Below are 113,178 nucleotides of genomic sequence, written 5' to 3'. Positions count from 1 at the left end.
GCCGCGGCGCGGTCGTCGGGCGGACAGTCGAACAGTTCGGTCTCGGCGAGGCTGACGACGCCCCATGGCACGCTCGTCCATGCAAGGATCGCGGACGTGGTCGGATCGACGAGGATCAGCTCGGTCGAGCCGCCGCCGATGTCGAAGACCAGCGCCGGCGGGCCCGCGGGATCGATCAACGACGCGCAGCCGAGGACCGCGAGCCGCGCCTCCTCCGCCGGCGAGATGACGTCGAGCGCGATGCCGGTGACCTCGAAGACCCGAGCGACGAATTCGGTCCCGTTCGACGCCCGGCGACACGCCTCGGTCGCGACGTTGCGGGTCAGTGTCACCCCGCGCCGGGCAAGCTTGTCGGCGCAGATGCCGAGCGCCGCAACGCCCCGGTCCATCGCCGCGTCCGACAGACGGCCGGTATGCATCAAGCCTTCGCCGAGGCGGACGACGCGCGAAAAGGCGTCGACGATCGTGATCCCGTCGGGGCTGCCACCGGGCCGGGCGATCAGCAGGCGGCAATTATTGGTGCCGAGGTCGAGCGCGCCATACGTGCGCCGCGCTCCCCGACTGCTCGGCGCGATACGGCGGGAGGAGACGCCGGGGTCGGCGATAACGGACATGTCCACGGCTAAAAACAACCTTCGCGGCGGCGAAACCAGACGTCCCGCACCGAACTTGCAGGCAACTTAGCACAGCGACTCCGCCTTGACACCCCGCCCGCCAAGACTTCGCGTTGACACCCCGGCGGCGCGTGCCTTAAACGGCGCGCCACGGCATTGCCCTGTCGTCTAAAGGTAAGACCACAGACTCTGACTCTGTTAATCGAGGTTCGAATCCTCGCGGGGCATCCGTTTCCTGTTTCAGGACAAGCTGCTATCATTGCCCGGTGATTACCGCCGCACCGCCCGAGCATGCCGCCGCCGACTGGACGATCGACCAGCGATGGGCCGATTATACCCCGGCCGATCACGCGCTCTGGGACCGGTTGTACGCCCGCCAGACCAAGCAGCTCGCCGACCGGGCGCACCCCGCATTCCTCAACGGACTCGCGACGCTTGATCTGTCGAAGCCCGGCATCCCCGACTTCGAGGAAATGAGCGACCGGCTCGAGGCCGTCACCGGCTGGCGCGTCGTCGCCGTCCCCGGTCTCGTCCCCGACGCGGTCTTCTACCAGCATCTCGCCGAGCGTCGCTTCGTTGCGGGCAACTTCATCCGCTCAGCGAGCCAGATCGACTATCTCGAAGCCCCCGACGTCTTCCACGACGTTTTCGGCCACGTCCCCCTGCTCAGCGACCCGGTCTTTGCCGACTATATGCAGGCCTACGGCCAGGGCGGCCTGCGCAGCCTAAAGTTCGATGCACTGACCCGGCTGTCGCGGCTCTACTGGTACACCGTCGAGTTCGGCCTCGTCCGCCACGACGGCGACCTCAAACTGTACGGCGCGGGCATCGTCTCGAGCCACGGCGAGAGCGTCTTCGCGCTCGATGACGCGTCGCCGCACCGGATCGGCTTCGACCTCGGGCGGGTGATGCGGACGCCGTACAAGATCGACGATTATCAGGCGCTCTACGTCGTCATCGACAGCTTCGAGCAGCTGCTGCGGACGACGCTCGATACCGACTTCGCCCCGCTTTACGCCGCGCTGGCGACGCAGCCGGACATCGCGATCACCGACCTGCAGCCCGGCGATACGGTGATAAACCGGGGCACGCAGCGCCACGACAAAACGGTCGTTGCAAGCGTCGGCTAGCGCCCCTATACGGACCACCTTCCGTCGTGTGGGGCAGTAGCTCAGATGGGAGAGCGCAGCAATCGCACTGCTGAGGTCAGGGGTTCGATCCCCCTCTGCTCCACCACGGTAGTCTAAGGCATTGAAAGCCTTAGACTATCGACTGAAAACAGGCACTTAGGTCAGGTGGGTCCCACACATGGAGGACTTCAAAGCCGATGTGCAACTACCTCTCCAAGCCCGGCTCGACCTACTATTTTAGGCGGCTGGTTCCGACGGATTTGCGCGCCAAGCTGGACCGCGTGGAATGGAGCTATTCGCTTCGGACCAAGGATCGAACGGAAGCCAAGCGCCTAGCCCAAGCCGAAGCCGTGCGGACCAACGGGCTGATAGACGCCGCTCGAGCCGAGCTAGCCGGTGACTTAGTGCCCTCGCCAACGCATCCCCCGTCCCTCGCCCGGACCCCGGACCACGGCCCCTCTAGGCGGGCGGTAAAGGCGCTGGCCTACTTTGACCGGGAGGCGGACGAACAGGATATGAGGCGGGAGGACCGCGAGCCTGCCAAGCTAGAGCTTGAGCGCCGGTTTGCGAACAGTAACTCCGCCAGCCTGTCCGCCCTTGAAAAAGTAGCAAGGGACTTGATCCGGGACCATAGGTACCGGGCTGACATTGCCGACGATCAACGCCGGGTCGCCAGCTATGAACTACAAGAGCTTAAGGCCAGTCTCCCGCCCTTTGTTGAAGCTGAGGACCGGACGAACGGAACCCTGCTACCCCTGATCATCGAACGCTGGTTTGCTGAGCGTAAGGTGACGGCAAAGACGCGGGACGCTGGCGTCGCTGCGGTCCGCTGGTTCTATGAGGCTGTCGGTCCGGTGGCCGTTGAACAAATCACTAGAAAGGATATGCTCGCCTTTAAGGATTGGCTACTAGCCAAGGGCACGACCATAGCTAATACTAAGATGAAGCTGTCCCGTATCTCAGGGCTTCTAGGTTACGCTTTAGACAACGACATAATACAAGCGAACTATGCGAAGGATATTAAGCTAATCAATCTGCAAGCCGGAAAGTCAAAGCGCCTAGTTTATAACTCTGAGTTGCTAGCCAAGCTGTTCGGTGGCCCTGTCCATGCTGAGGGGCAACGTCCGACGCAAGGGAGAGGGGATGCCTCTTACTGGCTTCCTCTGCTAGCCCTATACACAGGGGCAAGGCTAGAGGAACTAGGTCAGCTTCGCCCCGGCGACGTACGGGAACAGCCGTATCTCGATGGCGAGGACAATCCGCATACGACGTGGGTGATTAGTATCACTGAGGACGAGGAAGACGGCCTTCATCTAAAGAACGCCGGTAGCATCCGGATCGTGCCCGTCCACCCCGCCCTTATCGAGCTTGGATTTATCGAGTTCGCTCAGGCCGCGTCCGCCAAAAAGCGAGCGCGTATCTTCGATGATCTGACGCCCGACAAATACGGGAGCTATACGGCTAAGTGGGGAATGTGGTTCACAACCTATAGGAAAGGGCTTGGACTGACCGACCGCCGCTTAGTGTTCCACAGTTTCCGTCATACCTTTAAGGATAACGCTCGCCATAGCCGTATCGACGAAGGAGTACAGCGTCAGCTTATGGGCCATACTGGCGAGGACGTAGCCGATGATTATGGAAGCGGTCATAGCTTGCATCGGCTGGTCGAAGGGATAGCCCTTTATCGCGTACCCGGCTTCAAGCTACCGCCACCGGCTATCAGCGGCAAACAATGGCCGCTATCGCCCCAGTTGCTGCCGTTGACTTGAACCCGGTTGAACCTTCTCGTTCGTCGCCGCTATACCGCCGATATGGCCTACCGGGTAAAACGCATCGCGCTGAAAGATGGTGAGGTCGTCACCGAGGGAGAGCTTCGCGAAGACGAAAACCGCTTTGAGGGGCCAGCCCCGGTGGTCGGCGACTTAATCGAGGTGCAGTGTCGTGGCCGTAAGTTCATGGCGGAAGTCATATGGGGAAACTGGGCGGATCGCGTCCATTCGGATGATACAGTCGTTCCGCTTCGGGTTGCCGAGGTAGGACTTTACCCGACAACCCCGCTTCGCATTCCAATGCGAGGACCTAACGCGTCGCGGGAATGACCGCTCAACACCCCTTAGCCGACATCTCGTCAGGATTACCCCTCAGCGCGTCGCAGATGGTTCATGCGCGATTGTGACCCTCGATCCTCGACGCGCCCTGAGGGGTCTTTACGGGGCCGTAATGACGGACACCCTACGCCTCGATTGCGGGGCCGGTGTAGGAAAGCGGCACCCCCACGGCGCGAGCGAGGGCCGCCCCGGTCAACGGCGCGGACCAACTCACGGCACCCGGTACCGACACGGGCTTGCCCGCAACCGAGCGATACGTCCCCGGCGCGACCGCCTCTTTGCCAGCGGCGAACCGATAGGAACCCTGAGCGGACACCGGGGCGGGCTGAGGGGCATTTTGAGCGGCGGCGGCGGGGAACTGCTGGCGGATAGGCGCGGGGCCGTCCGGGGCGCTTGGCGGGGCTTCCCCGGCGTCCGTCATCGTATCGAGGCTAGCCATATCCGCCTCTAGCGTCGGGGCCAGCGCGTTTAGCCCAGCTTCGTCCCCGCTGGCGTTGTAGGCGTCCAAGGCCGCACCGTACTGTTGCACCGTGCCGTCGTCGCTGGCAGCGATTAGCTGAGTGACGCGGGCGATAGCGTTGCCGGTGTCGGGGTTGGCGCTGGCGAAGTCGTTCAAGGCAAGTTCGTAGGAACGACGCGCATCCCCGCTCTTGGCGAGGTAACTTGCCGCTCGCGTAGTAACGCTGGCGACATCCCCGCCCGTCTTATGGATGATGGCTAAGGCCGCGTTGATCTTGACGGTCTGGCGAGTAGTAAGAGGCTTAGACATTGAGTTCCTGAGATTGTCCTGAGGCGGATGCCATGATGGTTTGGACGTGCTGTTGTTCTTGTTTGCAGCGCATGGGGGTTAGCTTAGGCCGTCCCGCTTTCTCCCAGTCTAGCAGCGTGTCCGCCGCCACTTGCATAGCGTCTTGAGTATCCTCGGAAACCAGGCCGTGGACTACGGGATTCACTTTCCCGCCGTACACGGGATAGCGAAGCTCAGCCCGGTCTATAGCACGGCATAGAGTGACGGACCTCAGGGCGAAGATAACCGGGTGGCGGACGTTGGTATCGTTAGGGGCCATGCCCATAAGCCAAGCGGTGATACAGCCTGAGCGAAGATCGGCCACGGCTGCGGCTCCATGCTCGCCGAGCTTTGCCTCTAGCTCGTCGAGCGTGGTGGCGTATGTGTTGTAGGATCGGTCATTGTCGGACGGTAGATCGTCACGGGTCAAAGCGGGGTTAGTCCTATCTTGTACGGGGGCGGATAGTCGGACTTGCTTGAGGGTACGAAAGGGCTTGCTAGCCCTCAAGATAGCCCTTCGCCAAAGCCTTGAAGTAAACATTCATCGCAGCCGCAGGATCGCTAGCGAGGCTCAGCAACACCGTCGGGATGCAATGGGACTTCTCGTCGATGATGTATTCGTAAAGCCCCGTAGGCAGCGAGTTAAACCCGATGGTATGCTTAGGGACTAGGTTCGAGGTACGGCCATCGTATTCCATGATTTCGTATTCGATGCGGTAGTTACAGCTCAACGCCGAGCCACTGCGTTCAGCAATCGGGACAGCGGTAATGGTGACAGCGCCAAATCGGGCATGGCTGGCCTTACGTGAAGCCAAGGCGTCCGCAGTCTGGGCAGCGCCAAGCTTGGCGGTAGCAGTAACTAGCTCAGCCTTAAGCCGCTTGCTGCTAGCCTCAGCCTTATTGAGGCGCAACAGTAGGGCCATGTCCCCGCTGATAGCAAAGAGTTCGTCATTGATCTTAGCGACGGCAAACGTAGCCGCTTCAAGCGGGGTGAGTTCGTGAACTGGGGTCATGTCGATCCTAGCGAGCGGGGAACGTGGAAGCGAACAAGCCGGGGCCGTCAGCATCGGTATCGGGAATGCCAATCGGCGGGGTTGCCACGGGCCGCGCTGCACTGGGTTTACGCGGGGCTACCGTGTAGGTCCGGGCTTTCGGATGGTCGGCGGCGAAGGCGGTAGCTACGTCCAAAGCCGGGGTGCGACCGGGCTTACGCCGCGTTAGATAATCGGGGACGGGCATGGCGAGGATTTCCATCATCGCCCTAGCGCCGATGCGGATACGATAGTCGCAAGCGAGGAAGTAGTTTTCGGCAGCGATGGAGTTAAGCACAGTGGTATCGACGGTGGTGACAGCCATTAGGCTCCCTTTGTAACGATGATTGAAATAGGCGGATAGACACTGCTCAGCCTAATGTTTGGCCCTCAGCATAATCAAGGATCGTTAGAGGTTGTTGTGTCCTCAAGACAACATAGATGGGCCGGGAGGATGCGTAGGTTTAGGCCACGAGTTAACCGCGGTTAGCCCTGAGGCGCACTATATCATCCTAAGAGTTCCCCTCAGTCCTCCCCTCATGGACAAGGAACAACTCAAACCATAAGGATTAGTAGTTAGGAACAATCTACCGTCATTATTATGACTGAGGGTAACACTATGGATGATATGTGGTAGGGATAATGATTTATCCAATGGTTTAACCCTCAGGTTATTCCTTATTAGATAACCCTACTTACTAGGTATGATCCTAGATTGGATTATGTTGGTTAGCCGTGGGGTGCCCTCTGGCTGAAATAGATGAAAAATCAGCGTCGATAGACACAAGCCCTAGCATGATCCTGAGTTGGATTTACGCGGTTGAGCCGTGGGGTGCGTAGCCAACTAGCCCAATAACCTTGCGGTCATAAGACTAGCCCTCTCGATCCGTGAGGACCTATCGCTACATGCCTGTTTAACGTCGGGCCGGGACGGCATAGGGTTCTATGACTTGTGGTATCATATCGGGATGACCAAGGACGAAAACGCTTCTATCCGAAACGGTATCGTATCAGGACATAAACGGAAATCTCGTCCAGCCAATGACTTAGCCGCGCGTCCCTCGCCCGACCTCGGGCCGTCGAGTACCGCCCTCACGCCCCATCCCCACGATGCCCGTACAGCGCCTCCCCGGCGTTCGGCCACGATGGCACCCGCGAGGCAAGGAACCCTCTAAGCGGGGCTGTCTGTGCACCGGCAGTTGGCTCAGGCTGGCGAGGCCCCGGCGTTCCCTGCCCCAAGGTGCCGATAGACGCTCGCGCGCCCAATCCCGAGCGCCTTGGCAATCTCAGTCGGTGTCGTCCCCGCGTCCCGCATGGCGCGCACCTTGTCCGCCTCGATCGATACAGGACGGCCCTTGTAGACCCCCGCGAGCTTAGCCTTGTCGATCCCGTCGCGCTGGCGTTCCCGCCTAAGGTCCGTTTCAAACTCCGCGAATGAGCCAAGGATGTTCAGCAACAGCTTCCCGTCCGAACGCGTCGTGTCGATAGCCCCTTGCTGTAGGCAACGGAACTTCACGCCCTTGGCGTCAAGCGTGGTGACGATCTGGGATAGGTCGAGCATCGAACGGGCAAGCCGGTCTAACCGGGTGACGACAAGCGTGTCCCCTTCACGGGCAAAGTCCATAGCCTCTGCCAGCTTGTCCCGACCGTCCGTCGTCGTACCACTACGCTTCTCGGCAAACACCTTGCATCCCTCAGCCTCTAGCGCGGCTAGCTGTAGGTCCAATGACTGCGAGGCGGAGCTAACGCGAGCGTATCCGATAAGCATGGCCTGTTCCCTGTGTCTCATTTAGGTCTAGAGCCACGTCCATAATCTGTCTCGAAAGCCGATGTCAACCCGCTTGAGACACCGCTCTAGCAGCGTGGCCTATCTGACCTGAGACGATCGATATGGGTATACCCGAACGAGACGCGGACACCGGCCCTCACAGCGCCCCATCGTTCGACCCACAATCCCGCCCGGTCCCGCCTCGGCCTCCCCACGCGGCAACGTCGGGCAGCGGCGATGGCATCCCGGTCTACCCCGGCCGAGCCGATTGATAAGACGCGCGCCTCTTGGCTCTAGTCGCCCGCGCCTACTGTTAACGGGGGTGCGCGCAGGGCGAAGCTGACGCGAGCGCGAGGGGTGTACGGGGGTATGTGGGTGGGATACGAGTTGGAGAGACCCCCTCACATAAGCTCAGCAAATACAGGTCGAGGTCAAATCATGGCATTGCCTTGTCTGCCTGGACTAAGAATAAGATTGCTGTGGCAGTTTGGTGCAGTTGAAATGCAGCCAAATGTTCGGGTATCGACCGGGGCGTGACCCCCGTACCGTGACCACTATCCTTATTCCTAACGGATGAAATCCCGCTCTCCAAAACCGTTCTAAGACCACTAAACTCAGACTGGAGATAAGATGGTACTAGGTTATTCGCAAACGCGGCAGCAAGTAACTTACCGGCAGTGTCATTTGAGCTAATCGGCCAATCGCGCTTGTTAGCTATCACTTTAAGCACGCTCTCAAAGGACTTACAACACTCAGTTAAGCAGAGTTCATAACTTTGTTCGCGGAATAGCTTGTGCGCTCCCCGAAACTCCTTTTCTGCTCCAGCGAACTCCACATCGCTCAGCAACGTCAAAACCGGCAAAACGACCTCTTTATGGATCAATAACGAATCTATCTTAAGTATCTCTCCGCCCACGTATTGATAACCAACCTGCGCCTCAAGTAACCTTGCGTTTAACTCTGCGATAGCATTATCCGGCAAAGATGATGTCACAGATTTAAAATAGTATTCATTTTCACGAACGAAGTTGTCAATCATCCAAAAGCTGATCTCAATAGCATCAACCATAGAATCCATATCGGACTCGCAGCGAAACCAAGCAAATAGTTCAAGTTGCTTATTTCCGGCATAGACAGGATGTAGACTCTCTAAGCCCTTCTCTTTGCGCAACATATCGACAATAGTATCATAGACGGTAGCCGGGCTTCTTGTTTCATGCGTCGACCTACCGTAAGTGCCGATGGCTTCTGACCAGATTTGTATAATCTGATTTCGCATTTTCGGCGGGAGAATATCGTACTGGTAAACATCACCTGATATTGCAGCTTCACTCCTCTTCCGCCTAGAGAATATATTCGGTAACCCCATGCCTCCAACACCCCATCCAAACGCTCCAAGCGAAGACGCTAGCACAAATCGGTTCATACCGATGAAGCGTGTATTTTTTCAAAAAGAGGTTGGCTCTCGCTTGCTACGTCGCTGAAGCTCACACATAGAGGCCATACACAGCGGGAAATCACGAAAGTCTAAGTGTTTGTTTTCAATAGCTTAGGGTCCGAAACCTCGATCCCCCTCTGCTCCACCAACGCCGCACCGAGAAACCATCGTTTCCCCGGTGCGTAAGGGCCCCGTGTCAAACATCCGCTCCATCGCCGGCATCGCCGGGCTATCCTTCGGTACGGCGCTGGTCGTCATCGATGGCGGGATCGCCAACGTCGCGCTGCCGACGATCGCACATGACCTAGGCACCGATGCGTCGGCGGCGGTGCTGATCGTCACGGTGTATCAGCTGGTTCTCGTCATGGCCCTCCTCCCCTTGTCGGCTGTCGGCGAGCGGATCGGCCTGCGGCGGTTGTACCAGGGCGGACAGGTCCTGTTCGCCTGCGCCAGCCTGCTCGCCTTCTTCGCCCACAGCCTGCCGTTCCTCCTCGTCGTCCGCATGTTGCAGGCGCTGGGTGCCGGCGCGGCGCTCAGCGTCACCTCGGCGATGCTGCGGACCCTGTATGCCCCCGAGCATCTCGGCCGCGGGCTCGGCCTCAACAGCGTCGTCGTCTCGGCGGCGGCGGCGCTGGCCCCGACCGCCGGAGGCCTGATCCTCGGTGTCGCGAACTGGCCGTGGCTGTTTACCGCCGCCGCGCCGCTGGCCGTATTCTCGCTCGCCCTCGGACGCTTCCTGCCGAACCCCAAGCCGCGCGCCGAACCGTTTGACTTCACCGGCGCGCTGCTGTCGGCGGCGACCTTCGGCCTTATCATCGGCGGGCTCGAGAGCGCGGTTCACGGCGGATCGCCCGTTGTATCGGCGGCAATCACCGGTATCGGGGTCATCTTCGCCGTCGTCCTCGTCCGCAATCAGCGGCGACAGCTGCGCCCGGTGTTCCCCGTCGATTTACTCGCGCGGCCAGTGGTGGCGCTGTCGGCGCTCGGCGGGTTCGTCGTCTTCGTCGCGTCGATGACCATCCTCATCTCGCTGCCCTTCCGGCTCGAGCATAGCTACGGCTTCACCCCGCAGCAGGTCGGGGCGATGATTGCGCCGTGGCCGCTGACGACGCTGTTCGTCGCGCCGCTCGCCGGCACGCTGTCGGACAAATATCCCGCCGGGCTGCTCGGCGGGATTGGCATGGCCATCGCGATCGCCGGGCTGCTGACCGTCGCGATGCTGCCCGCCCACCCGGTCTATTTCGACATCGCGTGGCGGCTCTCGCTGTGTGGGGCGGGGTTCGGCCTGTTCATGTCGCCGAACGCCCGGCTGATCGTGGGCTCGTCGCCGCGGGAGCGCGCGGCGTCGGCCGGCGGCCTCGTCTCGACGCTGCGCCTGTGCGGGCAGACGACCGGAGCCACCCTCGTCGCGGCGCTGCTCGCGGTGGGCATCGGCGGCGGTTCGGTCCCGGCGCTCGTCGCAGCGGGTTTGGCAATGATCGCCGGGCTGTGCAGCGTCGCCCGGCTCAACCCGGCGATCCGCCTGCCGAGCGCCGTCGAGACCCAGACGGTCCAGCCCGCCCCACGCCTGACCTAGCAAACTCGCTGGATCACCTCCCGCCGACGCCGTATTAAGGCGGCACCGAGCAGGAGATCCCACGATGCGCTATGACATCAGCGGCACGACGATGCAGACCGTGTCGATCGACCTCAACCCCGGCGAGCATCTCTACAGCCAGACCGCGACGATGGCGTGGATGTCGGATGGCATCCGCATGGACACCCACACCGGCGGCGGCCTGTTCGCCGGGCTCAGGCGGGCGGTCAGCGGCGGCGGGTTGTTCATCACCGAATTCATTGCCGACACCAGCGGCCATCTCGCCTTCGCCCCGCGCTTTCCCGGGCAGATCGTGCCCGTCAAGCTCGGCCTCGGCCAGTCGCTGATCTGCCGCAAGGAGACGTTCCTGTGCGCCGAGATGTCGGTGACGCTCGACATCGCCTTTCAGCAGCGCCTTGGCGCGGGCTTCTTCGCCGGCGAGGGCTTCGTCATGCAGCGCGTCACCGGCCCCGGCACGGTGTTCCTCGACCTGTCGGGCGAGGTCGTCGAGAAGACCCTCCTCCCCGGCGAGCGCCTCCACGTCCACGCCGGGCACATCGGGATGCAGGAGCCGACGATCGACATCGACATCAAGATGATGCGCGGCTTCCGCAACATCCTGTTCGGCGGCGAAGGCCTGTTCCTCGCGACCCTCACCGGCCCCGGCAAGATCTGGCTTCAGTCGATGCCGATCATCAACCTCGCCGAGGAGATCGCCCGCTATTTGCCGTCGGGCGAAGGCGGCGGGCGGAGCAGCGGCAGCGGCGCGGGCGGCATGCTCGGCGCGGGCGCGGTCGGCGGATTGTTGGGAAGTATCCTCGGCGGCGACTGAGCGTTAAGTTGACAGAGTTGACAGTTTGAGCGTGCTAGACGCTGCCCGCTGGCCGTATCTGACGCTTGCCGACCACCGGCTCTTTTGGCAGCGGCCGAGCGTCGAAACGGCGGCGGTCCGGGGCACTCGACGGCCTAAGTTCAAAATAAGTTCACACAAACGTCGGTGTTTTGACGCGCTACTTTTCCGTCTAAAGCGAACTCGAGCCAGCAATGAGAAAGAGCACTCCGCGCCGCCCGGTGGCGACCGCTAAGACTAGGCGCGTTCGCAGGGTGTAGGACAGGGATATCCAAAGATGGACACAGGCCATTGATGGGCGTCAACATGCTGCTGGCGAACGAAGCCGACCTCGCCGGGATCGAGCTTCGCTTCCACGACGGGCGCGCGTGGGACGGGGCCGGCGAGTTCACTTATGTCCGGGAGGCGCGGACTCTGGGCTAGGCATCATGCGGCACGCAGGAGAACCGGCAGGGCGGCTGCACGCCCGAACATCTCGTCGATCCCTTGTTTCCAGCTTATGCTGGGCACGTAGCCGAGGTCACGCCGGGCCTTGTCGATGCGCACGGTAAACGGCTGGCCGATGAGCCGCAGCATCTGGCGCGTAATGGGCGGCTCGCCCTTGAGGCGAAAGATCCGCCAGACCGCACCCATGATCCCCGCCATCGTCCAGGCGGTTCCAAACCCGATCGACTTGGTGCCGCCATCGACCCCGCGCGTGGCGAGCAAGCCGCCGATCACGCTTTTCAGCGTCCCGTCCTCGGCATCGGCGACGAAATAGGTTTCGCCGCCCTTGCCGCGATTGGCGGCGAGGATGAGCGCATCGACGAGATTGTCGACGTGGAGCGCAGACATCGCCTGATCGCCGCCACCCGGCCATTGCCAACGACCGGCGCGGACGGTCTCGACCATGTGATCGAGCGTCGGCATCCCTTTGCCCCAGATCATCGGCGGCCGGATCGCGATGGTCTCGAACCCGGGACGCTTGCCGTTCGCCGCAAGCAGGACGGCTTCACCCGCCGCCTTGGACGACCCGTACGGCGTGAACGATCGGTTCTGGCGCGGTGCACTTTCGACGACCCCTAGCATCGGCTCGGGATCACCCATAACGACGGCGGCGGCGCTGACCGCCACGACCCGGCGGACCGACGATGCACCCGCAGCCGCATCGACCAGCGCGCGCATGCCCGCGACATTCACCTTGTCGAAAAGCGCGCGCGGGCCCCACAGCTTGAAGTGCGCAGCGACGTGAAAAACGACTTCGGTACCCTGCATTGCCCGCTCAAGGGCTACACGATCGTCGAGGTTGCCCATCACTGCCGTCGCGCCGAGCTGCTCGACCGCTGCCGCTGCATCGCGGCTGCGGGCGAGAGCGTGCACATCCCAACCCTTGTCTAGCAGCGCGGCGATGAGCCGCCCCCCGACAAATCCGGAGCCTCCCGTAACGAAGGCGATGCGGCGGGCCGCGGCGTGCTTGAGAATGTCGGTCATGTTGGCCTCGCTTGGTTGCTAAACCCCACATAGGGCCGTTCTCTCAAATTACAACGAACATATTCCGTATTATGTTTTCCCTCGCTTTTTGTAAGGTAACTGCTAGGCCGTCCTGATGGAAAATCCAGACCGTGACGAAGCCGTGTCAGCCACCGCGATCATCGATGCAGCCCGCTTGCAGGTGCGCCGCTACGGCGAAGCCAAGACAAATGTGGTCGATATCGCGCGCGCCCTCGGCACGTCCCACACCACGATTTACCGGCATTTCCGCTCGAAGGCCGACGTGTTCGATGCGCTTGTCATAACCGTGATGCGCGACGAGGAGGAACTGGCGGCCGCCCATCTCGATGCCGAGGGGAGTGCCACGGAACGCCTCATGGCGATGATATTGGACTTGTACCGGCGCAAGCTCGAGCGCTTCGCCGGCGACCGCGAGATACACGATCTCTACCGGCGCATCGTCGTCGAACGCCCCGATATCATCGCCGGCTATGCCGAGCGGATGACGGCGCTGATCGGCAAGCTCATCGCGCAGGGCGTCGAGCGCGGCGAATGGCGGGTCGACGACGTGGCCACCGCCGCAGGTGTGGTGCGAGACGCCGTGACGACATACGTCAACCCCGCGTTCGTTGCCCTGCTCGTTAACGCGGGTGCTCCCGTCGAAGACATGGTGCGCGCGACGATCAATACCCTCGCCCGCGCGTTCGAAGCTGGCATGGCATATGCGCCCGCGTCTGACGCGACCGCGGTCGATGATCGTGTCTGAACCCGTAGTCGTCGACTGCACCAACGCTTCCGAACAGATGCTTCCGAACCGTACATTATGATTGATGAAGTCATAAAACTGGCATCGAGCTGAGGCAGAGGAAGCTGGTTGCGGGCATCCACGCCCCTCCGGCGAACAAGGGATTTTATAAATGGCTGCTTTGAAAAACGCGCGCGGCGCGGTGATTTCGCTCGCGCTTTTGACATCCCCGTTCGCGGCGAATGCCGCGCTCTATCCGGTAACAGTTACCCCGATCGCACTCGGTGCAGCCGTCTATAACCAGGATTTCGATACGCTGGCGAAGACCGGCACAAGCGCTCTCCTCCCGGCCGGTTTCCAGGCGTTCGAGGGCAGCGGCACGCAGGCCAACGCCACCTATGTCGCCGGCAACGGGTCGGACAATGGCGGCGGCATCTATAGCTTCGGCGCGGCCGGCAGCAGCGATCGCGCGCTGGGTTCGATCCGCAGCGGCAATCTCGGCCAGGCGTTCTACGGTGCATTCTTCACCAACACGCAGGCGACCGCGGTCGAAAGCCTCGCGATCGGCTACACTGGCGAGCAATGGCGTAACGGCGCATCAAGCAGCGACTCACTCACGTTCGAATATTCGCTCAACGCGACCGCGATCAACAACGGCAGCTGGACCAATGTCGCGGGCCTGACCTTCACCTCGCTCGTCAGCTCGCCGGTCGGCGCACTCAACGGTAATTCTGCTGCGGACCGCAAGAACCTGACCGCGGTGCTGTCGGGCCTGTCGATCGCCAGCGGCTCGACCTTCGCGTTCCGCTGGGTCGACCAGCCGGTGTCGAGCGGCGCGCAGGACGGCCTCGCGGTCGACGACTTCTCGGTGAAGTCGACTGTGGCGACGATCGCTGCGGTGCCCGAGCCGGCGAGCTGGGCGATGATGGTCGGCGGTTTCGGCCTGCTCGGCTCGGCCATGCGCCGCCGCCAGCGTTCGGTCGTCGCCGCGTAAACAAGGTGCGGGAGGCGCAGTTGCTCGGGCTGCGCCTCCCGCTCCCCTAGACCTCGACCTTCAGCCGCGCCGGGCTCCGCGTCAGCTCGAACATCTCGCCGTGCGGGATGATCGTGATCTGGCCGAACTCCTTGAGCAGGTCGCGGTACGACGTGCCGACGGCGCGCTCCTTGCGGTCCATGTCGAACAGCCCGCATTCGTTGACCGTGCCGCGCTTCTCCGCGAGGCCGATGTCCCAGTCGACCTGGTCGACCAGGCTGTACCAGGTGAAGCCGAGGACGGGGACGCCGTCGGCGCGCATGCGGAGGACGTTGATCCACTGCTTCCACAGCCATGTCGGGGCTTCGTCGGCCTCGAAGACGTTGGTTTCGGTGTACATCACCGGCTTCTTGTAGCGCGCATAATAGTCGCTGGTAATCTGATACCAGCCGAGGACGTCCTGCGCCGGGCAGAGTTCGCCGCCGGGCAGGATGATCCGCTCGTTGCGCCCGTAATAGTCGTTGCCCATGATCTGGTATCCGGGGGGCTCGCCCGCCATGAACCAGTTATATTCGTCGCGGGTCATGCCGCCGTCGTAGAGATACTGGCAGATTTCGCCGTCGGGATGGTGCGCGTACAACAGGTCGAGCGAGATCAGGCGCTGCTTGTTGACCAGCGCAATCTCGCGCGACGGTGTCGCCCGCGCCTCGTGGATGTATTCGGCGCTTTCGGACTGGACGATGATGCAGTCGGGACGCCGCGCGGCAATCATCTGGTTGCCGAGGATCGATGCGGCGGCGAGATGCTTGATCGCGGTGACGAACGCGCGGTCGGACTTGAGCTGTTCGTTCCATACCCCGTCCTTTGCCGACGAGCGCGCGGTAACGTAGATCTCGTTGACCGGGGTGTAATAGCGCACCCACGGGTAGCGCTCGGCGACCGCGTCGCAATAGGCCGCGAAGTGGAGCGGGAATTCGGGGTTCTGGAAATCGCCGAGCCAGTCGGGCAGGCCGAAGTGGAGCAGGTCGAGGATCGGCACGATCTCGAGCCGTTTGATCTCCGCCATCGCGAGATCGGCGAAGCTCCAGTCGTATTTGCCGGGGCCGAGGAAGATGCGGTGGATCGGCAGGCCGTAGCGCAATGCCCGCAGCCCCATGTCGCGGACGAGGTGGAGATCCTCCTGCCAGCGGTCGTAGTGGCCGCATTCCTCAAGCAGGTCGCGGCGGATGCGGCCATTGTCGATCGTCGGGTTCGAGCATTCGATGCCGGTGGCGAACATGAAATTGCCGTCGCTCCCGGTCGGCAGCCCGCTGCCGTCGTGGCCACGCGCGCCGCCGAACTCGTCGCCCGCGTAGAGGCCGTCGCCGTGCGCCTTCTGGACGATGTCGAGGAAGCTTTGGGTCATGCCTGGCTCCTGCGGGCGAGGAAGCGATCAGCGATCCGGAGCGATACCGCCATGATCGTTAGCGCCGGATTGACCCCGAGCGCGCTCGGAAAGACCGAATTATCGGCGATGTGGAGTCCGGGCACGTCGTGGCTCGCCCCATCGGGATCGACCACCGACGTCGCGAGGTCGGTCCCCATCCGGCAGGTGCCGATGATGTGGGCGTTGCGCTGGAACGCCCAGATATCGCGCGCGCCGGCGGCTTCCCAAATGCGCCGCATCAGCGCTTCGGCGTGCGCGGTCATCGCGATCTCGTTCGGCCCCTGGGTGAAGTGGATGCGCGGCTTGGGCAGCCCGCGTCCATCGAGTTCGTCCGACAGCTCGACGAAGTTACGCGGGCTCGGCAGGCAATCGCCGAGAATGTTGATCCCCGCGACATGGTTGTACCGCGCCATATGCTCGGCGAGCGCACTTCCCCACAGCCCGCGACCACGCGCAACCTGGCTCGCGTACGTCACCGGCATCACCCCGATCGACTGAAGCAGATAGCCGCCGACGAAATCCGCGTCGGCGGGGCGGTGGGTATCCTCAGAGATCAGCGATCCAGGGATGCCTTTGTACGGGCGCACCGTCTCGTCGAACGTCCCCCAGACCTGGACGCCGGTATGCGCCATGAAGTTGCGCCCGACCTGCCCGCTGGCATTGCCGAGGTTGTTCATCAGCAACAGCCGCGGCGACTCGATCGCCCCGGCGCAAAGGAACAGGTTCGTGGTCGGCTGGCGTTGCTCGACACCGTCCTTGATATAGACGACCCCCGAGATGCGCCCGGTGCGATCGGTCTCGATCTTTGTGGCGAACGCGCCGCTGCGAATCTCGGCTCCGGCGGCGACCGCGAGCGGGAGATACGTCACGTCCATGCTTGCCTTGGCCCCGGTCGAGCACCCCGCCTGGCAGAAGCCGCGATTGATGCACGCGGGGCGCATGCCGTAGCCCGGCTGGTGCCACGCCTGCGACACCGCCGCATTAGGGGCGGGTGACGTGCGGATGCCGAGCGCTTCGCAGCCGCGTTGCATCAATTGCGCTGCACCGTTTAGCGCGAGCGGGCCGAGCGGATAGTGGCGCGGCGGTCCCCACGGATAGATCGACGGCCCCGACACACCGATGAACGCCTCGACCTCGTCGTAATACGGCGCGAGATCGTCATAGCCGATCGGCCAGTCGACCCCTGCCCCCTGCGTCGAATTCAGCCGGAAATCGTCAGGATGCGCGCGCGGAACGTAGGCGGTGTAATGGAGGGTCGATCCGCCGACCCCAATTCCCGAGTTATTGCGCCCGAAGGCGATCGGGTCGTTGCCTGCCGACAGCCGCTCGTCATTCCAGAACAACGGGGCCTGTGCCGCTTCGTCGGTGGCGAAGTCGGACTGCGGCGACCATGCACGCCCGGCTTCGAGGACGACGACCTTGAGCCCTGCCCCGGCCAGTCGCGCAGCGAGCGGAGCCCCGCCCGCGCCCGAGCCGATGATGACCGCGTCGACGTCGTCATTGGCGCCGGCGCGCTGGTCAGGATTATTCATCGACCGGCTCCTGCGCATCGCGCTCGTCGAGGCCGATCGCGGCCCACCCCGGCACGTCGGCGAAACCGGCATAGCCGATCGCACCCTGCACCGCCGGGTGGGCGTACGCAGTCTCGGTCGCCTCGGCGAGCAGTTCCTCGAACCACCGTCGCGACGACTTCTGGACGCTCACGAGGACCGCATCCTGCACGTCAGGCGCGAGTGCGACGTACGGCGCGCCGCCAAGCAGCTTCGCCGTCGCTTCGATCGTGCGCAGCCCTTGCCGATATGCCGCGTCGTCGGACGGGAGCACATCGTAGCGCCACCCGTCGCCAATCCCGTCCGCGAGCCGCGCATCGATCGCACCCGCGATATCGACCTGCGGCACGTCGACGATCAGCCGCGCACATACTGCGCGCAGGAGGTCGAACTCGGCCGCGTCGAAGAAGCGCGGTGCCGTCGGTTCGGCGGCCATGCGCTTTTGCAAGGCCGCGCGCGTCGGTTCAGCGACATGGTCGCTGGCGATGAGATTGCCGACCGACCCGGCCGGATAAAGCCAGGTCACGCCGCGGCAAGCCTTCCGCCGGTGACCTCGACGAGCGCGCCGGTCATGAAGCTGCCGTCCGACGACGCGAGCAGGACGTACGCGGGAGCGAGTTCCTCGGGCTGGCCGGGGCGTTTAAGGATGACCTCGTGGCCGAAATTCTCGACCTCGTTCGCCGGCATCGTCCCCGGGATATTCGGCGTCCACACCGGCCCAGGCACGACGCAGTTCACCCGGATGCCACGGTCGCCGAGGCTGAGCGCGAGACTCTTGGTGAACGAGTGGATCGCGCCCTTGGTGCAGGTGTAATCGACCAGCAGCGCAAGGCCGGTCATGCCGACGATGCTGCCGGTGTTTACGATCGCGTCGCCCTTTTTCAGGTGCGGCACCGCGGCCTGCGCCATGAAGAAATAGCCGTAAATGTTCGTCTCGAACGTCCGCTTCCAATTTTCCTCGGTGATGTCCTCGAACTTCTCGGCGGCATGCTGGAAGGCGGCGTCGTTCACCAGGATATTGAGCTTGCCGAAGCGCTCGACCGTCGCCGCGACCGCCGCCTTGCACTCGGCCGACGAGCGGACGTCGTGCTTGAGGACGAGGCATTCGCCCCCCTTCCCCTCGACGAGCCGCTTGGTTTCCGCCGCGTCGTCGTCGTTGACGTTATAGACGATCGCGACCTGCGCGCCCTCCATTGCGAACGCCATCGCGACCGCGCGCCCTATCCCCGAATCGCCGCCGGTGATGATCGCAACCTTGCCGGTGAGCTTGCCTGCCGCGCGGTAGTTCGACAGGTCGCTATCGGGCGCGGGATCGACGTCGGACTGCTTCGCCGGATACGGCAATTGCTGGCCGTGGAAGTCGCTCGCCATCGGGCGCGCTTCTTCGGTGATTTCTTCGGGGGTCATGGGAGGCTTTCGTTTCGAACGATCGCCGCGACAACGCAGTCCTGCGGTTTCCGTTCATTCCCACGCGCGCGACCATCTCGCCGCAGCCCTAAAGGTTAGGCTATGCCCGCGCTGCCAAGCTATGCTGCATGCCGCGCGTTCGTCCCCGACGCGGCGTCGAAGGCAATGAACAACGCCTCGGCGAGGGTGCGCACGCCAAGCCGCTCCATCATGCTCGACCGATGCATCTCGACCGTGCGGACGCTGATCCCGAAGTCGAACGCCAGCAGCTTGTTCGATCGCCCGGCAGAGAGGCCGCGCAACACTTCGTTCTCGCGCGCAGTCAAAGCCGCGAGCCGCTCGCTGGCGATGGCGCGGCGATCGACATCCCGAACCCGGTCATCGAGTTCGCGGAGGGCACAGCGCACACTCGTCAGCAACGCATTCTCATCGACCGGCTTCTCGATGACGTCGACCGCCCCTGCCCGCATTGCGCGCACGGCGGCGGTGACATCGCCGGCACTCGTCATGGCAATCACCGGGAGCGTCGGGCGCGAAGCCGACAATGACGAGATCAGGTCGAAGCCATCCGCTGTATCGACCATGTCGAGGATGATACACCCCGTCGCAAATTCGATAAGCCCGGCGGTTAGTTGCTCGCCAGTGCTGCATAGCCGGACTGCGAAGCCCTGCGCCACAAGAACATGAAACAAACGCGTGCGTGACGCGCCGTTGTTGTCTACAACGTAGACATGCCGGACATTGTTCCATAATCTATTCATGACAAACACCGATTTCATCAGCCATTGTTCGTTATCGTACGTTAGCGAATTCGATAACTAATTGGTGAATAATCATGGTTTATATTTTGTTACTGGTATTTACGACTTGATTTATCAGGAAAGTGTATCTTTCGGCTATAGCGCGCTGAGAGTGAGCTGATCATGCGCTTAGCAATTCATGACGCTGATCAGGGAAAGCACGCGCCCAAAACCGCGGCGTCTAGGCTTCTTTGCTGGAGCGGCCGCCCGAGGGCGGCCGCTCGTCGCAATTCAGTCGGCGCGCCGACCAGATTTAAATCGTCTTCGAGGTCGGCCCCGCCCGTTGCCGGGTCGAGACCAACGCCTTTTAGCAAGCAAGGACTTTGTTATGGCGCCGCCGAAGACGCACTCCCACGAGACCGAAGCCCGCAACCAGCAAGCCCCAAACCTGCGGCTCGGGAACCGCCGCGACCTCGGTCGAGAATGCTCCGGTCGAAACCGCGCGGAAGCTGTTGATCGAGTTGTCGGAGTTGACGCGCGAAAGGAACGGCGTGATCGCGGTGAGCGCGAGCGCGAAATCCTTGTCGAGCAGCGGGTCGAAGGTGCGGAAGTCGGAGCTATACTGCACCGCGCTGACCGGGGGCGTCGAAGCCGTAACCGAACCCGAGCTGCCACGCGCCGTGCCGAAGATCTGGCCGCCGGTGAAGCTGCCCGACAACAGGTTGGCACCCGTCGTATACGTCTTCGACCCGACATGGAGCGTCGCTGCACCGGTGTAGGTGAAGCCGAAGAAGCCGCTGTCGAGAGTCTGGATGACGAGGCCGCCGAGGCTCAGCGCGGGATTGTCGGTCGCGATGCCGCTGAACACGAACGAGCCGTCGAGGATCCCGAGCGAGGCCAGGGGCCCGCCGATGAAGCTGAATTTGACCGCCGTCGAGCCGAGCGACGACGACGTCGGGGTCGAGACGGTGTAGATCAGGCCGTTGCCGACACCGGTCTTCTGGTAGCGCATGTTCGAGCCAGCGGCGGTCGGGAGATACGATGCGAAGATTTCGGTAACCGCAGCGGCTGGCGTGGCGAGCGCGAGGCTCCCTGCTGCGGCTAAGGAGATCATGGTGATTTTTGACAAGACGTTCATCTGGGGCTCCTTGGGTTAACCGACAACTCGACGAAGCCATTCTGGCCAGTTCGCCACCCAAACACTGGTGTGTACGGTGTCGCACAAACCGTGCCAAATGCTCGTCGCCGGGTAAGTGTCTGATAACGTACAGTCTGCAAAACACGGCAGATTAGCGATTGTAAAAAAGCCCGACACTTTGTCGTTTATCATTCGATAGACGCACGATCGAACAACTCATGCGATTTGAAACGATTTGCCGGAATGAATTCTGGGCGTCAGGGGACATAAAATTGCGGGTTAATCTATTGTTTACCAGATTTCCGCTGCTGCGGATCGCGCCATTGAAAACGTGATTAAGTATTGTTGACGTTAATAGTCATGGGCGGTTTAGTTTCAGCAATCTGTTAGGGCAATTCGTTACGCTGACAGACGCGAATACTACAGTGCTGGCCTTGGCGGTTCTCCGACAGTCCGGGCTAGGGGCCGATGAGAAGCGCGTGTGACAAGAGGGCGATCATTTGCGCGGTTGTCGGGTGACGTGTAGACGACCCCGACGGGGCGTAGCTCAGCCTGGTAGAGCACTCGGTTTGGGACCGAGAGGCCGGAGGTTCGAACCCTCTCGCCCCGACCATCGACACTTTCGACCACAGCGCGGACAGTCCTTATGCGATGGATGTCTTTCGGCCGCCCGGACAACTGTGTATCGTTCGTATGTAGCCAAGATAGATGCCGACGTCGTTATCCTTGGCGAATGATAAACTGAACGGCACCTGCCGTCGGATCGAACGGCTTATCGCTCCGCTATTTTATTCATCACGTTTTCAGCTAGCTCGCGTTACGAATTAAAGTGGACACAGGATAGAAGTCTGAATATGCGACAAAAACGCTGATGCTGAACTCATCCGCTTTGTCTTCGTGCCGCACGAACTTTAATATGAGGAATTGAGATGGACAGCACCGTGGGTAATACCGAACTGCTTTCGCTAACGGCGGATATCGTCAGTTCGCATGTGTCCAACAACTCGGTCGCGGTCTCCGACCTCCCGGGTTTGATCAGCAATGTTTACGCTTCGCTTGCCGGGCTTGGCACCGCCGCGGTCCCCGAGAAGGCCAAGCAGGAGCCTGCGGTCTCGGTGCGGTCGTCGATCAAGCCCGATTATATCGTCTGCCTCGAAGACGGTAAGAAATTGAAAATGCTCAAGCGTCACCTGATGACCAGCTACGGCATGACCCCCGACGCGTATCGCGCCAAGTGGTCGCTGCCAGCCGATTACCCGATGGTCGCGCCGAATTACGCCGAGCGCCGCCGCAACCTCGCCATCCGCATCGGACTCGGCAACAAGCGCACCGCCGTCGAAGCCCCCGCCCCCGCGCCCGAGCCGAAGACCCGCGGTCGTCGCAAGCTCGCGGTTGCTGCGCCCAAAGACTAACGCGTGACCGACACGCGACGGGAGACTGTCCGGCGGATTCTGCGCTTCCTGCTGGCGGCGATTTATTTCGTCGCCGGCGTCGTGCATCTGCGGTCGCCGGCCCCGTTTCTTGCGATCACCCCTGAATGGGTGCCGTACCCCCAAACCGTCATCGCCTTCACCGGGTTATGCGAGATCGCCGGGGCGATCGGGTTGTTGACGGCGCGATTCCGCTGGTGGGCGGGCGTTATGCTTGCTGCTTATGCTGTCTGCGTATTCCCGGCGAATATCCGGCACGCGATCGACAATATCGCGGTTGGCGGCAAGACACTCGGATTGTGGTATCACGTGCCGCGGCTGTTGTTCCAGCCGGTCATCGTTTGGTGGGCTTTGTTCGCCGGTAACGTGATCGACTGGCCGTGGCGCCGGCGGCGGGCTTGAGACGACCCGCGATATTGCGCGAAGACGTTGCAAAAAGGGCCGCCCGGATTGCTCCGGACGGCCCACATTGTCGGTCGAAGACCGGAGGGTTCAGCGCGGCGTCACTCCAGTGACACAGGCCGTCAAAAATCCGTTCCTCAGCGCGAGACAATGAGACACTGGATCACCTCCTTTCGTTATCGTGGTCGGGACCTTGATGATCGGATGCGCCGCGAATGATTGCAAGCCCCGGCCGTGTAGTTTCGCTGCAAATTGGGCGAATTGCGCCACTTGGCCCAAATCGCGTGCCGAGCGGCTTCATCAAACGACCGGTGCCGGGGCCGGTCGCGGTCACCCGCAACGGCATCGAGGGTGATGAGCAGGGCGACCTCCGTGTCCACGGCGGGCACGACAAGGCGGTCTACGGCTATGCGGCCGAAGCGTATGACTATTGGCGCACGGCGCAGCCCCAGCATGCCGAACGCCTCGGCCCGGGTGCGATGGGCGAAAATCTGACGATCGCCGGATTCGACGAGAAGACAGTCCACATTGGCGACAAGGTCCGCATCGGCACCGCACTGCTCGAGGTCACCGAACCGCGCCAGCCATGCTTCAAGCTCGCGCTTGCGTTCGACGATCCCCGCCTCGTCCGCGCCTTCACCCGCGCGGGTCGCTGCGGATGGTATTACCGGACGCTCGAGCCCGGACTGATCGCCACCGGCGACGCCTGCGAGTGCATCGATCGCCCCAACCCGGCGTGGACGGTGGCGCGGCTGTTCGAAGTCATCATGGCGCGCGCCTTTTCCCCCGATACCCTCGCCGAGATGGTCGCGATCGAGGGGCTTGCCGAAGGCTGGAAGCTGAAGGCGCTCAGCGGCCTGGCGCTTCTCCGCCGCGACTGAGCGCGGCGTCGGCGTGACCAGCCGCTGCGGCGCGACGGCGGCTGAGCGCGACGAGTTCGGTGCGCGCCAGTAAGGCGAGCCCGACGAAGAACGGGATCAGCGTGTACATCACGCGGAACATGAACAGCGCCGCGAGCACATCCTCCTTGGGCATGTGCGGCAGCATGACGACAACGACGGTCTCGAACACCCCGAGCCCGCCCGGCGCATGGCTCAGCGCCCCGGCGATCATCGCCAACGCATAGATCACGACGACCCCGCTGAACGGCGGCAGGCCGACGTTGGGCAGCAAGACGTACAACGCTCCGGCGGCGGCAACGAGATCGAGCCCGCCGACGACGAGCTGCGCCGCGGTCGACCGCCATCCGGGCAACCGCATCCGCAGGCCGAACAGCTTGAGTTCGCGGCGGTAGCACGCCGCGAACACGACATAGCCGGTCGCACTCGCCAGCAGCAGGATGCCCGCCCAGCGGTTGAGCCCCTTGGGAAGGACGTCGACCGTCGCGGCGATCGCGGGATCCAGGGTCAGGCCGATCCCGGCGGCGAGGACCAGCCCGAGCCAGAAGGTCCAGCCGCACAAGGCGACGATCAGGATGACATCAAGTGGCGCGACACCGACCCGCGAATATAGCCGATAGCGAACCGATCCGCCGGTCAGCGCGGTCATGCCGAGCGTGTGGCTGATCGTGAAGCTGGTGAACGCAGCGGTCGCTACCGTCGACAGCGGCAGGCGGTAGCCGAGATGATCGAGCGCGAGCCAGTCGTAGCCTGTCAGGATCAGATAGCTGATGATCGTCAGCACCGCCGCCAGTCCGAGCGTCGCGGGGCCGGTCGCCGCCATCGCCGCAAGGACCGCATCGAGGGTGATTTCGCGCGATAGTCGGCCGAGCGCGAATACCGCCAGCGCTGCGATCAGTAGCCCCGCTGCCGGTGCGATCGCGTGGCGCCAGAGAAACCCGCGCCCGCCCGCCCGCTGCGTGTCGCACGCGTCGAAGTCGGCGATCAGCGCCGCGGCGGCACCGGTGGGCCCGGAGGGATTCGAACCCCCAACCAAGCCGTTATGAGCGGCCGGCTCTACCATTGAGCTACAGGCCCCGGCGCTCGGCGATTGCCGTAGCGTATCCACGGCCGTCCAAGCAAGATCGCCCATCTCACTTGTGTCATCGGCTGCTGCGTGTCCCAGCCATGGGTCAGGCGTTGACGACCACGCGCACCGGCTCGGCGGCGTGGTGGTGTGCGAGGTAGCGCTCGGCCTCGAGCGCCGCCATGCAGCCCATCCCCGCTGCCGTCACCGCCTGGCGATAGACCTTGTCCTTGACGTCACCTGCCGCGAACACACCCGGGACCGAGGTCGCGGTCGAGTCCGGGGCCGTGATCAGATACCCCTCGTCGTCCATGTCGAGCTTGCCGGCGAACAGCGCCGTCGCGGGAACGTGGCCGATCGCGATGAACAGACCGTCGACCGCGAGCGACCGAACCATGCCGGTCGTCGCATCGAGCAGGTCGATGCCGGTGACGCCGAGCGGCACGTCGGTCCCCTCGACCGCGCCGACCTCGGCATTCCAGATCATCTCGATCTTGGGATTGGCGAACAGCCGCGACTGGTTGGTCTTGTCGGCGCGGAGGGTGTCGCGGCGGTGGATGAGGTAGACCTTGCTCGCGAAGTTGGTCAGGAACATCGCTTCCTCGACCGCGGTGTTGCCGCCGCCGACGACCGCAACGATTTTGCCGCGAAAGAAAAAGCCATCGCACGTCGCGCATGCCGATACGCCGAAGCCGCGAAACCGGGTCTCTGACTCGAGTCCGAGCCAGCGCGCCTGCGCTCCGGTGGCGATGACGATCGTGTCGGCGACATAGCGCGTGCCCGAATCGCCCGTCGCGACATAGGGGTGCCGCGACAGGTCGACCGCGGTGATGATGTCGCTCTTGATCGTCGCGCCGACGTGCTTTGCCTGCTCCGCCATCCGCACCATCAGGTCGGGGCCAAGGACGCTCGTATCGCCCGGCCAGTTCTCCACATCGGTGGTGATCGTCAGCTGCCCGCCGGGCTGCAACCCCTCGACGAGGACCGGGTCGAGCGCGGCCCGCGCCGCATAAACCGCGGCGGTGTAACCTGCCGGGCCTGAGCCAATCACGAGCAGGCGGGTAACGATGTCAGGCAAGCGAAATCTCCTTACCGTGTATGTAGCCCGCCCACATCAATTCGCAACTAATTGCCCATTGCCGCAACATTCTAATAGTATTTGGCGGCGTATCGTTGCAGTGATTGCGGGATGCACCGCTCACGCCTTCAGCTCGATATGATCGACCGGATCATTCTTAGTCACCTGCAGAGCGAAGGGCGGATCACCAATGTCGACCTTGCCGAACGCGCCGGGCTGACCGCGCCGCCATGTCTCAGGCGCGTCCGCGCGCTGGAGGAAGCCGGAGTGATCCGTGGCTACCATGCAGACCTCGATCCCGAATCGATGGGTTACGGCATTACCGTTTTTGCCATGGTCAGCCTCAAGAGCCAGGCCGAGGACGAGTTGCGCGCGTTCGAGGAACATGTCGCGACGCTGCCGCAGGTCCGCGAATGCCACATGCTCAATGGCGAAATCGATTTTATCCTGAAGGTGGTGGCGCACGACCTGCAGGAGTTTCAGCGGTTTCTGACGCGTGAGCTGACCGCTGCACCGAATGTCGACCATGTGCGGACGTCGCTGACGATCCGGACGTCGAAGGTGCTGCCGGGAGTTCCGGTGGACGCCTGAAGCGACCGACGCCGAAGACGAAAATCGCCCTCCGCGATTTTCTACTTCGGCGCGAGTCGCGCAAGGCCGGCCGGCGGGTCGGCGAACCTTCCTCGCCGAACCCGTCCGACGACGGCGCGGGTTTGCCGCGACGCGCCTTCCGAAGGGCAGGACTAACAATAAGCAGCAAAAACAAGAACGACGGGCAAAGCCCGCCGTTTTCGTCGGACGGGTTCGGCGGCTTTATGCCGCCGCCTCGCCGGCCGGGCCTGCCGCGAGTCCGCGCACAGGACGAATTCGCAAGCGCAAATTCTTCCTGTGCGCGACCGCGTTCGGCCTAAAACTTAAACCGTGCGCCAACCCGGATCAGGTAAAGCGACACCGCCGTCGTCGTTACCTCCGCCGGGTTCTGAACCGCCGAGTAGCGATATTGTGTGCAGACCTGGTTCGACGCGGTGTTCGCCACAGCCGCGGTCCCGGTTGCCGTCGCCACCGCAAGGCACTGGACGTTAACCGCGGTTGCCGTCTGCGGGAAGGCGACCTGCGTTACGCCGCCCCAATTATGGTTGAGCAGGTTGGGCATGTTTTCGATGTCGCCGAACAAGGTGATCCGCGACTTGCCGACAAAGGTCGGGATCTCCTGCTCGACATGGAGGTCGATGCGTGTGTTAGCGCGCGACCGGGCAATGTTCTTCGGCGCAACCTGACCGCGGAAGTTCTTGAGTGCGGTCGAGTTGATCAGGTTATCGAGCGCGGTTTGCGTCGCCGCCGTGTCGTAGCTGACGCGCGCGTCGGTCGTGCTCGTCGGGACGTAGAGCAGATAGTGGTTCGAGTTGCCGGTCGTCCCGAACACCGCCGAGCGGCCCGCTTGCAGATCGTTCATTGTATAGCTGTACGGACGGCCCGCACGGGTTTCGCCGAACAGCTGAACGACGGTGCGATAGTCGCGGAAGAAGGCGTGGTCGTAGCCGACGTTATACTTGAACTGCCACTTGGTCTGGTCGCTACTGATTCCGTAAGCGGCCTGGTTTGGATCATTGACTGCCTGGTTGTTGTAGAGCGACCCGGCAACCGACGACGTCGCGTTCGAAACGTCCTTCACGTCCTGGTAGGTGTAGCTGCCCGACAGTGACAGACCCCAGTCGAATTCCTTGTCGAAGCGGACGACCGCGACGTGGCTGCGGCCGAGCGAGGTGTTGCCGATCTGGATATCGGTATTGGTGTCGGCGGTCTGGACGCCGGCTCCGGGTGTCGTGTGGAAGGTGTAGCGCGGGCGGCCATCGGGCAGGACGCCGTTCTGAACCGAGCGGAGGTCGGTGAAAGTCACCGACTCGATCGTCTTCGAGTAGAGATAATCGGCACCGAAGTTGATCCCGAAGAACTTATAGTCTGCCGACAGCGTGAAGCGCTTGTACGACGGGAGCTTGAAGCGTGGGCTCACCGAAGCGGTCGGCGCGGTCAGCAGCGATGCGGTGTTCGTCGTCAGAAAGCTGTTGATCGACGTCGGGATCGTCGTGCCGCTGACCCCGTTGAGCGCGGCGGTGCAGATCGCTGCCGTTGCGGGCGTGTTGTACGGCGCGGCGCAGCCGGTGGTGACGCCGCCTACCGAGGTCGTCCGGATGACCGAGGAGATGCGGTTCTGGAGAGCGCCGGTGTTTGCATAGGAGTTCGAGAAGTAGATGTCGGGGGTGCCGCCGGCAAAGATGCCGCCGCCGCCACGGATGTCGAGGTTGCTGATGCCCTTATAGTCGAAGCTCAGGCGCGGCTGAATCGAATAGAGGCCGCCGAAGCTTTTGCCGTTCGAGAAGCCATAGCGGTTGACGAAATTCTGGTTGACCTTAACCGCGCTATACGACTCGTCGAGGTCGACGCGCGCGCCGTAGGTCACCCGCAATGTGTTGTTGATCGCCCAGTCGTCCTGCAGCCCGAAGGTGTAGGTGCCATACTTGAACTTTGCGCTCGTGCTGCTCGGATCAAGGTTGAGCCCGTTCTGATAATCGAACTGGCTGGCGTTCTTGTTCTGGAAGTCGGCGATCGAGTCGAAGTAGTACGCACCCGCGCTGTACTGGAGGAAGTCGTCGATATCGCGATTCTCGACGTATTCGATCAGTGCCTTGAACGCGTGATTACCCGCCTGATAGCGCATCAGGAACGAGCCGTCATACGTATCGCTGAACAGCGCGTTGGTCTGACGGCTGATATCGGGACCGAAGTAGATCGCGGGCACGCCGGCGCCGCACGTTGTCGGCGTGTCGGCGGTGCCGCCGACCGCAAGGCCGCTCGTCGGCGCAGTGCAGACCTTAAACTGCGCGAAACCGCGGCCCTGCTCGGGGTCCTGTCCCTTTGTCGCCGACTTGTAGACGAACCGCGCTTCGGTCGAGAAGTTGTCGGTCCAGTCCGAGTTCAGCTGTACGATACCGGTACGGAGAAGTTCGGTCAGCTTATAGTCGTTCGACGCGAGGCTGATCGACGGGCCGCTTGTATTCGTCGCCGCGCTGGTATTGTTGCCCGTCACCGACGTGCCCGAGTTCACGAGGATGTCGGTCGCGTCGTACGCATTGATGTACGAGAACGACAGCTTCTGGCGGTCGGACAGGTTGGCATCGAGCTTGATGACGAACTTCTCGTCGATGTTCTTGGTGATCGGCAGGATTCCGCCGGTGTCGTAATTATACACGCTCTTGGCGATCGACTGGATGTTGGCGACCGTCGCGTCGGTAAGGTTGGGCACCTGCGAGGTGGAACCGGGCGACAGCGGCCGCGGATCAGTGTTGCGCTCGTACGACCCCATGAAGAACAACTTGTCCTTGATGATCGGGCCCGACACGGTCGCGCCATAGGTCTCGCTCTTGTAATGGATATTCGGCACGATGATCGCGCCGATCTGGTGGCCCTGAAGGCCGCTCGTGCTCTGCGAATAGAAGCCGTTGACGTGATATTCGTTGGTTCCCGACAGCAGCTGTGTGTCGATGACGCCGCCCTGGAAGTTGCTCTGGCGGATGTCGAACGGAGCGATCGAGACCGAGACCTGCGCGATCGCGTCGAACGGCACGGGGCCGCGCCGCGTCGGGCTGGCGTCAGAGTTGAGGCCGAAGTTGTCGCCGACCTGCGCGCCGTTGATCGTGAAGCGGTTGAAGCGCGGGTTGACGCCAGCGAACGATACCGCGCGGCTGTTGGTGAGGTCGATCGTCGCGAACGGCGAGCGGCGCTCGATGTCGCGGATGTCGCGGTTGACCGAGGCGACCTTGCTGATGTCGACCTGGCTGAGCGTCGTCTGCGGACCGTCCGAGGTAATGCCGGCGCGCTTGATTGCCGAGGCGCTGACGACGATGTCGCCGCCCGCTGCGCCACTGGCGACGTCGATCGGCAGGTCGAAAGGCTGGCCAACCTGGGTGAAGATGTCGGTGACGGTCGAGTTGCCCGAGGTGCTGGCGACCTCGACCTTGTACGGGCCGCCCGAACGCAGGCCGCTCGCGGTGAATGTTCCCGACGAGTCGGTCACGGCGCGCGACACTGTGCCCGACGGGACGTTGGTGATAGTAAGCTGGGCGTTGGCGACAGGCGTACCGGCGGCGGTGACTGTGCCGCGAATAACTGCAGTCGTCTCCTGCGCGCTTGCCGAGGAGGCAATAACCATCGCAGCGAGCGAAGCGCCCGCAAAAAATCTACGCATTGTCCGCTCCCAGTAAAACCCCTGATTGACGGTCGATGAACCGCCGAATCGTCGAGCGTCTTCTGGCGCGGGTTTATGACGCTTCAGCGACATTTCCAGCGATACTTGGACACAAGTGCCACGGAAGAATTTACATGTTGCCGCATCGCAACACTGCGGCGTCGGGGTGCGCAGGGCGCGGAGATGAGGGTCTGCGCGTGGGCGATGACGGGCTCGAACCGCCGACATCCTCCGTGTAAAGGAGGCGCTCTACCAACTGAGCTAATCGCCCGCGCGACGCCTTCGTAGCGGGTCGATCGCCGGTTGTCATCGGGGGCTATAATCGACGATAACAGAGTTCGCCGACGAGGAGTTCTGCGCGATGATACACCGCTTGCTGATCGATCACCCGCGCAGCGTCGGCGAGGGGTATTTCGAACATATGCGCGCGAGCTTGACGGTTGCCGGACGGCTGATCGCGGCGGCGGGCGGCTGCATCGTCCACGCTGTCGTTCCCGGCTGGTGCACGACGACGGGAAGCACCGCGATCCTCAAGCTTCACGCCGAAATCTATCCGCGCCGCTTCGACCAGCCGACCCTGTGAGCGGTGGGTCAGTGACGAACGGGCGCGCGGTGACGATCGACCCGGGCGAACTCGGTTTCAGCCCCGAACGGCTGGCGCGGATCGAAGCGTTCCTCGACGAAAGGTACATCGCGCCCGGCAAGCTCGCGGGGGCACTCGTCAGCGTGTCGCGCTTTGGCGAGCCCGCCTATCATTGCGTCCTCGGCCACGCCGATGTCGAGCGCGCGGTCCCGCTCGCCGACGATACGATCTTCCGCATTTATTCGATGACCAAGCCGCTGACGTCGGTTGCGTTCATGATGCTTGTCGAGGAGGGCAAGGTCGCGCTCGATGATCCGGTTCACCGCTATATCCCGGCGTGGCGCGGCCTTGGCGTGTTTGCCGGCGGGACGCGATCGACCGGCTTCGCGACGACCCCGACGGCATCGCCGATGCGGATCGTCGACCTGCTGCGCCACACCAGCGGACTGACCTACGGCTTCCAGATGCGGACCAACGTCGACGCCGCTTATCGCATGGGCAAGATCGGCGAGATCGAGAAGGCCGGGACGCTCGACAGCTTCATCGCCGACCTCGCGCACCTACCGCTCGAATTCTCCCCTGGAACCGCCTGGAATTACTCGGTTTCGACCGACGTCATCGGCTATCTGATCGGCGTGATTGCGGGTGAACCGTTCGAGGACTTCCTCCAGCGGCGGATCCTCGATCCGCTCGGCATGACCGACACCGGCTTTCACGTCCCCGCCGATAAAGCGCACCGCTTCGCCGCGTGTTACCAGCCGAAGGCCGGCGGCGGCATCGCGCTGCAGGACGACCCGGCGACGAGCGCGTTCCTCAAGCCGCCAGCGTTCGTGTCGGGCGGCGGCGGCCTCGTCTCGACTGCCGCCGATTACATGAAGTTCGGGCTGGCGATGTTGAATGGCGGGACGCTCGACGATCATCGACTGATCGGGCGCAAGACGCTCGACTTGATGACCGCGAACCACCTCCCCGGCGGCGTCGACCTGCCCGCAGTGTCGAAGTCGTTGTTCAGCGAGGCGGCGTACGACGGAGTCGGCTTCGGGCTCGGCCTCGCCACCTCGACCAGCGCGGCGCGGACGCTGATCCCCGGCAGTGACGGCGATTATTTCTGGGGCGGCGCGGCAAGCACCTTCTTCTGGGTCGATCCGGCCGAGGAACTCGTCGCGGTCTTCATGACGCAATTGATGCCGAGCTCGACGTATCCGGTACGACGCGAGCTGCGGACTCTGGTCTATAGCGCGCTCGACGACTGATCCGCCGCTTCGACACCGAGCCGCCCCTTTGCCGATGACCGTCGCCCGCGTGCGGTGACGAGTCCGCCGGCAATGCCGAGCCCAAACGGCGGCATATTATTGTACAGGCTCTCATACTGTCCGGCGGTGACGAGAAATGTCTCGTGCCAGATGCCGACATCGCCGTTAGACCCGACCACGCGATTGAACGCAGTCCATGCCGGGCGATGTTCGAGCGACGACGCGTGCGCATAGGCGTGCAGATCGGCGAAGCTGCGCCAGTATTGCACGACCATGACGTCGGGAAGTCCGAGGTAGGACCGGGCGTGGAGCAGGCCCATCGCCGGCGTCCGGCCGAGTTCGGCGAGCATCCGCCCCATCGCCATCCCCACCGGGAGCCAGCGCCACGGCTTCCACCAGCGGTTGATCCGCATGCCGATGAGGAAGACGACGAAATCACCCTCGATCTCGGCGGTCATCCGGTCGGCGATGATCGTCATTTGCCGAGCCCGGCGCGCTTCATCAGCCCCTCGGTTGATGGGTCGAAGCTGCCGCCTGCGTCGAGCGCGCTCGCCATTTCCTTGCCAAGCTCGACCCCCCATTGGTCGAACGGATTGATTCCAAGCAGCGCCGCCGCGGTGAACGTCCGGTGCTCGTAGAAGGCGAGCAGGCTGCCGAGCGTCCGCGGGTCGAGCCGGTCGAGCAGGATCGTCATCGACGGCCGATTGCCGGGGAAGGTCCGTGCCCGGGCACACGCCTCGTCGCCGTCGCTCAACGCCAACGCCTCGTCGAACGTCCGTCCGCGCAGCAGCGCCGCGCCTTGCGCAAAGGCATTGCCGAGCAACTGCCGGTGGTGGGTCTCGCCAAGCGTGTGGCCCGGCTCTCGAACGGCGACGAATTCAACCGGGTCGCTATGCGTGCCCTGGTGGAGCAGCTGGAACACCGCGTGCTGGGCATCGGTCCCGATCCCGCCCCATGTGATCGCGGCGGTCGGATAGGCGACCGGGCGACCATCGCGGTCGACTCGCTTGCCGTTCGATTCCATCTCGAGTTGCTGCAGGAACGACGGCAGCAACCGCAGCCGCTCGTCGTACGCGAACACGCTGCGCGTCGCCTTGTGCTGGAATGTCGCCGCCCAGACATCGAGCGCCCCCGCGAGCGCGGGGACGTTGCGCGCGAACGGCGTATCGCGGAAATGCGCATCGACCGCCGCGGCTCCGGCGAGCAAGTCATCGAAGGCCGCGACGCCGCAGCGGATTGCAAGCGGCAGCCCGACCGCCGACCACAATGAGTAGCGCCCACCAACAGTATCGGCGAACGGCAGGATGTTCGGCTCGGCGATGCCGAAGTCGCGGGCGCGGCCCGGCGCGGCGGTGACCGCGATGCACCGCCCGCGCGGATCGGCGACGCCGTTCGCGCCGAGCCAGTCGAGCGCGCTGTTGGCATTGGTCATCGTTTCAAGCGTGCTGAAGGTCTTCGAGACGATGACGATCTTAGTCGCCGCCGGGTCGCACGCGGCGAGCGCGCGGCTCAGCGCGATCCCATCGATGTTGGCGACGACGTGCACCGCCGGGCCGTCCCCCTCATGCCCAAGCGCATCGAGCAAAAGCGCCGGGCCGAGCGCCGAACCGCCGATGCCGATATGGACGATGTGCTTCGTACCGTCGTTACGCACTGCATTCGCTACCGCACGGAGCTTCGCCTGCCCCGGAGCCGCTGCAGCGACATCGACCGCAGCACCGCTGCCGCGCTCGGCGATGTGCGTCGCGGCGCGGCCCTCGGACGGGTTGACCACGGCACCGGCGAACAGCCGCGTCCGCCAGTCGTCGAACGCTGCCGTCGTCGCCAGCGCTGCGAGCCCCGCCATTGTCTCCGTCGACGCGGCCTGCTTGCTCAGATCGACGCACATCCCGCCGATATCGAGCACCATCGCCTCGATCCGCGTGGGTTCGGACCCGAATAACGCCGCCAGATCGGCCTCTCCAATCGCCGCCGCATGGTCGTTCAGCGACGCCCAGGCGGAAGTCGTATCGAGCGCGGCTGATGTCGTCATGGCGGTGCGGCTCCTGATTCATAGCCCCTCTAGCCGACGCTGCGCCGGTTGACACCCGCTCGCGTCGCCGCCAAGCCCCGATGCATGGAAAACGCCTTCCCCTCGGCGCGCGAGGCGCATCAAGCGCGGGCGGCGCGACAGTTCGAGAAGATCACCGCCGTCGTTCGCGTCACCGGGATCGCGATCGCCGTCGCGCTCGGCCTGCGGACTTTTGTCGTCGAGCCGTTCAACATCCCATCCGAATCGATGCTGCCGACCCTGCTCGGCGGCGACTATCTGTTCGTCGCCAAATGGCCCTATGGCTACAGCCGATATTCGCTGCCGCTCGCCCCGCCACTGTTCGGCGGCCGGATCGCGGGCGCGGCCCCCCGGCGCGGCGATGTCGTCGTATTCAAGACCCCGCGCGACAACCGCACCGACTTCATCAAGCGCGTCATCGGGCTTCCGGGCGACCGCGTCCGGATGATCGGGGGGTCGATCGAGCTCAACGGGACGATCGTGCCCCGGGTCCGCACAACCGACTTCGTGTTGCCGATGATTCCGGGCGGCTCGTGTCACGGCCCCTCCCCGGCGATGCCCGGCGCCGGCGGCGGGATGCTCTGCCGTTATCCGCGTTATCTCGAGACGCTCGGCGGCCGGACCTATGCCGTGCTCGACGAATACGCCGGCGATCCGCCCGATGACACGGCGCTGGTCACCGTTCCCACCGGACATTATTTCGTCGAAGGCGACAACCGCGATGACAGCGCCGACAGCCGGATGAGCCTTGCCGATGGCGGCGTCGGGATGGTCCCGGCGCAGAACCTCGTCGGCCGCGCCGAGGTGATCTTTTTCTCGACGAGCGGCACCGCGGTCGGGAACCGGCCATCGACGTGGCTCGACACGCTGCGGCTGAGCCGCGTCGGCACCCGGCTTTGACCGGCGCATCGGCACCGGGGGACGCCGCACTTGCCGGCTGGGCGCGCGACACGCTCGGCCACGATTTCACCGACCTCGGCCTGCTCAGGCGCGCGCTGACGCATAGCAGCGTGCCGGGGACCGGCAGCTACCAGCGACTCGAATTTCTCGGCGACCGGGTGCTTGGCTGTGTCGTCGCAGCGTGGCTGTACCGCGATTACGACGAGCCCGAGGGCAAGCTGACCGCACGATACCACGGCCTCGTCGAGGGTCCCGCGTGTGCCGAAGTCGCGCGCGGGCTCGGCGTCCCCGAGCACTTGTTCATGGAAAAAACCGTCCGCGCCAAGGGCTTGGGGCGCAGCGATAATGTGCTGGGCGACATCGCCGAGGCGATCGTCGCGGCGATCTTTATCGACGGCGGCTTCGCGGCGGCGGAAACCTTCGTCCGCGCGAATTGGGGCAAATTGCTCGACGCCGGGCCGCGGCTGCTCGTCGACCCGAAGTCGCGGCTCCAGGAATGGGCGCTCGGGCAGAGCCGCCAAGCCCCGACCTACGAATTGATCGGGCGCGAAGGCCCAGACCATGCGCCGCGCTTTAAGGTGCGCGTCGTCGTCCGCGGCCACGACCCCGTCGCCGGCGAAGGCGCGAATAAGCGCGAGGCCGAGAAGGCCGCCGCGGTCGCGATGTTAGAGAAAGTTACGTCATGACGAGATGCGGAACCGTTGCCGTTGTCGGCGCCCCGAACGCGGGCAAGTCGACCCTCGTCAACACGCTGGTCGGGCAGAAAGTCGCGATCGTGTCGGCGAAAGTCCAGACGACGCGGACCCGACTGATGGGCATCGCGGTCGAGGGCGACGCGCAGTTGCTCCTCGTCGACACGCCCGGCATCTTCGCGCCGCGCCGCCGCCTCGACCGGGCGATGGTCCGCGCGGCATGGGACGGCGCGCACGGGGCCGACGTCGTGCTGCTCGTAGTCGACGCCAAGTCGGGGCTTAAGGACGACGCGCGCGCGATCATGGCGAGCCTCGCCGACCGCCCCGAACCGAAGATGCTCGCGCTCAATAAGGTCGACATCGCGTCGAAGCCGCGCCTGCTCGACCTCGCCAACGAGGCCAATGCTGCGGTCAAGTTCGCCGAGACCTTCTTCATCGCCGCCGAAACCGGCGACGGCGTCCCCGAACTCAAGGCGGCGCTCGGCGCGACGCTGCCCGAGGGCGAATGGCACTATCCCGCCGACCAGCTCGTCGACGCGACGACGCGCCTGATGGCCGCCGAGATTACCCGCGAGCAGCTGTACAACCGCCTCCACGCCGAGCTGCCGTATGCGAGCACGGTCGAGACCGAGAAATGGGAGGACCGCAAGGACGGGTCGACAGTGATCCACCAGCAAATCCTCGTCGAGCGCGACAGCCAGAAGGCGATCATCCTCGGCGCCAAGGGCTCGATGATCAAGGCGATCGGCGAAGCCTCGCGCGGGCATATCGCGACGCTGACGGGGCGGAAGGTGCATTTGTTCTTGCATGTGAAGGTCAAGGCCGACTGGGCGGACGACCGCGCGGTGTTCAGGGATATCGGGCTGGATTGGGTCGAGTAGCCTGAAGATTGCGGATTAGCCCCGCTAGCGCTTTTTGGCCGTTTCCTCGGAGCCGCTCGCCATTCGTGCGAGTTCCTCCCCCATCAGCCGGTGAAGCAGTTGGACGCCCTTCAACGGGCGGACCATGATCTTGAAGTGGGTGATAAGACTGCCGCTCGGATCGCACGTGATCATGTCGACGCCGTTGATGCGGATGCCCTCGATCGTGTTCTCGAACTCGAGGACCGCGCCGGTGTCGTTGCGCCAGTCGCCGAGATAGCGAAACCCGGGGCCACCAAGCGTCGTCTCGGCGCTTGCGAGATATTTGAAGGTGATGTCACGGCCGCGTTGCGGCGTGTGGACGACCGGGCTTTCGAAGACGACGTCGGGGTGGAGCAGATCCCACAGCTGCTGCCGATCGTGCGACCGCATATAGTCGTACCAGCGATCGATCACGATCAGCGACATTGCACCTCCCACCGGCCAGTTCATTGCGCCAGCCGTCCCTCGTGAAGCGTGACCACTCGGTCCATCCCACGTGCCAGCGCGATATTGTGCGTCGCGACCAGCGCTGCCGAACCTCGCGCGCGGACCAGCCGAATGAACTCCGCCAGCACCTTCGCGGCGGTCGCTTCGTCGAGGTTGCCGGTCGGTTCGTCGGCGAGGATCAGGACCGGCTCGTTCGCCAGCGCGCGGGCGACGGCGACGCGCTGCTGCTCGCCGCCCGATAGCTGCGCCGGGCGATGGTCGAGGCGGGCACCGAGGCCGAGGTCGGTCAGGAGCTGCTTCGCCCGCGTCCGCGCCGCCGCATTGCCGGTGCCGCAGATCAGCTGCGGCAGGACGACATTCTCCGACGCGCTGAAGTCGGGCAGCAAATGGTGGAACTGGTAGACGAAGCCGAGCTTGTCTCGGCGCACCGTCGTCCGCTCGCTCGCCGACAATTTCTCGACACGGACGCCGTCGATCGTGATCGATCCCTCAAATCCGCCCTCGAGCAGCCCGACCGCCTGGAGCATCGTCGATTTGCCCGATCCAGACGGGCCGAGCAAAGCAACGATCTCGCCGCGCGCGACGCTGAGATCGACCCCGCGCAGCACCTCGATCGTCACCCCGCCCTGCTGGAAACTGCGCCGCAAATCGCGGACCTCGAGCACGTTACCCGCCGAATGAACCGGCGTGCTTACATGCTCGGGCGGCGTCACCACATTATTCATAGCGCAACACCGTGACCGGGTCGGTACTTGCCGCCTTCCACGCCGGGAACAGCGTCGCGAGGAAGCTCATCAGCAGCGTCAGCACTACGATGCCGACGACTTGCGCCGGGTCGGTCTTCGATGGCAATTCGGTGAGGAAGCGGACGCTCGGGTCCCACAGTTGCGCACCGGTCACCGCCGACACGCCCGCAACGATGTCCGCCCGCCACGCGAGCAGCGAAAAGCCGAGCGCGAGGCCGAGGAGGATGCCGAGCCCGCCGATCAGCGTGCCGACCGTCATGAAGATCCGCATCAGCGCGATCCGCGTCGCCCCCATCGTCCGCAGGATCGCGATGTCACGCGTCTTGGCGCGGACCAGCATGATCAGCGAAGACAGGATGTTGAACACCGCGACGAGGATGATGATCGACAGCACCCAGAACATCACCGTCTTCTCGACGACAAGCGCCTCGAACAGCGAGGCATTGGTGTCGCGCCACGACGCGATCACCCCCGACCGCGCGACGCGCCCCTTTATCGGCGCGAGGATCGCATCGACCTTGTCGGGGTCGTTGGTGACGACCTCGATCATGCCGACCGAGTCGCCCATGCGGAGCAGGGTCTGCGCGTTCGCCATCGGCATGACGACGAACGCCTTGTCGTAATCGTAGATGCCGACCTCGAAGATCGCGACGATGCGGTAGGCGATGATCCGCGGCACCGCGCCGAATGGCGTCACCTGCCCATCGGGGGAAATCACGCTGATCGAGTCGCCGACCTGCGCGCCCAGTGCTTCGGCGAGCCGCGCGCCGATCGCGACGGTATTGCTGCCCGGGACGAGCCCGGCGAGCGTGCCGTGCTTGACGTTCGAGGTGATGACCTTGGTCGCCATCAGGTCGGGGATGGTCATGCCGCGCAGCAGGATGCCTTGGACCCGGCCGTCGAAGCTCGCCATCAGCGGCTGCTCGATCAGCGGGGTCGCCTTGGTCACCCCGGGCAGCTTGCGGACCTCGGTCGACAGCGGCGCCCAGTCGGCGAGCTGCCCGCCATAGCCCTGGATCACGGCATGGCCGTTCAGCCCGAGGATGCGGTCGAACAGCTCGGCGCGAAAGCCGTTCATCACCGACATTACCGCGATCAGCGCCGCGACGCCGAGCGCGACCGCGATCAGTGAGATCGAGGCGACGAGGAAGATGAACCCCTCCCCGCGCCCGGGCAGAAGATAGCGCGAGGCGATCATGCGCTCGTAGCGGGTGATCATGCGAGTTTGGCGACCGCCGCCTCGACGGTCATCTCGTCGCGCGTCCCTGCCCCGCGCCGCTTGACCTCGACCGTCCGCGCGCCGACGCCCTTCGGCCCAATCACGACCTGCCACGGCACGCCGATCAGGTCGGCGGTGGCGAACTTTGCCCCGCCGCGTTCGTCGCGGTCGTCGTACAGCACCTCGACACCCGCCGCTGTCAGCCGGTCGTACATTGCGTCCGCGGCCGCAAGGCACGACGCATCGTCGGCGCGGAGATTGATCAGCGCGACCTTGTACGGCGCGACCGCATCGGGCCAGACGATGCCGTCCTTGTCGTGGCTCGCCTCGACGATCGCGCCCATCAGCCGCGACACGCCGATGCCGTAGCTGCCCATGTGCGGGACGATCGCGGTGCCGTCGGCGCCCTGGACGCTCAGCCCCATCGCCGCCGAATATTTTGTGCCGAAGTAGAAGATCTGCCCGACTTCGATCCCGCGCGATTGCTTGAGCGCGTCCCCGGCCTCGGCCTCGAGGCCTTGGTCGCGCTTCTCGTCGGTCGCGGCATAGTCGGTGTTGAGCCGGTCGACGTACGTCTGCAACGCGGTTGCATCGTCGGCGTCGACCGTGGTGTCGCGCGCGGCTTTCCAGTTCGAATGGTAGAACACGTCGCTCTCGCCGGTCGGCGCGAGGACGATGAATTCGTGGCTGAGGTCACCGCCGATCGGGCCGGTGTCGGCGCGCATCGGGATCGCGTGCAGCCCCATCCGCGCGAAGGTGCGGAGGTAGGCGATGAACATCCGGTTGTAGCTGTGGCGCGCGGCGGCGAGATCGGGGTCGAAGCTGTACGCGTCCTTCATCAGGAACTCGCGCCCGCGCATCACGCCGAAGCGCGGGCGGATCTCGTCGCGGAACTTCCACTGGATTTGGTAAAGGATGCGCGGCAGGTCGCGGTAGCTTTTGACTCCGTTGGCGAAGATCGTCGTGAACAACTCCTCGGCGGTCGGCGAGAACAGCATCTCGCGGTCGTGGCGGTCGGTGATCCGCAGCATCTCGGGACCATAAGCATCGTAGCGGCCCGACTGCTTCCACAATTCCGCCGACTGGATCGTCGGCATCAGCAGTTCGACCGCCCCGGCATTGTCCTGTTCCTCACGGACGATCTGCTCGATCTTGCGGAGGACGCGCAGGCCAAGCGGCAACCACGCATAGATGCCAGCCGCAGTCTGGCGAATCATGCCCGCACGCAGCATCAACTGGTGGCTTACGACCTGCGCCTCCCCCGGGGTTTCCTTGAGGACGGGGAGAAAATATCGGCTGAGGCGCACGGGCGGGGCATTCCTGATCGGGGTCGAGCGCGGGGTCTAGCGAAGCTGTTGCAAACAGACAACACTGTCCGCGATTCCGACATGACGCGCGACAAATGCCGATGACACGGAACCCGCAGGTGTTTACCAAGAGTAACGAGTTCTGCCGCCCAAGTGGCTGGAGTTCAGGGATAAATAAGCGGCCAGCGTATAGGCTGCACTGCGCGGATGGTCGAGCCAGGGGGCTGTGATCTACCACCGCGGCCTCGAGGTTGGTCTCGTCACCACAAACGCCCGGGGTCATCCCCGGGCGTTTTCGTTTATGGCGTGCTCTGGCGATTACGCTCAGCGTGCCTGCGCTCCGGGCCCTTCCCTTGCTGCACTAAGCGTCCGTGACTGGCCAAACGGTCGGCCGTGCAATTTTACGACGGGCCGAGCGAAACGAACGGCCAGCATTCTCGGAATCTTCACCAGCCGGTGTTAACCCTGTTGCGGGGGTCGGGGTCTTCGTGGAGATGACTATGAATTCATTATTTCGAGCGCTCGTCGTCGGCTCTGCGCTTACATCGGCCGTCCCGGCACTGGCGGTCATGGGGGTCCATGTCGAATCGGGAGAACCCGGCTTTATTAGCTTCGACATCGCCGAATTGCCGAATCCGGCGTCATTCATCTCCGGCAGCTATTTCACGCTCAACAACGTCAAGGGCGTATTCAACGGCATCGCGGGCAAACGCACGATCGATTTCTTCAACAATAGCCTCGGCGGCGGTTTCCAGGTCGTCGGCGGCCCGGGCATTACGAGCCAGCAGATTTTCATCCGTGACGAGAGCGCGCCCTTAGTTCTGACTGGTGACTATTCCGCGCAAGACCGGGCGACTGGGGCTGGTGCCGGCCTGATCATTTATGAAAACGGCGAGATCGCAGCCGTGCCGGAGCCCGCGACATGGGCCCTGATGATCGGCGGATTCGGGCTGGTCGGAATGACAGTGCGGCGCCGCGCTGCGATCGCCTGCTAGGGGCACGGCATACTGACACGAAGGATAAGTTCATCCCGGCGAAAGCCGGGATGAACTTTCGTCGACCACACGCGGACTCGCTAAACCAGTCGGCTCTGCTTGACCGCTGCGGCGATGAAGCTGGCGAACAGCGGATGCGGTTCGAATGGCTTAGACTTGAGTTCGGGGTGAAACTGGACGCCGACGAACCACGGGTGGTCGGGGCGTTCGACGATCTCGGGGAGGAGGCCGTCGGGCGACATGCCGCTGAACATCAGGCCGCCTTCCTCCAGCGCTCCGCGGTAATGGATATTGACCTCGTAGCGGTGGCGGTGGCGTTCAGCGATCGTCGTCGAGCCGTATGCGCTCGCCGAGACGCTGTTCCCCGCGAGCACCGCCGGATAGCTGCCGAGGCGCATCGTCCCGCCGAGGTCGCCACCCAGAGCGCGGGTTTCGAGGCCGCCGGGCGACATCCATTCGGTAATCAGGCCGACAACGGGTTCGGGCGTCGGCCCGAACTCGGACGAGCCGGCGCCGGCGAACCCGGCGTTCCGCGCGCCCTCGACGCACGCCATTTGCATGCCGAGACAAATGCCGAAGAACGGCACCTCCCGGCTTCGGGCGAAGCGGACGCTAGCGATCATGCCCTCGGTTCCGCGCTCGCCGAAGCCGCCGGGTACAAGGATGCCGTGCATCGGTTCGAGCTGCGCCGCGACGTCGGCGGCGGGGTCCTCGAACAATTCGCCTTCGATCCAGCGGATGTTGACCTTGACCCGGTTGGCGATGCCGCCGTGGACCAGCGCCTCGGTCAGCGACTTGTACGCGTCCTTGAGCCCCATGTATTTGCCGATCACGCCGATCGTGACCTCGCCCTCGGGGTGGCGCAGCCGCTCCATGATTGCGGTCCAGCGATCGAGATCGGGGACGGCGGCGTCGGCCATGCCGAACGCGGCGAGGACCTGCTCGTCCAATCCGGCGCGGTGATACTGGAGCGGGACCGAATAGATCGAATCGGCGTCCAATGCGGGGATCACCGCTTCCTTCGGCACGTTGCAGAACAGCGCGATCTTGGCGCGGTCGCTGTCGGGCAGCGGGTGTTCGGAGCGGCAGACGAGGACGTGCGGCTGGATGCCGATGCCGCGCAATTCGGCGACGCTATGCTGGGTCGGCTTGGTCTTCAATTCGCCCGCCGCCGACAGATACGGGATCAGCGTGCAGTGGATGTAGATCGATTGCCCTCGCCCGAGGTCGTTGCCGACCTGGCGGATCGCCTCGAGGAATGGCAGCGATTCGATGTCGCCGACGGTGCCACCGATCTCGCACAGCACGAAGTCGAGGTCGTCGGTCTCGGCGAGCGCGAACGCCTTGATCGCGTCGGTGACGTGCGGGATGACTTGGACCGTCGCACCGAGGAAGTCGCCGCGGCGCTCCTTGGTGATGATGTCGTAATAGACCCGCCCGCTGGTGACGTTGTCGGTCTGCTTCGACGCAACTCCGGTGAAACGCTCGTAATGGCCAAGGTCGAGGTCGGTCTCGGCGCCATCGTCGGTGACGAAGACCTCGCCGTGCTGATACGGCGACATCGTTCCCGGATCGACGTTGAGATACGGGTCGAACTTGCGGATCCGGACGCGGTAACCGCGCGCCTGCAACAACGCCCCGAGCGCCGCTGCCATAAGACCCTTACCGAGCGACGAGACCACGCCCCCGGTGATGAAGATATACCGTGCCATGGGAGGATGGGCTTAGCGAGGGGACGCGGGGAAAGCCAGTGCGAGGCGGTCGAAAGGTGGGGATAAGCTTGGCCGTCTCCCTCTCCCCTTGAGGGAGAGGGACGGTCGCGCGCCTTAGCGCGACCAGGGTGGGGGTGAGGATTTGCGACCACTCACCCTCACCCTGGCGCGCAAGGGCGCGCCGTCCCTCTCCCTCGAGGGGAGAGGGAAGATCAGGTCTCAATCAGCGACGTTCGCTTCGTATCGGGCAACACCAGTACCACGACCAACGACACGGCGAGCGTCGCCGCGACATAATAATAAAACCCCGCCTCGTTCCCCACGCTCTTGAACCACAAAGCGACATATTCCGCCGTGCCCCCGAACAGCGACACCGACACCGCATACGGCAGCCCCACCCCCAGCGCGCGGACGTTCGCCGGAAACAGCTCCGCCTTCACCAGCCCCGAGATCGCGGTGTAACAACTCAGCACCGTCAGCGCGGCGAGGATCAGGAAGAACGCCTCGACCCGGCTGTGCGTCGCGGCGAGCGTCAGCATCAGCGGCACCGTCCCCGCCACGCCGAGGACCCCGAAAGCGATTAGCTGCGGCTTGCGTCCGAAGCGGTCCGACAGCGCGCCGAACAGCGGCTGGATCAGCATGTAGACAGTCAGCGTTCCAGCCGCGATCAAGCTGGCATCGGGCTTCGACCAGCCGACGGTATTGACGAGGAATTTCTGCATGTACGTCGTGAAGGTATAAAAGGCGAGGCTGCCCCCTGCCCCGAGCCCGATGACAAGCAGCACGCTGCGCTTGTGTTCGGCGAGGCGGCGGACGACGCCATGGCGCTGCGCCTCGGGGACATGCTCGAACGCGGCGGTCTCGGCGAGCGAGACGCGCAACCGCAGCGCGACGACCGCGAGCGCAGCACCGATGCCGAACGGTATCCGCCAGCCCCAGGCATGCAGATCGGCCTCGCTTATCGTCGCCTGCAGCACCAGCAGCACGGCGAGCGCGAGCAACTGCCCGCCGATCAGCGTGACGTACTGGAAGCTGGCGAGGAAACCGCGATTATGCGCGGTCGCCATCTCCGCTAGATACGTCGCCGACGTCCCGTATTCGCCGCCGACCGACAGGCCCTGGAGCAACCGCGCGACGACGAGCAAGACCGGCGCGGCGACGCCGATCCGGTCGAACCCGGGGGTCAGCGCGATCACGCCCGACCCGCCGCACATCAGCAACACCGACAGCGTCAACGCCGCCTTGCGCCCGCGGCTGTCGGCATAGACCCCGAGCAGCCAGCCGCCGACCGGGCGCATCAGGAAGCCGATCGCGAACACCGCGGCGACGTTCAGTAGCTGCGCGGTCGCGTCGCCCTTGGGGAAGAAGATGTGGGCGAAATAGAGCGAAAAGGCCGAGTAGACGTAGAAGTCGTACCACTCGACGAGGTTGCCGACCGTCCCCCCGACGATCGACCTTAGTCGGCTGGCCCCCCGGCTTGCCAAACTAGCGCGCGAGCGGAACCGAGTCCGCCGGAGCGGGAACCGGGGCTGCCGGAGCGGGCGCTACCGGTGCGGCGGGCTCGGTCTTCTGGAACAGCGGGACGCCGCCAGGTGCGGCAGGGGCGCTCGTCGTCGCGGGCTTGGCGAGCGAGGTGTCGATGACGTGCTCGCGCTTGTTCGTCGTCGCGAGGATGGCGAGGACGATGCTCGTCAGGACGAACAGCGAGGCGAGGACCATAGTCGACCGCGTCAGCAAGTCTGCCGCGCCGCGCGCCGTCATCATGCCGCCCGCATTGCCGCCGCCGATGCCGAGCCCGCCGCCCTCGGACTTCTGCAACAGGATCACGGCGACCAGCGCGAGCGAGATCAGGCCGTGGAGAACGAGGATGAAGGTGATGAGCATGGCGGCCTTGGGCGAAATGAGTTGCGGCGGATGTAGCGGTCGCGACGCTCGATCGCAACCGCGTGGACGATCAGCCCTGCGCCGGCGTCAGCGTGACGGCTCGGGAAAACTCAGCAGGCTGCGATAACCCCCGGAAACCGGACCACCGGTCAGCGTTCCGTTGACCTTCCGGATGGCGGCCTGCATCACCCGAAGGCCGAGGCCGATCCGCGTCGGCGTTGTCGTCGATATGATTTCGACCGCGCGGCAGCCATCGTCGCTGCACGCGATGTCGTAGTTGCCATTGCCGTCCGCCGATCCGGTCAACACGATCGCGCCCGCAACGCCCTCGTCAAACGAATGCTTGAGTGCGTTCGCGACGAGCTCGTTGACGATCGTCCCCAGCGCGGTCGCCGCTGTCGCCGGTCCGAAGAGCGCGTCGAAGCGGCCGCTCACGGCAACCCCCGCAGGCGCGATGATCGCAAGCTGCCGCGTCAGCCGGTCGAGATAATCGCCAAGGTCGAGCCAATCCTCGTCGACTTCCGAGATGAGGTCGTGGAGCGTCGCCACCGATGCGATCTGGCGCTCGACCGCGAGCATCATGTCGCTCGCATTGCCCGTCGGTTGGGATCGCTGCAGCCGGACAAACGCGCCGACCGTCTGGAGCGAATTCTTGACCCGATGATCGATCTCGCGGCGTAGCAGCGCCTCGCGCGCGAGTGCAGCGCGCAGGTCGAGCTGGCGCATTACCTGCGCCGCGAGCAGGAGCAGCGTGTCGCGCTGCAATGCGTCGAGCGTGCGCGGCGCGTAATCGAGAACGCAAAGCGACCCGATCGGTAAACCCTCGGCGGTCTGCAGCGTTGCTCCGGCGTAGAAGCGCAGTCCCGGTTCGGCGCAGCACAGCGGATTGCCGCGCAGCCGCGGATCGGCGAGCGTATCGGGAATCTCGACGTAATTGCCGGTACGGAACACGATCGCGCAAATCGAGCTTTCGAGCGCTGTCTCGCTTGAGCCGAGACCGACTTCGGCCTTGAACCATTGGCGATCGGTATCGACGAAGCTGATCAGCGCGATGCTCGTCCCGCAGACACGACGTGCAATATCGACGACATCATCGAACTCCCGCTCGCGCGGCGTATCGAGAATATCGTATCGCCGTAACGCGCCGATGCGGGCGATCTCGTCGGAGGGTATTGGCGCCGCCATGGGCGAGCCTATCCACGGCCTCGGCCAAATTGGCAAGATGACCAGCCAGATCGTCAAATGATGCGCGCGGCTCCGGATTGTGCCGCGCCATTAATCCGCGCGCCAACCTAGCCTAAAATTTTGGATCGGCGTGACTTCTGAAGCACATGTGCGCTCGGGTCGCACCTCTCACATATGGCATTTCGATGAACTGGAGATAACAGTTTGGTGTCAGGGATCGAAGGGGCCACTCGATGACGACCAAATTACTTGCCGCCACAAGCATGTTCGCAATGCTGGCGACCACCACCGCAATTGCACAGACCCAGCCGCCGGCAACAGTATCTGCCGACACTGCCGTCGCGCCGAATTCGGGTGTGCCCGTTGGCCCCGCGGCCGACGAGCAGATCGTCGTAACTGGCTCGCGGATCAGGCGCGCGCTGTCCGACACAATCGAGCCGACCCAGATCATCAATTCCCAGCAGATCGAAACACGCGGCTATACCAACATCGGTCAGGCGCTCGCCGAACTTCCGGCAATCGCACCGGGGATCAACGGTTCTGGTGCACAGTCGGCACTGGGGGCCGGGCAGACCTTCGTCGACTTCTTCGGTCTCGGAACCCAGCGGACACTGACGCTGGTCAACGGTCGGCGATTCGTTTCATCGAATACGGCGTCGATCTTCGGTCCAACCGATTCGGGCAGCCAGGTCGATCTCAATACCATTCCGACCAACCTCGTCGAACGGATTGACATCGTCGCGGTCGGCGGCGCCCCGATCTATGGTTCCGATGCGATCTCCGGCACGGTCAACATCGTCCTCAAGCACGACTATCACGGCCTCGAACTCGATGCACAGCAGGGGATCAACAACGCCGGCGACGGCGAGAACCACCGCATCCGCGGACTTGCCGGACTGAACTTCGGCGGGGGTCGCGGCAACATCACGGTGAGCGGCGAGTATAATCAATCGAGCGGCCTGCTCGATACCGACCGTGCCGTCACTGCCGCCCAGACCTTCTTCACGACTCCGCCCGCCGGATCGGCGTTCCAGCAGGTGCTGATCACCAACCGCCGCATCCCGGCGCTGTCGGAACAGGGCATTCCGTACATCTCCGATCTGTTCGCGCTCAGCCCGGCGCAAGTCGCGAGCGGCAACTTTGGGGGGCAACCGACCGTGACCAATGCCGCCGGTCAGGCAGTGCGTTTTTCCCCCGGCGGCGGACTTATTCCGATCGATTTCGGCACCGCGTCCGGCAATTTGATCAACTTCTCCGGTGGCAACGGTTTCAGCCTCGCACCGACGGGCAATCTGTCGACTCCAACGAAGCGGTATCTGGGTAACATCCTCGGCAGCTACCAATTTACCGATGGCGTCCGCGGCTTCTTCGAAGGCTGGTATTCGCGGACGCGGGGCACCAATCTCGTCGCACAGCCGCTCTACAACACCGCCTTGTTCGACGTCGCCGGCGCGCCGAACGGCAATCTGATCATCGACATCAACAATCCGTTTCTTACCGCGGCATCGCGCGCGACGATCGCAGCCGCGCTCCCGGCCGGGCAGACGAGCTTCTACCTGGGCCGGGCGAATACCGATCTCCAGTCGGGCATTGCGACGAGCACGATCGACCTGTTCCGCACCGTCGCCGGGTTGGACGGCAGCTTCCACATTGGCGACCGCGCGTTCACCTGGGAGGTCGTCGGAAACTACGGCCGCAGCGTCTCGAACAGCACGTCGCCGCAGGTCGTCACGCAGAACTTCAACAATGCGGTCGATGCGGTGCTGTCGCCGACCGGGACGATCACCTGCCGCCCCGGCGCGGTCAGCGCGAACATCGCGACGATCAGCCCGACCTGCGCGCCGCTCAACGTCTTCGGGCAGGGCGCAACGAGCCAGGCGGCGCTCAACTATATTCTTGCCAACGCGAGCGCGCGCGAAGTCAACGAGCAGGTCGTCGCGACCGCGTCGGTCACCGGCCAGCCGTTCCAGCTACCCGCAGGCGGTGTTGGACTCGTGCTTGGCTACGAGCACCGCGACGAACGTGCGCGTTTCGAGCCGGGCCAGTATTATTTCGGCGACCCGCAGCCCGACGGCACGCGCAGTGCGTATGGCGCCGGGTCGAACTTCGATCCCATCGCCGGTGGCTTCTATACCAACGAAGGCTTCGGCGAGCTCGAGGTGCCGCTGGTCAGCCACGACATGGGTTGGCGCTTCATCGATACCTTCGAATTGAAGGCGGCAGCGCGCTACGTCCAGAATAGCCAGGCAGGCGGCGACTTCACGTGGACCGGCGGCGGGCGTCTGTCGCCGATCGCGGGACTGACCTTCGTCGGCAACTACACCCGTGCAATCCGCGCGCCCGCGATCACCGAGGCGTTCAATCCGACGAGCCCCAATTTCGTCCTCGCCAACGACCCATGCGACTCGCGTTACATCACGAGCGGCCCCAATCCTGCCCACCGCGCGGCGAATTGCGTCGCCGCCGGGATAAACCAGCCGTTCCAGTCGAACATCGTCGACTTCACCTCGAAGGGGTCGGTGTCAGGAAATCCGAACTTGATGAATGAAAAGGCGAACAGCTGGACGGTGGGCATCCAAGCGCGTCCGAAGTTCATCCCGCGCCTCGCGATCAACGCCGACTGGGTTCATATCGACCTGCAGGATGCGATCGTCAGCCTCGGCGCGCAGGACATTTTCAACGCCTGCTACGACGCCACGAGCTATCCCAATGACTTCTGCGGACGAATCGACCGCGATCCGGCGACGCATCAAGTCACCTTCGTCCGTTCGGGTTATCTCAACGCGGCAAGCCTGAAATACGCGGGGCTGCTCGCGGGGATCGCCTATTCCATCCCGACCCCGTTCCTCGGCGCGACCGGCAAGATCTCGTTGAACGGGCAGTACCAGTATATCGACAAGCTCGAGCGGCGCGCCGGAACCGGGGACATCACGACCGGTGCCGGGACGATCGGCTTCAGCCGCCACAAGGCGACCGCTGATATCGACTACAGCAGCGACGCGCTCGGCCTGCAGCTCCAGGCACAGTATATCGGGCCAGCGGTGTTCAATGCCGACGAGAAGCCCGGCGTCCGCGACGTTCCCGGGGTCGGCGGCATCGTCTTCGTCAATGCATCGGCGGCGTTCAACGTCAGCAAGACGTACATCTTCCGCATCTCGGTCGACAATCTGTTCCAGCAGCGCCCGCCGTACCCGGCGCTCGCCGACCCCGGCGTCGCGGGCTTCGGCGGCGGTGCCGAGCGGACGTATTACGAGGGCATCATCGGGCGCTCGTACCGCGTCTCAGCAACGGTCCGCCTCTGATCAGCGCACCGCCGCGCGGACAATGGCGAGGAAGTCGGCGGCGGTCAGGCTCGCGCCGCCGACAAGTGCACCGTCAACATTGTCGACATGAAGAAGCTCGGTGGCGTTCGATGGCTTGACCGAGCCGCCGTACAGGACAGGCGTCGCCGCGCCGGCATCGCCGTAGCGTGCGATCAGATCGGATCGGATCGCAGCGTGAACTTCGGCGATCTGAAGTGCGGTCGGGGTGCGCCCGGTGCCGATCGCCCAGACCGGCTCGTATGCGACCGCAAGCCGCGTCGCGTTCGCCGGCAGCGAGCCGTCGAGCTGGCCGGCGATCACGCTCAGCGCATCGCCCGCATCGCGCTCGGCCTCGGTCTCGCCGACGCAGACAACCGCGGTCAGCCCGGCGGCGACGACCGCTTCGGCCTTGGCGCGGACGTCGGGGTTGGTCTCGCCGCAATCGGCGCGGCGCTCGCTGTGCCCGACGATGACGAGCTTCGCCCCCGCGTCGGCGAGCATCTCGACCGACACGCTCCCGGTGAATGCGCCCGCGGGTTCGGCATGGACGTCCTGCGCGCCGACGATCAACGGCCCCTCTCCCGCCGCAACCCGCGCGCGGTCGATCAAGGTCGCGGGCGGGCAGACCGCAACGGTGAGGTTCGGCGGCAAATCGCGCGCGGCGTCGGCCATCGCAGCGATCTCGGCAAGCGCCGCGGCGGTGCCGTTCATCTTCCAGTTGCCGGCGATCAGCTTGCGGGGCGTATCCATGCCGCTGCCTAGCAACGCGGCGCGGCGCTGTCACTTGCCGCCGCGCTCTATCCTGCTTATGCGCCGACGCCATGATCAGCCTGTTTCGCAAATATCTGACGTCGTGGTTCGCGCTGGGGATTCTCGGCCTCGTGCTGGTGGCCTTCGCCTTCACCGGGGTCGGCAACACCTCTTTCGGCGGCGCGACATCGAGCGGCGTCGCCACCGTCGGCGGGCAGAATATCAGCGAGGCGAAGCTGCTGACCGAATTCGACCGCGCGATGCGCCGTGCCCGCCAGCAAGACCCCAAGCTCGACGTTCGCGCCGCTGCCCGCCAAGGCGCAGTCGGCGACGTCTACGAACAGCTCATCGCCACCACCGCGCTTGAGAAGTTCGGCGCGAACAGCGGCATCGCGATCAGCGATCGCGCGATCGACGGCGAGATCGCCAGCGTCGATGCCTTCCGCGTCAACGGTAAGTTCGATCAGGCGACGTACAAGAATTTGCTCGCCGCGCAGCGGCTGAGCGAGCGCGACCTCCGCGACGGCCTCCACGGCGACCTGATCCGCAAGCAGCTCGTTACCCCGGTGATCGCCGCGACGCAGGTGCCGCGGTCGATGGCCGCGCCGTATGCAGCGCTGCTGCTCGAACGCCGAACTGGGAGCGTCGCGATTATCCCGACGACCGCGATGCCGGTTCCTCTCGCGCCGACCGACGCGCAGTTGACGAGTTATTACGCGAGCCACGCCGCGCAATACACCGTCCCCGAGCGCCGCGGCTTCCGCTTCGCCAGCCTCGACCGCGACAAGATTGCCGCGGGCGTCGAGGTCACCGATGCGCAAATCAAGAAATATTACGACGACAATCAAGAGACATATGGCGGCGCCGAGCAGCGCAAGCTGGCGCAGGTCGTCGTGCCTGAGGAAGCCAAGGCAAACGCGCTCGCCGCTGCGGTCAAGGGCGGGCAGACCTTCGCCACTGCCGCTGCCGCCGCCGGGTTCGCCGCCGCCGACACCGACATCGGCCAGCAAACCAAGGCCAAGTTCGCCGCTGCAACTAGCTCTGCAGTCGCCGACGCCGCCTTCGCCGTGCCCGCCAAGGGCATCACCGCTCCGGTCAAGTCGCCGTTCGGCTGGCACGTCGTCGAGACCGTCGCGATCATCCCCGCGCAAAGCCGCAGCCTTGCCGACGCGCGCGCCGAGATCGTCGCCAAGCTCAAGTCCGACCGCACCGACCAGCTGCTCGCCGATACCGTCGGCAAGATCGAGGATGCCTTATCGTCGAGGACGAGCTTTGCCGACGTCGCCAAACAATATGGCCTGGCGATCGTCGCGGTGCCGCCGGTAGTGCGGACCGGGACCAACCCTGCCGATCCCGCTTACACCGTCCCGCCCGCCGCCGCGCCGCTGGTAGCCAAGGCGTTCGACGCCGACCCGGCCGATGGGGCGTCGCTCGCCCAGCTCGGCAAGGCGCAGTTCGCCATCCTCGAGCTTGGCGACATCGTGCCGCCGTCGCCGGTGCCGCTCGCAAAGGTCCGTGCCGCTGTCACCGCCGCGTGGATCGACGACGCTCGGATGCGTTCGGCCAAGGCGGTCGCGGACGCGGTCATCGCGGAGGTCGCTGGCGGCAAGGCATTCGACGCCGCGCTCGCCGCGCACAAGCTCCCCGCCGCGCGCCCGCTCAATGGCCGCCGAATCGACCTGTCGAACCAGCAGCAGGTGCCACCGCCGGTCCAGGCGTTCCTCCTCCTTGGAGCGGGCAAGAGCCGCGCGATTCCGGCGGGCGCGCAGGGATACTGGGTCGTCCACGTCGACACCGTCACACCGGGCGACGTCGCCGCCGCCCCGCAGCTCGTCGACAGCGCGCGCGCGCAGTTTGCCCAATCGACCGGCGACGAAATCGGTGCCGCTTTCGCGCAATCGGTCGAGGCCGAGCTTGGTGTCCGCCGCAACGCCGCCGGGCTCGCTGCCGCGACGACGCGGATCGTCGGTACGGCTCCCGCGCAATAATGGCCGAGGTCGCGCAGGACGCGGCAACGGCGCTAACCGCCGTCCAGCCGAGCGCAGCGGCGTTCGCCGAAATCTATGCCGCCGGCCGTCCGCAGATGGTCTGGCGCAAGATCATCGCCGACACCGAGACACCGGTGTCGGCGATGCTCAAGCTCGGCACGCCCGGGAGCGGCGCGTTCCTCCTCGAATCGGTCGAGGGCGGCGCGGTGCGCGGGCGCCACTCGCTGCTCGGCTTCGACCCCGATCTCGTGTGGCGCGCGACTGGCGATGCGTGCGAGGTCAACCGCCACTGGCGCACCGACCGCGCCGCCTTCGAGTCGTGCCCGGGTGGCACGCTGAGCGAACTCCGCGCGCTCGTCGCTGTGAGCCGGATGGAAGTGCCCGCGGGGATGCCGCGCGCGCTGTCGACGTTGGTCGGCTACATGGGCTATGAAACCGTGCGCCTCTCCGAGCGCCTGCCGGAACCGAAGGCCGACCCGATCGGCGTCCCCGACCTGCTATTCGTCCGCCCGACATTGCTGCTCGTGTTCGACCGGTTGAAGGACGAGCTGTTCCTCGTCGCCCCGGTCTTCCCGACCGACGCCACCGCCGCCCACGCTTATGCCGCCGCTGTCGAGACGATCGACACCGCGCAGGCCAAGCTCGCCCAGCCGGTTCCCGCCGCCGCGCGCGCCCCCGCAGACCTTCCCGCAGCGACCCCGACCGCGATCCTCCCGCCCGGGCACTACGCCGAGATGGTCGGCGCGGCGCAGGAGCTGATTGCGGCGGGCGACATCTTCCAGGTCGTGCTGGCGCAGCGCTTCACCCTCGATTTCCCGCTGCCGCCGTTCGACCTGTATCGCGCACTGCGTCGGATCAACCCGTCGCCGTTCCTCTATTTCCTCGATCTGCCCGGCTTCGCGCTGATCGGCTCGAGCCCCGAAATCCTCGTCCGCGTCCGCGACGGCGAGGTCACCATCCGCCCGATCGCGGGCACCCGCCCGCGCGGCCGCGACGCGGTCGACGACGCCCGGCTGCGCGACGAACTCCTCGCCGACCCGAAGGAACTTGCCGAACATTTGATGCTCCTCGACCTCGGCCGCAACGACGTCGGCCGGGTCGCCGCGCCGGGCAGCGTCGTCGTCACCGGCCGCTACGGCGTCGAGATGTACAGCCACGTCATGCACATCGTCTCGAACGTCCGCGGCACCCTCGACTCGAAGCACGACGCGATCGACGCTTTGCTCGCAGGCTTTCCCGCCGGCACCGTCAGCGGCGCGCCGAAGGTCCGCGCGATGGAGGTGATCCACGACCTCGAAGCCGAAAAGCGCGGACCGTACGCTGGCGGCGTCGGCTATTTCAGCCCCGACGGCGCAATGGACAGCTGCATCGTGCTGCGCACCGCGGTGGTCAAGGACGGCGTGATCCACGTCCAGGCGGGCGCCGGCATCGTCGCCGACAGCGTCCCAGCCAGCGAGGATGCCGAGTGCCGGGCGAAAGCGGGCGCATTGTTCGCGGCGGCGCGCGAGGCGCTGGCGCGGGCGAGCGAGGCGGGGTTCGGCCAGTGACGCGGCGGGCGTGACGTGGCGCCGGGCGGGGTCGACGACGATCGCCGTGCCGCGATCCGCGGATTGCTCGACACCATAGTCACGCGGCTCGTCACTCGCGCCGCGACCAAGCATTGGCCGATCCGCGCCGACCATTGTTTCCTGCGGATCGCCTACGACGCCGCCGCCGATGGCAAGTGGGACACTCTATATGCGCGCCCGGCGTGGCGGTCGTTACCCCTCGACCGGCTCGGTGCGGCGGTCGATGTGCTCGGCGCGATCGAGCGCGACGGACTGCCTGCGCTCGTCCGGCTCAATGCCGCGAGCCTCACGGTCCGCCGCGCCGCACGCGCCGGTCACGCCTTGGGCAAGTAATTTACCCCGTCGATGACCGCGAAATCGGCATCCTGCGTCTATAAGGTCGCGTCGAACCGGCGCGCAGTAGCAAGGAGGATACTGTCGGCCGTCGGCAGACGGTAGGAGGCGGATAATTGCGCCGCCATCGTCGGCAGATCGGGGGTCACGTCGACAACCCTCGCCAACATCATCGCCGCGACTGCTCGGGTGGCGCTGGTCGCGTCGCGAACGCGCGCGAAGTCACGGTACACCTCATAGATGCAGATCGATGGCACGATCCGGTCTTCGCTCGCGACGATCGCCGGGAGGGAACGTTGCACTGCCGCCTAAGACGAAATATTCGATCCAATCACTGAATCGACGACCGCCGCCAAGTCAAAATTCGCGTTCAGCTTTCTCGCGGACGAAAGGCTTGTCGCACGGCCCGAGGAACTCTCGAGCGTCTTCCAGCGACATGATCGGCACGAGTTGAATGACGCCGCCGACGTTGAGCGCCTGAAGCTTCTGACCCGGGCGAAATTTTATGTCCTCGCGTATCTTACGCGGGATCACGACCGGGAACTTCGGGGAGATCGATACCGTGTTGATCCAACTCATCCTCGATCGATCAGAAATTTGTAGCACACCATGTTTGCCGAAGCGGCAATCTCCTTGGATGACGCCGCCACACACCCGGTGTAAGTCCGCCCCATGATCCTCGTCATCGATAACTACGACAGCTTCACCTACAACCTCGTCCACTACCTCCTCGAGCTTGGGGCGGCAGTCGAGGTGGTGCGCAACGACGCGGTCAGCGCCGCGCAGGCACTCGCGCTCCGTCCGCAGGCGATCGTGCTGTCGCCGGGGCCGTGTGCTCCCGCGCAGGCCGGGGTTTGCCTCGACCTGATCGCGGCAGCGGCGGATGCCGGGACGCCGTTGCTTGGGGTTTGCCTCGGGCATCAGGCGATCGGCGAGGCGTTCGGCGGGCGGGTTATCCGCGCGGCGCAGTTGATGCACGGCAAGACGTCGGAGGTGGTCCACGACGGCAGCGGCGTCTTCGCCTCCCTGCCCTCGCCGTTCGTTGCGACGCGCTACCACTCGCTGATCGTCGAGGCGGCGACGCTGCCTGAGGTGCTGATCGCCAACGCGCACGTCGTTGTTGATGGAGCGGCCGCCGCGACGATCATGGGCCTGCGCCATCGGACGCTGCCGATCCACGGCGTCCAATTCCACCCCGAGAGCATCGCCAGCGAGCATGGCCACGCGCTCCTCGCCAATTTCCTCGCGCTCGCGGGCGTCCCGACCATCACCCGCGCCGCGGCGTGATCCGGCTTCCCGACGCGCGGGCACCGCTGGCGGCGGACGAGGCGGCGAGCGCATTCGCGCTGCTGTTCGACGGCGGCCCCGACTTCGACGAGGCGCGGCGCTTCCTCACCGACATGGCGGCGCGCGACGAGACGAGCATCGAGATCGCCGCCGCGGCGCAGGCGATGCGCGACCGGATGATCACGGTCAAAGCCCCCCCTGGCGCGATCGACGTCTGCGGCACCGGTGGTGACGGCAGCCACTCGCTCAACGTCTCGACCGCGGTCGCGATCGTCGTCGCGGCGGCGGGGGTGCCGGTCGCCAAGCACGGCAACCGCGCCGCCTCGTCGCAGGCCGGTGCCGCCGACACGCTCGAGGCGCTGGGCCTCGACCTCGACCGCGCATCCGCCGCCGCCGAGCAGACACTCGACCGGCTTGGCATCGCCTTCCTGTTCGCGCAGGCGCACCACCCCGCACTTGTCAAGCTCGCGCCGGTCCGCCGCGCGATCGGACGACGCACGGTGCTCAACCTGACCGGCCCCGCCGCCAACCCGGCGCGCGTCGGTCGCCAACTGATCGGCGTCGCCCGCCCGGGCTTCCTCGGCATTTTCGCGGGCGCGATCGAGATCCTCGGCACCGATGCAACCTTGCTCGTCGCGGGTGACGAACCGCTCGACGAACTGTCCGTCGACGGCCCGAGCACAGTGTTATGGGTCGGCGGAGCGAGCGAGCGCGTCACCCCCGAGACAGCCGGCCTGCCCCACCACCCGCTATCGGCACTGCGCGGAGGCAGCGCCGCCTACAATGCCGCCGCGCTGACCCGGCTGCTTGGCGGTGAGGCGGGGGCGTACCGCGACGCAGTGTTGTTCAACGCCAGCGCTGCACTCCGAGTCGCGGGCGTGGCTGATGACTGGCGCACCGGGGTCGAGCAGGCAACAGCCGCGATCGACAGCGGAGCAGCAGCGCGGCTGCTTGCGGCGTGGATCGCGGCCTGAGCAGCGCTTCTACCCGCGGATGAACGCAAGCAGGTCGGCGTTGATGATGTCGGCGTGCGTCGTGTGCATCCCGTGCGGCATGCCGTCGTAGCTCTTGAACGTCCCGTGCTTGAGCAACGCCGCCGCCTTCGGCCCGGCGTCGGCGTAGGGGACGATCTGGTCGTCGGTGCTGTGCATGACGAGAACCGGCACGTCGATCGACTTCAAATCCTCGGTGAAGTCGGTCTCGGAGAACGCCTTGACGCCGTCGTAATGCGCCTTGATGCTCCCCATCATCCCCTGCCGCCACCAATTGTCGATGACGCCCTGGCTGGGGGTCGCGCCGGGGCGGTTGTAGCCGAAGAACGGGCCGGCCGGAATATCGACGTACAGCTGCGCGCGGATGGCGGCGGTGCCGTTGCGGAAGCCGTCGAACACCTCCATCGGCGTGCCTTCGGGGTTGGCCTCGGTCTTGAGCATCAGCGGCGGCACCGCGCTGATGATCGCCGCCTTCGACACGCGGCCCGGCGCGGCGCGCGCGACGTAGCGGACGACCTCGCCGCCGCCGGTCGAGTGGCCGATGTGGACCGCGTCGTGCAAGTCGAGCGCGTCGGCAACCGCGGCGGAGTCGGCGGCATAATGGTCCATGTCGTGGCCATCGCTAACCTGCGCCGAGCGGCCGTGGCCGCGGCGATCGTGCGCGACGACGCGGAAGCCGTGGCCGAGGAAGAACATCATCTGGTTGTCCCAGTCGTCTGAACTCAGCGGCCAGCCGTGGTGGAAGGCGATGACCGGCGCGTCTTTCGGACCCCAATCCTTGTAGAAGATTGCAGTGCCGTCGGTGGTGGTGATCGTCGTCATCATCGTCTCCCTCGGTCGTGTGCGGGCCCCCCCGCAGGCGAATCACTCGGACTAACGTACCACATGGTACCATCGTTCGGTGAAGGTTCTGCGGCAGTCTCGGGCAAGGCACCAATCGACGTCGCCGCTCGGATGAGGCGAAGCGTCCACCATGCTTCCGTGGCGCGCCGGTCCGTTCTACACACGCGTCATGTCCGATATCCTTGCCCGCATCTGCGCCACGACGCGCACCGAAGTCGCCCGCCGCAAGGCGCTGGCGTCGTTCGCCGATCTCGACCGCGCCGCCGCCGCGCAGACCGCGCCACGCGGCTTCCGCGCCGCGCTCGACCGAACCGCCGCGACCGGCTTTGCGCTGATCGCCGAGGTCAAGAAGGCATCGCCGTCGAAGGGCGTCATCCGCGGCGACTTCGACCCTGCCGCGCACGCCCGCGCCTATCAAGCCGGGGGTGCCGCTTGCCTGTCGGTGCTGACCGACGCGCCTTATTTCCAGGGACACGACGACTATCTCGTCGCCGCCCGCGCCGCGTGCACCCTTCCCGTCCTGCGCAAGGACTTCATGCTCGACCCGTGGCAGGTCGCCGAAGCGCGGAGCATCGGCGCCGACGCGATCCTCATCATCGTCGCCGCGCTCGACGACAATGCGATGGCCGAGATCGAGGCGGCGGCGCTCGAGCGCGGAATGGACGTGCTCGTCGAGGTCCACGACGACGCCGAACTCGACCGTGCGCTTGGACTGCGGAGTCGCCTGATCGGGGTCAATAACCGCGACCTGCGCGACTTCTCGGTCGACTTCGCGCGAACCTACGAGCTTGTGGGGCGCATCCCGCCGGGGGCCACCGTCGTCGCCGAGAGCGGGCTGACCGGCCCCGCTGACCTCGCCGCAATGGCCGCACACGGCGTCCGCGCCTTCCTCGTCGGCGAGAGCCTGATGCGCTGCCCCGACATCGAGGCGGCGACCCGCACCCTGCTCGCCGCATGACGCTGACGCATCTCAACCCCGCCGGCGAGGCGCGGATGGTCGACGTCTCGGGCAAGGCCGTTACCGGGCGCATCGCCGTCGCCGAGGGAACGATCAGGATTGCCCACACCGCCCTCGCCGCGATCCGCTCCGCAAGCCTCGCCAAGGGCGACGTTATCGCCGTCTCGCGCGTCGCCGGGATCATGGCGGCGAAGCGCACCGCCGAGCTGATTCCGCTATGCCATCCCTTGCCGATCAGCGGGATGGAGGTCGACCTTGTCATCGAGGATAAGGGCATCCGCGCCACCGCGACGGTCCGCACGACACACAATACCGGGGTCGAGATGGAGGCGCTGACCGCGGTCTCGGTCGCGCTGCTGACTGTCTACGACATGGCGAAGAGCATGGACCGCGGCATGACGATCGGCGGCATCCGCCTGCTCGCCAAGCGCGGCGGCAAGTCGGGTGACTGGAGCGCCCGCGTCGACGGCGACACGGATACCGCCGAGTGAAGCCGTTGCTTGGCGTCGACGAGGCGCAGGCGCGGCTGCTCAATGGGGTCGTTCCCCTCCCCGCCGAAACCGTTCCCTTCGCCGCCGCGCTGGGCCGCATTCTCGCCGCCGACGTCGTCGCCAAGCTCACCCAGCCGCCGTTCGCCGCGTCGGCGATGGACGGCTACGCGATTCGCTGGGCCGACCGCGCCGGGCCGTGGCGGCTGACCGGCGAGAGCGCGGCGGGGCGCAGCTTTGCGGGCCATGTCGGTCCCGGTGAGACCGTCCGCATCCTCACCGGCGCGCCGCTGCCCGCCGGGGCCGACACCGTCGTTGTCCAGGAGGACGTGGCGCGCGATGGTGACATCGTCACTCTAACCGGCGACGGGCCGCCGCGCGAGGGCGCGCACATCCGTCGCGCAGGATTAGATTTCGCCGCCGGACAGTCGGTTGCGGCAGCGGGATCACGTGTCACCCCGGCGCGGATCGGCGTCGCTGCCGCCGCCGGATACGCCGCCCTCCCCGTCCACCGCCGCCCGCGCGTCGCGATCCTCGCCACCGGCGATGAGCTCGTAACGCCCGGGGTCGCGCCGGGGCCGAGCCAGATCGTCAGCTCGAACGGCGTCATGCTCACCGCGCTACTCGGCAAATACGCCGATGTCATCGACGGCGGCATCGTCGCCGACACACGCGAGGCGCTGACCGCCGCGATCGCGGCGCAGGCCGACGCCGACGTCCTCGTTACGATCGGCGGCGCGTCGGTCGGCGACCACGACCTAGTCCAGCCGGTCCTCCGCGAGATGGGCGCGACGATCGACTTCTGGCGGATAGCGCTCCGGCCCGGCAAGCCGATGCTCGCCGGGATGCTTGGCGCGACCCGCGTCGTCGGGCTGCCGGGTAACCCAGTGTCGGCGTTCGTCTGCGCAACGCTATTTGTCGTGCCGTTGCTCCGCGCGCTCGGTGGCGACCTCTATCCCCTGCCGGGCAGCGTCCCCGCCCGGCTCGGCGTCGACCTCGAAGCCAACGGGCCCCGCCGCGACTATCTCCGCGCCCGGCTGATCGATGGCGTCGTTGCACCCGCGTCGGCACAGGACAGCGCGATGCTCCGCGTCCTCGCCGACAGCAATGTCCTGATCGTCCGCGAACCGTATGCCGAAGCAACCAAATCGGGTGCGATGGTGGACTGCATCATGCTTGACACCATATCTAGTGTTGCCTAAACGTTCTGCATCGGTTCCTGGGATGGAGAACGACAGTGCTCACGCGCAAGCAACATGACCTGCTGACATTTATCAACGGGCGCTTGAACGAGAGTGGTGTGTCGCCGTCGTTCGAGGAGATGAAGGAGGCGCTGGCGCTCAAGTCGAAGTCGGGGGTTCACCGCCTGATCAACGCGCTCGAGGAACGCGCCTTCATCCGCCGCCTGCCGAACCGCGCGCGTGCCCTAGAAGTGCTGCGCATGCCCGATGCGGTCCAGCGCGCTGTAAGTGCGCCCAAGGGCGAGGTCGTCCACGCCGACTTCCGCAAGCGGGTGGCACCGGTGGCCCCGGCGAACGATATCGTCACGCTCGCACTTCATGGCCGGATTGCCGCCGGGCAACCGATCGAAGCGTTCGAGGACGACCGGTTGCTGTCGGTTCCGGCAGCGCTGCTCGGGCCGGGGGATCACTATGCGCTCGAAGTATCGGGGGACTCGATGGTCGATGCGGGTATCCTAGACGGCGATTACGCACTGGTCCGTCGCTGCGACACCGCCCGCGATGGCGACATTGTCGTTGCGCTGGTCGACGGCAACGACGCGACGCTCAAGATCCTGAAGCATGCCAAGGGTATGGTCGAGCTCGAACCGGCGAACACGATGTATTCGACCCAGCGCTATCTGCCGTCGCGGGTGCGCGTACAGGGCAAGCTTGCGGGACTGTTGCGCCGATACGCCTGACGAAGATCGACCTCGCGATCCGGCGTTTAGCGGGCTGACATTTGTTGTCGGCGTTCCCGGCGGTTTGTCTCTAGCAGTTCGAGCAATCGCGGCAGAATTATCGACTTTAGGAAGAATTAATCCGCCTCTGTAAGCTAGAACTTACGATGGGTCACATCGCGGCGTCCAGGCTGATGGCATAGTCCGCCGTGATGGTGGCTAGTCGCGGCGACGCAGGACCGAAGCGAATGACGCCGCTGAAACTTCATGCCGCAATGTACGAAATCTGAATGCTGGCGATCGATTAGGCGAAGGCATACTGGCCAGCGCTGACCTCACCATCGCTAAATGCGACGGTCGAAATGCACGCCTAAATCTCATTCCTCAAATATCGCATATCAGCAATGCGGCGATATCCACTTTGGATAGTTAGAATCGTCGACAGATGCGAGTTGCAACGAGGGGTGCGCAATGGCCGAGTTTGTTCTGGTGACGATCAAGGTCCACGACATGTCATGGGTAGAGAATTACGCAGCGAACGTACCGGCGATTATCCGTAAGCACGGTGGCGCGTACTTCGCGGTGTCGGAAAGCATTCGGCGGTTCGAAGGTGACGGGCCGGATCTCGACTCGATCGTTTTGCTGACATTTCCCTCACGAGCCGCGACCGAGGACTTTATTTCGGACCCGGATTATGCGCCTTACAAGGCCGCACGGCTTGCGGCGACCTCGGGCGATATGTTCGCGTTCACATCACATGGTTGACCACGAACACGAGCTATAGCTGGACGCTACGCGTGCATCGTTCGCGAAGCCGGCAGTCGAGCAATGCGGTCGCTTGCCTTACTCAATAGGTAGGCTCGTCCGGGTTCGGCGCGGCCTCTGCGGGTCGGCCTGCGCGCAAAGCCCGCCCGGCACCGCTCGCGCCCCCGGCGCGAGGTCGCCAGACACGCGGCTGAGGCATCCACGGATGGTCGCCGGTCAGTTCGCCGACGGTCTCGACCCGCCGCCCCGCGAGCCAGATCGCAACCGCGCCGCTCGTTTCGAGCGCGGTCCGGTCGAGCTTGAGCCAGCGCGGTTTGCACCAGCCGGGGAGACGCCGTTCGCTGACGACGATGTCGGCGGCGGCGCACGCCGGGCCGAACTTCGGCTGGCCGATCCGGTCCTTCGACAGCGTCGCCAGCAGCCGGATCGCGCTCCGCCCGGTGCCGACCCGCGCGACGCAGGCGTCGACGGTGCAGTCGGCATTCGGCAGGTCGGCGATCGCGGCGTCGGCGGTCGACGCGGTGACCCCGCCCCAGACGTCGCGGAGATAGTCGCCGGTACGGTCGCGGAGCAGCGCCAGCCGCGGCCCCTCGTCGTCGTACGCGTCGAGCAGAACCGCGACATGGTGGCCGTCGGCGCTGACGAGCAGATCGGGCGGGTGCGAGGTCAGCGCCATCACGGCACCGATCACCACCGGCACCGCGCCGAGCCAGCGCGCGCGACCCTGCCAGATGAACAGCCACAGCCCGCCGCCGACGAGCAGCGCGTACGCGGTAATCGGCATCAACCCAACCCGGACGACCGACCCCGGCCACCCGGCGACCCACACCGCGAGCGCGATCAGCGCGTCCATCGACTTGCCGAGCGCCCACCACGCCGGGGCGGCGATCCCGAGCGGGTCGAGCAGCAGCGCGACCACGAGCAGCGGCATGACGACGAAGCTCGTCCACGGGATCGCGAGCAGGTTGGCGAACACCCCGTACGCCCCGGTCTGGTTGAAGTGGAACAGCGCCGTTGCTGATAGCAGCGCCTCGGCGATGACCCCGGTGACGAGCAGCCCGGCGAGGTGCTGGAGCGTCCGCGACACCCAACCCGCATTCTGCCGCGGCGCCGACAGCCAGCGACCGAGCCGCGAATTGAACAAGGCGACGAGCCCGGTGACCGCGGCAAAGGTCAGCTGAAAGCTCGGCCCTAGCAGCGCCTCGGGGCGGACCGCCATGATGACGAAGCCGCCGCCCGCGAGCAGCCGCAGCGACAGCGCCTCGCGCCCCATGATGACTCCGAGCAGAACGATCACCGTGCCGATGCATGACCGCACCGTCGGCACCTGCGCGCCCGCGAGGATCGTGTAGCCGATCCCCGCGACCGCCGCCGTCCCCGCCGAGATCGCCTTGAGTGGCCAGCGCAGCGCGATCCACGGGCTCAGCGCGAGCAAAGCGCGGGTGATCCACATCGTCCCACCGACGACGATCGCGATATGCACCCCCGAGATCGACAGCAAATGCGCCATTCCCGAATAGCGCATCGCGAGGTTGGTCGCGGTCGAGATGCCGCCCTGGTCGCCGGTGACGAACGCCGCCGAGATCGCCCCGGCGTCGCCGCCGACCACCGTCTCGATCCGCACCGTCAGCCGCGCGCGGAGATCATCGAGCCACGCTTCGACCCCGGCGGGCGGCGGTGCTTTGCGGGTGATGACGGTCGGACCGAGCGGGTAACCGGTCGCACCGAGCTGGTCGAACCACTCGCGACGGGCGAAGTCGTAACCGCCGGGGAAGCTCGGCCCGGCGGGCGGCAGCAGCATCGCGCGCACCGTCACCTTCGCCCCCGGCACCAGCCCGGCGGGGACATTGGCCTTGAGGCTGATGCGGACGTGCGGCGGGAGGCCGGGGTCGTCGGGAGCGAGCTGGAAGCGGACCTGCCCGCGCCCGCTGCGGATCTCGACCGCCTCGACGGTGCCACTGACCTCGCCTTCGAAGCGGTCGCGGAGGACGGGGAGCGCGACGTCGGCGCTGCGCCACGCCGCGATACTGATGCCGAGCGCGACGAGCACCCCGCCCCACACGAGCATCCGCCCGGCGCTGCCGCGGACGATCGTCCCAGCCCCGGCGACGCCGAGCGCGGCGACCACCGCCGCCAACCGCTGGCTCTCCCACGGCAGCATGAAATACAGCGTGATGCCGAGCCCGAACGCGACCGGCGACCACAGCGGAACCTGCGCGCGCTCGCTGTCGAGCCAGTAGTCGAGCGCGGTCCTCCAGCCCGCGAACAGCGGCCAGCGTGCTGTAATGGTGCCTGCCGCTGGGTTAGCCGTCGGCGTGATCCGGCTCGCTAAGCGCCGCCCGGTGAAGACGCTGCGTCAACTGCCACGCGATGATCGCGTCGACGGCGACAGCTCCAAGCGAAAGGGCCATCCCCGCCTCGAGCGCCAATCGCTGTAGTCCCCGCGGCATCCAATGCATCAACGCCATCGCGGTGAAGGCCGAAACCCAGATCGTGAACCCAACCGCGAAGATGACCAGCCCTGCCAAACTAACGCCGCGCGTCGCTGCAGACGGGGGCCGGCGTTTCGGAAGGGTCGGACGCCAGCGACTGTTCGCCGGCTGATAGCTTGTGCTAGACACGCGCCCTCCCCCTCAATCCCTCTTCGTTGGATAGTATCACATGGGCGCAGCGCCTGTCGTCACCCGCTTCGCCCCCTCCCCGACCGGCTTCCTCCACATCGGCGGGGCGCGGACGGCGTTGTTCAACCTGTTGTTCGCGCGGCACCACGGCGGCAAGTTCCTGCTGCGGATCGAGGACACCGACCGGGCGCGGTCGACGCAGGCGGCGGTCGACGCGATCCTCGACGGGATGCGCTGGCTCGGCCTCGACTGGGACGGCGAGCCGGTTATGCAATTCGAGCGCGCCGCCCGCCATGCCGAGGTGGCGAAAGCGCTGCTCGCGGCGGGCCACGCCTATAAGTGCTTCGCCACCGCCGCCGAACTCGAGACGATGCGTGCCGAACAAAGGGCGGCGAAGCTGCCGCTGCGCTACGACGGACGCTGGCGCGACCGCACCGATCACCCTGAGGGCACGCCGTTCGTCATCCGCTTCCGCGCGCCGAAGGACGGCAGCGTCACGATCGCCGACGAGGTCCAGGATAACGTAACCGTCGCCAACGCCGAACTCGACGACATGGTCCTGCTCCGCTCCGACGATACCCCGACGTACATGCTCGCGGTCGTCGTCGACGATCACGACATGGGGGTGACCCACGTCATCCGCGGCGACGACCATCTCAACAACGCCTTCCGCCAGCTTGCGCTGATCCGCGCGCTTGATGCGGTCGAGGGCGGCTGGCCCGACCCGGTCTACGCACACATCCCGCTGATCCACGGCAGCGACGGCGCCAAGTTGTCGAAGCGCCACGGCGCGCTGGGCGTCGACGCGTATCGCGACGAACTCGGCATGCTCCCCGAGGCGGTCGACAATTATCTGCTCAAGCTCGGCTGGGGCCATGGCGACGACGAATTCATCGGGCGCGAGCAGGCGATCGAGTGGTTCGACCTCGGCGGCATCGGGCGCGGCCCGGCGCGGTTCGACCTCAAGAAGCTCGAGAGCGTCAACGGCCATTACATCCGGTTGGCCGACGATGCACGGCTCGTCGACCTGATCGCGCCCCGGATCGCAAAGCTGCTCGACCGACCACCGACCGACGCCGATCTCGCGCTGCTGCACCGCGGCATGGCAGAACTCAAGCTGCGCGCGAAGGACCTCGACGAGCTGGCAGCGTCCTCGCTGTTTTACCTCCGGACGCGTCCCCTCCCCATGGACGCAGGTGCACAAAAACTGTTAGACGATCCCGCCGCATCCGCGGTGCTGACGGCGGTCCGATCCGCGCTCGATGGCGTTGAGTGGACCACTGCCGCGATCGAGGCGGCGGTGCGGCAGGTCGCCGAGGCGCACGGCCTCAAGCTCGGCAAGGTCGCGCAACCGCTGCGCGCGGCGGTGACAGGATCGGCGACTTCGCCGGGGCTGTTCGAGGTATTGGAGCTGCTCGGGCGCGACGAAAGCCTCGGGCGGATCGACGACGTGGTGACGAAAGGGCCGCGGCAGTGATGCCGCCACTTCTTTAACAAGGACGAGCGATATGACCGGCAACGCCCATCTCAGCATCGACGACGCATCGTTCGACTATCCGGTCATGGCCGGGTCGGTCGGCCCCGAGGTCGTCGACATCCGCAAGCTTTACGCCAACACCGGGCGCTTCACCTACGACCCCGGCTTCACCAGCACAGCGGCGTGTGAGTCGAAGATCACCTACATCGACGGCGATGCCGGCATCCTGCTCCACCGCGGCTACCCGATCGACCAGCTCGCCGAGCAGTCGAGCTTCATGGAGCTGTCATACCTGCTGCTCAACGGCGAGCTGCCGTCGAAGGCACAGCACGACGAGTTCACCCACACGATCACCCGCCACACGATGGTCCACGAGCAGCTGTCGACCTTCTTCCGTGGCTTCCGGCGCGACGCGCATCCGATGGCGATCATGTGCGGCGTCGTCGGCGCGCTGTCGGCGTTCTACCACGACTCGACCGACATCCATGACCCCAAGCAGCGCGTCATCGCCAGCCACCGGCTGATCGCCAAGCTGCCGACGCTCGGCGCGATGGCGTATAAATACGCGGTCGGGCAGCCGTTCCTCTATCCCGACAACTCGTTGAGCTACACCGGCAACTTCCTGCGGATGACCTTTGGCGTGCCCGCCGAGCCGTACGTCGTCGATCCGGTGATCGAGAGCGCGATGGACAAGTTGTTCATGCTGATGGCCGACCACGAGCAGAACGCGTCGACCTCGACCGTCCGCCTCGCCGGCTCGTCGGGAGCCAACCCGTTCGCGTGCATCGCCGCCGGCATCGCCTGCCTGTGGGGCCCGGCGCACGGCGGCGCGAACGAGGCGGCGCTCAACATGCTCCGCGAGATCGGCACCGTCGACCGCATCCCCGAATTCATCGCCCGCGCCAAGGACAAGGACGACCCGTTCCGCCTGATGGGCTTCGGTCACCGCGTCTACAAAAGCTACGACCCGCGTGCGAAGGTCATGGCGGTGACGGCGAAGGAGGTCCTCGACAAGCTCCAACTCAAGGACCCGATCTTCGACGTCGCGCTCGAACTCGAGCGGATTGCGCTGAGCGATCCGTATTTCATCGAAAAGAAGCTGTACCCGAACGTCGATTTCTATTCGGGCATTGTCATGGCGGCGATCGGCTTCCCGACGTCGATGTTCACCGTGCTGTTCGCGATCGCACGGACCGTCGGGTGGGTCGCGCAGTGGAACGAGATGATCGAGGACCACGACCAGAAGATCGGCCGCCCGCGCCAGCTCTACACCGGCGCGACGCACCGCGAGTATGTTCCCCTCAGCGCGCGGTAACGACAGCCGTCGGCGGACTTATCGGGCGGTGCCGAGCCGCTTGAAGGTCCGCCACTGGGCGGCAAAAAAGCTCGCCGTGGCGTAGGCGGCGAGGACGACGAAGCCCGCGAACCACGCGCCGAACAGCGCGAACGGCAGCCACGTCCAGAGCAGCGTACCGCGCCGCGCCGCAATGAGCCCGAAGCGCGCCTCGAACGTTCCGGCCAAATCGAGCGTGGAGCCGGTTAAGCGGCGGAAGAAGCCGCGCTGGATGCGTTCGGCGAGCATGAAGCCGATTAACAGCGCCGCGACGGGCCACGCCGTCGTCGTTCCGATTGCAGCGAAGTGCGCCGCCGCTGCGACGAACCAGCCGTACGGCGCAAACTCGATTGCGTCGCCGCCGACCCGAACGCGCTCGACGCGGACCCCGGCGAGTTTTTCTTCGGTGCCGGCAATCGGGCCACAGAGCAGAGCGAGGAGCAGGCCGACCCACATCCAGCCGAGCGCGAAAGCGATCGCGGAACCCGTTGCGAGCCAGATCGCTGCGAGCGCCACGGCATCGGCAGGCACGCGAAGCGGCAACAAGAGCCGGACTGCGGCATCCTCGGCGGGCGTCTCGAGCCACCGCCCCGGCGCGTCGCGGCATCCCGGCTGAGTAGCGGCGATCAGCGCCGCAGTCGTCTTCTCGGCACCATCGGCATCGTCGGGCTGCGCCCAGACGAGCGGCGCATCACGGTCCAACGTCGCCTCGAACAGGGGCAGCCTCGTCATGTCGACGCGCATCGCCCCCGCCATCAACCCTGCACGGAGCAGCGTCGGCGCAAGATCCCAGTCGCCGAGCGACGCAGCCGTATCGCGGACCAGCGACGCTGGATAAAGCGCGATACCCGCCGTCATATCCTGCGCGTCGATGCGCTCGCTGCCGCGACCGCTCGCCGCCGGCCACGTCGCGATCGCGGGGGCGGTGGCCAAGGCGAGCGCGGCGACGATCCGGTCGTCGAGGACGACACCGGGGTCGATCACCACGACGTCGCCGTTGAGCGTCGCCCAGTCGAGTGGGCCGTCGTCGACGATCAACACCCGCGCGATGCCCGCCCGACGCACCTGCCGCATCTGGCGTTCGAGGACGGTCAACCCGCCAACGAGCGGTGCCGACGTTCCCGGCGGGGGCGGCGGGGCTGAGAAAAGGACGGCGGTCGACATTGGCCGGGGTCATACGGGCCGCAACCCCGGTCTGCCAAGCGGGCGGACTGTCCTCGCCCGGCGACGGGTGATAGACCCTGTGATCCCAACAGCCGTGTGCGAAGGTGACCGTCCCGCCGTGACCAATTCGTCCGAGACTTCGCGCCGCCGCCCGGTCATCATTTTCCTCATCGGCCTTGCGTGGCTGATCGTCATTGCCGGGGCGATCATCGCCGGGTCGATGACCGGCAGCTTCGCGCAACGCGACCCGGTGCTGATCGCCGGGCTCGTCGCGCAGCTCGTGGTCCAGATCGCCGCGCCGCTCGCGGTCGTCGTGATCGGCATCGACCTGCTCCAGCGGTCCGCGCGCCGCGACCTCGACGAGCTCGAGGCACGCAGCGCTGCGGCGGGCGCAGCGACGGCGGCGATCCGGGAGGGGCTGTTCGACATCGACGCGACGCTCGCTGCGGTCCTGACCCGCGTCGAGGGCCTGCGCGCTGCCGCGACAGGCGATGGCGGCGGCCTCGTCCTCGCCGCGACCCGGCTCGAAGCCGGGGCAGCGGCGCTCCAGCTCGCGAGCAACACCGCCAGCGGCGCGTCGCAGCAGATCGGCACGCTCCTCCCCGAAGCCAGCCGCCAGGCAACGTCGCTCGCGACGATCCTTGAACGGACCGCGTCGGAGACGGGGCGCCAGCTCGAGTCGGTCGAGACGATGCTCGCCGGGGTCTGGTCGCGCAACGATGCCGCCGCGGCACAGGTCACCGAGGCGAGCGCGACGATGGCTGGACTGCTCGCCGGGATCGAAAACGCGTCGGTTGCGGCAGCGGGGGCGATCGCCGACCGGACGGCGACGCTCGGGCGCACCGTCGACACCGCGCTCGATCGTGCCACCGCCGCCCTCGACGCCACTCGCGACGGCATCCATGTCCAGACCGATGCCCTGCTCGCGAGCGTCGACCAGGCGCGCGTGGCGCTCGATGCGATCGGCGGCGAGGCGGCGCAGCGGGTGACCGCCCGCCTGACCGCGATCATCGATGTCAGCGACACGCTGGCGGCACGGCTCGCGGATCACGACGCAGGGTCGCAGGCGATGGTCGAGGGCATCGAGCGCAGCTTCGCCATCCTCGACAAGCGGCTCGGTCATGCTGCTGCGATGGGCACCGCAACGCTCGACGGTTTCCAGACACGAATGGCGGCGATCCGCGACACGGCGGACAGCGTCAACCCGCCGCTGGCGCAGGCAAACGCTGCGCTCGACGATGCGCACGCCGGGATCGCACGGTTGACCGGCGGGGCGGACGGAGTCATCGCGACACTCGCCGAGCATTTGCCGGTTCACGCCGAGGCCGTGGCGGCGCTGACCAGCGATCTCGACCGGCTCAACACCGCGACGACCGCGCTTGTCCCGCCGGTCGATGCGGCGGCGGCGGCGATCGCTGCGGCTGGAGCCGAAGTCGCCCGCCAGCAGGCCGTCGTCGAGAAGGCCGCACATGGCCTGACCGCCGAACTCGGGACCGCGCAGGCAACGCTCGCGGCGATCGAGGGCGTCGCGCAGGGGTCGGCGCTGACATCGGCGCAGGCGCTGATCGAGGTGCTGTCGCGCGTCCGCGAAGTCGCCAATGCCACCGCCGGCACGATGCGGACAACGCTCGACGCCATCGTTGCCGAGGCCGAGGCGGCGCTCGACAACGCCGGCACCGCGCGCGCCAAGGCTGCATTCGGCGACCCGATCCGCGCCGAGATTGCCGGACTCGACGGTGCCGCGACGCAGGCTGGATTGGCCGCGCAGGCGACCGCCGACCGGATCGCCGCGCGGCTTTTGGGGCTGACCGCGACCGTTGCCACGGTCGAGGCACGGATCGACGAGGTCGACACCCGCTATGACCTGCGGCTGCGCGATGACATCGCCAAGCGGTCGGCATCGCTGCTCGATTCGCTTCGGGCGCAGGCGATCGACATCGCCCGGCCGATGGCGATCGAGGTCCGCGACGGCGACTGGGCGGCGTACCTCAAGGGCGACCGCGGGCTGTTCGCGAGGCGGGCCGTCCGCCTGATCGACGGCGGCACCGCCCGCGCCATCGCCCGCCACTTCCAGCACGACCCGGTCTTCGCCGAGCAGGCGACGCGCTACATCGGCGAGTTCGAGACGCTGCTCGACCGGGTCCGGGCGGACCGCGAGGGACAGGCGCTGGCGGTGACGCTGGTGTCGTCGGATGTGGGCAAGCTGTACGTCGTGCTGGCGCAGGCGCTGGAGCGATTGAAGTAGGATCTTCCAAGCCTTCTCCGAAGACGCGGAGGATCAGAGGGCCTTCCGCCCCAACGCCGCGTCGAGCTTCGCGTGATCCAGTCCGCCCTCCCACTTCGATACGACGATCGTCGCCACGGCATTTCCGACGAAGTTAGTCAAGCTCCTGCATTCGCTCATGAATCGGTCGACCCCGAGGATCAGCGCCATCCCCGCGACCGGCACCGACGGCACCACCGCGAGGGTCGCCGCGAGCGTGATGAACCCTGCCCCGGTCACCCCCGCCGCGCCCTTCGAACTCAGCATCGCGACGCCGAGCAGCAGCGCCTGCTGGCCGATGGTCAAATGAACGTCGGTCGCCTGCGCGATGAACAGCGCGGCGAGGGTCATGTAGATGTTGGTCCCGTCGAGGTTGAAGCTGTAGCCGGTCGGCACGACGAGCCCGACGACCTCCTGCCGGCACCCCGCCGCCTCCATCTTGGCGATCAGATTCGGCAACGCCGCTTCGGACGACGACGTGCCGAGGACGAGGAGGAGTTCCTCCTTCAAATACGCGACGAGGCGGAAGATCGAGAAGCCGCAATACAACCCGACGCCGCCGAGGATGACGAAGACGAACAGCAGCGAGGTGATGTAGAAGCTCGCCACCAGCGTCGCGAGATGCGCGAGCGTCCCCAGCCCGAACTTGCCGATGGTGAACGCCATTGCGCCGAACGCGCCGACGGGCGCGGAGCGCATCAGGATCGAGACGATGCGGAAGATGAGCGCGGTCGCCGACGTCAGCACGGTCAGGACCGGCTGACCTTTGTCGCCGATCAGGACGAGCGCGACCCCGGTCAGGATCGCGACGAACAGCACCTGAAGGATGTCGCCTTCGGTCAGCGCGCTGACCATCGTCGTCGGGATGATGTTGGTCAGGAAGCCGACGACGGTCGTGTCGTGCGCCTTTGCGGTGTAGCTCGCGATGGCGCCTGAATCGAGGCTCGCGGGGGCGATGTGGAGCCCCGTCCCCGGCTGGACGATGTTGGCGACGACGAGCCCGAGTGCCAGCGCGAGCGTCGAGAAGAACAGGAAATAGGCAAACGACTTGCCGACCACCCGCCCGACCGAGCGCAACTCGCCCATCCCGGCGATGCCGGTCGCGACAGTCAGGAAGATCACCGGCGCGATGACCATCTTGACGAGCTTGATGAAGGCGTCACCGAGCGGCTTCAGCGCCGCCCCGGTCGCTGGAAAGAAATAGCCGACGAGGACGCCGGCGACGATTGCAACGATGACCTGGAGGTAGAGCGCGCCGGTGAAGTGCCGCGGCCTCGCTGGGACCGCAACGGCGGGCGGCCCGGCTCGAGAAGCCGCCGAGATCGTCACGAGCCCGTCCGGTTCGGCCGAGTGTCAAGCAAACTGGACGAAGTTGATGAACCTGACGCCACGTACCCCCCGCATATCCTCCCCGTCGTACCGGTCCGGTTGTTTTGCGCGGTGGCGCTCCGGATTTCGGTCAAGGGGCCGACTCAGTCATGCCAGCAATCTAGGCGGACCGGCGCAGTGTAGGACAGCGTTTTTGTCAGCCCCACCCCGGGATATCGGCGATCGTGATCCAGCCGTAGACATAGTTGCAGTAGTAGATGCCGAACAGCACGGCGGAGACCGCGGTCGTCCACAGCGCCTTGGTCCGGAGCATCGGACGCACTGGGGCGCTGTCGGCCTGACCGGGGATCAGCGCCTCGCCGGTTTCGGCGGAGGTGCGGACGCCGAACGGGAGGACGGCGAACAAGGTCAGCATCCAGAACAGGATGTAGATGACGACGGCGGAGTACCAGCGCATGACGAACCGCCCTTTACCCTGCCGTCATCCCGGCGAAGGCCGGGACCCAATTATCCGCACAACGCGAAGGCCGTCGCGTGTTCAAACATGGGCCCCGGCCTGCGCCGATGTGACGAAACTTTACCGCAGCCCCTGTGCCGAGGTGACGAACAGGCACTTCGGCACCCGCCACATCCCGGCGTGCAGGACCTGCCGCCACCGTCACACCCGGACGATCTGCACGTCGGTAACGGGCTTTTTCCCCGTCCAGTCGCGCGCCACGCGCCGCACCGCGACGCGGATGCTCTCCGAGAACTTCTCGGGGTTGCGCGAATCGCCGTTGCGCACCGCCTGCGCGGCGGCTTCCGAACACTCCGCGATGAACTCGGTCGCGTCTTCCTCGACCGGCACGCCCTGCGCCATGATCGCCGGCTTCGCTGCCAACTTGCCGCTGCCGTTGAGCACAACCGTCGCCGACATGTAGCCGTTGTGCATGATGCGGCGACGGCTGAGCATCGTCGAGCCGTCGGCGGGCAGGATGACGTCGCCGTCGAGCACGAGCCGCCCGACCTTTTCGTTGCCGATCAGCTTGGGGCCGTTCGGGGCGAGGCGGATGACGTTGCCGTTGGTCGGCACCATTGCGCGCGGTACGCCGATGTCGAGCGCCAGCTTGGCGTGCGCCTCGAGGTGGCGGCGTTCGCCGTGGACCGGAATTGCGATCTCCGGCCGGACCCAGCCGTACATCGCCTCGAGTTCGGGCTTGCCGGGGTGGCCCGAGACGTGGACGTGCGCCTGGCGTTCGGTGATGACCTCGACCCCGCGCGTCGCGAGCGCGTTCTGGACGATGCCGATCGACAGCTCGTTGCCGGGAATTTCCTTTGACGAGTAGATCACGCAGTCGCCGCGCTCGAGCTTAAGATGCTGGTGGCTGCCGCTGGCGATGCGGCTCAGGGCCGCTGCCGGCTCGCCCTGCGCGCCGGTGCAGATGATCAGCAGCTTCGACGGATCGAGCCGCGCCGCCTGGTCGAACGACAGGATCGGCGGGAAGTCCTTGAGGTAGCCGGTGGCGCGGGCGACGCCGAGGATGCGGTCCATCGACCGACCGACGACGCAGACCTGCCGCCCGACCTGGAGCGCGACCTGGCCGAGGGTGTGCAGCCGCGCCGCGTTCGACGCGAAGGTCGTAACGAGCACGCGCCCGGTCTTGCGGTTGCGGATGACCTCGAGCAGCCCGTCGCGGACCCCGGCTTCGGAGCCGCTGGCCTTGGCGTTGAAGACGTTGGTCGAATCGCCAATCATCGCCAGCACGCCGCTGTCGCCGAGCGCGCGCATCTGCTCGGGGGTCGACGGCGTCCCCATCTGCGGCTGGTCGTCGAGCTTCCAGTCGCCGGTGTGGAAGATGCGGCCGTGCGGCGTCTCGATGATCAGCCCGTTGCCCTCGGGGATCGAGTGCGCCATCGCGGCATAGCTGAACTTGAAGTCGCCCAGCGTCATCGACCCGCCCATCGGGATGACGTGGAGCTTGACCTCCTTGGTCAGCCCCTCCTCCTCGAGCTTGCCGCGGATCAGCCCGGCGGTGAACGGCGTCGCATAGATCGGAACGCCGAGGTCGGCGGCGAGATACGGGATCGCGCCGATATGGTCCTCGTGCCCGTGCGTGATGACGATGCCGAGCAGATCCTCGCGGCGCTCCTCGATGAAGCTGAGGTCGGGCAGGATCAGGTCGACGCCCGGATAGCTCGGGTCGGCGAAGGTCATGCCGAGATCGACCATCACCCACTTGCCGCGGCAGCCGTAGAGATTGACGTTCATGCCAATCTCCCCCGACCCTCCGAGAGGCAGGAAGAGCAGTTCGTCGCCGGGGGTGAGGAAGTTCTTGTTTTTATTGACGGCCATTATGTTCCAGTCGTGTTGAGGGCGTAGATGCGGAGCAATCCGCGAATGGTAAGGTCGCCATCGACCATATCGATGGCCTCAGTATGGCGATTGAAAAGGGTGGCGAGGCCCCCGGTGCCGATCACCGTTATGGGTCGCCCGATCTCCGATGTAATGCGCGCGACCAATCCTTCAATAAGGCCGACGTAACCGTAGAACACGCCGGACTGCATCGCGTGGACGGTGTTGGTGCCGATGACGCTGTGATTGCCGCCGGGAGGCTCGACCGCGATGCGCGGCAGCTTGGCGGCGGCGGCGTAGAGCGCGTCCATCGACAGGTTGATCCCGGGCGCGATCGCCCCGCCGCGATACGACCCCTGACCCGTCATCGGATCCTCGGTAATGACGTCGAAGGTCGTCGCCGTGCCAAAGTCGACGACGATCAGGTTGCCGCGCGTCGCGGCGTGCGCGGCGACGGCGTTGACGATACGGTCGGCGCCGACCTCGCCCGGGTTCGGCACGGCGATGCTGATGCCGTATTCGATCCCCTCGGTCCCAACGACGATCGGCTCGACCTTGAAGTATTTGCGGCACAGATGCTGGAGGTTGAACAGCGTCGGGGGCACGACGGTGGCAATGATCGCCGCGCTGATATGCGTGCGCTCGACGCCTTCGAGCTGCATCAACTGGTTGAGCCAGACGGCATATTCATCGGCGGTGCGGTTGCGATCGGTCGAGATCCGCCAACGCTGGCGGATGTCCTTACCCTCGACGAGCGCGAAGACGATGTTGGTATTGCCGACGTCGATCGCTAGCAGCATGGCGGTGTCCCTGACGCGCTCATAGCGCGAAGACCTCGCCAGCGTGAATCCGGCGGACGCTGGCGTCGGCGAGGGTCAGGTCGAGAGCGCCGTCGGAGGCGATGCCGGTGAAGGTGCCGCTGATCGTCTCGCTGCCGAGCCGCGCCTCGATCGGTTTGCCGAGCCCAGCGGCGCGCACGAGCCATGCGGTGCGAACCGCCTCGAAACCATAGGTCCGCCATATCGCCCGCGCGTCGGCGAAGGTCGCGGCGAGCCGGTCGGCGGCTTCGGCGGCGGTCGGCGCGGCGATACCCGCGGCGGGGAGCGAGGTTGCCGGGCGCTCGGTTGCGTCGGGGTGGCCGGCGAGGTTGACGCCGAAGCCGATGATCGTCGCCCCGCTTCCGCCCTCGAGCAGGATGCCCGCGACCTTGACCACGTCGAGCAGGACGTCGTTTGGCCATTTCAGGCTCAGTCGGTCGGGGGCGACCCAGCGGTCGAGCATCGCCGCGAGCGCGACTGCGGCGACGAACGACAATTGCTGCGGCGGCCCCTCCCCCAGTTGCGGGCGGACGACGACGCTGGTGAAAAGATTGCCCGGGATCGACAGCCACGCCCGCCCGCGCCGTCCACGCCCGCCGGTCTGGGTATCGGCGCGGACCCAGCTTTCGTCGGGCAGGTCGGGGCGTTCGGCAAGCCAGTCGTTGGTCGATCCGACGGTGGCGAGGTGGGTGATCATTTTACGAGGTCATCCCCGCGAATGCGGGGACCCAAAGTCACCGACGATTGTGACCTTGGGTTCCCGCGTTCGCGGGAATGACAAATTTGCAGTCAGAGCAACGCCGCCGCGGCACGGCTCGCCGCCGCGACGAGGGGGGTGATCGCGAGCATCCCGATCGGCGAGCAGAACACCGCCGCGACGACGATCAGCGCGCTGTTGGTGCGGCTGTCGGCGGGGGCGTACGCCGGGGCGGGATCGTCGAAGTAGACCGACTTGATGACGCGCAGATAATAATAGGCTCCCACCACCGACGCGACGACGCCGACGATGGCGAGGACGTAGAGATGCGCGTCCATCGCCGCCTGGAACACCGCGAACTTGGGCCAGAAGCCGAGCAGCGGCGGAATGCCCGCAAGGCTGAACATGAAGATCGCGAAGCCGGTGGCGAGCCACGGGCGCGTCCGCGACAGGCCGCTGAGTGAAGCGAGCGTCTCGACCGGCTCGCCGTCGGGGCCGCGCATCTGGAGGACGCAGAGGAAACTGCCGAGCGTCATCGCCAAATAAACCGCGAGATAGAACAGCACGCCGGTGACGCCCTCGCGGGTTCCGGCGGCGAGGCCGATCAGCGCGAAGCCGATGTTGTTGATCGACGAGTACGCGAGCAGCCGCTTGATGTTGACCTGCCCGATCGCGCCGACCGCGCCGAGCAGCATCGATGCAATCGAGACGAAGGTGACGATCTGGCGCCAGTCGAAGGTCATGCCCCCGAACGCGTCGATCGCGACGCGGAGGAGCAGGCCCATCGCCGCCGCCTTGGGGGCGCTGGCGAAGAACGCCGCGACAGGGGTCGGCGCGCCTTCGTAGACGTCGGGGGTCCACATGTGGAACGGCACCGCGGCGATCTTGAAGGCGATGCCGCTGAGGATGAAGACCAGCCCGAACAGCACGCCGATATCGGCCGCGCCGTGCCCGCGCACAACGGCGTGGAGCGCGGTGAAGCTCGTCGTCCCGGTGAAGCCGTAGACGAGGCTGATGCCGTAGAGCAGGATGCCGCTCGCGAGCGCGCCGAGGACGAAATACTTGAGCCCCGCTTCGCTCGACTTCGCCTCGTTGCGGTGGAAGGCGGCGAGGACGTATGCGGCGAGGCTTTGCAGCTCGAGGCCGACATAGAGCGACAGCATGTCGTTCGCGCTGACCATCATGCACATGCCGAGCGCCGACAACAGCAGCAGCACCGGATATTCGAAGCGCGCGGTCGCCGATTGCTTGAGGTACGGCAGCGCGAGCACCGCCGATACCGCTGCCGCGACGAGGATCAGCACCTTGAGGAAGGTCGAGAAGCCGTCGGCGATATACAATCCGCCGAAACCGGTCGCCCCGGCGGCGGGGACGACGCCGAGATAGACGCCCGCGAGCGCCATGATCGCGACGACGACCCATGTCAGCGGCACCAGGCTGCGGTCGCCGCGGAACACGCCGAGCATCAGCGTAACGAAAACACCCGCGGCCAGGATCGCCTCGACCGACGCGAGATGGACCGATTGGGCGAGCGTGGTCATGGCAGTCACTTGGCCGGACCCTTTGCCGTCGCGGGCATCACCTTCTGGACCGGTGGCGCGGCGTGATGGAGGCGCGCGAGCAGGTTCGCCACCGGCGCATGAAGCGGCGTCAGGAAGCTCGTCGGATAAATCCCCATCCACAGCACCGCGAGCGCGATCGGCACCAGCGTGATGATCTCGCGCGGGTTGAGGTCGGTCATCGCCAGCACTTCGGGATTATCCTGCGTCCCGAAGATCACCCGGCGGTACAGATACAGCATGTACGCCGCGCCGAGGATGATGCCCGTCGTCATACCGACCGCGAGCCACGTCGACGCCGCGAAGGTGCCGAGGAGGACGAGGAACTCGGCGACGAAGCCGCTCGTCGCCGGCAAGCCAACCGACGCCATCGTGAACAGCATGAAGAACAGGGCGTAACGCGGCATGTTGTTCGCCAGCCCGCCGTAGCGCGCGATCTCGCGGGTGTGGAGCCGGTCGTAGATCACCCCGACGCACAGGAACAACGCGCCCGAGACGAGGCCGTGGCTGAGCATCATCAGCAGCGAGCCCTCGATCCCCTGGGTGTTGAAGACGAACAAGCCGGCGGTGACGAACGCCATGTGCGCGATCGACGAATAAGCGATCAGCTTCTTCATGTCCGACTGCACCAGCGCGACGAGGCTGGTGTAGACGACCGCGACGATCGACAGGCCGAACACCAGCCACATCAGTTCGACCGACGCGTCGGGGAACATCGGCAGCGAGAAGCGGACGAAACCATAGCCGCCCATCTTGAGCAGGACGCCGGCCAGGATCACCGACCCCGCGGTCGGCGCCTCGACGTGCGCGTCGGGCAGCCAGGTGTGGACCGGCCACATCGGCATCTTGACCGCGAACGAGGCGAAGAAGGCGAGCCACAGCCACGTCTGGACTTCGGGATCGAAATTGAAGGTCAGCAGCGTCGGGATGTCGGTCGTGTGCGCGACGCTGACCATGTAGATCATCGCCAGCAGCATCAGCACCGAGCCGAGAAGCGTGTAGAGGAAGAACTTGTAGCTCGCGTATATCCGCCGCGCGCCGCCCCAGATGCCGATGATCAAGTACATCGGGATCAGCCCGCCTTCGAAGAAGACGTAGAATAGGAACAGGTCGAGGCTCGCGAAGACGCCGATCATCAGCGTCTCCATCAGCAGGAACGCCGCCATGTATTCGGGCACGCGCTTCTGGATCGAGTCCCACGACGCGAGGATGCAGAACGGCATCAGGAAGGTCGACAGGACGATCAGCATCAGCGCGATGCCGTCGATGCCGAGGTGCCACGACAGGAACGGTGCGAACAGGTCGATCTTCTCGACATACTGGAACGCCGCGGTCGAGGTGTCGAAGCTGACCCACAGGACGACACCGAGCGCGAGTTCGATCAGCGTGACGACGAGCGCGGTGATCCGGGCGTTCTTTGCGCGCGCGTCCTCGGCCCCGGGCGCAAGCAGCACCCAGAAGGCGGCGACGAGGGGCAAGAGGACGATGACCGAAAGGATGGGGAAGCTCACTGGAACACTCGCGGCACGAACCATGTCGCCGCCGCGGCGACCCCGATCAGCATGACCAGCGCGTACGAATAGAGGTAGCCCGACTGGAAGCGCTTCGCCACCGACGCCGATTCCGATACCGCGGCGGCGATGCCGTCGGGACCGAAGCGGTCGATGATGCCCTGGTCGCCGACCTTCCAGAACAGATTGCCGAAGAAGAACGCGCCGCGGACGAAGACGAGATTATACAGCTCGTCGAAATACCATTTGTGGACGAGGAAGGCGTACAGCCCGCCGAACGCCTTGACGAAGCGCGCCGGGGCGTCGCGATCGCGCAGGTAATATTGCGCGGCGAGGCCGAGCCCGAGGAAGAACATGACGCCCGGGGTCCAGACGACCCACGCCGGCAGATGCTCGCTCGCCTCGGCGAGGTGCGCGTTGAACACCGCTGAGCCCTGCCAGAACGCGGCACCGCCTTCGGGCGAGATGAAGGCATTGTGGAAGACGAAGCCGGCGAACAATGCGCCGATGCTCAGCACGGCAAGCGGGAGCAGCATCGTCCACGGCGATTCGTGCGGGTGATAGCCGCCGGTGCCGGTGGCGACCTGCGCGTGGACCGGGGCATGGTCGTGCTCCATGCCGACGCTGTCGTTGGTCGATTCCGTATCGTGCGCGGCGTGCCCGGTCTCGGCATCGTGGCCGTGATGCTCATCGTGGGCATGCGCGATATGCTCGCTCCCCGCCCAGCGTGGTTCGCCGAAGAAGGTCAGGAACGCGAGCCGCCACGAATAGAAGCTCGTCAGCAGCGCGACGAACGCACCGATCGCAAAGGCGAAATATCCTGCCTGCGTCCCGCGCGCGAACGCCGCCTCGATGATCGCGTCCTTCGAATAATAGCCGCTGGTGAAGAAGAAGCCGGTCAGCGACAGCGTCCCGATCGTCATCGCCGCGAAGGTCAGCGGCAGGTTCTTCCGCAGGCCGCCGTAGAAGCGCATGTCCTGCTCGTGGTGCATCGAATGGATCACCGCGCCCGCGCCAAGGAAAAGCAGCGCCTTGAAGAAGGCGTGGGTGAACAGGTGGAACATCGCCGCGCCGTACGCGCCCGACCCGGCGGCGAAGAACATGTAGCCAAGCTGCGAGCACGTCGAATAGGCGATGACGCGCTTGATGTCGGTCTGGACGCACGCGACCGTCGCAGCGAACAGCGCGGTCGCCGCGCCGACATAGGTGACAACGGTCAACGCAGTCGCGCTCGTCTCGAACATCGGCGACAGTCGGCAGACCATGAAGACGCCGGCGGTGACCATCGTCGCGGCGTGGATCAGCGCCGACACCGGGGTCGGCCCCTCCATCGCGTCGGGCAGCCACGTGTGGAGGCCGAGCTGCGCCGACTTGCCCATCGCGCCGACGAACAGCAGCAGGCACAGGCACGTCATCACGTCGACCGGCACGCCGAGAAACAAGAAGGTCGTGCCCTTCATGCCCGCGGCGGCGGCGAGGATGACGTCGAGCTTGACCGTCTTGAAGACGAGGAAGGTGCCGAAGATGCCGAGCGAGAAGCCGAAGTCGCCGACGCGGTTGACGACGAACGCCTTGATCGCGGCGGCGTTGGCGCTCGGCTTGTAATACCAGAAGCCGATCAGCAGGTACGACGCGAGGCCGACGCCCTCCCAGCCCATGAACATCTGGACGAGGTTGTCGGCGGTCACGAGCATCAGCATCGCGAAGGTGAACAGGCTGAGATAGGCGAAGAAGCGCGGCTGGTCGGGATCCTCGGCCATGTACCCCCACGAGTAGAGATGGACGAGCGCCGAGACGGTGGTGATGACGACGAGCATGACCGACGTCAACGCGTCGATCTTGAACGCCCAGGCGACGTGAAGGTCGCCCGAATCGATCCAGTCGAGGACCGGCAGCGTGTAGCCCGTGCCGTGGCCGAGGCCGGTCTGGACGAACACCACCCATGCCAGCGCGGCGGAGACAAACAGCGCGGCGGTCGTCACCGACTTGGCGATCGTGTCGCCGAGCATGCGGTTGCCGAGGCCGGCGATCAACGCGGCGACGAGCGGCAGGAAGACGAGGAGCTGGATCATGCCTAGCCCTTCATCTGGTTGATATCGTCGACCGCGATCGTCCCGCGATTGCGGAAATAGACGACGAGGATCGCCAGCCCGATCGCCGCCTCGCCCGCCGCGACGGTCAGGACGAACATCGCGAACACCTGCCCAACCATGTCGTGCGCGAACGACGAGAAGGCGACGAGGTTGATGTTGACGCTGAGCAGGATCAGCTCGATCGACATCAGGATGATGATGACGTTCTTGCGGTTGATGAAGATGCCGAGCACACCGAGGACGAACAGGATCGCCCCGACCGCAAGGTAATGCCCGAGACCGATCACGACGGGAGCGCTCATAGCGTCACGCCCTCGCCGCTGACGGGCTGGACCTTCGACGTCGCTTCGCCCGGGGTGCGCGCGTTCTGCATGCTGATATTCTGCTTGCGGATGCCGGGGCGCTGGCGGTGCGTCAGGACGATCGCGCCGATCATCGCGGTCAGCAGCACCATGCCCGCCGCCTGGAAGATGTAGACGTAGCGCGTGTAGATCAGGCTGCCGAGCGCCTGGGTGTTGGTCATTCCGGCGATCACAGGGGCGTGACTGACGGCGGGCGCGCTGATGCCGAAGCTGCCGCCGCCGAGGATCAGCAGCAGTTCGGCGAGGAGCACGACCGCGAGCCCGATGCCGAATGGCAGGTATTTGGCGAAACCCGCGCGGAGCTGGGCGAAGTCGACGTCGAGCATCATCACGACGAACAGAAACAGCACCGCGACCGCGCCGACGTAAACGATGACGAGGATCATCGCGAGGAACTCCGCCCCGAGCAGGACGAACAGCCCGGCGGCGTTGAAGAAGGCGAGGATCAGCCACAGCACCGAGTGGACCGGGTTGCGCGACAGGATCGTCAGCGCGCCACCGAGGATGACGAAGCCCGCGAACAGGTAAAAGGCGAGCGCGGCGATCATGGGTAGAGGCGTTGTCCAGTTTTGGTTTCGTCGTCTTTTGGAAGGCAGCGACCCATCACCCCGACAATGTGGGTGATGGGTCCTCGCCTTCGCGGGATGACGCGTGATTGGTTATGCTGCGGTGCGTCTAACGCCCTGCGACAAGCGCGGCAAGCAAAGAGGACGGTACGGTCGTGATCACGGACAGCGGGTTCGCTGCGCGCATGGTTAGACTCAATCTCACGCCGTCGGCCGCGCGGCGCGGGCGCACGATGAGCCGGCGAGCGGTGGGCCCCGCCGTCCCGAGCACCGCGGTGCTCAACGCCACGCCGCATCGGCCTGCAGGTTCGCCGCGATCACCCGCTCCCAGCGCTCGCCGTTCTGGAGAAGCTTGTCCTTGTCGTAGATCAGTTCCTCGCGCGTCTCGGTCGAGAATTCGAAGTTCGGTCCCTCGACGATCGCGTCGACCGGGCACGCTTCCTGGCAGAAGCCGCAGTAGATGCACTTTGTCATGTCGATGTCGTAGCGCGTCGTCCGGCGGCTGCCGTCCTCGCGCGGCTCGGCCTCGATCGTGATCGCCTGCGCCGGGCACACCGCCTCGCACAACTTGCACGCGATGCAGCGTTCCTCGCCATTCGGATAACGGCGCAGCGCGTGTTCGCCACGGAATCGCGGGCTGAGCGGGCCCTTCTCATACGGGTAGTTGAGCGTCGCCTTCGGCTTGAACTGATAGCTGAAGGTCAGTGCCAGCCCGCGAAGGAACTCAAGCAGGAGGAGGGATTTGGCGGCGCGGAAGACGGCGTTCATCGGACAAACCTTGTAAAGACGAGCCGCATGGCCCCCAGCACAACGAGGAAAATCACCGTTACGATCAGAAGCGCGACGACGAAGCTTGCCGGACTTTGCTTGATGCGATCGACGTCGGAAAAGGCAGTCCAACCGACCGAGAGGAGGAACAACGCAATGCTCATCCACACGGTATGGAACCAAGCCTGCTTCTGCCGCGCGTTCACGCGTAATGCCCCGTGAAGACGAGCCACCCGCTGACCACGCACACCCAGAACAGCGAGATCGGCAGGAATATCTTCCACCCCAATCGCATCAGCTGGTCATAGCGGTATCGCGGCACCGTCGCCTTCACCCAGGCGAAAATGTAGAACATCATGAACAGCTTGGCGAAGAACCAGATGAACCCGGGGACGAGGTAGAGCGGCGCCCAATTAAGCGGGGGCAGCCAGCCGCCGAGGAACAACAGGCTCGTCAGCGCGCACATCAGCAGGACGTTGGCGTATTCCCCGAGGAAAAACAGCGCGAACGCCATCGACGAATATTCGACCTGATAGCCGGCGACGAGTTCCGCCTCGGCCTCCGGAAGATCGAACGGCGGACGGTTGGTCTCGGCGAGCGCCGAGATGAAGAACACGATCGCCATCGGAAACAGCAACGGGTTGAGGATGTTGCCGTTGAAGATGCCGAGGACGTTGCCCTTCTGGCTCATCACGATGTCGCTCAGGTTGAAGCTCGACGAATACAGCACGACGCAGACGATGACGAAGCCGATCGACACTTCGTAGCTGACCATCTGCGCCGCCGAGCGCAGGCCGCCGAGGAACGGGTATTTCGAGTTCGACGCCCAGCCCGACATGATGATGCCGTAGACGCCCATGGAACTCACCGCGAACAGATACAACAGCCCGACGTTGATGTCGGCGAGGACGACGCCCGCGTCGAACGGGATCACCGCCCATGCGACCAGCGCGAGGGTGAAGGTGATCATCGGCGCGATCAGGAAGACGCCCTTGTTCGCCCCCGACGGGATGATCGTTTCCTTGAGGAACAGCTTGAGCGCGTCGGCGAAGGTCTGAAACGCACCGAACGGTCCGACGACGTTCGGGCCGCGCCGCATCTGCATTCCCGCCCAGATCTTGCGGTCGGCATAAACCGCGATCGCGACCCCGAGCATGACCGGCAGCGCGATCAGCAAAATCAGGATGAGCGTCGCGACGAGATAGCCGACGTCGTGGCCGAGAAAGCCTTGGAAGAAGCCGGTGAAGCCCATTATTCGGCCGCCTCGAGCTGGGGTTCATCTGCGTTGACGATCTGGTCGACGCATTCAGCCATCGTCACGCTGGCGCGGGCGATCGCGTTGGTCAGGTAGAAGTTTTTGACCGGCAGCGTGAACGGCCCCGACGGCGCGGCGGCCGTCGATGCGGTCGGCGCGGACCACACCGCTGGAGTTGCGCCCTCGCTCGCAAGATGCCGCCACTCCGCCGCGATCCTCGTCCGTAGCGCGCGGAGGTCGTCGTATGGCAGCGCCTGCCCGAGCACCGCCGACAGCGCGCGGAAGATCGTCCAGTCCTCGCGCGCCTCGCCCGGCGGAAACGCTGCGCGCGCGCCGCGCTGGACCCGGCCTTCGAGGTTGACCCACGTTCCCGATTTCTCGGTGTAGGCGGCGGCGGGCAGAATGACGTCGGCGGTGCGGACGCCGCGGTCGCCGTGGTGGCCGATATAGACGGTGAATCCGCCCGTGACCTCGACCTCGTCGATGCCGAGGTTGAACAGGATCTTCGGCGCGGCCGTCGTCAGCGCAGCTATGCCGCCGTCAGTGACGAAGCCGATGTCGAGCGCGCCGACCCGCGACGCTGCGGTGTGGAGGATGTTGACGCCGTTCCAGCCGTCGCGGACAAGATTGTGCGTTGCGACCAGCGCGTGAACTGCGCCGAGGCTCGACATCCCGCCCGTCCCGACGATGATCGCGGGACGCTCGGCGCTCGCCAAAGCGTCGACGACGACCTGCGGCAGGTCGCCGAGCACGCCCGCGTCATCGCCGAGCTGCATCAGCGGATAGGTCAGGTCGACCTCGGGCCCGATGTTGAATACCTTCGCCCCGCCGCGCCGGACCGCCTTGCGGATGCGCGTGTTGACCAGCGGCGCCTCCCAGCGCGGGTTGGTGCCGACGAGGATGATGACATCGGCGCGCTCGATCTGGGCGAGGCCGGTGTTGAACAGATAGTGCGCGCGGTCGGCGGACGGAATCTCCGCGCCGTCGACGCGGCATTCGTGGCGGCTCGACCCGAGCGTGCCGAGCAGGTCCTTCAGCGCGACCATCGCCTCGACGTCGCACAAATCACCCGCGACCGCCGCGATTTCGTCGCCCGCAACGCCCGCGAGCGCGGTCTTGATCGCGTCGAACGCCTGCGCCCACGATGCCTTCTGCAACTTGCCGCCAACCCGGACATACGGCGTGTCGAGGCGTCCGCGCTGAAGCCCGTCGACCGCGAACCGCGTCACGTCGCTCGCCCACTCCTCGTTGACGTCGTCGTTGATCCGCGGCGTCACGCGCATCACCGCCGCGCCGCGGGTGTGGACGGTGATGTTGGTCCCGACCGCGTCCATCACGTCGATCGATTCGGTGCGCTTCAATTCCCACGGCCGCGCTTCGAATGCGTACGGCTTCGACGTCAGCGCGCCGACCGGGCACAGGTCGATGATATTGCCCGACAACTCCGACCGCACCGCGCCTTCGAGGTACGATGTGATCTGCATGTTTTCGCCGCGCCCGATCGCGCCGATCTCCTCGACGCCGGCGATCTCCTCGGCAAAGCGGACGCAGCGGGTGCAGTGGATGCACCGCGTCATCACGGTCTTGACCAGCGGGCCCATGTATTTCTCGGTCACCGCGCGCTTGTTCTCGAGGTAGCGCGTGTGGCCCTTGCCGTAGTTGAGGCTCTGGTCCTGCAGGTCGCATTCGCCGCCCTGGTCGCAGATCGGGCAGTCGAGCGGGTGGTTGATCAGGAGGAACTCCATGACCCCCTCACGCGCCTTCTGCGTCTTGGCCGAGCGCGTCGACACGACCATTTTGTCGGCGGCGGGAAGCGCGCACGATGCCTGCGGCTTCGGCGGTCCCGGCGACACATCGACGAGGCACATCCGGCAGTTACCGGCGATGCTTAATCTTTCGTGATAACAAAAGCGCGGAATCTCGGCCCCCGCGGCTTCGCACGCCTGCATGACGGTCGCCCCGGCGGGAACCTCGACCTCGATGCCGTCGACGGTGAGTATAGGCATTGGTCAGGTCCCGGGATTGGTTTCGACGAGGCGGTAAAGCGACGTCGCGACGAGCCAGCGGACAGCGCTCGGCTTGATATGCAGTGCGGCATCGGCGGGCGCGCAACCCTGCAACGCCGGTTCGATCGCCGCGAATGCGGATGCCTCGCCCGACGTCGATGGAGCCGCATCGAGCAGCGCCGCCGCCTGCGCGGGCATCGCTGCGACGACACAGCCGAACAGCGCGAGATTGATCCCCTCGACCGGAGGCGCAATGCGCTCGGCCAGATGCGGAGGCGTCGACCGCGCCTTAAGCAGCAAGGCCGCGCTATGTTCTTTCAACAGCGCCTCGGCCATTGCGCCGCGCATTTCGAGGCCATCGAGATGAACCGAGCGAAATTCGCCTTTGAGGCATGGCACTGCTGCATAACGAAGCTCGGCGGCGTTCGAGGCCGGATCGGACCGGTCGCCGCCTCCAGACAGGACGAAACGTTGTGCGACCTTTGGCTTGTTTCGCACGACACATCCGCCGACCTGTTCCGCAGCGAGGTACCGCGCCATCAGCGGCCCCTCGAGCGGCGGGCGTCCCGCCGGCGGCGGCGTCTGCGCAAGCACCGGCATCGCTGCAAATGCGATTGCGGCACCGGTCACCAGCGCCCGCCCGATCAGAGCGACGTACTTCACTCCGCCGCTTCCAGCATCGCCGGGACCTGGACGAAGCCCTTGCGCTTCGCGATCCGCGCTTCGACCTCGGGGCGGAAATGTCGGATGAGCCCCTGGATCGGCCAAGCCGCGGCGTCGCCGAGCGCGCAGATCGTGTGGCCCTCGATCTCGGTGGTGACTTCGAGCAGCAGGTCGATCTCGTGATATTCGGCCTCGCCGGTGACGAGGCGTTCCATCACGCGCCACATCCAGCCGGTGCCTTCGCGGCACGGGGTGCACTGGCCGCAGCTTTCGTGCTTGTAGAAGTAGCTCAGCCGGGCGATCGCGCGGACGACGTCGGTCGACTTGTCCATGACGATGATCGCGGCGGTGCCTAGGCCCGACTTCAGGTCCTTCAACGCATCGAAGTCCATCGGGCAGTCGATGATCTGGTGCGCGGGGACGAGCGGGACCGACGAGCCGCCGGGGATGACGCACAGCAGATTATCCCAGCCGCCGCGGATGCCGCCGCAATGCGTGTCGATCAGCTCGCGGAACGGAACCGACATCGCGTCCTCGACGACGCACGGCTTGTTCACGTGGCCGCTGATCTGGAACAGCTTGGTGCCTTCGTTCTTCGGGCGGCCGATCGCTGAAAACCACGCCGCGCCGCGCCGCAGGATCGTCGGCGCGACCGCGATCGATTCGACGTTGTTGACCGTCGTCGGGTTGCCGTACAGGCCCGCGCCCGCTGGGAACGGCGGCTTGAGACGCGGCTGGCCCTTCTTGCCCTCGAGCGATTCGAGCATCGCGGTTTCCTCGCCGCAGATGTATGCGCCCGCGCCGCGGTGGACGACGACGTCGAAATCGTACCCCGTCCCGCACGCGTTCTTGCCGATCAGCCCGGCGGCGTATGCCTCGGCGACCGCGGCGAACAGCGTCTCGGCCTCGCGGACATATTCGCCGCGAACATAGATGTAAGCAGCCGACGCGCGCATCGCGAAGCCGGCGATCAGCGCGCCTTCGATCAGCTTGTGCGGATCGTGGCGGATGATCTCGCGGTCCTTGCACGACCCCGGCTCGGATTCGTCGGCGTTGATGACGAGGTAGCTCGGGCGATCGGGCTTCGGGACCTTCGGCATGAAGCTCCACTTCATGCCCGTCGGGAACCCTGCCCCGCCGCGTCCGCGCAAGCCGCTCGCCTTCATCACGTCGATGATCGCGTCGGACCCGCCCGCCATCAATTCCTTGGTGTCGGCCCAGTCGCCACGCTTGCGCGCAGCTTCGAGGCCCCACGGCTGGAAGCCGTAGAGGTTTGTGAAGATGCGGTCCTTGTCAGCGAGCATTGCTCTGCTCCAGTCGCGCCGCGCGCGTCCATGTCAGCGCCGCCAACGCGATACACGACGAGATCACGGCAATTGCCGGCTCCCGGAAAGGCAATCCGTGCGTCCAGTTGTAAAGCAGGACCAGCACGCAGCCAGCCGCAACCGCAACCGGCAGCATCGCGAGGTAGCGCAGCACCTGCGGACTGTTCATCACACCATCTCCAGCAGCGACGTCGGCCCGCCCTCGGGGCAGCTCGCCTGCCGCCCGATCGCCGAGCCGGTCTTCGGCATCTCGCCGCGAGCCAGCGCGTCGAGCAGGGCGGTCATGCTGGTATAGTCGAGATCCTCGTAATTGTCGGCGTTGATCTGGACCATCGGCGCGTTGGCGCAGGCACCGAGGCACTCGACTTCGCTCAGCGTGAACAGCCCGTCGGCGGTGGTGCCGCCCTTGACCAAGCTCTTGTCCTTGCACGCCTTGAACAGGTCGTCCGAGCCGCGCAGCATGCACGGCGTCGTCCCGCAGACCTGCACCAGATAGCGCCCGATCGGCTTCAGATTGTACATCGTGTAGAAGGTCGCGACCTCGTAGGCACGCATGTACGGCATGCCGATCTGCCCGGCGACATACTCGATCACCGGTACCGGCAGCCACGCCGACCCGGTCGCCGCCGCCATCTGCTCCTGCGCCAGCCAAAGCAGCGGCATGATCGCTGAGTGGCGGCGCGCTTCGGGATAGCGGGCGAGGATAACCGTGACCTGCTCGGCGTTCGCGGCGGTCCACGCAAAATCGCTATACTCGCGCGGACGGGACGCGTCGCGGCGGGCGGTCGTCGTGGGGCTGTAGGTGGCGGTGGTCATGCGGTCTTTCTCGCTTCTCCGACGCCAGCAGCCTTGCGATAGGCGCGGGCGATCAGGCTCGCTGCGAAGGAAACGACGAGCGCGAGGATCAACGCAAACGCAATCATCTCCGCACGCGCATTACCCAGATACGTAAATGCCAAATAGGCGATCGACAGGCAGAAAGCGGCGATCAGCGCAGCCATGGCGAACAATGTCGCAAATAACGCGCGCCCCTTCACCGATCCACCTCGCCGAATACGATATCCAGCGACCCCAGCACTGCCGGCGCATCCGCCAGCATGTGCCCCTTGCACAAGAAATCCATCGCCTGGAGGTGCGAAAACCCCGTCGCGCGGATATGGCAGCGGTACGGCTTGTTCGTCCCGTCGGCGACCATGAAGATACCGAATTCGCCCTTGGGGCTTTCGGTCGCGACATAGACTTCGCCCGCAGGGACGTGGAAGCCTTCGGTGTAGAGCTTGAAGTGGTGGATCAGCGCCTCCATCGAGCGCTTCATCTCGCCGCGCTGCGGGGGCACGATCTTGCGGTCGAGGCTGGCGTGGCGGCCGGCGGGCATCTCGGCGCAGCACTGGCGGATGATCCGCAGCGACTGGCGGACCTCCTCGTAGCGGACCATGAAGCGGTCGTAGCAGTCGCCGTGGTGGCCGACGATCACGTCGAAATCCATCCGGTCGTAGACGTCGTACGGCTGGCTTTTCCGCAAGTCCCACGCGACCCCGCTTGCCCGCAGGCACGGCCCGGAGAAGCCCCATGCGACCGCGTCGGTCGCCGAGATCGCCCCGATGTCGACGTTGCGCTGCTTGAAGATGCGGTTGTTGACGACGAGCGACTCAGCGTCGTTGAGCACCTTCTCGAATTCGGCGGCCCAGTCGACGATATCGCCGAGCAGCCCGTCGGGCAGGTCCTGATGGACCCCGCCGGGGCGGAAATACGCCGCGTGCATCCGCGCACCGGAAACGCGTTCGTAGAAGCCCATCAGCTTCTCGCGCTCCTCGAACAGCCACAGCATCGGGCTGAGCGCGCCGACGTCGTTGCCCTGGCTGCCGATCGACATCAGGTGGTTGAGGATGCGGGTGATCTCGGCGAAAAGGACGCGGATATACTGCCCGCGCAGCGGCACCTCGATGCCGGCGAGCTTCTCGATCGCCAACACATAGCTGTGCTCCATGCACATCGGCGAAACGTAATCGAGCCGGTCCATGTACGGCAGCGCCTGGAGATAGGTCTTGTATTCGCACAGCTTTTCGGTTCCGCGGTGGAGCAGGCCGATGTGCGGGTCGCAACGCTCGATGATCTCGCCGTCGAGCTCCATCACCAGCCGCAGGACGCCATGCGCTGACGGGTGCTGCGGGCCGAAATTGAGCAGGTAATTCTGCGGCCCGGGGATCGTCGGGTCGGAATCGAGCAGCATCGTGGTGGGCTTGAAATCGGGGACGGTGGCTTGCTCAACCATTGGGCTTGGCCTTTGCAGCTAGGCTGTCGGCGGTCGGCACCGGCGGCACCTGCGCCGGAGCGGTCGGCACCGCGCCCGCCTGGGGAGCCTGGGCCTTCTCGTCGCCCGGCAGGATGTAGTCGGTCCCCTCCCACGGCGACAGGAAGTCGAAATTGCGGAAGTCCTGCGCGAGTTGGACGGGTTCGTAGACCACCCGCTTGTGCTCCTCCGAATACCGCAGCTCGACGTAGCCGGTCAGCGGGAAGTCCTTGCGGAACGGGTGACCCTGGAAGCCGTAGTCGGTGAGGATGCGGCGCAGGTCGGGATTGCCCTCGAACAGCACGCCGTAGCAATCCCATGTCTCGCGCTCGAACCAGCCCGCGACCGGGAACACGCCAGTGATCGACGGCACCGGCATCGTGTCGTCGGTGTGGAGCTTGACGCGCAGGCGGCGGTTCTTCGTCAGCGACAGCAGATGGTAATTGACGTCGAAGCGGCAGACGCGCTCGGGGTAATCGGCCCCCGACAGATCCATCAGCTGGTTGAAGGCGAGGTCGGGATCGTCGCGCAGGCCGGTGATGACGTCGACGATCGCATCGCGGACGATGAGCACGGTGAGTTCACCGGCGTGCTCGGTAATGCCGAGGACGGCCGAGCCGAACAGCGCCTCGACGCGCGCCTGAACGCCGTCGTCAGGCTTGGTCTGCGGCCAGTGCGCGGTCGTGCTCACCGCTCGAAACTCCCCGTCCGGCGGATTTTCCGCTGGAGCGCGAGGACACCGTACATCAGCGCTTCGGCGGTCGGCGGGCAGCCGGGAACGTAGATATCGACCGGCACGATCCGGTCGCAGCCGCGGACGACCGAGTAGCTATAGTGATAATAGCCCCCGCCATTGGCGCACGACCCCATCGAGATGACGTAGCGCGGCTCGGGCATCTGATCGTAAACGCGGCGCAGCGCGGGGGCCATCTTGTTGCACAGCGTACCGGCGACCATCATCACATCCGACTGGCGCGGCGAAGCGCGCGGGGCATAGCCGAAGCGTTCGTTGTCGTAGCGCGGCATCGACGCGTGCATCATCTCGACCGCGCAGCAGGCGAGCCCGAAGGTCATCCACCACAGCGACCCGGTCCGCGCCCAGTTGAACAGGTCCTCGGTCGAGGTGACGACGAAGCCCTTGTTCGACATCTCCGAATTGACGTCGCTGAGGAAGCCGTCGCGCAGCCCCGCGGGGATCGTCAGCGCCGACACCGGGCTGTCGCCCAGCGCCCGCGCCTGCTGCTCCTCGGTGAGCAAATTGGTGTTCATTCCCACTCCAGTGCGCCGATCTTCCAGGCGTAGATAAGGCCGATCGCCAGCTCTGCCAGGAACTGCATCATTGCGACCCACCCCGGCACCCCGGTCCAGTGGAGCGACACCGCCCAGGGAAACAGATACGCCGCCTCGAGGTCGAAGACGATGAACAAGATCGACACGAGATAGAAGCGGACATCGAACTGCGCGCGGGAGTCGCTGAACGCCGGGAAGCCGCTCTCATACTCGCTGAGCTTGTTGGCGTCGGGCTGCGACGTCCCCGTCAGCTTCGACACGATCACCGGCGCGCCGACGAAGATCAGCGAAAACGCGATGCCGACGCCGATAAACAGCAGGATCGGCAAATATTGATACGCGATGTCGGGCATCGCAAGGGACGTGACTGACGGCATCGGCGGACCTCTTCGAAACCGGCGGCAGCGCGCGGGTTTCGCTCCGGCGTGTCTAAGCGCGAGGGGGGCCGCGCGCAAGCATGGTGCGGTGCGGTACGAGGCCGCCGCCTTTGGTAGCGCGAGGATTTACCGCAGCGCCGTCGCGATCATCTTTCCGAGCTTGTTATGGATGCGGTCGTTCCCAGCGACGATCTGCGCCTTCTCGACCGGCTTGTCGCCGCCGCGGAAATCGGTGACGAAGCCCCCGGCTTCGCGGACCAGCAGGATGCCGGCGGCGACATCCCAGTAATGGAGGTCGCTTTCCCAATAGCCGTCGTAACGCCCTGCCGCGACCCATGCGAGGTCGAGCGCCGCCGACCCGAAGCGGCGGATGCCGGCGACCTCGGGCATGACCTTGGCCAATACCTTCTCGAACTCCTGCTGGTCGCCGTGGCCGCTGAACGGGATGCCGGTGGCGATCAGCGCGTCGGCCATGTCGCCGCGTGCCGAGACGCGCAGCCGCCGGTCCTGCAACCACGCGCCTTTGCCTTTCTCGGCCCAGAAGCTTTCGTCGGTAAGTGGTTGATAAACCAGCCCGGCGACGACCTCACCGCGCTCCTCGGCGGCAATCGAGATGGCGAAGTGCGGCAGGCCGTGGAGGAAGTTGGTCGTGCCGTCGAGCGGATCGACGATCCAGCGGTGGTCGGGATCGTTGCCGACGATCTCGCCCTCCTCCTCCATCAGCAATCCCCAGTCGGGGCGCGCGTGCGTCAGGATTTCGCGGATCGTCCGCTCGGCCTGTTGATCGGCATTCGAAACGAAGTCGGCCGGACCCTTGCGCGACACCTGGAGCGCGTCGACCTCGTTGAAGTCGCGGCGCAGCCGGATCCCGGCCTTGCGCGCGGCCTTTTCCATGACGGTGATCAGGGCGGAATGAATCGGCATATCGTCTCCTCCCCGCTCCGTCGGGAGCAAGGCCGGTGGGGATGCGGGAACGGGGCGACTCCCCTGCCCCTGCCCTCCCCCGAGGGGGAGGGAAATAATCAGTCGGCGCGGCGGACGTATTCGCGCTCGTAGACGTCGACGACGATCTTGGTGCCGACACCGATGAACGGGGGCACCATGACGCGGACGCCGTTTTCGAGCCGCGCCGGCTTGTAGCTCGACGACGCGGTCTGGCCCTTCACGACGGCCTCGGTGTCGGCGATCACCGCTTCGATATGGTCGGGAAGCTGGACCGAAATCGGCTTTTCCTCCCACGTCTCCATGACGACGTCCATGCCGTCGGTGAGGAACTCGGCAGCGTCGCCGAGCAGGTCCTTCGGCAGTTGGACCTGATCATAGTTGAGCTTGTCCATGAAGGTCAGCTCGTCGCCCTCGGCGTAGAGGAACTGGAAGTCGCGCGTATCGAGCCGCACCTTCTCGACCGTCTCGGCCGAACGGAAGCGCTCGTTGGTCTTGCGCCCGTCGATCAAATTCTTGAGCTCGACCTGCATATACGCCCCGCCCTTGCCCGGCTGGGTGTGCTGGATCTTGACCGCGCGCCACAGCCCGGACTGATATTCGAGGATATTGCCGGGGCGAATTTCGACGGCGTTGATTTTCATGGGGCGGGTCGGCTCTGCGGGAGGGGAAGGCGCGTCTCCTAGCGCAAGGTCAGGCCCCTGCCAACACCGGGCCGAACGACGCCACGCCCGCCGCCGGGCCATCCGGGTGCGCCCAAACCGCGTTGACCACCGCGATGAAGTCGGCCCCGGCAGCAATCAGCGGCGGCGCGTTGGCCGGGGTGATCCCGCCGATCGCGACACACGGCAGCTGGCTCAGCGTCGTCCACCACGTCAGCAGCGGCGGTTCGGGGCGGTAGTGCGACGGCTTGGTCGTCGTCTCATAGAACGCGCCGAACGCGACATAATCGGCCCCCGCCTCGCCCGCCTCCATCGCGAGGTGGCGGCTGTCGTGGCACGTCACGCCGATCTGCGCGTCGGCCCCGAGAAGCGCGCGCGCGTCCTGCACGCGGCCGTCGGACTGGCCGAGGTGGACCCCATCGGCACCGCACGCCTTGGCGAGGTCCATCCGGTCATTGAGCAGGAACGCGACCTCATGCTCGTTGCAGATCGGCAGCAGCGTCTCGGCGGCGCGGAGGATCGCGTCGTCGGAGACGTCCTTCATCCGCAACTGGAACGCCGCGACCGGCCCTGCCCCGAGCGCCGCGCGCAGCCGGTCGGCGAACCCTACGTCGATCACCGGCGGCGAGACGATGTACAACTGGCACTTCGGCCGCCGTTGGCGTTCAAAGCGCTCGCCGAAGCCGGGATCGAGCGGAATCAGCTCGCTTTCGGCGTCGTGCTCCGGCTCGCTCATTCGGCCCCCATGTAGATGCCGACGATCTTGTCGAGCATCGCCAGCGCCTCGGCGCGCGGGCGCTGGAAGGTGTTACGACCGATGATCGAGCCGTTGCCGCCGCCGTCGCGAATGTCGCGCGCATCCTGATAGACCGCGTCGGCACCCTTCGCCGCGCCGCCCGAGAAGACGACGATGCGGCGGCCGTTGAAACACGCCTGGCGGACATGCGCGACGCGCTTCGCCTGCGTCGACCAGTCGCCGTCCTCGTACGCCTTCTTCGCGTCCTTCTGCTCGATATGATCGGTCGGCAGCTTGACCTTGATGATGTGGGCGCCTGCGAGTGCGGCCATGTGCGCAGCGTATGCACCGACGTCGAGCGCGAGTTCGCCCGCCTTGGAAATGTCGCCGCCGCGTGGATACGACCAGATAACGGTCGCGATGCCGACCGACTTCGCTTCGGCCGACAGTTCGCGGATTTCCTCCATCAGCTCGAAAATCTCGTCGCTGCCGGGGTAGATGGTGAAGCCGATCGCGGCGCAGCCGAGGCGCAGCGCGTCGTCGACGCCGCCAGTCACCGCCTGGTCGATCGAGGTCGACCAGCTGTTCGAGCTGTTGACCTTGAGGATCGTCGGGATCTGCCCGGCAAACGTATCCGCCCCCGCCTCGAGCATCCCGAGCGGCGCGGCGTACGCCGACAGCCCGGCGTCGATCGCGAGCTGGAAATGGTAGTGCGGGTCATACGCGTCGGGATTGACCGCGAAGCTCCGCGCCGGGCCATGCTCGAAGCCCTGGTCGACCGGCAGGATCACGAGCTTCCCCGTCCCGCCGAGCCGCCCCTGCATCAGGATGCGGGCGAGGTTCGCCTTGGTCCCGGGATTGTCGGATTCGTAGTTGGCGAGAATGGCGCGGACGGCGGGGGTCATGGAATGCTCCGAAAGATGGATGGTATGGCGATAGCGCCGCCTCCCCGCCGGGGCAACGCGCTACAGGCCGAGCCAACGCCTAAGATGGTCAACGCGCGAAATGGACCTCAGCGACCTGGACGAAGAGTTCGAAGATGTGTTCGGCGACTTCGCAGGCGTCATCTTCGGGCATCGAGGCGAGGGTGTTCGCGACCGCGCCGGTCTTGATCACCCCATTCTCGACCACGGCCCCCGCCGCGGTCATCCGCGTTGTGATGCTGTTGTAGAGGATGCGGCTTTCGGGCGGGAAGGCCTCGCCCTTCAAATCGCGGAAGCCGCGGTATGCCTCGCCGATCCGGTCGTGGATCGGGTCGGCCGAGCGCGCCAGCTTCCACGCCGCCGGGTAGAGTTTCTCCCAGATCCGGTCGATATCGATCATGCATCACCCCCGAGCGCGACGATTCCGGGCAACGCCTTGCCCTCCATCCATTCGAGGAAAGCGCCCCCGGCGTTCGATACGAAGGTGAAGCCGTCGGCGACACCGGCGTGGTTGAGCGCGGCGACAGTATCGCCGCCCCCGGCGACCGACACCAGCCCCTCGGCGGTCAATGCGGCGGCGATCCGCGCAAGCGCGACGGTCGCGCGGTCGAACGGTTCGATCTCGAACGCGCCGAGCGGGCCGTTCCAGACGAGTGTCTTGCACGTCTTCAGGACGTCGCCGAGCATCTCGACTGCCGCCGGGCCGAGGTCGAGGACCATCGCGTCGGCGGGAATTTCGTGGACGTTAACGGTGCGGTTCGCCGCTCCGGCCTTGAACTCGGTCGCGACGACAACGTCGTACGGCAGGTGGACGGTGCAATTAGCCGCTTCTGCTCGCGCGAGAACATCGAGCGCTGTTGCCGCCATATCGTGTTCGCACAACGACTTGCCGACGTTTATTCCGCGCGCGGCGAGGAAGGTGTTCGCCATCGCGCCGCCGATCATCAGGTGATTGACCTTGGTGACGAGGTGGAGCAGGACGTCGAGCTTCGACGAGACCTTCGAACCGCCGACGACCGCCGCGACCGGGTGGACCGGGTGGCCGAGCGCCTTGTCGAGCGCGTTCAGTTCGGCACCCATCTCGCGTCCGGCGAACGCGGGAAGGACATGCGCGAGGCCCTCGGTCGAGGCGTGCGCGCGGTGCGCGGTCGAGAACGAGTCGTCGACATAGAGTTCGCCGAGCTTCGCGAGACTCGCGACGAAATCTGGGTCGTTTGCCTCCTCGCCGAGATGAAAGCGGAGGTTCTCGAGGACCGCGATATCGCCCGGATGCATCGCCGCGACCGCTGCCTCGGCGATCGGACCGACGCAATCGGTGACGAAGCCGACCGGGCGACCGAGGACATCGGCGAGCGCAACGGCGACCGGGCGCAGCGACAGGCTCGCGTCGACGCCCTTGGGTCGTCCGAAGTGCGACAGGATCAGGACGATCGCGCCGCCGTCGGCGAGTTCGGCGATCGTCGGCACCGTCGCCCGCAGCCGCGACGCATCGCCGACCACTCCGCCCTCCATCGGCACGTTTAGGTCGGAACGGACGAGGACGCGCTTGCCGTGGACGTCGCCGATATCGTCGAGTGTTTTAAACACTATACGAGGCTGCCCATCAGCAGCGTGGTGTCGACCATGCGGTTCGAGAAGCCCCATTCATTGTCGTACCAGCTGACGACACGGACGAGCTTCTTGTCGAGGACGGTCGTCTCGAGGCTGTCGATCGTCGACGACGCCGGATCGCCGTTGTAGTCGCGGCTGACCAGCGGCTCGATGCTGTAATTGAGAATGCCCTTGAAATCAGCGGTTTCGGATGCAGCCTTGAGTGCGGCGTTGACTTCCTCGATCGTCGTGTCGCGCGACGGCGTGAAGGTGAAGTCGACGAGGCTGACGTTCGGCGTCGGCACGCGGATCGAGATGCCGTCGAGCTTGCCCTTCAACTCGGGGATGACCTCGCCGACGGTCTTGGCCGCACCCGTGCTTGTCGGGATCATCGATACCGCGGCGGCGCGGGCGCGGCGTGGGTCCTTATGCATCTGGTCGAGCAGCGCCTGGTCGTTGGTGTAGCTGTGGATCGTCAGCATCAGCCCGCGCTCGATGCCGATCGCCTCATGCATCACCTTGACGATCGGGGCCAAGCAGTTGGTCGTGCACGATGCGTTTGAGACGACGGTGTGTCCGGCTTCGAGCAGTTTGTGGTTGACGCCGTAGACGACGGTGAGGTCGACGCCCTTGCCCGGGGCCGAAATCAGAACCTTCTTCGCGCCCGCCGTCAGGTGCAGCCGCGCCTTCTCGGCGTCGGTGAACAGCCCGGTGCACTCGAGCGCGATGTCGACGCCGAGTTCGGCGTGCGGAAGTTTGGCGGGGTCGCGCTCGGCGGTGACGCGGATGCGCTTGCCGTCAACGATCAGGTCGGAGCCATCGACAGTGACGGTGCCGGCATAGGTGCCGTGGGTCGAATCGCGCTTGAGCAGCAGCGCGTTGGTGTTGATGTCGGCGAGGTCGTTGATCGCGACGATCTCGATGTCGGCACCCTCGGCGGCGCGCGCGAGGATTGCGCGCATCACGAGCCGTCCGATCCGGCCGAAGCCGTTGATCGCTACCTTGGTCATACCCTACTCCTTGAAATGACTGCTGATCCGCGCGGCGATTGCCGGCGCGGTCAGGCCGAACTTGTCATATAGTGTGTCGATCGGGGCCGAGGCGCCGAAACTGTCAATGCCGAAGCGCAGCCCGTCGCGGCCGGTATAGCGCTCCCAGCCGAGGGTGACGCCCGCCTCGACCGAACACGTCAAAACGCCGTCGGGGAGGACGCTCGCTCGGTACATCGCGGTCTGGTCCTCGAAGCGCTCGCAGCACGGCATCGAGACGACGTCGGCGCCGATCCCGTCGGCTTCGAGGCGGTCGGCGGCGGCGAGCGCGATGTGGACCTCGGAGCCAGTGGCGATCAGCACGACGCGGCGCTCGGCGGTCGCGGCGCGTAGCGTGTACCCCCCGAGCGCCGACTGGTTCGCTGCGGCTGTGAGGCGAAGCTGCGGCAGATTCTGCCGCGACAGCGCGAGCACCGACGGACGGTGGGCATCGGCAATCGCCAGCGCCCAGCACTCGGCGGTCTCGACCGCATCGGCGGGGCGATAGACCGCGAGGTTCGGGATCGCGCGGAGCGACAGCAGATGCTCGACCGGCTGATGGGTCGGGCCGTCCTCGCCGAGGCCGATGCTGTCGTGGGTCAAGACGTAGATCACGCGGGTCTGCTGGAGTGCCGACATGCGGATCGCGTTGCGCATGTAGTCCGAGAAAACGAGGAAGGTGCCGCCAAACGGCAGGCACTGGCCATGCAGCGCGATGCCGTTCATCGCCGCCGCCATGCCGAACTCGCGGATGCCGTAATAAATGTAGCGCCCGTCATAACTGTCGCGCGTAAGCGGCTGTAAAGCCTTGGTCTTGGTGTTGTTCGATCCCGTCAGGTCGGCTGATCCGCCGATCATCCCGGGGGCAACGGGGGTGACGACGTCGAGCACGAGTTCGGACGCCTTGCGCGTCGCGATCGTCTGCGGCGCGGCGATCAGCCCGGCGATATGCGCGTCGATCGCGTCGTAGGCGGCCTGCGGCGGCGTGCCGCTCAACCGGCGCACGAAGCCCGCACGGACGTGCTCGTCAGCGCTCGCAAGGCGCGCATCCCATGCCGCACGCGCTGCGACGCCGCGCTTTCCGGCATCGCGCCAAGCGGCGAAGATCTCGTCGGGAACGACGAACGGTTCAGCCGTCCAGCCGAGCGCCTCACGGGCTCCGGCGATCTCGGCAGCACCGAGCGGCGAACCATGCGCGCCGCTCGTCCCCGCCTTTTTCGGCGCGCCGAAGCCAATCGTCGTCCGGCACGCGATCAGCGTCGGGCGCGGATCGGCCTTCGCTGCGGTCAGCGCCGCGTCGACCGCGTCGAAGTCCATCCCATCGCAAGCGAGGACGTGCCACCCGGCGGCGTCGAACCGCTTGGCGGTATCTTCGCTGGTCGACAGGCTCGTCGGCCCATCGATCGATATGCGGTTGTCGTCCCACATCACGATGAGCCGTCCGAGGCCGAGGTGCCCCGCGAGGCCGATCGCCTCGTGGCTGATGCCCTCCATCAAGCAACCGTCGCCGGCGATGACATAGGTGTGATGGTCGACCAGCGCGTCGCCGTAGACCGCGTTGAGGTGGCGTTCGGCGATCGCCATGCCGACGGCGGTGGCGAGCCCCTGCCCGAGCGGGCCGGTCGTCGTCTCGACGCCTTCAAGCTCGAAATTCTCGGGATGTCCGGCGCAGGGCGACCCGAGCTGGCGGAAATTTTCGATGTCGGAAATCGTCGGGCGGGTGTAGCCGGTCAGGTACAGCAGCGCATAGATCAGCATCGAGCCGTGCCCCGCCGACAGGACGAAGCGGTCGCGGTCGGCCCATTTCGGCTGGGCGGGATCGTACTTGAGGTGACGCGTGAACAGCGCCGTCGCGGCGTCGGCCATCCCCATCGGCATGCCGGGGTGCCCCGAATTTGCACGCTCCACCGCATCCATCGCCAGCGCGCGGATCGCATTCGCCATTTGGCGGTTGGGTACGGACATCGGCGAAATGAACCTTGCGAGCGACTCGGGAACAGAGCGCGGCGCACCATGGCGACCCCCCCGCGGCGGGTCAATATTTGACGGCGGGGGCCATTTTGGACGATTTGAACCGCAGTTGCGCGATTTCAGGAGTTTGCCGGTGGCGGATACGACGACACTCGAACGCCTGTCCGCGGCGGTCGACCGGATCGAGGCAGCGGCGGCGAAACTTCGTGGTGAACGCGATCGCGCTGCGGCGAAGGCTACCGCGCTCGATGTGGCCGCAGGTGACGCGATCAGCGCACTCGATGCGTTGATCGCGGAGGCGAAGTAATGGGCCAGGTCAGGGTCGGGATCGGCGGACGCACCTATCCGCTGTCGTGCGGCGACGGCGAGGAGGGGCACATCACCGCGCTCGCTGCGCTTCTCGCGGCGAAAGCCGACGAGCTCACCGCCGCGATCGGCACGATGAGCGAGCCACGCCTATTGTTGATGGCGGGCATCCAGGTCGCCGACGAGTTGTTCGCCGCGCGCAACGGTGGTGCGACGGCACCGATCGCCCCGGCGGCAGGTGCTGCAGATGACGAGCGTTACGCCGCCTTGCTTGCCCGCGTTGAAACCCTCGCCGCGACGCTCGAGGCGGGGCGCGATTAAGCGCCGAGTGAGCGGAACGCCGGGCTGACGATCGCGCCGACCGTCAGGTTGGGGATGTAGAACTGCGTCCCGCCGCCGGGCAGGTTGCTACCGGCGCCGCGCTTTTCGAGCGCGGCGTTCCGGCGCGACTGGGTGTCCTTGTCGATCCGCGCCATGCCCTTGAAGCCGCCGAACCAGGCATAGACCGGCACCGCGAGCTGGACCGTCAGCAGCCAGTCGAGTGAGCTCCAGTTTTCCTTGATGACCGAGGTCAGGCGGCCCCATTCGCGGAACGACACGCCGTTGGCGTCGGCGATCTTCTGCCGCTGGACGAGCCCGGCATCGTGCTTGAATGGCGCGGTCGGGCTCCACCACGGCGACAGTTCGGTCCCCGCAGTGATCGCCCCCTGCCCGAGCGAGTTCCAGCCGTTGAATTTGTAGAGCGACATGCCCGCTGGAAGCAGCTCCTTCGTCGGCATGCCGTACGCCAGCTGGAACGCGTCGCTGACTGTTCCCGGCGGCGAGATATCGGCATTGGTGACGATCGCTCCAACCTGCGACCAGCTCAGCTCTTCGTTCAACGGCATGTGCACCCCCAAAAGTCCGACTTCGTACTAAACTACACAAATCGATCGCCGATTCAATTTGCCGATGGTCGAGCACCGGTGGTTGAGCGCCCGGGACAAAGCGCCTATATCGGGATGAGGCGGGCACTGCCTTGTACGAGCCCATATTTCCCTGAGGCGATTCACTCTCCTAGGGGGCTGTCTCTGGTCGGATCCTGGTCCGAACTACATGGTCCCCACCTGATGTACTTGGCATCAGAGGACTTTCAGGCAAACGGCTATGGTGGTCCCGCCGACCTCCCCTCACCCAGCGTCGACCCCTACCAAGGCAGCGTTGCGCCGGACGTTGCGAGCGGCGCGGGCGGCGTATGTCGCGGGGCTGGCGCCGGGCGAGCGGGCGCGGCTCGAGGCTGCGCTTGCCGCTGTCCTCGACGCCAATCTCGGACCGGGGCCGGTCGCAGTCTATCGGGCGTGTGGTGACGAGATCGACCCGTGCGGCTTCGCGCGCGCGATGCTCTATCCGCGCGTCACCCGCGATTCGCCGCTGACCTTCCATCATGCCGGCGCAGCGAGCCTCGTTCCCGGCGCACTCGGCATCCCCGAACCGGCGGCGGACGCTCCCGTCGCGGTCCCGACTATCATCCTCGTGCCGCTGATCGCGGTCGACGCGCGCGGCCACCGGCTCGGTCAGGGGGGCGGCTATTACGACCGGACGTTGGCGCTGCTGCGGGGGAGCGGGCAAGTGTTCGCGATCGGGGTCGCCTGGGACGTGCAGCGGGTCGAGGCATTGCCTGCCGATGCGTGGGACGCGCCGCTCGATGCGCTGGCGACGCCGTCGGGGTGGCACCGCTTTACCCGGTGACGCACGAGGCTGACAATGTCACCCCCTGCGCTTATGTCGGCGGCATGGCCATGAAACCCCCGACGTACCGCAAACCCATCGGCGTGCTGGCGATGGTGCTGGGCCTGATCATCTATGCCGGGTTGGTGTCGCGGCTGCTCGGCCCGATCGGCGCGCTGCCATGGTATATCGCGACCCCGGTGTACCTGCTGCTCGGCTGCCTGTGGCTGTTGCCGTTGAAGCCGCTGCTGCAGTGGATGGAGACCGGGTCGTGGCGCGCGCCGCGATGACCGCCGCCGATTGCATGTCGATGACCGAGGTCCGTGCCGGGGTTGACGCAATCGACCGCGAACTGGTCGCGGTGCTTCGCCGCCGGTTCGACTTCATGCTCGCCGCCGCCCGGATCAAGCCGGATCGCACCGCCGTTCGCGACGAGCCGCGCAAGGCCGAAGTCATCGCCAACGCCGTGCGCGAGGCCGCTGCCGCCGAGCTGCCCGACGGTCTTGCAGCGACGCTGTGGGAAGCCCTCGTCGAAGCATCGATCGCTTATGAATTGAAGACGTTCGACGCCCGGAACTGAGCGCAAACAATCGGCGGGAATGATCGGCGCAAGCGGCGGGAGATTTCGCGCCGCGTGGCGCGAGTGACGGGACTCGAACCCGCGACCTCCGGCGTGACAGGCCGGCGCTCTAACCAACTGAGCTACACCCGCTTGCGCGAGGCGGCGGGGTTAGGCGACCCCCCCGATGGTGTCAAGCAAAAGGCCGCCGGATTGCTCCGACGGCCTCAAGCTTTATCCGAAATCGATCGTTAGATCGTGCGGCCACCCCGGACGAGGTGCATCACGAGACCCACGACGAACAGAATGATGAAGATGTAGAACAGAATCTTGGCGATACCGACGGCGGCACCGGCAAGACCGCCGAAGCCGAGGAGGCCGGCGACGAGCGCGACGACGAGAAAGATAAGAGCGTAACGAAGCATTTGCGGGACCCCTTGACCGTTGTGAAGCCGTAGTGATCCCAAAGCGAACGTCCCGATCGAAAGTTCCGGTGACAGGCGTGCGCACGATCGCTACCCGGGCGTAATGAATAATCCGCTTCCGCCTGCCGCTGCCCCTGATGCCGGCCCCGACGCCGCTGCGGTCGAACGGCTGCTGGCGTTGCTCGACGTCGAGGCGCTCGAGGTCGACCTCTTTCGCGGCATCTCGAACGACCCCGGCTGGACCCGCGTCTATGGCGGGCAGGTCGTCGCGCAGGCGTTGATGGCGGCGTCGCGGACGGTCCGCGCCGACCGGCTGGCGCACTCGCTCCACGCCTATTTCCTCCGCCCCGGCGATCCCGCCGCGCCGATCGTCTACCGCGTCGAGCGCGACCGCGACGGCACCAGCTTCGCCACGCGGCGGGTCATCGCGATCCAGCACGGTCGACCAATCTTCAACATGGCGGCGTCGTTCGCCATCGCCGAGACCGGCTTCGACCATGCCGCGGCGTTGCCCAAGGTCGCTGGTCCCGACGGGCTGCGCAACGAGCGCGAGCTGTTCGAGCGCCGCGCCGCGACGACTCCCGAGCCATTCCGCACCTTATGGGGCAACCGCGACCGGCCGATCGAATTCCGCCCGGTCGAGCCGATGGACCCGTTCAAGCCGAAGAAGGCGAAGCCGGTCCAGCATAACTGGTTCCGCGCGGCGAGCCCGGTGCCGGGTGATCCGGTCCTCGCGCGCTGCCTACTCGCCTTCGCCAGCGACATGACATTGCTCGACACCTGCCTGATGCCGCACGCGATCAGCTGGGCCGACCCCAAGCTTCAGGTCGCGTCGATCGACCATGCGATGTGGTTCCACGCGACGCCCGACCTCAACGACTGGCATTTGTTCGCCCAGGACTCCCCGCGCGCGAGCGGCGGCCGGGGCATGAACCGGGGGCTGATCTTCGCGCACGATGGGCGGATGGTCGCGACGGTGATGCAGGAGGGGTTGATTAGGTATCGGGAGTAGGCTCGCCGGCAGACGCGGATCGCCTAATTCCTCCCCCGCAAGAGCGAGGAAGGAATTAGATTACCAGCCCAACTTTTCCTTCGATCCCGTCATCACCAGCTGCCCGACGGTCGCATCACCATTGGGATTGAGCGTGATGGTGAAGTGGTTGGTGTCCTTGTCCTCGACCTTCGTCCCGGTCAGCCCGGCGGCGGAGGCACCCACCACGGTGAAGCCGGCTTTTTCCGCCTGCGCCTTCATGTGATCGGCGACCGCGGCGGGAGCGGCGGGGCTGGTGAAGTCCATCGTCACCGTGCCGCGCGAGTCACCATTATGATCGCTCGCCTTGACGTGCATGCCCTTGACCGTCGACCCGGGATACAGTTTCATCCCGTCCATATCCATGTGGTCGCCGCCGAGCGACAGCCCCGGGATTTCGATGTTCGCCTTGAACTTGTCGGTGTCGATGTCGAGCCCGGCGGCGGTCTTATCGTCGTCGTGCGCCCCGACCTTCCGCGTCGTTACCGTCGTCGTCGTCACCCCGTCCTTGGTCACGACCGTCGTCGTCTCCTCGGTGCGGTGACGGTTGCACGCTGTCAGGGCGAGCGGGGCGAGGGCAAGCGGGACCATGAAAAGCAGGGCGGCGCGGCGCATGTTCGTCTCCATACTGTATTGCCTGTCTATTACACTTGTGCGGAACGCGCATCAAGCGTCATAAATCCGTGTGTCCTTTGAAGCGAGACCATGATGCGCCTGACGCTGACCGCCGTCCTCCTCTTTACCGCCGCCTTTCCCGCCCTGCCCCTCGCCGCCCAGACGCCGCTCGCGACCGCCGCGTCGCCGGTCTTCACGCCGCGCGACGTTTTTGGCCTCGAACAGGCGACCGACGTCCAGATCAGCCCCGACGGCAAGCACATCGCCTATGTCCGCTCGTCGGAGGACATCATGACCGACAAGGCGCGGCGGACGATCTGGCTCGTCGACGTCGCCACCGGTGCGCAGTCCCCGCTGCTCGACGGCGTCGCGAGCCGCCCGCGCTGGTCGCCCGACGGGACCAAGATCGCCTATGCCGCCGCCGACGCGGGGGGCAAGCCGCAGTTGTACGTCCACTGGATGAACAGCGGGACCAACGCGCGCATCACCGCCCTGCCCGACGCACCCGAGGACATGGCGTGGTCGCCCGACGGCAAGCGCATTGCCTTCACATTGTTCACCCCCGACGAGGGCGAGAAGATCGGCACCCCGCTCGCCAAGCCCGAGGGCGCGAAATGGGCCGACCCGCTCAACATCGTCACCAAGGTCAACTACCGCGCCGACGGCGAGGGTTATCTCAAGCCCGGCTTCACCCATGTCTTCGTCGTCGGCTCCGACGGCGGCGCGCCGCGCCAGCTGACCTTCGGCAAGTATGACGACGACGCCGGACTGAGCTGGACCCGCGACGGCGACGCGATCCTGTTCAGCTCGAACCACGGCAAGGACTGGGAGCGCGAGCCGCTCAACTCCGATATCTTCGCCGTCGCGGTCGAGCGCGGCACGATCACCCAGCTGACGACGCGCAACGGCCCCGACACCGCGCCGCAAGCATCGCCCGACGGCAAGCTCATCGCCTACACCGGCTTCGACGACCACCTGCGCGCATATGAGAACAGCCAGCTTAGCGTGATGAACCGCGACGGCAGCGGGTCGCGCGTCATCAGCGCCAGCCTCGACCGCTCGGTCCATTCGCCGCGCTGGTCGGCCGACGGGCGGAGCATCGTCGCGGCGTACGAAGACCACGGCGTCACCAAGGTCGCGCGCTTCGACCTCGACGGCAGGATGACCCCCGTCGCCGAGGGCCTCGCGGGCGGCGACCTCGACCGGCCGTACACCGGCGGGTCGTTCAGCGTCGCGAAGACCGGCGCGGTCGCCTTCACCGCCGGCACCCCCGCACATCCCGCCGACGTCGGGCTGGCGAGCGGCGGCAAGACCCGCCTGCTCACCCGGCTCAACGACGGGCTGTTCGCGGGCAAGACGCTCGGCGAGGTCAAGGCGCATCACGTCGCCTCGTCGGCCGACGGCATGATGATCGACTATTGGATGGTTACCCCGCCGAACTACGACCCGGCGTTCAAGATGCCGTTGATCCTCGAAATCCACGGCGGGCCCTACGCGGCGTATTCGCCGGTGTGGTCGACCGAGGACCAACTCTATGCCGCCGCCGGTTACGTCGTCGTCTATGCCAACCCGCGCGGGTCGACGAGCCAGGGCGCGGCCTTCGCCAACACCATCTGGAAGGACTATCCGAGCCACGACTATGACGACCTCATGAGCGTCGTCGACGATGCGATCGCCCACGGCCCGGTCGATCCGAACAACCTGTTTGTCACCGGCGGATCGGGCGGCGGGCTGCTCACCGCATGGGTCGTCGGCAAGACCAACCGCTTCAAGGCCGCGGTTAGCCAGAAGCCCGTCATCAACTGGGCAAGCGAGGGGCTGACGACCGACGGCTATGCCGAAATGCTCAAATACTGGTTCGGCGCACAGCCGTGGGAGAACCCCGACCTGCTGTGGAAACACTCGCCGCTCAGCCTCGTCGGCAACGTCACCACCCCGACCCTGCTGATGGTCGGCGAGGAAGACCACCGCACCCCCGGCAGCGAGGCCGAGCAGTTCTACGACGCCCTCCAGATCCGCAAGATCCCGACCGCGCTGGTGCGGGTGCCGGGGGCGAGCCACCACGGGCTGGCGGAACGGCCCTCGCAGTTGGCGGCGGAGAACGGGGTGATCCTCGCATGGTTCGGGCGGTATCGGACGGGCACGCCGGTCAACGCGACGATGCCGGCCAGCTCAAGCAAGTAGCTGTCGTAATGATAAAGTCCGGGGGGAAATACATGCGCGACTATTGGGCGTTGTTCTTGGCTGTGATCGGCGCGGCGTTGTTCGCAGTGCTGGCGACAACGCCGCCGGGGCCGCGCGGCGTCGATACGCCGGCCGCCGACTTCTCCGCCGAGCGCGCGATGAGCGACGTGCAGGAAATCGGGCGCGCGCCGCATCCGAGCGGGAGTGCCGACAACGCCCGCGTCAGGGCGTGGCTGATCGAGCGGCTGCGCGGGCTCGGCCTGTCGGTGCGAACGACGGTCAACCCGATGAGCGCCAAGGGCGCGAAGGGCCTCGCCAAGTGGAGCGGCGACGCAACAGTACGGCCGGTTGTCAACATCGTCGCCACCCTGCCCGGCCGCGACCGGACCGCACCGGCGCTGGTCCTGATGGCGCATTACGACAGCGTCTGGGGATCGCCGGGTGCCGCCGACGACGGCGCCGGGGTCGCATCGATCATCGAGATCGTCCGCGCGCTCAAGGCGGGGCCGCCACCGCGGCGCGACGTCATCGTCCTCCTCACCGACGGCGAGGAGCTCGGCCTCGAAGGCGCCCGCGCGTTCTTCCGGACCGATCCCGAGCGCGCACGACCCGGCGTCATCGTCAATTTCGAGACGCGCGGCGGCGGCGGACGCGCCGCGATGTTCGAGACCGGGCACGACAATGGCGGGATGATGCGGCTGTTCGCGAGCACGGTTGGCCACCCGTCGGCGACATCGCTGAGCGTGCTGATCTACGAGTTGCTGCCCAACGATACCGATTATACGCCGGCGAAGGCGCTCGGCATCCCGGGATTCAACTTCGCCTTCATCGGGCGGTCGGGTTTTTACCACTCGCCGCTGGCGACGCCGGCCAATCTCGATCGCGGCGCGCTGCAGGACATGGGGGCGCAGGGTCTCGACATCGCCCGCGCGCTGGCGACGGTCCCGGCGCTGCCGCATAATGCGCCAAGCCTCGTCTTCTTCGACGCGTTCAGCTCTTTCCTGATGATTTATCCCGCGGCTGTCGGATGGGCGATCCTCGGGGTCGCCGCGCTCATCCTCACCGCCGCCGCCCTGCGCGGTAAGGCGAGGCCGCGCGACCTCGGGCGCGGTGTCGCGGCGCTGGTGGTGTTGATCGTCGTCGCCGGAGGCGCGCTTTACCTCGTCAACCTCGTCTCGGGGGCGGACGGCAAGGTCAATTACTACGACCGGCTCGCGGCGATCCCGCGGCTGCAGCTTCAGGCGTTGTTGCTATGCACGGCGGCGCTGTCGGCGGTCGCGGCGCTGTTTCGCCGGTCGCCCGACGGCATCGGGACATGGCTGGGCGTGACGATCCCGCTGCTGATTGCCGGCGTCGCGGTCCAGATTATCGCGCCGACCGCTGCGTTCATCATTGCCTGGCCGGTCCTGCTCGCCGGGATCGCCGCGGCGACGGCCGCATTCGCGCCGCGCTTCGGCACCGCCGCAACGGTCGCCGCGGCTGCCGTCGGCGTCGGGTACCTCGTCGGCTTCGGCTTCTTCCTGATGCAGGGGATCGGGCCGACGATGCCGGTCGCGGCGGCGATCCCGCTGGCGGCGTCGGCGATCCTGCTGTGGCCGTTGCTCCCGTCGGGGCGACAGGTGAACTGGGTTGTCGCGGCTGCCCTGCTTGTTGCGGCGATCGCTATCGCCTTATCGGTGCGGCTCGATCCAATCGCGGCGAGCGTCGCCACCTACAGCCTGCATCACTAGGTTCGGATAGCATCGCCCGGCGGCGCGTTCGGACCGCTGCACACCCCCATCGCGTCGAAGGACTCCCATGCGTATCGCCCTCCTTGCCGTCCTCCTCGCCACCCCCGCGCTCGCCGCCCCCGTCGCGACCGATCCGCCGAACAATCCGACGTATAAGCCCGCGTTCGCCGGGCAGCATCGCGCCGAGGAGGTCCACACCAAGACGCCGCTGACCGTTACCGAGGTCGCGACCGGCCTCCACTCTCCGTGGGCGATCGCATTCATGCCCGACGGGCGGATGCTGGTGACCGAGAAGAACCCCGCGGCGCTGCGGATCGTGACGCAGGCGGGCAAGATCTCCATGGCCGTCGCGGGCATCCCCAAGGTCAACGCCAACGGCCAGAGCGGGCTGCTCGGCCTCGCGCTCAGCCCGAAGTTCGCGACCGACCATGTCGTCTACTGGACGTATTCGGAGCCGCGCGCGGGCGGCGGCAACGGCCTCGCGCTCGCCCGCGCGACATTGGTCGACGGCCCGACCCCGCGCCTCGACGGGGTGACGGTGATCTTCCGCGTCGAGCCCGCGCTCGAGTCCAACCTGCACAATGGCGGGCGGCTGGTGTTCGCCGCCGACGGCACCTTGTTCCTCGGCCTCGGCGAGCGCTCGATCCTGCCGGGGCGCGTCCAGGCGCAGGACCTCGGCAGCGACCTCGGCAAGATCGTCCACCTCAACCCCGACGGCACCCCGGCAAAAGACAATCCGTTCATCGGCAAGGCAGGTGCCCGCCCCGAGATCTGGAGTGACGGCCACCGCAACATCCTCGGCATCGCCTTCGATGCGCGCGGCAAATTATGGGAAGTCGAGATGGGCCCGCGCGGCGGCGACGAGTTGAACCTCGTCACACGCGGCAAGGATTACGGCTGGCCGACGATCGGCTACGGCGAAGAATATTCGGGCAAGCCGGTCGGCAAGGGCATCACCGCCGCGCCCGGGATGGAACAGCCGGTGTATTACTGGGACCCGATCGTCGCCCCGGCAAGCCTGATGATCCATTCGGGCAGGATGTTCCCCGAATGGCGCGGCGACTTCTTCATCGGCGGCCTCGCCAGTACCGCGCTCGTCCGGCTGGTCGTCAAGAACGACCGCGTCGTCGGCGAGGAGCGACTGCTCACCGATCGCGCCGAACGGATCCGCGATGCGGTCGAAGGCCCCGACGGTGCAATCTGGATCGTCACGGACGACGACAACGGGAAATTGCTTCGGGTCAGCGCGAAGCGGTAACGCGCCACGTCCGGAACGGCCCGCTCCCGACGGATGTGAGCCAAGGCGGCACGCGCCCAGCGATCAACGCTGCAAGCAGCCCGCGTGGAGCGTCGGCGGCGAGGATGCGGGTCTCGCCGTCGGCGGGGCAATAGCCGATGTAATCGATGCCGGGCGGCGGCTCGGCCGACGGCGGCGCGCGCAGGATCGTGTAAGCGAGCATGTTGCCATGGACATCGCGGTGGATCGGCGTCGCGACGACGCTGTGCGGGGTCAGCGCGAGCAGGCTGCCGCCCATGTCGATCGGCGCGAGCACGACGCCGCGCGGGAGTACCGCGAGCGGGGCCAGCGCCGAAGGGGTGTTGCACGGCAGCCCGCGATCGACGGCCGGCGCCGATGCCCGCGCGCTCAGCACGATCGACGGCAGGTGCCCGATTATCAGCAGGCCGACGATGAACGGCATCAGTGATCCCCCGGCTGCGCGGCGGTGCCACAGCGCCGCGAGCGCCGCGCCCGCCTGCGGGACCGCGACCGCAGTCGCCAGCCCGAGCGCGCGCATCTCCCAGCAGCCGAGGCCGAGCGCGGTGACCGCGAGGAGCGCAACCAGCAGCTTTCGCCCGCCGCGCCGCGCCAGGATCACTGCCGCGACCGCCGCCACCGCGACGAACCACACGCGTCCGAGCGCCGCCATCGGCGACGTCGCGGCATCGGCGAACACCGAGCGCATCTCGACGATATGCCCCATCCACAGCCGCGCGAGCAGCGGCCCGACCATTGCGTACGGCGCTAAAATCAGTTCGGGGAAAAGCTTGAGGACCAATCCGGCGAGGATGACGCCGAGCGCCGCCACCGCGACCAGCCGCGCATCGCGCCCGAGCCACAATTGCGGTAGCACCGCCAGCGCGACCCCGCCGACGACCGCGATGGCGACGTGCCCGCGCCCGATCGCATCGCCCTTCGCGAGCGACCAATCGGCGATCGGCACCGTCGCGGCGAACAGTGCGGGCACGGCGACCGCAAGCGCGATGCCATAACCGCGCGCCGTCGACGCCGCATTCTGGTCGTCGCCGTGCCACGCCCAGTCGAGCGCGACATAGCCCGCGATCACCGCGAGATACGGCGCAGTCTCCAGCCCGACGGTCAGCGACACCGCGCTCGCCACCGCCGCCCAAGCCCCGCCGCGCGCGCCGGGCCATCGAACCAATACGGCAACCGCGGCGAGGACGAGGACGATCTGCAGCCCGTGATGATCGATCCGGCCTGGAACGAATTGGACCAGCATCGGCGTCGCCAGCGCACCGAGCCCGAGCGCAGCCAGCCCCGCAAGCCGCCCGCCAAGCCCAGTCGCGATCGCCGATTGGAGGAGCAGCGCCGGAACCAGCAGCAGCAGCGGCACGACGACGAGCGCGAGTCGCTCGGCGATCTCCGGCACGAACGGGCGCAGCGCGACGATCGCGGCGGCGAGCGGCAGGTCGGCAAGCCGCGACCAGTGCGTGTAAAGCCCATGCGGCGGGTCGACGCGATGCTGGCGGATGTCCCACCACGACTGTCCGCCGAGCCAGTCGCGCACCTCCGCCAACCGCATGAAATTGTCGCTGTCGCCGAGTTCGAGCGCCCACGCCGATGGACCGATCTGGATCAGCAGCAGGCTGACCGCCACGGCGATCAGCACCGCCCCCGCGAGCGCGACGACGGGAACGCGGGAGACCCGGGAACGCAAATACGCAACACTCGACACCCCCACCCTTTGGCAGTGAAACGTTGAAAAATCATGAGGCGTGACCGCGCTTCGCCGCCTTGGCCGCGCTGCGGCAATCCGCCTATGATCGGGTATGACCGACGCCGACACCCCGATCCCCGCCGCAACCGTCGTCCTCCTCCGCAACCGCGACGGGACGTGCGAGCTCCTGCTCCTCGAACGCCACGGCAGCACCGCGTTCGCCGGCGGCGCGATGGTCTTTCCCGGCGGTCGGGTCGATCCCGGCGACCGCGCGGTGTTCGCCGACCCCGCACTCGCCACCGGCTGCGAAGGCCTCGATCCGGTCGATGCGGCGGCGCGAGTCGCGGCGGCGCGCGAGACCTTCGAGGAGGCCGATGTCCTGCTGAGCACCGGTCCGGCGATCGATCCGGCGGTGCGGCGCGATTGGCGGGCGCGGCTCAATGCGTCGACCGCGACCTACGCCGACTTCCTCGCCGCGACCGGCCACGCACTCGACGCCGCCACGCTCGTCCCGTTCGCGCGCTGGGTGCCGCCCGCTGCCGCAAAAATCTCGCGCCGCTTCGACACGCATTTCTATCTCGCGGTGCTGCCCGCCGGCGAGGTCGTCGCCCCCGATGGGCATGAGGCGGTGACCGCGCACTGGACGACCGCCGCCGCCGCCGTTTCGCGCGCCGACGCCGGCGAGATCGGGCTCGTCTTCCCGACGCGGCGCAACCTCGAACGCCTCGCGCAATACGCCGGCCTCGACGCTTTGCTGGCGGCGACCCGCGCCCGCCCGGTCGTCCTCACCCAGCCCGCGATCGTCGAGCGCGACGGGGCGATGTGGCTGACGATCCCCGAGGGGTGCGACTATCCGGTCACCGAGGAACGCCTCGACACCGCGCGTCGCGAGTAGCGCCCAACCGAGCACCGGCGCGTTGAGCGGCGATGCTCGCCGCCGTCCGCCTCGCCACAGTCCTCGTCCTCGCCGGTTTCGCGCTGTTCATCGCGTTCGACCACGCGCGCCGCTACCCGCAAGACCTGCCGTGGACCCCGCTCGACCTGACCGCGCCGATCGGCTGGGCGACCGGCGGCAAGCTGCTCGCCCTTGGCAAACATCCCGGACAATGCCGCGCCCTCCTGAGCGCCGCCGGAATTTCCGCGACGCCGCTCCCCGACTTCGACGCCGGACCCGGCTGCCGCGTCACCGATGCGGTGCGCGTCGCGAATGTCGGCCTGCCGCTCGATCACAGCCTCGTGATGACGTGCCCGCTGGCGGCGGCGATGACGGTTTGGACCCGCCACGTCGTCATTCGCTCGGTGCGCGAGCGCGGCCTGACCGCGACCGGTCTCGCCGACCTCGGCAGCCTCAATTGCCGCCGGATCGCAGGAACCGCCCGTCTCAGCGAACACGCGCACGCCAACGCCGTCGACATCGCCGCGATCCGCATCGGCCGCGACCACCCGCTCAGCGTTGCCCGCGACTTCGGCAGCGAGGGGCCGCGTGGCGCAACGCTTGCCGCACTTCACGCCGGAGCCTGCCGCCTGTTCGGCACCGTCCTTGGCCCGAACTACAACCGCGCGCACCGAGATCATTTCCACCTCGACATGGCGGCGTGGAACGCGTGCCGCTGAGCGCGTCGCGGTATTGCACAAGCCGATCACAGCCAACCCGCTGGCAGGGCTTGATGTTCGCTGTATACGGTGGAATACGTCGCGGCGGCCGGCCACCGGGGCAAGGGTGCCGGCGCGATCAAGGGGTTTACTATGTCATCATCGGGTCGTTCACGCTGGCTGGCTGCGACGATGTTATCGGCTGGACTGGTCGCCAGCGCGGGCGTCGCGAAGCCGGTCCACAAGGCCGCCGACGCGCGCGATAAGCGGATCGAGGCGCTCGAGGCGCAGGTCGACCGGCTGACCAAGATCGTCACCGATATGCGCGATCACCCTGCAACGGTCGCAGCAACGACGCCGTTGCCGGCGCCCCCCGCCGCCGGCCAGGTCTCCGCCACCGCGCCGGCCCAGCTTGCGAGCAGCGTCCCGACCAACGGCGGCGATGCCTCGCCCCGCGCGACGAGCCCCGACCAGGTCCGCCCGGTGACGACATCGGTCCCGGGACCGAGCGCGGGCGGCGTCACGCTCCTCGCGGGCAAGCCGTCGCTGCAAAGCCCGGACGGACGTTTCGTCGCCAACCTCCACAGCGTCATGCAGTTCGACGCGGCCAGCTATTCGCAAGCCGCCGCCGGGCCGATCGCCACCGACCTGCGCCGCGCGGGCGCAGTCGCCGACACCGCCCGCGCGCGCAACCTCGCCAGCGGCACCAACTTCCGCCGCGCGCGGATCGGCATCGACGGCAAGGTGTTCGGCGACTTCGACTATAACGTGTTGTTCGAATTCGGCGGCGCGGGGGTCGAGGACGCCGGGCACATCCAGGAACTCTGGCTCCAATATACCGGGCTCAAGCCGTTCCGCTTCCGCGTCGGTGCCTTCCCGCCGTCGTACGGGCTGGAGGATCAGGGGTCGACGAACGGCAGCCTGTTCCTCGAACGCCCGGCGATCAGCGATATCACCCGCAGCGTTGCGGGCGGCGACTATCGCGAAGCCGGGCAGCTCGCTGCGTCGGGGTCGCGCTGGTTCGCCAACGTCGCCTTGACCACCCGCGTCGTTGGGGTCGCCAACGCAGCGGCGCTCGGCAGCGCGCCGTCCTTCAACCAGAGCTTCGGCGGCATCGCGCGCGTCGCGGTCCTGCCGTTGGTCGGCGACGACTATCTGCTCCATCTCGGCGCGCATGGCAGCCGCGTCTTCAAGGTCGCCGAC

General features: G+C 65.9%; 112 protein-coding genes, 6 tRNA genes and 1 other RNA gene (2 of these 119 cut by a window edge). 48 read left to right on the top strand and 71 right to left on the bottom strand.

Translation table 11 applies throughout. The features are described from left to right. A protein-coding gene (locus tag KTC28_RS13065) for a Ppx/GppA phosphatase family protein (RefSeq protein ID WP_216708139.1) crosses the window boundary here: on the bottom strand, positions 1–614 show its 5' portion. 403 nt of this gene lie to the left of the window's left edge; only the first 614 of its 1,017 coding nucleotides appear in the window; its start codon is at positions 612–614; the stop codon falls past the left edge of the window. Positions 615–771: 157 nt separating this feature from the next. On the opposite strand from KTC28_RS13065, the gene KTC28_RS13060 reads away from it, so the two are divergent. The 5 genes from KTC28_RS13060 to KTC28_RS13040 all read left to right on the top strand — a co-directional run bounded on the left by KTC28_RS13060 (position 772) and on the right by KTC28_RS13040 (position 3,843). Then, a tRNA-Gln gene (locus KTC28_RS13060) sits at positions 772–842 on the top strand. A 38-nt stretch (positions 843–880) separates the two neighbouring features. Continuing rightward, entirely contained in the window at positions 881–1,744 is an 864-nt protein-coding gene (gene phhA, locus KTC28_RS13055; RefSeq protein WP_216707591.1) for a phenylalanine 4-monooxygenase, read from the top strand. Between the two features lie 30 nt (positions 1,745–1,774). Further along, positions 1,775–1,850: transfer RNA gene (locus KTC28_RS13050), tRNA-Ala, on the top strand. Between the two features lie 91 nt (positions 1,851–1,941). Further along, positions 1,942–3,513: a site-specific integrase gene (locus KTC28_RS13045; protein ID WP_216707590.1), complete on the top strand. Its 1,572-nt coding sequence runs from the start codon at positions 1,942–1,944 to the stop codon at positions 3,511–3,513. A gap of 6 nt (positions 3,514–3,519) precedes the next feature. Next, entirely contained in the window at positions 3,520–3,843 is a 324-nt protein-coding gene (locus KTC28_RS13040) for a hypothetical protein (RefSeq protein WP_216707589.1), read from the top strand. Between the two features lie 133 nt (positions 3,844–3,976). Here the strand turns inward: KTC28_RS13040 and KTC28_RS13035 are convergent, their stop codons facing one another. The 5 genes from KTC28_RS13035 to KTC28_RS13015 all read right to left on the bottom strand — a co-directional run bounded on the left by KTC28_RS13035 (position 3,977) and on the right by KTC28_RS13015 (position 8,807). Then, positions 3,977–4,621, bottom strand: coding sequence for a hypothetical protein (locus KTC28_RS13035; RefSeq protein ID WP_216707588.1), 645 nt, complete (start codon positions 4,619–4,621; stop codon positions 3,977–3,979). A 515-nt stretch (positions 4,622–5,136) separates the two neighbouring features. Then, positions 5,137–5,652: a hypothetical protein gene (locus KTC28_RS13030; RefSeq protein ID WP_216707587.1), complete on the bottom strand. Its 516-nt coding sequence runs from the start codon at positions 5,650–5,652 to the stop codon at positions 5,137–5,139. Positions 5,653–5,659: 7 nt separating this feature from the next. After that, on the bottom strand, positions 5,660–5,995 hold the full coding sequence (locus tag KTC28_RS13025) for a hypothetical protein (RefSeq protein ID WP_216707586.1): 336 nt from the start codon (positions 5,993–5,995) through the stop codon (positions 5,660–5,662). A gap of 879 nt (positions 5,996–6,874) precedes the next feature. Then, on the bottom strand, positions 6,875–7,438 hold the full coding sequence (locus tag KTC28_RS13020) for a recombinase family protein (protein ID WP_216707585.1): 564 nt from the start codon (positions 7,436–7,438) through the stop codon (positions 6,875–6,877). A 436-nt stretch (positions 7,439–7,874) separates the two neighbouring features. Next, positions 7,875–8,807, bottom strand: a complete 933-nt coding sequence (locus KTC28_RS13015; RefSeq protein ID WP_216707584.1) for an abortive infection family protein — start codon at positions 8,805–8,807, stop codon at positions 7,875–7,877. Positions 8,808–9,069: 262 nt separating this feature from the next. Here KTC28_RS13015 and KTC28_RS13010 point away from each other — a divergent pair, with 262 nt between their 5' ends. The 3 genes from KTC28_RS13010 (at position 9,070) to KTC28_RS22855 (ending at position 11,725) form a co-directional block, all read left to right on the top strand. Further along, the gene (locus KTC28_RS13010) at positions 9,070–10,452 is read left to right on the top strand and encodes an MFS transporter (RefSeq protein ID WP_216707583.1); all 1,383 of its coding nucleotides are present in this window, start codon (positions 9,070–9,072) and stop codon (positions 10,450–10,452) included. Between the two features lie 64 nt (positions 10,453–10,516). Further along, positions 10,517–11,284, top strand: coding sequence for a TIGR00266 family protein (locus KTC28_RS13005; RefSeq protein ID WP_216707582.1), 768 nt, complete (start codon positions 10,517–10,519; stop codon positions 11,282–11,284). A gap of 312 nt (positions 11,285–11,596) precedes the next feature. Then, a complete protein-coding gene (locus KTC28_RS22855) occupies positions 11,597–11,725 on the top strand; it encodes a hypothetical protein (RefSeq protein ID WP_255602010.1) in 129 nt (42 codons plus the stop codon). A gap of 3 nt (positions 11,726–11,728) precedes the next feature. Here the strand turns inward: KTC28_RS22855 and KTC28_RS13000 are convergent, their stop codons facing one another. Then, positions 11,729–12,772 (bottom strand): NAD-dependent epimerase/dehydratase family protein, encoded by a 1,044-nt coding sequence (locus KTC28_RS13000; protein WP_216707581.1) that lies wholly within the window; start codon positions 12,770–12,772, stop codon positions 11,729–11,731. Between the two features lie 142 nt (positions 12,773–12,914). On the opposite strand from KTC28_RS13000, the gene KTC28_RS12995 reads away from it, so the two are divergent. Together KTC28_RS12995 and KTC28_RS12990 are read left to right on the top strand one after the other, a co-directional pair. Further along, positions 12,915–13,538, top strand: a complete 624-nt coding sequence (locus tag KTC28_RS12995; RefSeq protein WP_216707580.1) for a TetR/AcrR family transcriptional regulator — start codon at positions 12,915–12,917, stop codon at positions 13,536–13,538. 151 nt (positions 13,539–13,689) lie between these two features. Next, positions 13,690–14,511, top strand: coding sequence for a PEPxxWA-CTERM sorting domain-containing protein (locus KTC28_RS12990; RefSeq protein WP_216707579.1), 822 nt, complete (start codon positions 13,690–13,692; stop codon positions 14,509–14,511). A gap of 46 nt (positions 14,512–14,557) precedes the next feature. Here KTC28_RS12990 and KTC28_RS12985 read toward each other — a convergent pair whose 3' ends face one another. The 6 genes from KTC28_RS12985 to KTC28_RS12960 form a co-directional block, all read right to left on the bottom strand. Beyond that, the gene (locus tag KTC28_RS12985) at positions 14,558–15,895 is read right to left on the bottom strand and encodes a family 1 glycosylhydrolase (protein ID WP_216707578.1); all 1,338 of its coding nucleotides are present in this window, start codon (positions 15,893–15,895) and stop codon (positions 14,558–14,560) included. After that, a complete protein-coding gene (locus KTC28_RS12980; RefSeq protein ID WP_216707577.1) occupies positions 15,892–17,448 on the bottom strand; it encodes a GMC family oxidoreductase in 1,557 nt (518 codons plus the stop codon). Before KTC28_RS12980 ends, KTC28_RS12985 begins: the two co-directional genes overlap by 4 nt. Next, positions 17,441–17,992: a gluconate 2-dehydrogenase subunit 3 family protein gene (locus tag KTC28_RS12975; RefSeq protein ID WP_216707576.1), complete on the bottom strand. Its 552-nt coding sequence runs from the start codon at positions 17,990–17,992 to the stop codon at positions 17,441–17,443. Before KTC28_RS12975 ends, KTC28_RS12980 begins: the two co-directional genes overlap by 8 nt. After that, positions 17,989–18,873 carry an SDR family oxidoreductase gene (locus KTC28_RS12970; RefSeq protein ID WP_255602009.1) on the bottom strand — a complete coding sequence of 295 codons (885 nt, stop codon included), beginning with the start codon at positions 18,871–18,873 and terminating at the stop codon, positions 17,989–17,991. Before KTC28_RS12970 ends, KTC28_RS12975 begins: the two co-directional genes overlap by 4 nt. A gap of 119 nt (positions 18,874–18,992) precedes the next feature. Next, a complete protein-coding gene (locus tag KTC28_RS23160) occupies positions 18,993–19,652 on the bottom strand; it encodes a response regulator transcription factor (RefSeq protein ID WP_216707575.1) in 660 nt (219 codons plus the stop codon). A 328-nt stretch (positions 19,653–19,980) separates the two neighbouring features. After that, the gene (locus tag KTC28_RS12960; protein ID WP_216707574.1) at positions 19,981–20,751 is read right to left on the bottom strand and encodes a PEP-CTERM sorting domain-containing protein; all 771 of its coding nucleotides are present in this window, start codon (positions 20,749–20,751) and stop codon (positions 19,981–19,983) included. Positions 20,752–21,287: 536 nt separating this feature from the next. Here KTC28_RS12960 and KTC28_RS12955 point away from each other — a divergent pair. The 4 genes from KTC28_RS12955 to KTC28_RS12940 all read left to right on the top strand — a co-directional run bounded on the left by KTC28_RS12955 (position 21,288) and on the right by KTC28_RS12940 (position 23,464). Further along, positions 21,288–21,364 (top strand) — tRNA-Pro (locus KTC28_RS12955). A 316-nt stretch (positions 21,365–21,680) separates the two neighbouring features. After that, positions 21,681–22,163: a Ros/MucR family transcriptional regulator gene (locus KTC28_RS12950; RefSeq protein ID WP_216707573.1), complete on the top strand. Its 483-nt coding sequence runs from the start codon at positions 21,681–21,683 to the stop codon at positions 22,161–22,163. Positions 22,164–22,166: 3 nt separating this feature from the next. After that, positions 22,167–22,583 carry a DoxX family protein gene (locus KTC28_RS12945; protein WP_255602008.1) on the top strand — a complete coding sequence of 139 codons (417 nt, stop codon included), beginning with the start codon at positions 22,167–22,169 and terminating at the stop codon, positions 22,581–22,583. Positions 22,584–22,867: 284 nt separating this feature from the next. Next, positions 22,868–23,464 (top strand): MOSC domain-containing protein, encoded by a 597-nt coding sequence (locus KTC28_RS12940; protein ID WP_216707572.1) that lies wholly within the window; start codon positions 22,868–22,870, stop codon positions 23,462–23,464. On the opposite strand, the gene KTC28_RS12935 is transcribed toward KTC28_RS12940, so the two are convergent. The 3 genes from KTC28_RS12935 to trxB all read right to left on the bottom strand — a co-directional run bounded on the left by KTC28_RS12935 (position 23,433) and on the right by trxB (position 25,626). Further along, positions 23,433–24,518, bottom strand: a complete 1,086-nt coding sequence (locus tag KTC28_RS12935; RefSeq protein ID WP_216707571.1) for a lysylphosphatidylglycerol synthase domain-containing protein — start codon at positions 24,516–24,518, stop codon at positions 23,433–23,435. The genes KTC28_RS12940 and KTC28_RS12935 overlap by 32 nt on opposite strands. Further along, a tRNA-Ile gene (locus KTC28_RS12930) sits at positions 24,488–24,559 on the bottom strand. Before KTC28_RS12930 ends, KTC28_RS12935 begins: the two co-directional genes overlap by 31 nt. Before the next feature lie 95 nt (positions 24,560–24,654). Further along, positions 24,655–25,626: a thioredoxin-disulfide reductase gene (gene trxB / locus KTC28_RS12925; RefSeq protein WP_216707570.1), complete on the bottom strand. Its 972-nt coding sequence runs from the start codon at positions 25,624–25,626 to the stop codon at positions 24,655–24,657. Between the two features lie 111 nt (positions 25,627–25,737). On the opposite strand from trxB, the gene KTC28_RS12920 reads away from it, so the two are divergent. Beyond that, positions 25,738–26,217 (top strand): Lrp/AsnC family transcriptional regulator, encoded by a 480-nt coding sequence (locus KTC28_RS12920; protein ID WP_216707569.1) that lies wholly within the window; start codon positions 25,738–25,740, stop codon positions 26,215–26,217. Between the two features lie 316 nt (positions 26,218–26,533). On the opposite strand, the gene KTC28_RS12915 is transcribed toward KTC28_RS12920, so the two are convergent. Both KTC28_RS12915 and KTC28_RS12910 read right to left on the bottom strand, forming a co-directional pair. Then, the gene (locus KTC28_RS12915) at positions 26,534–29,869 is read right to left on the bottom strand and encodes a TonB-dependent receptor (protein ID WP_216707568.1); all 3,336 of its coding nucleotides are present in this window, start codon (positions 29,867–29,869) and stop codon (positions 26,534–26,536) included. Between the two features lie 198 nt (positions 29,870–30,067). Further along, a tRNA-Val gene (locus KTC28_RS12910) sits at positions 30,068–30,140 on the bottom strand. Between the two features lie 90 nt (positions 30,141–30,230). On the opposite strand from KTC28_RS12910, the gene KTC28_RS12905 reads away from it, so the two are divergent. Both KTC28_RS12905 and KTC28_RS12900 read left to right on the top strand, forming a co-directional pair. Next, on the top strand, positions 30,231–30,452 hold the full coding sequence (locus tag KTC28_RS12905) for a DUF6356 family protein (RefSeq protein WP_216707567.1): 222 nt from the start codon (positions 30,231–30,233) through the stop codon (positions 30,450–30,452). An 11-nt stretch (positions 30,453–30,463) separates the two neighbouring features. Next, positions 30,464–31,705, top strand: a complete 1,242-nt coding sequence (locus KTC28_RS12900) for a serine hydrolase domain-containing protein (RefSeq protein ID WP_255602005.1) — start codon at positions 30,464–30,466, stop codon at positions 31,703–31,705. On the opposite strand, the gene KTC28_RS12895 is transcribed toward KTC28_RS12900, so the two are convergent. Then, on the bottom strand, positions 31,684–32,184 hold the full coding sequence (locus KTC28_RS12895) for a DUF4188 domain-containing protein (protein WP_216707566.1): 501 nt from the start codon (positions 32,182–32,184) through the stop codon (positions 31,684–31,686). The genes KTC28_RS12900 and KTC28_RS12895 overlap by 22 nt on opposite strands. Then, positions 32,181–33,737, bottom strand: coding sequence for a glucose-6-phosphate isomerase (gene pgi, locus KTC28_RS12890; protein WP_216707565.1), 1,557 nt, complete (start codon positions 33,735–33,737; stop codon positions 32,181–32,183). Before pgi ends, KTC28_RS12895 begins: the two co-directional genes overlap by 4 nt. 84 nt (positions 33,738–33,821) lie before the next feature. On the opposite strand from pgi, the gene lepB reads away from it, so the two are divergent. From lepB to era, 3 genes are read left to right on the top strand one after another with little or no spacing between them, the layout of a single operon-like run. Then, a complete protein-coding gene (gene lepB / locus KTC28_RS12885; RefSeq protein WP_216707564.1) occupies positions 33,822–34,655 on the top strand; it encodes a signal peptidase I in 834 nt (277 codons plus the stop codon). Continuing rightward, positions 34,652–35,341: a ribonuclease III gene (gene rnc, locus KTC28_RS12880; RefSeq protein WP_216707563.1), complete on the top strand. Its 690-nt coding sequence runs from the start codon at positions 34,652–34,654 to the stop codon at positions 35,339–35,341. The genes lepB and rnc overlap by 4 nt, the downstream gene beginning before the upstream one ends. Next, complete coding sequence (era, locus tag KTC28_RS12875) at positions 35,338–36,228, top strand: GTPase Era (RefSeq protein WP_216707562.1); 891 nt, start codon at positions 35,338–35,340, stop codon at positions 36,226–36,228. Before rnc ends, era begins: the two co-directional genes overlap by 4 nt. A gap of 24 nt (positions 36,229–36,252) precedes the next feature. Here era and KTC28_RS12870 read toward each other — a convergent pair whose 3' ends face one another. The 4 genes from KTC28_RS12870 to proS are packed head-to-tail and all read right to left on the bottom strand — an operon-like array spanning position 36,253 to position 39,968. After that, positions 36,253–36,675 carry a nuclear transport factor 2 family protein gene (locus KTC28_RS12870; RefSeq protein WP_216707561.1) on the bottom strand — a complete coding sequence of 141 codons (423 nt, stop codon included), beginning with the start codon at positions 36,673–36,675 and terminating at the stop codon, positions 36,253–36,255. A 20-nt stretch (positions 36,676–36,695) separates the two neighbouring features. Then, positions 36,696–37,421, bottom strand: a complete 726-nt coding sequence (locus tag KTC28_RS12865; protein WP_216707560.1) for an ABC transporter ATP-binding protein — start codon at positions 37,419–37,421, stop codon at positions 36,696–36,698. After that, complete coding sequence (locus KTC28_RS12860; RefSeq protein ID WP_255601998.1) at positions 37,414–38,661, bottom strand: lipoprotein-releasing ABC transporter permease subunit; 1,248 nt, start codon at positions 38,659–38,661, stop codon at positions 37,414–37,416. Before KTC28_RS12860 ends, KTC28_RS12865 begins: the two co-directional genes overlap by 8 nt. Then, a complete protein-coding gene (proS, locus tag KTC28_RS12855) occupies positions 38,658–39,968 on the bottom strand; it encodes a proline--tRNA ligase (protein WP_216707559.1) in 1,311 nt (436 codons plus the stop codon). Before proS ends, KTC28_RS12860 begins: the two co-directional genes overlap by 4 nt. A gap of 371 nt (positions 39,969–40,339) precedes the next feature. On the opposite strand from proS, the gene KTC28_RS12850 reads away from it, so the two are divergent. Continuing rightward, complete coding sequence (locus tag KTC28_RS12850) at positions 40,340–40,963, top strand: PEPxxWA-CTERM sorting domain-containing protein (protein WP_255601997.1); 624 nt, start codon at positions 40,340–40,342, stop codon at positions 40,961–40,963. An 80-nt stretch (positions 40,964–41,043) separates the two neighbouring features. On the opposite strand, the gene pyrG is transcribed toward KTC28_RS12850, so the two are convergent. The 4 genes from pyrG to KTC28_RS12830 all read right to left on the bottom strand — a co-directional run bounded on the left by pyrG (position 41,044) and on the right by KTC28_RS12830 (position 45,744). Further along, positions 41,044–42,675, bottom strand: coding sequence for a CTP synthase (pyrG, locus tag KTC28_RS12845; protein ID WP_216707558.1), 1,632 nt, complete (start codon positions 42,673–42,675; stop codon positions 41,044–41,046). A gap of 212 nt (positions 42,676–42,887) precedes the next feature. Beyond that, the gene (locus KTC28_RS12840) at positions 42,888–44,159 is read right to left on the bottom strand and encodes an MFS transporter (RefSeq protein WP_216707557.1); all 1,272 of its coding nucleotides are present in this window, start codon (positions 44,157–44,159) and stop codon (positions 42,888–42,890) included. A gap of 1 nt (position 44,160) precedes the next feature. Further along, the gene (gene secG / locus KTC28_RS12835) at positions 44,161–44,559 is read right to left on the bottom strand and encodes a preprotein translocase subunit SecG (protein WP_216707556.1); all 399 of its coding nucleotides are present in this window, start codon (positions 44,557–44,559) and stop codon (positions 44,161–44,163) included. 87 nt (positions 44,560–44,646) lie between these two features. Continuing rightward, positions 44,647–45,744 carry a sensor histidine kinase gene (locus KTC28_RS12830; RefSeq protein ID WP_216707555.1) on the bottom strand — a complete coding sequence of 366 codons (1,098 nt, stop codon included), beginning with the start codon at positions 45,742–45,744 and terminating at the stop codon, positions 44,647–44,649. 233 nt (positions 45,745–45,977) lie between these two features. Here KTC28_RS12830 and KTC28_RS12825 point away from each other — a divergent pair, with 233 nt between their 5' ends. After that, complete coding sequence (locus KTC28_RS12825; RefSeq protein ID WP_216707554.1) at positions 45,978–49,046, top strand: TonB-dependent receptor domain-containing protein; 3,069 nt, start codon at positions 45,978–45,980, stop codon at positions 49,044–49,046. On the opposite strand, the gene tpiA is transcribed toward KTC28_RS12825, so the two are convergent. After that, a complete protein-coding gene (gene tpiA, locus KTC28_RS12820; RefSeq protein WP_216707553.1) occupies positions 49,047–49,796 on the bottom strand; it encodes a triose-phosphate isomerase in 750 nt (249 codons plus the stop codon). It abuts the gene before it with no gap. A gap of 71 nt (positions 49,797–49,867) precedes the next feature. On the opposite strand from tpiA, the gene KTC28_RS12815 reads away from it, so the two are divergent. The 3 genes from KTC28_RS12815 to KTC28_RS12805 are packed head-to-tail and all read left to right on the top strand — an operon-like array spanning position 49,868 to position 53,685. Continuing rightward, the gene (locus KTC28_RS12815) at positions 49,868–51,784 is read left to right on the top strand and encodes a peptidylprolyl isomerase (protein ID WP_216707552.1); all 1,917 of its coding nucleotides are present in this window, start codon (positions 49,868–49,870) and stop codon (positions 51,782–51,784) included. Further along, the gene (locus KTC28_RS12810) at positions 51,784–53,331 is read left to right on the top strand and encodes an anthranilate synthase component I family protein (protein WP_216707551.1); all 1,548 of its coding nucleotides are present in this window, start codon (positions 51,784–51,786) and stop codon (positions 53,329–53,331) included. Before KTC28_RS12815 ends, KTC28_RS12810 begins: the two co-directional genes overlap by 1 nt. Positions 53,332–53,346: 15 nt before the next feature. Beyond that, on the top strand, positions 53,347–53,685 hold the full coding sequence (locus KTC28_RS12805) for a hypothetical protein (RefSeq protein WP_216707550.1): 339 nt from the start codon (positions 53,347–53,349) through the stop codon (positions 53,683–53,685). 38 nt (positions 53,686–53,723) lie between these two features. Here KTC28_RS12805 and KTC28_RS12800 read toward each other — a convergent pair whose 3' ends face one another. Both KTC28_RS12800 and KTC28_RS12795 read right to left on the bottom strand, forming a co-directional pair. Next, positions 53,724–53,987 (bottom strand): PIN domain-containing protein, encoded by a 264-nt coding sequence (locus KTC28_RS12800; protein ID WP_216707549.1) that lies wholly within the window; start codon positions 53,985–53,987, stop codon positions 53,724–53,726. Positions 53,988–54,042: 55 nt separating this feature from the next. Then, positions 54,043–54,264 (bottom strand): hypothetical protein, encoded by a 222-nt coding sequence (locus tag KTC28_RS12795; RefSeq protein WP_216707548.1) that lies wholly within the window; start codon positions 54,262–54,264, stop codon positions 54,043–54,045. Between the two features lie 93 nt (positions 54,265–54,357). Here KTC28_RS12795 and KTC28_RS12790 point away from each other — a divergent pair, with 93 nt between their 5' ends. Both KTC28_RS12790 and trpD read left to right on the top strand, forming a co-directional pair. Next, positions 54,358–54,972 (top strand): anthranilate synthase component II, encoded by a 615-nt coding sequence (locus KTC28_RS12790; protein WP_216707547.1) that lies wholly within the window; start codon positions 54,358–54,360, stop codon positions 54,970–54,972. Next, a complete protein-coding gene (gene trpD / locus KTC28_RS12785) occupies positions 54,969–55,946 on the top strand; it encodes an anthranilate phosphoribosyltransferase (RefSeq protein WP_216707546.1) in 978 nt (325 codons plus the stop codon). Before KTC28_RS12790 ends, trpD begins: the two co-directional genes overlap by 4 nt. 9 nt (positions 55,947–55,955) lie before the next feature. Here trpD and KTC28_RS12780 read toward each other — a convergent pair whose 3' ends face one another. Beyond that, on the bottom strand, positions 55,956–56,786 hold the full coding sequence (locus KTC28_RS12780) for an alpha/beta fold hydrolase (RefSeq protein ID WP_216707545.1): 831 nt from the start codon (positions 56,784–56,786) through the stop codon (positions 55,956–55,958). 190 nt (positions 56,787–56,976) lie between these two features. On the opposite strand from KTC28_RS12780, the gene trpC reads away from it, so the two are divergent. The 5 genes from trpC to KTC28_RS12755 all read left to right on the top strand — a co-directional run bounded on the left by trpC (position 56,977) and on the right by KTC28_RS12755 (position 60,918). Continuing rightward, complete coding sequence (gene trpC, locus KTC28_RS12775) at positions 56,977–57,765, top strand: indole-3-glycerol phosphate synthase TrpC (RefSeq protein ID WP_216708133.1); 789 nt, start codon at positions 56,977–56,979, stop codon at positions 57,763–57,765. After that, positions 57,762–58,256, top strand: coding sequence for a cyclic pyranopterin monophosphate synthase MoaC (gene moaC, locus KTC28_RS12770; protein WP_216707544.1), 495 nt, complete (start codon positions 57,762–57,764; stop codon positions 58,254–58,256). Before trpC ends, moaC begins: the two co-directional genes overlap by 4 nt. Continuing rightward, positions 58,253–59,455, top strand: a complete 1,203-nt coding sequence (locus KTC28_RS12765) for a molybdopterin molybdotransferase MoeA (RefSeq protein ID WP_216707543.1) — start codon at positions 58,253–58,255, stop codon at positions 59,453–59,455. The genes moaC and KTC28_RS12765 overlap by 4 nt, the downstream gene beginning before the upstream one ends. A gap of 35 nt (positions 59,456–59,490) precedes the next feature. Beyond that, positions 59,491–60,174 (top strand): transcriptional repressor LexA, encoded by a 684-nt coding sequence (gene lexA / locus KTC28_RS12760; protein WP_216707542.1) that lies wholly within the window; start codon positions 59,491–59,493, stop codon positions 60,172–60,174. A gap of 450 nt (positions 60,175–60,624) precedes the next feature. Further along, positions 60,625–60,918, top strand: a complete 294-nt coding sequence (locus KTC28_RS12755) for a DUF1330 domain-containing protein (RefSeq protein WP_216707541.1) — start codon at positions 60,625–60,627, stop codon at positions 60,916–60,918. A gap of 82 nt (positions 60,919–61,000) precedes the next feature. On the opposite strand, the gene KTC28_RS12750 is transcribed toward KTC28_RS12755, so the two are convergent. Next, positions 61,001–63,079, bottom strand: coding sequence for a ComEC/Rec2 family competence protein (locus KTC28_RS12750; protein ID WP_216707540.1), 2,079 nt, complete (start codon positions 63,077–63,079; stop codon positions 61,001–61,003). Positions 63,080–63,221: 142 nt separating this feature from the next. Then, complete coding sequence (locus KTC28_RS12745) at positions 63,222–63,446, bottom strand: hypothetical protein (RefSeq protein WP_216707539.1); 225 nt, start codon at positions 63,444–63,446, stop codon at positions 63,222–63,224. A 133-nt stretch (positions 63,447–63,579) separates the two neighbouring features. On the opposite strand from KTC28_RS12745, the gene gltX reads away from it, so the two are divergent. Both gltX and KTC28_RS12735 read left to right on the top strand, forming a co-directional pair. Continuing rightward, positions 63,580–65,016 (top strand): glutamate--tRNA ligase, encoded by a 1,437-nt coding sequence (gene gltX, locus KTC28_RS12740; RefSeq protein WP_216707538.1) that lies wholly within the window; start codon positions 63,580–63,582, stop codon positions 65,014–65,016. A gap of 31 nt (positions 65,017–65,047) precedes the next feature. Continuing rightward, positions 65,048–66,331: a citrate synthase gene (locus tag KTC28_RS12735; RefSeq protein ID WP_216707537.1), complete on the top strand. Its 1,284-nt coding sequence runs from the start codon at positions 65,048–65,050 to the stop codon at positions 66,329–66,331. Between the two features lie 18 nt (positions 66,332–66,349). Here KTC28_RS12735 and KTC28_RS12730 read toward each other — a convergent pair whose 3' ends face one another. Beyond that, positions 66,350–67,513, bottom strand: a complete 1,164-nt coding sequence (locus KTC28_RS12730) for a hypothetical protein (protein WP_216707536.1) — start codon at positions 67,511–67,513, stop codon at positions 66,350–66,352. A gap of 118 nt (positions 67,514–67,631) precedes the next feature. On the opposite strand from KTC28_RS12730, the gene KTC28_RS12725 reads away from it, so the two are divergent. Further along, positions 67,632–69,758, top strand: a complete 2,127-nt coding sequence (locus KTC28_RS12725; protein ID WP_216707535.1) for a coiled-coil domain-containing protein — start codon at positions 67,632–67,634, stop codon at positions 69,756–69,758. A 33-nt stretch (positions 69,759–69,791) separates the two neighbouring features. Here KTC28_RS12725 and KTC28_RS12720 read toward each other — a convergent pair whose 3' ends face one another. The 31 genes from KTC28_RS12720 to tkt all read right to left on the bottom strand — a co-directional run bounded on the left by KTC28_RS12720 (position 69,792) and on the right by tkt (position 98,863). Continuing rightward, positions 69,792–71,105, bottom strand: a complete 1,314-nt coding sequence (locus KTC28_RS12720; RefSeq protein WP_439650098.1) for a dicarboxylate/amino acid:cation symporter — start codon at positions 71,103–71,105, stop codon at positions 69,792–69,794. Positions 71,106–71,301: 196 nt separating this feature from the next. Then, the gene (locus KTC28_RS12715; protein ID WP_216707534.1) at positions 71,302–71,562 is read right to left on the bottom strand and encodes a DUF1467 family protein; all 261 of its coding nucleotides are present in this window, start codon (positions 71,560–71,562) and stop codon (positions 71,302–71,304) included. Positions 71,563–71,763: 201 nt separating this feature from the next. Beyond that, positions 71,764–73,437: a ribonuclease J gene (locus KTC28_RS12710; RefSeq protein WP_255601995.1), complete on the bottom strand. Its 1,674-nt coding sequence runs from the start codon at positions 73,435–73,437 to the stop codon at positions 71,764–71,766. After that, complete coding sequence (locus KTC28_RS12705; RefSeq protein WP_216707533.1) at positions 73,437–74,237, bottom strand: type III pantothenate kinase; 801 nt, start codon at positions 74,235–74,237, stop codon at positions 73,437–73,439. The genes KTC28_RS12710 and KTC28_RS12705 overlap by 1 nt, the downstream gene beginning before the upstream one ends. Positions 74,238–74,256: 19 nt before the next feature. Beyond that, a complete protein-coding gene (locus tag KTC28_RS12700; protein ID WP_216707532.1) occupies positions 74,257–74,952 on the bottom strand; it encodes a biotin--[acetyl-CoA-carboxylase] ligase in 696 nt (231 codons plus the stop codon). Positions 74,953–75,044: 92 nt separating this feature from the next. Next, positions 75,045–76,493: an NADH-quinone oxidoreductase subunit NuoN gene (gene nuoN / locus KTC28_RS12695; protein ID WP_216707531.1), complete on the bottom strand. Its 1,449-nt coding sequence runs from the start codon at positions 76,491–76,493 to the stop codon at positions 75,045–75,047. A gap of 5 nt (positions 76,494–76,498) precedes the next feature. Further along, on the bottom strand, positions 76,499–78,022 hold the full coding sequence (locus tag KTC28_RS12690; RefSeq protein WP_226895970.1) for an NADH-quinone oxidoreductase subunit M: 1,524 nt from the start codon (positions 78,020–78,022) through the stop codon (positions 76,499–76,501). Next, positions 78,019–80,094, bottom strand: a complete 2,076-nt coding sequence (gene nuoL, locus KTC28_RS12685) for an NADH-quinone oxidoreductase subunit L (protein ID WP_216707529.1) — start codon at positions 80,092–80,094, stop codon at positions 78,019–78,021. Before nuoL ends, KTC28_RS12690 begins: the two co-directional genes overlap by 4 nt. 2 nt (positions 80,095–80,096) lie before the next feature. Next, positions 80,097–80,402, bottom strand: coding sequence for an NADH-quinone oxidoreductase subunit NuoK (gene nuoK, locus KTC28_RS12680; RefSeq protein WP_216708130.1), 306 nt, complete (start codon positions 80,400–80,402; stop codon positions 80,097–80,099). Positions 80,403–80,413: 11 nt separating this feature from the next. Next, positions 80,414–81,025, bottom strand: a complete 612-nt coding sequence (locus KTC28_RS12675; protein ID WP_216707528.1) for an NADH-quinone oxidoreductase subunit J — start codon at positions 81,023–81,025, stop codon at positions 80,414–80,416. Between the two features lie 297 nt (positions 81,026–81,322). Next, positions 81,323–81,811: an NADH-quinone oxidoreductase subunit NuoI gene (gene nuoI, locus KTC28_RS12670; protein WP_216707527.1), complete on the bottom strand. Its 489-nt coding sequence runs from the start codon at positions 81,809–81,811 to the stop codon at positions 81,323–81,325. Beyond that, on the bottom strand, positions 81,808–82,017 hold the full coding sequence (locus KTC28_RS12665; RefSeq protein ID WP_216707526.1) for a hypothetical protein: 210 nt from the start codon (positions 82,015–82,017) through the stop codon (positions 81,808–81,810). Before KTC28_RS12665 ends, nuoI begins: the two co-directional genes overlap by 4 nt. Then, complete coding sequence (gene nuoH, locus KTC28_RS12660; RefSeq protein WP_216707525.1) at positions 82,014–83,063, bottom strand: NADH-quinone oxidoreductase subunit NuoH; 1,050 nt, start codon at positions 83,061–83,063, stop codon at positions 82,014–82,016. The genes KTC28_RS12665 and nuoH overlap by 4 nt, the downstream gene beginning before the upstream one ends. After that, the gene (nuoG, locus tag KTC28_RS12655; protein ID WP_216707524.1) at positions 83,063–85,072 is read right to left on the bottom strand and encodes an NADH-quinone oxidoreductase subunit NuoG; all 2,010 of its coding nucleotides are present in this window, start codon (positions 85,070–85,072) and stop codon (positions 83,063–83,065) included. Before nuoG ends, nuoH begins: the two co-directional genes overlap by 1 nt. Positions 85,073–85,075: 3 nt before the next feature. After that, positions 85,076–85,735, bottom strand: a complete 660-nt coding sequence (locus KTC28_RS12650) for a hypothetical protein (RefSeq protein ID WP_216707523.1) — start codon at positions 85,733–85,735, stop codon at positions 85,076–85,078. After that, positions 85,732–87,039, bottom strand: coding sequence for an NADH-quinone oxidoreductase subunit NuoF (gene nuoF / locus KTC28_RS12645; protein WP_216707522.1), 1,308 nt, complete (start codon positions 87,037–87,039; stop codon positions 85,732–85,734). The genes KTC28_RS12650 and nuoF overlap by 4 nt, the downstream gene beginning before the upstream one ends. Further along, the gene (locus KTC28_RS12640) at positions 87,029–87,229 is read right to left on the bottom strand and encodes a hypothetical protein (protein ID WP_216707521.1); all 201 of its coding nucleotides are present in this window, start codon (positions 87,227–87,229) and stop codon (positions 87,029–87,031) included. The genes nuoF and KTC28_RS12640 overlap by 11 nt, the downstream gene beginning before the upstream one ends. Then, positions 87,229–87,876, bottom strand: coding sequence for an NADH-quinone oxidoreductase subunit NuoE (gene nuoE, locus KTC28_RS12635; RefSeq protein WP_216707520.1), 648 nt, complete (start codon positions 87,874–87,876; stop codon positions 87,229–87,231). Before nuoE ends, KTC28_RS12640 begins: the two co-directional genes overlap by 1 nt. Next, positions 87,873–88,097 (bottom strand): hypothetical protein, encoded by a 225-nt coding sequence (locus tag KTC28_RS12630; protein WP_216707519.1) that lies wholly within the window; start codon positions 88,095–88,097, stop codon positions 87,873–87,875. The genes nuoE and KTC28_RS12630 overlap by 4 nt, the downstream gene beginning before the upstream one ends. Further along, entirely contained in the window at positions 88,094–89,290 is a 1,197-nt protein-coding gene (locus KTC28_RS12625; RefSeq protein ID WP_216708129.1) for an NADH-quinone oxidoreductase subunit D, read from the bottom strand. The genes KTC28_RS12630 and KTC28_RS12625 overlap by 4 nt, the downstream gene beginning before the upstream one ends. 34 nt (positions 89,291–89,324) lie before the next feature. Next, entirely contained in the window at positions 89,325–90,041 is a 717-nt protein-coding gene (locus tag KTC28_RS12620) for an NADH-quinone oxidoreductase subunit C (protein ID WP_216707518.1), read from the bottom strand. Further along, on the bottom strand, positions 90,038–90,499 hold the full coding sequence (locus KTC28_RS12615) for a NuoB/complex I 20 kDa subunit family protein (RefSeq protein ID WP_226896288.1): 462 nt from the start codon (positions 90,497–90,499) through the stop codon (positions 90,038–90,040). The genes KTC28_RS12620 and KTC28_RS12615 overlap by 4 nt, the downstream gene beginning before the upstream one ends. 116 nt (positions 90,500–90,615) lie before the next feature. Next, positions 90,616–90,993 (bottom strand): NADH-quinone oxidoreductase subunit A, encoded by a 378-nt coding sequence (gene ndhC, locus KTC28_RS12610; RefSeq protein ID WP_216708128.1) that lies wholly within the window; start codon positions 90,991–90,993, stop codon positions 90,616–90,618. Positions 90,994–91,143: 150 nt separating this feature from the next. Continuing rightward, positions 91,144–91,941 (bottom strand): inositol monophosphatase family protein, encoded by a 798-nt coding sequence (locus KTC28_RS12605; protein WP_216707516.1) that lies wholly within the window; start codon positions 91,939–91,941, stop codon positions 91,144–91,146. A gap of 98 nt (positions 91,942–92,039) precedes the next feature. After that, entirely contained in the window at positions 92,040–92,603 is a 564-nt protein-coding gene (efp, locus tag KTC28_RS12600) for an elongation factor P (protein ID WP_216707515.1), read from the bottom strand. 49 nt (positions 92,604–92,652) lie between these two features. Continuing rightward, the gene (gene thiE / locus KTC28_RS12595; RefSeq protein WP_216707514.1) at positions 92,653–93,357 is read right to left on the bottom strand and encodes a thiamine phosphate synthase; all 705 of its coding nucleotides are present in this window, start codon (positions 93,355–93,357) and stop codon (positions 92,653–92,655) included. Next, on the bottom strand, positions 93,354–94,262 hold the full coding sequence (locus tag KTC28_RS12590) for a class I fructose-bisphosphate aldolase (RefSeq protein ID WP_216707513.1): 909 nt from the start codon (positions 94,260–94,262) through the stop codon (positions 93,354–93,356). The genes thiE and KTC28_RS12590 overlap by 4 nt, the downstream gene beginning before the upstream one ends. A gap of 88 nt (positions 94,263–94,350) precedes the next feature. Then, positions 94,351–94,680: a hypothetical protein gene (locus KTC28_RS12585; protein ID WP_216707512.1), complete on the bottom strand. Its 330-nt coding sequence runs from the start codon at positions 94,678–94,680 to the stop codon at positions 94,351–94,353. After that, positions 94,677–95,870 (bottom strand): phosphoglycerate kinase, encoded by a 1,194-nt coding sequence (locus tag KTC28_RS12580; RefSeq protein WP_216708127.1) that lies wholly within the window; start codon positions 95,868–95,870, stop codon positions 94,677–94,679. The genes KTC28_RS12585 and KTC28_RS12580 overlap by 4 nt, the downstream gene beginning before the upstream one ends. Further along, positions 95,867–96,880, bottom strand: coding sequence for a type I glyceraldehyde-3-phosphate dehydrogenase (gene gap, locus KTC28_RS12575; protein ID WP_216707511.1), 1,014 nt, complete (start codon positions 96,878–96,880; stop codon positions 95,867–95,869). Before gap ends, KTC28_RS12580 begins: the two co-directional genes overlap by 4 nt. 3 nt (positions 96,881–96,883) lie before the next feature. Next, positions 96,884–98,863, bottom strand: a complete 1,980-nt coding sequence (gene tkt, locus KTC28_RS12570; RefSeq protein ID WP_216707510.1) for a transketolase — start codon at positions 98,861–98,863, stop codon at positions 96,884–96,886. A 139-nt stretch (positions 98,864–99,002) separates the two neighbouring features. Here tkt and KTC28_RS12565 point away from each other — a divergent pair, with 139 nt between their 5' ends. Both KTC28_RS12565 and KTC28_RS12560 read left to right on the top strand, forming a co-directional pair. Continuing rightward, entirely contained in the window at positions 99,003–99,176 is a 174-nt protein-coding gene (locus KTC28_RS12565; protein WP_216707509.1) for a hypothetical protein, read from the top strand. Continuing rightward, entirely contained in the window at positions 99,176–99,496 is a 321-nt protein-coding gene (locus tag KTC28_RS12560) for a cell division protein ZapA (RefSeq protein WP_216707508.1), read from the top strand. Before KTC28_RS12565 ends, KTC28_RS12560 begins: the two co-directional genes overlap by 1 nt. Here KTC28_RS12560 and KTC28_RS12555 read toward each other — a convergent pair. Continuing rightward, on the bottom strand, positions 99,493–100,062 hold the full coding sequence (locus KTC28_RS12555) for a hypothetical protein (RefSeq protein WP_216707507.1): 570 nt from the start codon (positions 100,060–100,062) through the stop codon (positions 99,493–99,495). The two genes, KTC28_RS12560 and KTC28_RS12555, sit on opposite strands and share 4 nt — an antisense overlap. 120 nt (positions 100,063–100,182) lie before the next feature. Here KTC28_RS12555 and ssrS point away from each other — a divergent pair. The 4 genes from ssrS to KTC28_RS12535 all read left to right on the top strand — a co-directional run bounded on the left by ssrS (position 100,183) and on the right by KTC28_RS12535 (position 101,462). Next, a non-coding RNA gene (ssrS, locus tag KTC28_RS12550) (6S RNA) lies at positions 100,183–100,335 on the top strand. Next, positions 100,322–100,903, top strand: a complete 582-nt coding sequence (locus tag KTC28_RS12545) for a 5-formyltetrahydrofolate cyclo-ligase (protein WP_216707506.1) — start codon at positions 100,322–100,324, stop codon at positions 100,901–100,903. Before ssrS ends, KTC28_RS12545 begins: the two co-directional genes overlap by 14 nt. After that, a complete protein-coding gene (locus tag KTC28_RS12540; RefSeq protein WP_369426553.1) occupies positions 100,882–101,172 on the top strand; it encodes a DUF2842 domain-containing protein in 291 nt (96 codons plus the stop codon). Before KTC28_RS12545 ends, KTC28_RS12540 begins: the two co-directional genes overlap by 22 nt. Beyond that, a complete protein-coding gene (locus KTC28_RS12535; protein ID WP_255602440.1) occupies positions 101,169–101,462 on the top strand; it encodes a chorismate mutase in 294 nt (97 codons plus the stop codon). The genes KTC28_RS12540 and KTC28_RS12535 overlap by 4 nt, the downstream gene beginning before the upstream one ends. A 55-nt stretch (positions 101,463–101,517) precedes the next feature. On the opposite strand, the gene KTC28_RS12530 is transcribed toward KTC28_RS12535, so the two are convergent. After that, a tRNA-Asp gene (locus tag KTC28_RS12530) sits at positions 101,518–101,594 on the bottom strand. A gap of 98 nt (positions 101,595–101,692) precedes the next feature. Then, positions 101,693–101,866: a DUF1328 domain-containing protein gene (locus KTC28_RS12525; RefSeq protein WP_216707505.1), complete on the bottom strand. Its 174-nt coding sequence runs from the start codon at positions 101,864–101,866 to the stop codon at positions 101,693–101,695. A gap of 103 nt (positions 101,867–101,969) precedes the next feature. On the opposite strand from KTC28_RS12525, the gene KTC28_RS12520 reads away from it, so the two are divergent. Further along, entirely contained in the window at positions 101,970–102,878 is a 909-nt protein-coding gene (locus KTC28_RS12520; protein ID WP_216707504.1) for an acyl-CoA thioesterase, read from the top strand. Between the two features lie 60 nt (positions 102,879–102,938). On the opposite strand, the gene KTC28_RS12515 is transcribed toward KTC28_RS12520, so the two are convergent. Continuing rightward, positions 102,939–103,511 carry a hypothetical protein gene (locus tag KTC28_RS12515; RefSeq protein ID WP_216707503.1) on the bottom strand — a complete coding sequence of 191 codons (573 nt, stop codon included), beginning with the start codon at positions 103,509–103,511 and terminating at the stop codon, positions 102,939–102,941. Between the two features lie 90 nt (positions 103,512–103,601). On the opposite strand from KTC28_RS12515, the gene KTC28_RS12510 reads away from it, so the two are divergent. The 3 genes from KTC28_RS12510 (at position 103,602) to KTC28_RS12500 (ending at position 108,683) form a co-directional block, all read left to right on the top strand. After that, positions 103,602–105,695: a prolyl oligopeptidase family serine peptidase gene (locus KTC28_RS12510; RefSeq protein ID WP_369426552.1), complete on the top strand. Its 2,094-nt coding sequence runs from the start codon at positions 103,602–103,604 to the stop codon at positions 105,693–105,695. A gap of 32 nt (positions 105,696–105,727) precedes the next feature. Beyond that, positions 105,728–107,425 carry a M20/M25/M40 family metallo-hydrolase gene (locus KTC28_RS12505; RefSeq protein ID WP_216707502.1) on the top strand — a complete coding sequence of 566 codons (1,698 nt, stop codon included), beginning with the start codon at positions 105,728–105,730 and terminating at the stop codon, positions 107,423–107,425. A 67-nt stretch (positions 107,426–107,492) separates the two neighbouring features. Further along, the gene (locus tag KTC28_RS12500) at positions 107,493–108,683 is read left to right on the top strand and encodes a PQQ-dependent sugar dehydrogenase (protein ID WP_216707501.1); all 1,191 of its coding nucleotides are present in this window, start codon (positions 107,493–107,495) and stop codon (positions 108,681–108,683) included. Here KTC28_RS12500 and KTC28_RS12495 read toward each other — a convergent pair. Next, the gene (locus KTC28_RS12495; RefSeq protein WP_216707500.1) at positions 108,667–110,382 is read right to left on the bottom strand and encodes a hypothetical protein; all 1,716 of its coding nucleotides are present in this window, start codon (positions 110,380–110,382) and stop codon (positions 108,667–108,669) included. The two genes, KTC28_RS12500 and KTC28_RS12495, sit on opposite strands and share 17 nt — an antisense overlap. 112 nt (positions 110,383–110,494) lie before the next feature. On the opposite strand from KTC28_RS12495, the gene KTC28_RS12490 reads away from it, so the two are divergent. The 3 genes from KTC28_RS12490 to KTC28_RS12480 all read left to right on the top strand — a co-directional run. After that, positions 110,495–111,277: an NUDIX hydrolase gene (locus KTC28_RS12490; protein ID WP_216707499.1), complete on the top strand. Its 783-nt coding sequence runs from the start codon at positions 110,495–110,497 to the stop codon at positions 111,275–111,277. A gap of 32 nt (positions 111,278–111,309) precedes the next feature. Beyond that, on the top strand, positions 111,310–111,996 hold the full coding sequence (locus tag KTC28_RS12485) for an extensin-like domain-containing protein (protein WP_216707498.1): 687 nt from the start codon (positions 111,310–111,312) through the stop codon (positions 111,994–111,996). Positions 111,997–112,128: 132 nt separating this feature from the next. Then, positions 112,129–113,178, top strand: the 5' portion of a protein-coding gene (locus KTC28_RS12480; RefSeq protein ID WP_216707497.1) for a porin. The gene runs 639 nt beyond the window's last position; 1,050 of the gene's 1,689 nt are visible here — the first part of the coding sequence; the start codon lies at positions 112,129–112,131; its stop codon lies beyond the right edge, outside the window.

The organism is Polymorphobacter megasporae, from assembly GCF_018982885.2.
GTDB classification, from domain to species: Bacteria; Pseudomonadota; Alphaproteobacteria; order Sphingomonadales; family Sphingomonadaceae; genus Polymorphobacter_B; species Polymorphobacter_B megasporae.
The sequence above is the reverse complement of the archived record's forward strand: the minus strand, read 5'-3'. Positions and strand labels throughout refer to the sequence as shown.

Coding starts and splice junctions, on each gene's coding strand:
- KTC28_RS12860 (WP_255601998.1), bottom strand. CDS start 38,661: ATGATCACCCGCTACGAGCGCATGATCGCCTCGCGCTATCTTCTGCCC.
- KTC28_RS23160 (WP_216707575.1), bottom strand. CDS start 19,652: ATGAAATCGGTGTTTGTCATGAATAGATTATGGAACAATGTCCGGCAT.
- KTC28_RS13000 (WP_216707581.1), bottom strand. CDS start 12,772: ATGACCGACATTCTCAAGCACGCCGCGGCCCGCCGCATCGCCTTCGTT.
- pyrG (WP_216707558.1), bottom strand. CDS start 42,675: ATGGCACGGTATATCTTCATCACCGGGGGCGTGGTCTCGTCGCTCGGT.
- KTC28_RS12525 (WP_216707505.1), bottom strand. CDS start 101,866: ATGCTTCGTTACGCTCTTATCTTTCTCGTCGTCGCGCTCGTCGCCGGC.
- KTC28_RS12815 (WP_216707552.1), top strand. CDS start 49,868: ATGATCAGCCTGTTTCGCAAATATCTGACGTCGTGGTTCGCGCTGGGG.
- trpC (WP_216708133.1), top strand. CDS start 56,977: ATGTCCGATATCCTTGCCCGCATCTGCGCCACGACGCGCACCGAAGTC.
- nuoH (WP_216707525.1), bottom strand. CDS start 83,063: ATGGGCTTCACCGGCTTCTTCCAAGGCTTTCTCGGCCACGACGTCGGC.
- KTC28_RS13020 (WP_216707585.1), bottom strand. CDS start 7,438: ATGCTTATCGGATACGCTCGCGTTAGCTCCGCCTCGCAGTCATTGGAC.
- nuoG (WP_216707524.1), bottom strand. CDS start 85,072: ATGCCTATACTCACCGTCGACGGCATCGAGGTCGAGGTTCCCGCCGGG.
- KTC28_RS12970 (WP_255602009.1), bottom strand. CDS start 18,873: ATGACCCCCGAAGAAATCACCGAAGAAGCGCGCCCGATGGCGAGCGAC.
- KTC28_RS12505 (WP_216707502.1), top strand. CDS start 105,728: ATGCGCGACTATTGGGCGTTGTTCTTGGCTGTGATCGGCGCGGCGTTG.
- KTC28_RS12560 (WP_216707508.1), top strand. CDS start 99,176: ATGGGCCAGGTCAGGGTCGGGATCGGCGGACGCACCTATCCGCTGTCG.
- KTC28_RS12520 (WP_216707504.1), top strand. CDS start 101,970: ATGAATAATCCGCTTCCGCCTGCCGCTGCCCCTGATGCCGGCCCCGAC.
- KTC28_RS12715 (WP_216707534.1), bottom strand. CDS start 71,562: ATGCGCTGGTACTCCGCCGTCGTCATCTACATCCTGTTCTGGATGCTG.
- KTC28_RS12810 (WP_216707551.1), top strand. CDS start 51,784: ATGGCCGAGGTCGCGCAGGACGCGGCAACGGCGCTAACCGCCGTCCAG.
- KTC28_RS12515 (WP_216707503.1), bottom strand. CDS start 103,511: ATGCGCCGCGCCGCCCTGCTTTTCATGGTCCCGCTTGCCCTCGCCCCG.
- KTC28_RS12865 (WP_216707560.1), bottom strand. CDS start 37,421: ATGAATAATGTGGTGACGCCGCCCGAGCATGTAAGCACGCCGGTTCAT.
- pgi (WP_216707565.1), bottom strand. CDS start 33,737: ATGACGACATCAGCCGCGCTCGATACGACTTCCGCCTGGGCGTCGCTG.
- thiE (WP_216707514.1), bottom strand. CDS start 93,357: ATGAGCGAGCCGGAGCACGACGCCGAAAGCGAGCTGATTCCGCTCGAT.
- efp (WP_216707515.1), bottom strand. CDS start 92,603: ATGAAAATCAACGCCGTCGAAATTCGCCCCGGCAATATCCTCGAATAT.
- moaC (WP_216707544.1), top strand. CDS start 57,762: ATGACGCTGACGCATCTCAACCCCGCCGGCGAGGCGCGGATGGTCGAC.
- KTC28_RS12535 (WP_255602440.1), top strand. CDS start 101,169: ATGACCGCCGCCGATTGCATGTCGATGACCGAGGTCCGTGCCGGGGTT.
- KTC28_RS12615 (WP_226896288.1), bottom strand. CDS start 90,499: ATGTCGAACAAGGGCTTCGTCGTCACCTCGACCGAGGACCTGTTCAAC.
- KTC28_RS12675 (WP_216707528.1), bottom strand. CDS start 81,025: ATGATCGCCGCGCTCGCCTTTTACCTGTTCGCGGGCTTCGTCATCCTC.
- KTC28_RS12750 (WP_216707540.1), bottom strand. CDS start 63,079: ATGCTGCCGTGGGAGAGCCAGCGGTTGGCGGCGGTGGTCGCCGCGCTC.
- lepB (WP_216707564.1), top strand. CDS start 33,822: ATGGAAAACGCCTTCCCCTCGGCGCGCGAGGCGCATCAAGCGCGGGCG.
- KTC28_RS12710 (WP_255601995.1), bottom strand. CDS start 73,437: ATGGCCGTCAATAAAAACAAGAACTTCCTCACCCCCGGCGACGAACTG.
- KTC28_RS12990 (WP_216707579.1), top strand. CDS start 13,690: ATGGCTGCTTTGAAAAACGCGCGCGGCGCGGTGATTTCGCTCGCGCTT.
- KTC28_RS12895 (WP_216707566.1), bottom strand. CDS start 32,184: ATGACGATCATCGCCGACCGGATGACCGCCGAGATCGAGGGTGATTTC.
- KTC28_RS12920 (WP_216707569.1), top strand. CDS start 25,738: ATGCACCGCTCACGCCTTCAGCTCGATATGATCGACCGGATCATTCTT.
- KTC28_RS13005 (WP_216707582.1), top strand. CDS start 10,517: ATGCGCTATGACATCAGCGGCACGACGATGCAGACCGTGTCGATCGAC.
- nuoN (WP_216707531.1), bottom strand. CDS start 76,493: ATGACCACGCTCGCCCAATCGGTCCATCTCGCGTCGGTCGAGGCGATC.
- tpiA (WP_216707553.1), bottom strand. CDS start 49,796: ATGGATACGCCCCGCAAGCTGATCGCCGGCAACTGGAAGATGAACGGC.
- KTC28_RS12960 (WP_216707574.1), bottom strand. CDS start 20,751: ATGAACGTCTTGTCAAAAATCACCATGATCTCCTTAGCCGCAGCAGGG.
- gltX (WP_216707538.1), top strand. CDS start 63,580: ATGGGCGCAGCGCCTGTCGTCACCCGCTTCGCCCCCTCCCCGACCGGC.
- secG (WP_216707556.1), bottom strand. CDS start 44,559: ATGCTCATCACCTTCATCCTCGTTCTCCACGGCCTGATCTCGCTCGCG.
- ndhC (WP_216708128.1), bottom strand. CDS start 90,993: ATGCCCGACATCGCGTATCAATATTTGCCGATCCTGCTGTTTATCGGC.
- gap (WP_216707511.1), bottom strand. CDS start 96,880: ATGACCAAGGTAGCGATCAACGGCTTCGGCCGGATCGGACGGCTCGTG.
- nuoL (WP_216707529.1), bottom strand. CDS start 80,094: ATGATCCAGCTCCTCGTCTTCCTGCCGCTCGTCGCCGCGTTGATCGCC.
- KTC28_RS12490 (WP_216707499.1), top strand. CDS start 110,495: ATGACCGACGCCGACACCCCGATCCCCGCCGCAACCGTCGTCCTCCTC.
- KTC28_RS12950 (WP_216707573.1), top strand. CDS start 21,681: ATGGACAGCACCGTGGGTAATACCGAACTGCTTTCGCTAACGGCGGAT.
- KTC28_RS12780 (WP_216707545.1), bottom strand. CDS start 56,786: ATGACGACGATCACCACCACCGACGGCACTGCAATCTTCTACAAGGAT.
- KTC28_RS12795 (WP_216707548.1), bottom strand. CDS start 54,264: ATGAGTTGGATCAACACGGTATCGATCTCCCCGAAGTTCCCGGTCGTG.
- KTC28_RS12755 (WP_216707541.1), top strand. CDS start 60,625: ATGGCCGAGTTTGTTCTGGTGACGATCAAGGTCCACGACATGTCATGG.
- KTC28_RS12605 (WP_216707516.1), bottom strand. CDS start 91,941: ATGCCGATTCATTCCGCCCTGATCACCGTCATGGAAAAGGCCGCGCGC.
- KTC28_RS12790 (WP_216707547.1), top strand. CDS start 54,358: ATGATCCTCGTCATCGATAACTACGACAGCTTCACCTACAACCTCGTC.
- KTC28_RS12700 (WP_216707532.1), bottom strand. CDS start 74,952: ATGATCACCCACCTCGCCACCGTCGGATCGACCAACGACTGGCTTGCC.
- KTC28_RS13015 (WP_216707584.1), bottom strand. CDS start 8,807: ATGGGGTTACCGAATATATTCTCTAGGCGGAAGAGGAGTGAAGCTGCA.
- KTC28_RS12500 (WP_216707501.1), top strand. CDS start 107,493: ATGCGTATCGCCCTCCTTGCCGTCCTCCTCGCCACCCCCGCGCTCGCC.
- nuoE (WP_216707520.1), bottom strand. CDS start 87,876: ATGACCACCGCCACCTACAGCCCCACGACGACCGCCCGCCGCGACGCG.
- KTC28_RS13030 (WP_216707587.1), bottom strand. CDS start 5,652: ATGACCCCAGTTCACGAACTCACCCCGCTTGAAGCGGCTACGTTTGCC.
- KTC28_RS12585 (WP_216707512.1), bottom strand. CDS start 94,680: ATGATCGATATCGACCGGATCTGGGAGAAACTCTACCCGGCGGCGTGG.
- tkt (WP_216707510.1), bottom strand. CDS start 98,863: ATGTCCGTACCCAACCGCCAAATGGCGAATGCGATCCGCGCGCTGGCG.
- KTC28_RS12985 (WP_216707578.1), bottom strand. CDS start 15,895: ATGACCCAAAGCTTCCTCGACATCGTCCAGAAGGCGCACGGCGACGGC.
- KTC28_RS12830 (WP_216707555.1), bottom strand. CDS start 45,744: ATGGCGGCGCCAATACCCTCCGACGAGATCGCCCGCATCGGCGCGTTA.
- KTC28_RS12735 (WP_216707537.1), top strand. CDS start 65,048: ATGACCGGCAACGCCCATCTCAGCATCGACGACGCATCGTTCGACTAT.
- KTC28_RS12485 (WP_216707498.1), top strand. CDS start 111,310: ATGCTCGCCGCCGTCCGCCTCGCCACAGTCCTCGTCCTCGCCGGTTTC.
- KTC28_RS12980 (WP_216707577.1), bottom strand. CDS start 17,448: ATGAATAATCCTGACCAGCGCGCCGGCGCCAATGACGACGTCGACGCG.
- KTC28_RS12915 (WP_216707568.1), bottom strand. CDS start 29,869: ATGCGTAGATTTTTTGCGGGCGCTTCGCTCGCTGCGATGGTTATTGCC.
- KTC28_RS12905 (WP_216707567.1), top strand. CDS start 30,231: ATGATACACCGCTTGCTGATCGATCACCCGCGCAGCGTCGGCGAGGGG.
- KTC28_RS12640 (WP_216707521.1), bottom strand. CDS start 87,229: ATGAACAGTCCGCAGGTGCTGCGCTACCTCGCGATGCTGCCGGTTGCG.
- KTC28_RS22855 (WP_255602010.1), top strand. CDS start 11,597: ATGGGCGTCAACATGCTGCTGGCGAACGAAGCCGACCTCGCCGGGATC.
- KTC28_RS12590 (WP_216707513.1), bottom strand. CDS start 94,262: ATGACCCCCGCCGTCCGCGCCATTCTCGCCAACTACGAATCCGACAAT.
- nuoF (WP_216707522.1), bottom strand. CDS start 87,039: ATGCTCGCTGACAAGGACCGCATCTTCACAAACCTCTACGGCTTCCAG.
- era (WP_216707562.1), top strand. CDS start 35,338: ATGACGAGATGCGGAACCGTTGCCGTTGTCGGCGCCCCGAACGCGGGC.
- KTC28_RS13045 (WP_216707590.1), top strand. CDS start 1,942: ATGTGCAACTACCTCTCCAAGCCCGGCTCGACCTACTATTTTAGGCGG.
- KTC28_RS12545 (WP_216707506.1), top strand. CDS start 100,322: ATGGTGGTCCCGCCGACCTCCCCTCACCCAGCGTCGACCCCTACCAAG.
- KTC28_RS13035 (WP_216707588.1), bottom strand. CDS start 4,621: ATGTCTAAGCCTCTTACTACTCGCCAGACCGTCAAGATCAACGCGGCC.
- KTC28_RS12730 (WP_216707536.1), bottom strand. CDS start 67,513: ATGTCGACCGCCGTCCTTTTCTCAGCCCCGCCGCCCCCGCCGGGAACG.
- KTC28_RS12625 (WP_216708129.1), bottom strand. CDS start 89,290: ATGCTGCTCGATTCCGACCCGACGATCCCCGGGCCGCAGAATTACCTG.
- KTC28_RS12555 (WP_216707507.1), bottom strand. CDS start 100,062: ATGCCGTTGAACGAAGAGCTGAGCTGGTCGCAGGTTGGAGCGATCGTC.
- KTC28_RS12510 (WP_369426552.1), top strand. CDS start 103,602: ATGATGCGCCTGACGCTGACCGCCGTCCTCCTCTTTACCGCCGCCTTT.
- nuoI (WP_216707527.1), bottom strand. CDS start 81,811: ATGAACGCCGTCTTCCGCGCCGCCAAATCCCTCCTCCTGCTTGAGTTC.
- KTC28_RS12825 (WP_216707554.1), top strand. CDS start 45,978: ATGACGACCAAATTACTTGCCGCCACAAGCATGTTCGCAATGCTGGCG.
- KTC28_RS12870 (WP_216707561.1), bottom strand. CDS start 36,675: ATGTCGCTGATCGTGATCGATCGCTGGTACGACTATATGCGGTCGCAC.
- KTC28_RS13025 (WP_216707586.1), bottom strand. CDS start 5,995: ATGGCTGTCACCACCGTCGATACCACTGTGCTTAACTCCATCGCTGCC.
- KTC28_RS12705 (WP_216707533.1), bottom strand. CDS start 74,237: ATGCTGCTAGCGATCGACGTCGGCAATACCAACATCGTCTTCGCGCTC.